100 protein-coding genes and 1 tRNA gene (1 of these 101 running past the window's edge) are annotated in these 115,343 nt (G+C 64.1%); 53 read left to right on the top strand and 48 right to left on the bottom strand.

The features are described 5' to 3' along the window. From nirB to HHA01_RS02645, 3 genes are all read left to right on the top strand, one after another. Positions 1-2,109, top strand: partial view of a nitrite reductase large subunit NirB gene (gene nirB / locus HHA01_RS02655; RefSeq protein WP_141317553.1) — the 3' portion only. Its footprint begins 396 nt before the window's first position; the window shows 2,109 of its 2,505 coding nt (coding positions 397-2,505); its start codon lies beyond the left edge, outside the window; it ends in the stop codon at positions 2,107-2,109. A 219-nt stretch (positions 2,110-2,328) separates the two neighbouring features. Further along, positions 2,329-2,703, top strand: a complete 375-nt coding sequence (gene nirD / locus HHA01_RS02650) for a nitrite reductase small subunit NirD (protein ID WP_141317552.1) — start codon at positions 2,329-2,331, stop codon at positions 2,701-2,703. Between the two features lie 287 nt (positions 2,704-2,990). Further along, entirely contained in the window at positions 2,991-4,403 is a 1,413-nt protein-coding gene (locus tag HHA01_RS02645) for a PhoH family protein (RefSeq protein ID WP_141317551.1), read from the top strand. A gap of 115 nt (positions 4,404-4,518) precedes the next feature. Here HHA01_RS02645 and HHA01_RS02640 read toward each other — a convergent pair whose 3' ends face one another. After that, positions 4,519-5,193 (bottom strand): alpha/beta hydrolase, encoded by a 675-nt coding sequence (locus HHA01_RS02640; protein ID WP_141317550.1) that lies wholly within the window; start codon positions 5,191-5,193, stop codon positions 4,519-4,521. Positions 5,194-5,380: 187 nt separating this feature from the next. Then, entirely contained in the window at positions 5,381-5,587 is a 207-nt protein-coding gene (locus HHA01_RS02635) for a cold-shock protein (protein ID WP_141317549.1), read from the bottom strand. 293 nt (positions 5,588-5,880) lie between these two features. On the opposite strand from HHA01_RS02635, the gene HHA01_RS02630 reads away from it, so the two are divergent. Then, positions 5,881-7,521 (top strand): FMN-binding glutamate synthase family protein, encoded by a 1,641-nt coding sequence (locus HHA01_RS02630; protein WP_141317548.1) that lies wholly within the window; start codon positions 5,881-5,883, stop codon positions 7,519-7,521. A gap of 76 nt (positions 7,522-7,597) precedes the next feature. Here the strand turns inward: HHA01_RS02630 and HHA01_RS02625 are convergent, their stop codons facing one another. Next, on the bottom strand, positions 7,598-8,071 hold the full coding sequence (locus tag HHA01_RS02625) for a PepSY domain-containing protein (RefSeq protein WP_307725336.1): 474 nt from the start codon (positions 8,069-8,071) through the stop codon (positions 7,598-7,600). Between the two features lie 201 nt (positions 8,072-8,272). Between HHA01_RS02625 and HHA01_RS02620 the strand changes: the two genes are divergently transcribed. The 14 genes from HHA01_RS02620 to HHA01_RS02555 all read left to right on the top strand — a co-directional run bounded on the left by HHA01_RS02620 (position 8,273) and on the right by HHA01_RS02555 (position 21,055). Next, positions 8,273-8,572, top strand: a complete 300-nt coding sequence (locus HHA01_RS02620) for a PepSY domain-containing protein (protein ID WP_246053789.1) — start codon at positions 8,273-8,275, stop codon at positions 8,570-8,572. Beyond that, a complete protein-coding gene (locus HHA01_RS02615; protein WP_141317546.1) occupies positions 8,569-9,240 on the top strand; it encodes a winged helix-turn-helix domain-containing protein in 672 nt (223 codons plus the stop codon). The genes HHA01_RS02620 and HHA01_RS02615 overlap by 4 nt, the downstream gene beginning before the upstream one ends. Further along, positions 9,237-10,586, top strand: coding sequence for a sensor histidine kinase (locus HHA01_RS02610; protein WP_141317545.1), 1,350 nt, complete (start codon positions 9,237-9,239; stop codon positions 10,584-10,586). The genes HHA01_RS02615 and HHA01_RS02610 overlap by 4 nt, the downstream gene beginning before the upstream one ends. A gap of 175 nt (positions 10,587-10,761) precedes the next feature. Then, entirely contained in the window at positions 10,762-12,690 is a 1,929-nt protein-coding gene (locus tag HHA01_RS02605) for an alkaline phosphatase D family protein (protein ID WP_141317544.1), read from the top strand. Positions 12,691-12,735: 45 nt separating this feature from the next. Continuing rightward, entirely contained in the window at positions 12,736-13,320 is a 585-nt protein-coding gene (locus tag HHA01_RS02600; protein WP_141317543.1) for a gamma-glutamylcyclotransferase, read from the top strand. 30 nt (positions 13,321-13,350) lie between these two features. Further along, positions 13,351-14,592, top strand: coding sequence for a threonine ammonia-lyase (locus tag HHA01_RS02595; RefSeq protein ID WP_141317542.1), 1,242 nt, complete (start codon positions 13,351-13,353; stop codon positions 14,590-14,592). Between the two features lie 159 nt (positions 14,593-14,751). Beyond that, complete coding sequence (locus HHA01_RS02590; RefSeq protein WP_141317541.1) at positions 14,752-16,491, top strand: NADP-dependent isocitrate dehydrogenase; 1,740 nt, start codon at positions 14,752-14,754, stop codon at positions 16,489-16,491. Between the two features lie 70 nt (positions 16,492-16,561). After that, positions 16,562-16,888, top strand: coding sequence for a YnfA family protein (locus HHA01_RS02585; protein WP_141317540.1), 327 nt, complete (start codon positions 16,562-16,564; stop codon positions 16,886-16,888). Between the two features lie 559 nt (positions 16,889-17,447). Next, a complete protein-coding gene (locus tag HHA01_RS02580) occupies positions 17,448-17,978 on the top strand; it encodes a helix-turn-helix domain-containing protein (RefSeq protein ID WP_141317589.1) in 531 nt (176 codons plus the stop codon). After that, the gene (locus HHA01_RS02575) at positions 17,975-18,706 is read left to right on the top strand and encodes an AzlC family ABC transporter permease (protein ID WP_141317539.1); all 732 of its coding nucleotides are present in this window, start codon (positions 17,975-17,977) and stop codon (positions 18,704-18,706) included. Before HHA01_RS02580 ends, HHA01_RS02575 begins: the two co-directional genes overlap by 4 nt. Further along, positions 18,699-19,049, top strand: a complete 351-nt coding sequence (locus HHA01_RS02570; protein ID WP_141317538.1) for an AzlD domain-containing protein — start codon at positions 18,699-18,701, stop codon at positions 19,047-19,049. Before HHA01_RS02575 ends, HHA01_RS02570 begins: the two co-directional genes overlap by 8 nt. A 112-nt stretch (positions 19,050-19,161) precedes the next feature. Further along, complete coding sequence (locus HHA01_RS02565) at positions 19,162-19,779, top strand: sigma-70 family RNA polymerase sigma factor (protein WP_246053788.1); 618 nt, start codon at positions 19,162-19,164, stop codon at positions 19,777-19,779. After that, complete coding sequence (locus HHA01_RS02560; protein ID WP_141317537.1) at positions 19,776-20,525, top strand: anti-sigma factor; 750 nt, start codon at positions 19,776-19,778, stop codon at positions 20,523-20,525. The genes HHA01_RS02565 and HHA01_RS02560 overlap by 4 nt, the downstream gene beginning before the upstream one ends. A 98-nt stretch (positions 20,526-20,623) precedes the next feature. After that, positions 20,624-21,055, top strand: coding sequence for a DUF7282 domain-containing protein (locus HHA01_RS02555; RefSeq protein ID WP_174787705.1), 432 nt, complete (start codon positions 20,624-20,626; stop codon positions 21,053-21,055). Between the two features lie 68 nt (positions 21,056-21,123). Here the strand turns inward: HHA01_RS02555 and HHA01_RS02550 are convergent, their stop codons facing one another. Then, on the bottom strand, positions 21,124-21,684 hold the full coding sequence (locus tag HHA01_RS02550; protein ID WP_141317536.1) for a glycoside hydrolase family 24 protein: 561 nt from the start codon (positions 21,682-21,684) through the stop codon (positions 21,124-21,126). Positions 21,685-22,080: 396 nt separating this feature from the next. Between HHA01_RS02550 and HHA01_RS02545 the strand changes: the two genes are divergently transcribed. The 3 genes from HHA01_RS02545 to HHA01_RS02535 all read left to right on the top strand — a co-directional run bounded on the left by HHA01_RS02545 (position 22,081) and on the right by HHA01_RS02535 (position 26,646). Then, positions 22,081-23,625, top strand: a complete 1,545-nt coding sequence (locus HHA01_RS02545) for a BCCT family transporter (protein WP_141317535.1) — start codon at positions 22,081-22,083, stop codon at positions 23,623-23,625. After that, entirely contained in the window at positions 23,625-25,649 is a 2,025-nt protein-coding gene (locus HHA01_RS02540; protein WP_141317534.1) for a CocE/NonD family hydrolase, read from the top strand. The genes HHA01_RS02545 and HHA01_RS02540 overlap by 1 nt, the downstream gene beginning before the upstream one ends. 82 nt (positions 25,650-25,731) lie before the next feature. Continuing rightward, entirely contained in the window at positions 25,732-26,646 is a 915-nt protein-coding gene (locus HHA01_RS02535; protein ID WP_141317533.1) for a LysR substrate-binding domain-containing protein, read from the top strand. A gap of 42 nt (positions 26,647-26,688) precedes the next feature. Here HHA01_RS02535 and HHA01_RS02530 read toward each other — a convergent pair whose 3' ends face one another. The 8 genes from HHA01_RS02530 to HHA01_RS02495 all read right to left on the bottom strand — a co-directional run bounded on the left by HHA01_RS02530 (position 26,689) and on the right by HHA01_RS02495 (position 33,530). Continuing rightward, positions 26,689-27,096 (bottom strand): DUF2000 family protein, encoded by a 408-nt coding sequence (locus tag HHA01_RS02530; protein WP_141317532.1) that lies wholly within the window; start codon positions 27,094-27,096, stop codon positions 26,689-26,691. A 51-nt stretch (positions 27,097-27,147) separates the two neighbouring features. Then, entirely contained in the window at positions 27,148-27,750 is a 603-nt protein-coding gene (locus tag HHA01_RS02525; protein ID WP_141317531.1) for a LysE family translocator, read from the bottom strand. Between the two features lie 104 nt (positions 27,751-27,854). After that, positions 27,855-28,685, bottom strand: a complete 831-nt coding sequence (locus HHA01_RS02520; RefSeq protein WP_141317530.1) for an AraC family transcriptional regulator — start codon at positions 28,683-28,685, stop codon at positions 27,855-27,857. Positions 28,686-28,910: 225 nt separating this feature from the next. After that, positions 28,911-30,437, bottom strand: a complete 1,527-nt coding sequence (locus HHA01_RS02515; protein ID WP_141317529.1) for a tripartite tricarboxylate transporter permease — start codon at positions 30,435-30,437, stop codon at positions 28,911-28,913. A 5-nt stretch (positions 30,438-30,442) separates the two neighbouring features. Beyond that, positions 30,443-31,000 (bottom strand): tripartite tricarboxylate transporter TctB family protein, encoded by a 558-nt coding sequence (locus HHA01_RS02510; protein ID WP_141317528.1) that lies wholly within the window; start codon positions 30,998-31,000, stop codon positions 30,443-30,445. A gap of 33 nt (positions 31,001-31,033) precedes the next feature. Further along, positions 31,034-32,014, bottom strand: coding sequence for a Bug family tripartite tricarboxylate transporter substrate binding protein (locus HHA01_RS02505; RefSeq protein ID WP_141317527.1), 981 nt, complete (start codon positions 32,012-32,014; stop codon positions 31,034-31,036). 436 nt (positions 32,015-32,450) lie between these two features. After that, the gene (locus HHA01_RS14890; RefSeq protein WP_141317526.1) at positions 32,451-32,684 is read right to left on the bottom strand and encodes a YMGG-like glycine zipper-containing protein; all 234 of its coding nucleotides are present in this window, start codon (positions 32,682-32,684) and stop codon (positions 32,451-32,453) included. A 429-nt stretch (positions 32,685-33,113) separates the two neighbouring features. After that, positions 33,114-33,530 carry a VOC family protein gene (locus HHA01_RS02495; protein ID WP_141317525.1) on the bottom strand — a complete coding sequence of 139 codons (417 nt, stop codon included), beginning with the start codon at positions 33,528-33,530 and terminating at the stop codon, positions 33,114-33,116. A gap of 142 nt (positions 33,531-33,672) precedes the next feature. On the opposite strand from HHA01_RS02495, the gene HHA01_RS02490 reads away from it, so the two are divergent. Next, the gene (locus HHA01_RS02490) at positions 33,673-34,578 is read left to right on the top strand and encodes an AraC family transcriptional regulator (RefSeq protein ID WP_174787704.1); all 906 of its coding nucleotides are present in this window, start codon (positions 33,673-33,675) and stop codon (positions 34,576-34,578) included. A 167-nt stretch (positions 34,579-34,745) separates the two neighbouring features. On the opposite strand, the gene HHA01_RS02485 is transcribed toward HHA01_RS02490, so the two are convergent. Both HHA01_RS02485 and HHA01_RS02480 read right to left on the bottom strand, forming a co-directional pair. Then, positions 34,746-34,822 (bottom strand) — tRNA-Ile (locus HHA01_RS02485). Positions 34,823-34,893: 71 nt separating this feature from the next. Next, positions 34,894-35,931 carry a hypothetical protein gene (locus HHA01_RS02480; RefSeq protein ID WP_141317524.1) on the bottom strand — a complete coding sequence of 346 codons (1,038 nt, stop codon included), beginning with the start codon at positions 35,929-35,931 and terminating at the stop codon, positions 34,894-34,896. 229 nt (positions 35,932-36,160) lie between these two features. Between HHA01_RS02480 and HHA01_RS02475 the strand changes: the two genes are divergently transcribed. The 9 genes from HHA01_RS02475 to HHA01_RS02435 all read left to right on the top strand — a co-directional run bounded on the left by HHA01_RS02475 (position 36,161) and on the right by HHA01_RS02435 (position 46,855). Continuing rightward, positions 36,161-38,317: a TonB-dependent receptor gene (locus tag HHA01_RS02475; protein ID WP_141317523.1), complete on the top strand. Its 2,157-nt coding sequence runs from the start codon at positions 36,161-36,163 to the stop codon at positions 38,315-38,317. Between the two features lie 124 nt (positions 38,318-38,441). Further along, positions 38,442-39,206, top strand: a complete 765-nt coding sequence (gene fhuF / locus HHA01_RS02470; protein ID WP_141317522.1) for a siderophore-iron reductase FhuF — start codon at positions 38,442-38,444, stop codon at positions 39,204-39,206. Beyond that, the gene (locus tag HHA01_RS02465; RefSeq protein WP_141317521.1) at positions 39,203-40,228 is read left to right on the top strand and encodes a helix-turn-helix transcriptional regulator; all 1,026 of its coding nucleotides are present in this window, start codon (positions 39,203-39,205) and stop codon (positions 40,226-40,228) included. The genes fhuF and HHA01_RS02465 overlap by 4 nt, the downstream gene beginning before the upstream one ends. Before the next feature lie 132 nt (positions 40,229-40,360). Beyond that, positions 40,361-42,448 (top strand): TonB-dependent siderophore receptor, encoded by a 2,088-nt coding sequence (locus HHA01_RS02460; RefSeq protein WP_141317520.1) that lies wholly within the window; start codon positions 40,361-40,363, stop codon positions 42,446-42,448. 363 nt (positions 42,449-42,811) lie between these two features. After that, a complete protein-coding gene (locus HHA01_RS02455) occupies positions 42,812-43,222 on the top strand; it encodes a hypothetical protein (protein WP_141317519.1) in 411 nt (136 codons plus the stop codon). Positions 43,223-43,421: 199 nt separating this feature from the next. Continuing rightward, the gene (locus HHA01_RS02450; protein ID WP_141317518.1) at positions 43,422-44,303 is read left to right on the top strand and encodes a heme/hemin ABC transporter substrate-binding protein; all 882 of its coding nucleotides are present in this window, start codon (positions 43,422-43,424) and stop codon (positions 44,301-44,303) included. Next, complete coding sequence (locus HHA01_RS02445) at positions 44,300-45,364, top strand: FecCD family ABC transporter permease (protein WP_141317517.1); 1,065 nt, start codon at positions 44,300-44,302, stop codon at positions 45,362-45,364. The genes HHA01_RS02450 and HHA01_RS02445 overlap by 4 nt, the downstream gene beginning before the upstream one ends. A 1-nt stretch (position 45,365) precedes the next feature. Beyond that, a complete protein-coding gene (locus HHA01_RS02440) occupies positions 45,366-46,175 on the top strand; it encodes a heme ABC transporter ATP-binding protein (RefSeq protein ID WP_141317516.1) in 810 nt (269 codons plus the stop codon). Continuing rightward, positions 46,172-46,855: an O-methyltransferase gene (locus tag HHA01_RS02435; RefSeq protein ID WP_141317515.1), complete on the top strand. Its 684-nt coding sequence runs from the start codon at positions 46,172-46,174 to the stop codon at positions 46,853-46,855. The genes HHA01_RS02440 and HHA01_RS02435 overlap by 4 nt, the downstream gene beginning before the upstream one ends. A gap of 189 nt (positions 46,856-47,044) precedes the next feature. On the opposite strand, the gene HHA01_RS14885 is transcribed toward HHA01_RS02435, so the two are convergent. Further along, positions 47,045-47,212: a hypothetical protein gene (locus HHA01_RS14885; RefSeq protein WP_246053787.1), complete on the bottom strand. Its 168-nt coding sequence runs from the start codon at positions 47,210-47,212 to the stop codon at positions 47,045-47,047. Here HHA01_RS14885 and HHA01_RS02430 point away from each other — a divergent pair. Together HHA01_RS02430 and HHA01_RS02425 are read left to right on the top strand one after the other, a co-directional pair. Next, positions 47,211-49,091, top strand: coding sequence for a TonB-dependent receptor domain-containing protein (locus tag HHA01_RS02430; protein ID WP_246053786.1), 1,881 nt, complete (start codon positions 47,211-47,213; stop codon positions 49,089-49,091). The genes HHA01_RS14885 and HHA01_RS02430 overlap by 2 nt on opposite strands. Before the next feature lie 125 nt (positions 49,092-49,216). Continuing rightward, positions 49,217-49,804 (top strand): PadR family transcriptional regulator, encoded by a 588-nt coding sequence (locus HHA01_RS02425; RefSeq protein ID WP_141317513.1) that lies wholly within the window; start codon positions 49,217-49,219, stop codon positions 49,802-49,804. A gap of 4 nt (positions 49,805-49,808) precedes the next feature. On the opposite strand, the gene HHA01_RS02420 is transcribed toward HHA01_RS02425, so the two are convergent. Beyond that, positions 49,809-51,611 (bottom strand): ABC transporter ATP-binding protein, encoded by a 1,803-nt coding sequence (locus HHA01_RS02420; protein ID WP_141317512.1) that lies wholly within the window; start codon positions 51,609-51,611, stop codon positions 49,809-49,811. Between the two features lie 240 nt (positions 51,612-51,851). Beyond that, positions 51,852-52,463 (bottom strand): superoxide dismutase, encoded by a 612-nt coding sequence (locus tag HHA01_RS02415; RefSeq protein WP_141317511.1) that lies wholly within the window; start codon positions 52,461-52,463, stop codon positions 51,852-51,854. Between the two features lie 265 nt (positions 52,464-52,728). Between HHA01_RS02415 and HHA01_RS02410 the strand changes: the two genes are divergently transcribed. Genes HHA01_RS02410 through fhuB form a run of 3 tightly spaced genes read left to right on the top strand, consistent with a single transcriptional unit; the run spans position 52,729 to position 56,413 of the window. Continuing rightward, positions 52,729-53,496 carry an ATP-binding cassette domain-containing protein gene (locus tag HHA01_RS02410; protein WP_141317510.1) on the top strand — a complete coding sequence of 256 codons (768 nt, stop codon included), beginning with the start codon at positions 52,729-52,731 and terminating at the stop codon, positions 53,494-53,496. 15 nt (positions 53,497-53,511) lie between these two features. Next, entirely contained in the window at positions 53,512-54,423 is a 912-nt protein-coding gene (locus tag HHA01_RS02405) for an ABC transporter substrate-binding protein (protein ID WP_141317509.1), read from the top strand. Then, positions 54,413-56,413 (top strand): Fe(3+)-hydroxamate ABC transporter permease FhuB, encoded by a 2,001-nt coding sequence (gene fhuB, locus HHA01_RS02400; RefSeq protein WP_141317508.1) that lies wholly within the window; start codon positions 54,413-54,415, stop codon positions 56,411-56,413. Before HHA01_RS02405 ends, fhuB begins: the two co-directional genes overlap by 11 nt. A gap of 244 nt (positions 56,414-56,657) precedes the next feature. On the opposite strand, the gene HHA01_RS02395 is transcribed toward fhuB, so the two are convergent. Beyond that, positions 56,658-58,730: a TonB-dependent siderophore receptor gene (locus tag HHA01_RS02395; protein WP_141317507.1), complete on the bottom strand. Its 2,073-nt coding sequence runs from the start codon at positions 58,728-58,730 to the stop codon at positions 56,658-56,660. A 263-nt stretch (positions 58,731-58,993) separates the two neighbouring features. Between HHA01_RS02395 and HHA01_RS14730 the strand changes: the two genes are divergently transcribed. Beyond that, entirely contained in the window at positions 58,994-59,149 is a 156-nt protein-coding gene (locus HHA01_RS14730) for a hypothetical protein (RefSeq protein ID WP_170214819.1), read from the top strand. Between the two features lie 20 nt (positions 59,150-59,169). Here HHA01_RS14730 and HHA01_RS02390 read toward each other — a convergent pair whose 3' ends face one another. The 5 genes from HHA01_RS02390 to HHA01_RS02370 form a co-directional block, all read right to left on the bottom strand. Continuing rightward, positions 59,170-60,879 (bottom strand): multidrug ABC transporter permease/ATP-binding protein, encoded by a 1,710-nt coding sequence (locus HHA01_RS02390; RefSeq protein ID WP_281285656.1) that lies wholly within the window; start codon positions 60,877-60,879, stop codon positions 59,170-59,172. Positions 60,880-60,964: 85 nt separating this feature from the next. Next, positions 60,965-62,122 carry a metal ABC transporter permease gene (locus HHA01_RS02385; RefSeq protein WP_141317505.1) on the bottom strand — a complete coding sequence of 386 codons (1,158 nt, stop codon included), beginning with the start codon at positions 62,120-62,122 and terminating at the stop codon, positions 60,965-60,967. Beyond that, a complete protein-coding gene (locus HHA01_RS02380) occupies positions 62,122-63,267 on the bottom strand; it encodes a metal ABC transporter permease (protein WP_141317504.1) in 1,146 nt (381 codons plus the stop codon). The genes HHA01_RS02385 and HHA01_RS02380 overlap by 1 nt, the downstream gene beginning before the upstream one ends. Continuing rightward, positions 63,267-64,064 carry a metal ABC transporter ATP-binding protein gene (locus HHA01_RS02375; RefSeq protein ID WP_141317503.1) on the bottom strand — a complete coding sequence of 266 codons (798 nt, stop codon included), beginning with the start codon at positions 64,062-64,064 and terminating at the stop codon, positions 63,267-63,269. Before HHA01_RS02375 ends, HHA01_RS02380 begins: the two co-directional genes overlap by 1 nt. A gap of 64 nt (positions 64,065-64,128) precedes the next feature. Further along, positions 64,129-65,115 (bottom strand): metal ABC transporter solute-binding protein, Zn/Mn family, encoded by a 987-nt coding sequence (locus HHA01_RS02370; protein ID WP_246053785.1) that lies wholly within the window; start codon positions 65,113-65,115, stop codon positions 64,129-64,131. A 203-nt stretch (positions 65,116-65,318) separates the two neighbouring features. Between HHA01_RS02370 and HHA01_RS02365 the strand changes: the two genes are divergently transcribed. Next, positions 65,319-65,957: a PRC-barrel domain-containing protein gene (locus HHA01_RS02365; RefSeq protein ID WP_141317502.1), complete on the top strand. Its 639-nt coding sequence runs from the start codon at positions 65,319-65,321 to the stop codon at positions 65,955-65,957. A gap of 86 nt (positions 65,958-66,043) precedes the next feature. Here the strand turns inward: HHA01_RS02365 and HHA01_RS02360 are convergent, their stop codons facing one another. From HHA01_RS02360 to HHA01_RS02340, 5 genes are all read right to left on the bottom strand, one after another. Continuing rightward, positions 66,044-66,841: an ABC transporter ATP-binding protein gene (locus HHA01_RS02360; RefSeq protein ID WP_141317501.1), complete on the bottom strand. Its 798-nt coding sequence runs from the start codon at positions 66,839-66,841 to the stop codon at positions 66,044-66,046. A gap of 1 nt (position 66,842) precedes the next feature. Then, the gene (locus HHA01_RS02355; RefSeq protein ID WP_141317500.1) at positions 66,843-67,943 is read right to left on the bottom strand and encodes a FecCD family ABC transporter permease; all 1,101 of its coding nucleotides are present in this window, start codon (positions 67,941-67,943) and stop codon (positions 66,843-66,845) included. A 7-nt stretch (positions 67,944-67,950) separates the two neighbouring features. Beyond that, positions 67,951-68,943, bottom strand: a complete 993-nt coding sequence (locus tag HHA01_RS02350) for a FecCD family ABC transporter permease (protein ID WP_246053784.1) — start codon at positions 68,941-68,943, stop codon at positions 67,951-67,953. Between the two features lie 11 nt (positions 68,944-68,954). Further along, positions 68,955-69,911, bottom strand: coding sequence for an ABC transporter substrate-binding protein (locus HHA01_RS02345; RefSeq protein WP_170214818.1), 957 nt, complete (start codon positions 69,909-69,911; stop codon positions 68,955-68,957). A gap of 90 nt (positions 69,912-70,001) precedes the next feature. Next, positions 70,002-71,984: a ligand-gated channel protein gene (locus HHA01_RS02340; RefSeq protein ID WP_141317498.1), complete on the bottom strand. Its 1,983-nt coding sequence runs from the start codon at positions 71,982-71,984 to the stop codon at positions 70,002-70,004. Between the two features lie 196 nt (positions 71,985-72,180). Here HHA01_RS02340 and HHA01_RS02335 point away from each other — a divergent pair, with 196 nt between their 5' ends. From HHA01_RS02335 to HHA01_RS02290, 10 genes are all read left to right on the top strand, one after another. Then, the gene (locus tag HHA01_RS02335; protein WP_141317497.1) at positions 72,181-73,101 is read left to right on the top strand and encodes a LysR family transcriptional regulator; all 921 of its coding nucleotides are present in this window, start codon (positions 72,181-72,183) and stop codon (positions 73,099-73,101) included. Positions 73,102-73,266: 165 nt separating this feature from the next. Beyond that, positions 73,267-73,479: a DUF1656 domain-containing protein gene (locus HHA01_RS02330; protein WP_141317496.1), complete on the top strand. Its 213-nt coding sequence runs from the start codon at positions 73,267-73,269 to the stop codon at positions 73,477-73,479. Between the two features lie 5 nt (positions 73,480-73,484). After that, the gene (locus HHA01_RS02325; protein ID WP_141317583.1) at positions 73,485-74,348 is read left to right on the top strand and encodes an efflux RND transporter periplasmic adaptor subunit; all 864 of its coding nucleotides are present in this window, start codon (positions 73,485-73,487) and stop codon (positions 74,346-74,348) included. 5 nt (positions 74,349-74,353) lie between these two features. Then, a complete protein-coding gene (locus HHA01_RS02320; protein ID WP_141317495.1) occupies positions 74,354-76,405 on the top strand; it encodes an FUSC family protein in 2,052 nt (683 codons plus the stop codon). 49 nt (positions 76,406-76,454) lie between these two features. Beyond that, positions 76,455-77,330 carry an AEC family transporter gene (locus tag HHA01_RS02315; RefSeq protein ID WP_141317494.1) on the top strand — a complete coding sequence of 292 codons (876 nt, stop codon included), beginning with the start codon at positions 76,455-76,457 and terminating at the stop codon, positions 77,328-77,330. A 69-nt stretch (positions 77,331-77,399) separates the two neighbouring features. Then, positions 77,400-78,596 (top strand): PQQ-dependent sugar dehydrogenase, encoded by a 1,197-nt coding sequence (locus HHA01_RS02310; protein ID WP_141317493.1) that lies wholly within the window; start codon positions 77,400-77,402, stop codon positions 78,594-78,596. A gap of 142 nt (positions 78,597-78,738) precedes the next feature. Further along, entirely contained in the window at positions 78,739-79,941 is a 1,203-nt protein-coding gene (locus HHA01_RS02305) for a quaternary amine ABC transporter ATP-binding protein (RefSeq protein WP_141317492.1), read from the top strand. A gap of 5 nt (positions 79,942-79,946) precedes the next feature. After that, positions 79,947-80,777 carry an ABC transporter permease gene (locus HHA01_RS02300; RefSeq protein WP_141317582.1) on the top strand — a complete coding sequence of 277 codons (831 nt, stop codon included), beginning with the start codon at positions 79,947-79,949 and terminating at the stop codon, positions 80,775-80,777. A 67-nt stretch (positions 80,778-80,844) separates the two neighbouring features. Next, on the top strand, positions 80,845-81,030 hold the full coding sequence (locus HHA01_RS02295; protein WP_141317491.1) for a hypothetical protein: 186 nt from the start codon (positions 80,845-80,847) through the stop codon (positions 81,028-81,030). Between the two features lie 341 nt (positions 81,031-81,371). Continuing rightward, on the top strand, positions 81,372-83,033 hold the full coding sequence (locus HHA01_RS02290) for a BCCT family transporter (RefSeq protein ID WP_141317490.1): 1,662 nt from the start codon (positions 81,372-81,374) through the stop codon (positions 83,031-83,033). Positions 83,034-83,221: 188 nt separating this feature from the next. On the opposite strand, the gene HHA01_RS02285 is transcribed toward HHA01_RS02290, so the two are convergent. The 11 genes from HHA01_RS02285 to HHA01_RS02235 form a co-directional block, all read right to left on the bottom strand. Further along, positions 83,222-84,517, bottom strand: a complete 1,296-nt coding sequence (locus HHA01_RS02285) for an adenylosuccinate synthase (RefSeq protein ID WP_141317489.1) — start codon at positions 84,515-84,517, stop codon at positions 83,222-83,224. Between the two features lie 66 nt (positions 84,518-84,583). Next, positions 84,584-85,780 (bottom strand): ATP phosphoribosyltransferase regulatory subunit, encoded by a 1,197-nt coding sequence (locus HHA01_RS02280; RefSeq protein WP_141317488.1) that lies wholly within the window; start codon positions 85,778-85,780, stop codon positions 84,584-84,586. 224 nt (positions 85,781-86,004) lie between these two features. After that, entirely contained in the window at positions 86,005-86,892 is an 888-nt protein-coding gene (hflC, locus tag HHA01_RS02275; protein WP_141317487.1) for a protease modulator HflC, read from the bottom strand. A 1-nt stretch (position 86,893) separates the two neighbouring features. Further along, positions 86,894-88,117, bottom strand: coding sequence for an FtsH protease activity modulator HflK (hflK, locus tag HHA01_RS02270; protein ID WP_141317486.1), 1,224 nt, complete (start codon positions 88,115-88,117; stop codon positions 86,894-86,896). A 122-nt stretch (positions 88,118-88,239) separates the two neighbouring features. Beyond that, positions 88,240-89,553, bottom strand: coding sequence for a ribosome rescue GTPase HflX (gene hflX / locus HHA01_RS02265; RefSeq protein ID WP_141317485.1), 1,314 nt, complete (start codon positions 89,551-89,553; stop codon positions 88,240-88,242). 8 nt (positions 89,554-89,561) lie between these two features. After that, complete coding sequence (gene hfq / locus HHA01_RS02260; protein WP_141317484.1) at positions 89,562-89,813, bottom strand: RNA chaperone Hfq; 252 nt, start codon at positions 89,811-89,813, stop codon at positions 89,562-89,564. A 126-nt stretch (positions 89,814-89,939) separates the two neighbouring features. Then, positions 89,940-90,893, bottom strand: a complete 954-nt coding sequence (miaA, locus tag HHA01_RS02255; protein ID WP_141317483.1) for a tRNA (adenosine(37)-N6)-dimethylallyltransferase MiaA — start codon at positions 90,891-90,893, stop codon at positions 89,940-89,942. Positions 90,894-90,941: 48 nt separating this feature from the next. Further along, positions 90,942-92,942 (bottom strand): DNA mismatch repair endonuclease MutL, encoded by a 2,001-nt coding sequence (gene mutL, locus HHA01_RS02250; RefSeq protein ID WP_141317482.1) that lies wholly within the window; start codon positions 92,940-92,942, stop codon positions 90,942-90,944. A 167-nt stretch (positions 92,943-93,109) separates the two neighbouring features. Further along, the gene (locus tag HHA01_RS02245) at positions 93,110-94,534 is read right to left on the bottom strand and encodes an N-acetylmuramoyl-L-alanine amidase (protein WP_246053792.1); all 1,425 of its coding nucleotides are present in this window, start codon (positions 94,532-94,534) and stop codon (positions 93,110-93,112) included. A 23-nt stretch (positions 94,535-94,557) separates the two neighbouring features. Further along, positions 94,558-95,094, bottom strand: coding sequence for a tRNA (adenosine(37)-N6)-threonylcarbamoyltransferase complex ATPase subunit type 1 TsaE (gene tsaE / locus HHA01_RS02240; protein WP_141317581.1), 537 nt, complete (start codon positions 95,092-95,094; stop codon positions 94,558-94,560). A gap of 2 nt (positions 95,095-95,096) precedes the next feature. Then, positions 95,097-96,632: an NAD(P)H-hydrate dehydratase gene (locus HHA01_RS02235; protein WP_141317480.1), complete on the bottom strand. Its 1,536-nt coding sequence runs from the start codon at positions 96,630-96,632 to the stop codon at positions 95,097-95,099. A 103-nt stretch (positions 96,633-96,735) separates the two neighbouring features. Here HHA01_RS02235 and queG point away from each other — a divergent pair, with 103 nt between their 5' ends. Further along, positions 96,736-97,848, top strand: coding sequence for a tRNA epoxyqueuosine(34) reductase QueG (queG, locus tag HHA01_RS02230; RefSeq protein WP_141317580.1), 1,113 nt, complete (start codon positions 96,736-96,738; stop codon positions 97,846-97,848). Between the two features lie 10 nt (positions 97,849-97,858). On the opposite strand, the gene serS is transcribed toward queG, so the two are convergent. Further along, positions 97,859-99,139 (bottom strand): serine--tRNA ligase, encoded by a 1,281-nt coding sequence (gene serS / locus HHA01_RS02225; protein ID WP_141317479.1) that lies wholly within the window; start codon positions 99,137-99,139, stop codon positions 97,859-97,861. A gap of 270 nt (positions 99,140-99,409) precedes the next feature. On the opposite strand from serS, the gene HHA01_RS02220 reads away from it, so the two are divergent. Further along, positions 99,410-102,619 (top strand): FAD-binding and (Fe-S)-binding domain-containing protein, encoded by a 3,210-nt coding sequence (locus HHA01_RS02220; RefSeq protein ID WP_141317478.1) that lies wholly within the window; start codon positions 99,410-99,412, stop codon positions 102,617-102,619. Positions 102,620-102,754: 135 nt separating this feature from the next. Continuing rightward, positions 102,755-104,575, top strand: coding sequence for a cation:proton antiporter (locus HHA01_RS02215; RefSeq protein ID WP_141317477.1), 1,821 nt, complete (start codon positions 102,755-102,757; stop codon positions 104,573-104,575). A gap of 93 nt (positions 104,576-104,668) precedes the next feature. Here the strand turns inward: HHA01_RS02215 and trpC are convergent, their stop codons facing one another. The 5 genes from trpC to HHA01_RS02190 all read right to left on the bottom strand — a co-directional run bounded on the left by trpC (position 104,669) and on the right by HHA01_RS02190 (position 109,802). Continuing rightward, positions 104,669-105,463 carry an indole-3-glycerol phosphate synthase TrpC gene (gene trpC, locus HHA01_RS02210; protein WP_141317476.1) on the bottom strand — a complete coding sequence of 265 codons (795 nt, stop codon included), beginning with the start codon at positions 105,461-105,463 and terminating at the stop codon, positions 104,669-104,671. A 20-nt stretch (positions 105,464-105,483) separates the two neighbouring features. After that, on the bottom strand, positions 105,484-106,503 hold the full coding sequence (gene trpD, locus HHA01_RS02205) for an anthranilate phosphoribosyltransferase (protein WP_141317475.1): 1,020 nt from the start codon (positions 106,501-106,503) through the stop codon (positions 105,484-105,486). A 31-nt stretch (positions 106,504-106,534) separates the two neighbouring features. Continuing rightward, entirely contained in the window at positions 106,535-107,116 is a 582-nt protein-coding gene (locus tag HHA01_RS02200) for an anthranilate synthase component II (protein WP_141317579.1), read from the bottom strand. A 268-nt stretch (positions 107,117-107,384) separates the two neighbouring features. Then, on the bottom strand, positions 107,385-108,869 hold the full coding sequence (gene trpE / locus HHA01_RS02195) for an anthranilate synthase component I (RefSeq protein WP_141317578.1): 1,485 nt from the start codon (positions 108,867-108,869) through the stop codon (positions 107,385-107,387). A 267-nt stretch (positions 108,870-109,136) separates the two neighbouring features. Continuing rightward, positions 109,137-109,802, bottom strand: coding sequence for a phosphoglycolate phosphatase (locus HHA01_RS02190; RefSeq protein WP_141317474.1), 666 nt, complete (start codon positions 109,800-109,802; stop codon positions 109,137-109,139). A 94-nt stretch (positions 109,803-109,896) separates the two neighbouring features. On the opposite strand from HHA01_RS02190, the gene HHA01_RS02185 reads away from it, so the two are divergent. Continuing rightward, a complete protein-coding gene (locus HHA01_RS02185; protein WP_141317473.1) occupies positions 109,897-111,195 on the top strand; it encodes an NAD(P)/FAD-dependent oxidoreductase in 1,299 nt (432 codons plus the stop codon). A 233-nt stretch (positions 111,196-111,428) separates the two neighbouring features. Here the strand turns inward: HHA01_RS02185 and HHA01_RS02180 are convergent, their stop codons facing one another. The 3 genes from HHA01_RS02180 to rpe form a co-directional block, all read right to left on the bottom strand. Further along, positions 111,429-112,277: a mechanosensitive ion channel family protein gene (locus tag HHA01_RS02180; RefSeq protein WP_141317472.1), complete on the bottom strand. Its 849-nt coding sequence runs from the start codon at positions 112,275-112,277 to the stop codon at positions 111,429-111,431. 77 nt (positions 112,278-112,354) lie between these two features. Next, positions 112,355-112,636, bottom strand: coding sequence for a GIY-YIG nuclease family protein (locus HHA01_RS02175; RefSeq protein ID WP_141317471.1), 282 nt, complete (start codon positions 112,634-112,636; stop codon positions 112,355-112,357). Then, on the bottom strand, positions 112,633-113,331 hold the full coding sequence (gene rpe / locus HHA01_RS02170) for a ribulose-phosphate 3-epimerase (protein ID WP_141317470.1): 699 nt from the start codon (positions 113,329-113,331) through the stop codon (positions 112,633-112,635). Before rpe ends, HHA01_RS02175 begins: the two co-directional genes overlap by 4 nt. Positions 113,332-113,464: 133 nt before the next feature. Here rpe and ggt point away from each other — a divergent pair, with 133 nt between their 5' ends. Continuing rightward, the gene (gene ggt, locus HHA01_RS02165; RefSeq protein WP_141317469.1) at positions 113,465-115,192 is read left to right on the top strand and encodes a gamma-glutamyltransferase; all 1,728 of its coding nucleotides are present in this window, start codon (positions 113,465-113,467) and stop codon (positions 115,190-115,192) included. Positions 115,193-115,343 lie beyond the last annotated feature (151 nt).

Here is a 115,343-nt window from a genome sequence, read left to right as displayed (position 1 = left end):
TACCGCACCCTGGATGACCTCGACGCCATCCGCGAGGCCGCCGGCCGCGCCAATACGGGCGTGGTGGTCGGTGGCGGACTGCTCGGCCTGGAGGCCGCCAATGCGCTTCGCGAGCTGGAGCTCGACACCGCCGTGGTCGAGTTCGCCCCGCGCCTGATGCCCATGCAGGTCGATAGCGAAGGCGGCGAGCTGTTGCGTGAAAAGATCGAGGCACTGGGCGTTCAGGTGCTCACCGACCGGGCCACACAGCATATCGAAGCCGGCGAGACCAGCCGCCACCGCATGGTGTTTCAGGACGACAAGCTGCTGGAGACCGACCTGATCGTCTTCTCGGCGGGCATCCGCCCGCGCGACCAGTTGGCTCGGGATGCCGGCCTTGAGATCGGCGAACGCGGCGGCGTGGTCATCGATGATCACTGCCTGAGCAGCGATCCGGCGATTCTCGCCGTCGGCGAGGTGGCCCTGTGGCGCGGCAGCATCTTCGGCCTGGTGGCGCCCGGCTACCAGATGGCCAAGGCCGCCGCCGACACCCTGTGCGGCGGTGAACTGAGCTTCCAGGGTGCCGACCTGAGCACCAAGCTCAAGCTGCTCGGCGTGGATGTCGGCGCCATCGGCGATGCCCACGGCGATCGCTCGCCGGGCGCACGGCAGTTCCGCTACTGTGACCAGCTCAAGCAGGAATATCGCAAGCTGGTCGTCTCCAGCGACGGCAGGAAGCTGCTCGGCGCCATGCTGGTGGGCGACAACGCCAGCTACGACAGCCTGATGCAGTACTACGCCAATGGTCTCGAACTGCCCGAGGACCCGGCCTCGCTGATTCTGCCCAGCGTCGAGGGCGCGCCGACGCTGGGGCCGGATGCCCTGCCCGAGACCGCCTCGATCTGTTCCTGCCACAACGTCACCAAGGGCACCATCTGCGAGGCCATCGACGCGGGCTGCGACGACCTGGGCGCGGTCAAGGATGCCACCCAGGCCAGTACCGGCTGCGGTGGCTGCGCGGCGCTGCTCAAGAGCGTAGTCGACAGCGAACTGGAAGCACGCGGTGTCGAGGTCGACCAGTCGATCTGCGAACACTTCGCGCATACCCGCCAGGAGCTCTATTCGATCGTCAGGGTCGAGGGCATCAAGACTTTCAGCGAGCTGATCGACAGGCACGGTCAGGGCCTCGGCTGCGACATCTGCAAGCCGGCGGTGGCCTCGATTCTGGCCTCCTGCTTCAACGAGCCGATCACCGACGCCGCCCATGTGCCGCTGCAGGACACCAATGACACCTTCATGGCCAACATGCAGAAAAACGGCACCTACTCGGTCGTGCCGCGCGTGCCCGGCGGTGAGATCACGCCCGACAAGCTGATCGTGCTGGGTCGGGTCGGCGAGAAATACGGCCTCTACACCAAGATCACCGGTGGTCAGCGCATCGATCTGTTCGGCGCCCGCCTGGAGGATCTGCCCAACATCTGGGGCGAACTACTCGAAGCCGGCTTCGAGACCGGCCACGCCTACGCCAAGTCGCTGCGTACGGTGAAGTCCTGCGTCGGCAGCACCTGGTGTCGCTACGGCGTGCAGGACAGCGTCGGCATGGCGATCCATCTCGAGAATCGCTACAAGGGGCTGCGCTCGCCGCACAAGCTGAAGTTCGCCGTTTCCGGCTGCACCCGGGAGTGCGCCGAGGCACAGAGCAAGGACGTCGGCGTGATCGCCACCGAGCACGGCTGGAACCTGTATGTCTGCGGCAACGGCGGCATGCGTCCGCGCCACGCCGAGCTGTTCGCCACCGACCTGGATGACGACACCCTGATCCGCTATATCGACCGCTTCCTGATGTTCTACGTGCGCACCGCCGACCGGCTGCAGCGCACCTCGGTGTGGCGCGAGAACCTCGAAGGCGGCCTCGACTATCTCAAGGCAGTGGTGATCGACGACAGCCTGGGGCTCGGCGACGAGCTCGAACATCAGATGCAGACGGTAATCGACAACTACGAATGCGAGTGGGCCGACGCCCTCTCGGAACCCGACAAGCTCAAGCGCTTCCGCAGCTTCGTCAACGACGAACGGCCGGATCCGGACATCATCGTGACAGAGGAGCGCGGCCAGCTCAGACCTGCTTGAACGACGCTTTAGCAATGGTTGGCCCTGCACCAACGAGGGGCGCCGGGGACAGGTCGGAGAGGAGGTCCTACGCCAGGTATGGCGTAGGTAGCGGGTTCAAAGCGCCTCCTCGAAGACCTGTCGACGGATCAGCCCCGAGTGAGTCGACCGGGAGCCTATATCGCTGCCCCGCAAGACCTGGCCACCGCCCTGTCTCCTGAACAACCAAGGAATCTCCCCATGACCACCGCCACCGCAGAAAACCCGAACCAGACCGAAAACTGGCAGCCCCTGTGCACCCGGGACGATCTGGTCGCCCAGTCCGGCATCGCCGCCTGTCTCGAAACGCCCGCGGGGCTGGTCCAGCTGGCGATCTTCTACCTGCCGGGTCAGACACCCGAGCTCTACGCCCTCGACCACCATGACCCCTTCTCCGGGGCCAATGTCATCGCCCGCGGCATCGTCGGCGACGTGGCGGGCGAGCCGGTCGTGGCATCACCGATCTACAAGCAGCACTTTCGCCTGCGCGACGGCCAGTGCCTGGAAGATGAGGACATGCAGCTTCGCACCTGGCGCGTCGTCCTGGATGGCGCGCGGGTCATGCTCAGACACTGAATGCCCGGGCCCGGGGGCCTGCGGGGCCGCTATCTCGTCCAGTGAATCACTTGCAGACAAGGCGATATGGTCCATGCTAAGAATGCATTGAGCATGATGCCGTGGCTGATACCGCCTATCGCACTCACGGCGTCATCCAGAGTCCAATTCACAAGGAGGATGCATCCCACGCTGAAAGGAGACACGTCGCGACTTGTCACAGACCTGACATTTTTCGCTGACAGTGTCGACATCGAGACGTCATCTTTTGTGGCGTCGATCCGGTGACAATCAGGAGAGCAGCGCCGATGGTACGCATCGACAAGAAGGCCACCCGGCTTTACGTGTTGGACACCAACGTCCTGATCCACGACCCCGCCGCCCTCTATCAGTTCGATGAGCACGAGGTGGTGATCCCCATGACCGTGCTCGAGGAACTCGACAAGCACAAGAATGGCATCCGCGAGATCGCTCGCACCGCCCGGCAAGTCAGCCGCACCCTCTCCGACCTGACCGCCAACGTCGATATCAGCCAGATTCGTGAAGGCATTCCCATTCAGCGCATCAACGGCACGGAAGGCCGCCTGCGCCTGCTGTGCTACAACGACCTCAAGCCGCTGGAACACCTCGAGGACAGCCCCGACAACCGCCTCCTGACCGAGATATTCCGGCTGCGCGAAGAGCGTGAAGACGCCTCGGTCATCCTGGTGACCAAGGACATCAACCTGCGCGTCAAGGCGGCGGCACTGGGCGTGCCGGTGGAAGACTACCTGACCGATCGCGCCTTCGATGACAGCGACGCCATGCTGGGCGGCGCGCGCGTCTATCCGGAAGCCGGCCACGACGGCCGCGGGTTGTGGGAAGACCTGCGTGTCGAGGTCAAGGTCGAGCGCGAGGACGACCGCGTCATCTACCATCTCAATGGCGAGATTCCGGAAGACTGGCACCTGGGCATGCTGGTCTCGGACAGTGACAACGGCGCCAGCTTCGAGGCCGTGATCCGCGAGGTCAGCCCGCAGCATGCCAGGCTCGAACTGCTCACCGACTATCGCCACGGCGCCAGCGTCTGGGGGGTGCATGCCCACGACAGCCGGCAGAACTTCACCCTCAACCTGCTGATGGACGACGACATCGACCTGGTCACCATCGCCGGCAGTGCCGGTACCGGCAAGACCTTCATGACGCTGGCCGCGGCCTTTCAGCAGACGCTGGACACCAAGCGCTTCGAGCGTGTGGTCTTCACCCGCGCCCCGATCTCGATGAGCGAGGACATCGGCTACCTGCCCGGCACCGAGGAAGAAAAGATGTCGCCCTGGATGGGCGCCTTCCACGACAACATGGACAACCTGCTACGCGACGAGCACGACGGCAGCACCACCTGGAACCAGGAAGCCACACGTCAATTGCTGGGCTCCCGGGTGCAGATCCGCGCTCCGGGGTTCATGCGTGGCCGCACCCTGAACGACACCTTCCTGATCATCGACGAAGCCCAGAACTTCACGCCCAAACAGCTCAAGTCACTGATCACCCGCGCCGGGCGCAACACCAAGATCGTCTGCCTGGGCAACGTGGGACAGATCGACACGCCTTATCTGACCGCCAACACCTGCGGCATGGCCGCCGTGGTACAGAACTTCCGCGACTGGCCACACGCCGGCCACGTCACCCTGATGAGCGTCGAACGCTCGCGCCTGGCACTCGCCGGCGAAGAACTGCTCTGACACAGCACGAGGCCGGCCCAGCCGGCCTCGTCGCAGACCGCCCTCCCAGCACCCGCCGCTCGCAACTCGTTTCTCGAAGCTCGTAGCCCGTTTCTCGCAGCTCGTGGCTCGCCGGTCAGCCAGCAGCAGCCAGCCGCGTCGATAACCAGCGACTGATATCACCGATCTGCTGCGGGCAGACCGCATGCGCCATGGGATACTGGCGAAACTCCACCGCATACCCCTGGGACTGCAGACGCTCCACGGCGGAGCGGCCCAGGGACTCGGGCACTACCGGGTCCATGTTGCCATGGTGCACCTCGATGGGTAGTTGCCGATTCGCTTCGGCATAGTCGAGGCTGTCGGCGGTGGCGAGGTAGGTGGACAGCGCCAGCAGTCCGCCCAGTCGCTCGGGAAAGCTCAAGGCCGCCTCATAGGCCACGGCGCCGCCCTGCGAAAACCCGACGACGATGATCCGCTCGGGCGCGATGCCATGGCCGATCTGCTCGGTGATCAGTGCCTGTATGCGCTGCGCGGACTCTTTCAGCTGGGCCTCATCGACCTGGCGGTCGAGGCTCATCTCGATGATGTCGTACCAGGCCGGCATGACCATGCCGCCATTGACGGTAACCGCAAGACGCGGCGCATGGGGCAGGATGAAACGCACATTGGCATCGGGGGGGAGCTGCAGGGCCGGTACCAGGGGTTCGAAATCCCGGCCATCGGCCCCCAGGCCATGCAGGATGAACACACAGGCGTCGGCTACCTGGCCGTTGCGTGGCTCGATGATCAGCTCTTCCGGGGCGCTCATGGCGACATCCTCTACACAAGACAAAGGACACACCCTAGCGCACTGGCCGGAGCGAATAAATCACTGACAGCCTCGGGCTGACGCGACGCGCGGAATTTCGGGGGCCATAACGCAAGTGGGGCCCGCTTTCGCGAGCCCCACCCGGGTGTCATGCTGCAAGGAGCACGACAAACATCAAATCAGGAGATTAATCCTGAGCCTTGATGTTGGAAGCCTGCAGGCCTTTCTTGCCCTGAGTGACGTCGAAGGAAACCTTCTGGCCGTCCTGCAGAGACTTGAAGCCTTCAGCCTGAATCTCGGAGAAGTGAGCGAACAGGTCGTCACCGTTGTCGTCCGGAGAGATGAAGCCGAAGCCTTTAGTGTCGTTGAACCACTTAACTGTACCAGTAGCCATTTTGCGAATTCCTCAATAGAGAAGATTTACCGGGAAATACCCGAGTTGCAGTGGGTAAAACAAGAATCGTTTCACCGGGAAATCGACACTAGAGCGTTTCGATGACCACTTGCGATATGCGACTTGCTAACCTACTGCGAACTAGCATGCGCTTGTGCGGCGCACAGGTCAAACACTATTTGCGCGGTGTGACGAAATCATGACGTCTCACCAGGCTTTCGGCCCCTGGATTGACAGCCGGGCCATGGCGACATGCAATGGTCGTCTCTGATCGCTTGAAGGACCCCTCCCGCATGTACCGCCTCCCCAGCCGCTACGGCGTCTATGCCACCTGCCTCGTCGGTTCGATCATATGCCTGCTGGCAATGGCCCTGAGTCCCGGCTGGCTCGCCGGCATCGGCTTGCTGGCATTCGGCCTGCCGGCCGCCCTGGGCACCCACGATATCGTCCAGCGCCAGCATACTGTCAGCCGCAACTATCCGATTCTGGCCCATCTGCGCTACTGGCTGGAATCCATCGGCCCGGAAATCCGCCAGTACTTCATCCAGCCGGATACCGAGGAACGCCCGTATTCCCGCGAGCAGCGTAGCCTGGTCTATCGCCGCGCCAAGAACACCATCGACAAGCAGCCGTTCGGTTCCCAGCGCGATATGCAGGCCCCCGGCTACGAATGGATGAACCATTCGCTGGCGCCAGCCAGCATCCAGGGTCACGACTTCCGGGTGGAGATCGGCGCCCATCGGCCTCGTCCCTACTCCGCCAGTGTCTTCAATATCTCGGCGATGAGCTTCGGTGCCCTGTCTGCCAATGCTATCCGCGCCTTGAACGAAGGGGCTCGGGACGGCGGCTTCTACCATGATACCGGTGAAGGCGGCCTGTCACCCTACCATCATCAGGGAGGCGACCTGGTCTGGGAAATCGGCTCCGGCTACTTTGGTTGTCGCGACAGCGAGGGACGTTTCGATCCCGAACAGTTCACCAAAACCGCCCAGCTCGAAGCGGTCAAGATGATCGAGATCAAGCTCTCACAGGGCGCAAAACCCGGTCATGGCGGGGTTCTTCCCGGGCCCAAGGTCACGCCGGAGATCGCCTCGACACGCGGTGTTCCGGAAGGCCAGGACGTACTTTCACCGGCCGCTCACAGTGCTTTCACCACGCCTCGCGAGATGATCGCCTTCATTCAGCAACTGCGCGAGCTCTCCGGCGGCAAACCGGTGGGCATCAAACTGGCGATTGGTCATCCATGGGAGTGGTTCGCGATGGTCAAGGCCATGCGTGAAGCGGACGACTACCCGGATTTCGTGGTCGTGGACGGTGGCCAGGGCGGAACCGGCGCGGCACCGTTGGAGTTTGCCAACCGCCTCGGCATGCCGTTGACCGAAGCCCTGATACTGGTGCACAACACCCTGGTCGGTGCCGGGTTGCGTGATGACATCCGTGTGGGCGCGGCCGGCAAGATCATCAGCGCCTTCGACATCGCCCGCACCATGGCGCTGGGTGCCGACTGGTGCAATGCCGCGCGGGGTTACATGTTCGCCCTGGGCTGCATTCAGGCGCAGAGCTGTCATACCGACCGCTGTCCAAGCGGCGTGGCGACTCAGGACCCACGGCGTGGCAAGCGGCTGGATGTTCCCCTCAAGGCCGAGCGTGTCCGACACTTTCACGGCAATACGCTGAAGGCATTGGCCGAGATGCTGGCAGCCTCCGGCCTGTCCCATCCCAGTGAGCTGGGGCCCGAGCACGTCGTGAGGCGTATTTCGCGTCACGAAGTGCGCAGTCTTGCCACCTTGTTCGACTTTGTGCCGCCGGGCGCCCTGCTCGAGAATGGCGCCACCCATCACCCCATATTCAGTGATTACTGGGATCAGGCGGATCCGGCGAGTTTTGCGCCACCATTCAGCGAATGGCAGTTGCGTCAGAGCAAGCTGGTCTAGGCTTTACCGAGAGCCCGTCCTCGACGGGCTCTCGCAGTTGCCACTCCCGTGTGGGCCATGTTCGCCCCAAGGGGCGTTAGTCACGCTCCACCGCGACCACGCCATCCTGACCCTGGCGGGTGGTGATCTCGAGTTCGCGGCCATTCTGGCCACGACCTTCGATCTCGATATGACCCGCTTCATCGATCTGCAGGCTCTCGAACTCGGTCATGTCCTCGGCACTCGCCGCAGCAAAAGCCTGACGCACGTCATCGTCGGTCATGCCCCAGGCACCCGTCACCAGACGCTTGCGCTCCTCGCGCAGCGTTTCATCGCTGTTCAGGGAAAGCCGGACATCGGCGTACCACTCGTCATCCAGCCACCCTTCGACTTCCACCACATCACGACCATTGGCTTCGATCTCTTCGTAGTGGGTGAAGCCGAAGGTCTGTGCGCGTTCGAGCACTGCATCGACTCGGTCCAGGCCAAGCCGGCCATCCGCCTGGGCACTGCCAGCGACCAGCGCCAGAGCGGAAGCAGAAGTGATCATCAGCGTCTTCAAGTTCATCATGGTAACGTCCTCTTCAGGGTACATTCGTTGTGACACAGACGTTGTACCACCGCCCACCTTGCCGGGAACTGACAAGGCCATTCATGTTTCATTCATGTCGTCACTGGCAATCTCGGAATCATGAGACTCATGCGCGCACTTTCCATTACCCTCGGATTCCTTGCCAGACAGTCGCACACTGCCTGCGCTGGCGCCTGCGGTATGCTGTTATCTGTCCTGATGACCACTTCGGTGCTGGCCGACGAGGACTGGCGGGAGCTGCATGACGCAGTACAACGCGGCGAGCTGGTCGAACTGCCGACCATCCTCGACTGGCTGCAGTCCCGTTACCGGGGCGAGGTACTGGAGGTCGAGCTGGAGCGTGATGATGGCGCAACCCTCTATGAAATCGAAATGCTCGGCCCCCAGGGGCAGGTCGTGGAGTTCGAATTCGATGCCAGCGACGGACAACTGATCGGCATGGAAGGCGCGAATATCAACGCCATGAGGAAGTCACCATGAAGGTTCTGCTGGTGGAAGACGACCGCCCGCTCGCCGATGCCTTGAGCACCGCCCTGGCCGATGCCGGCGTGCTCATCGAACAGACCGCCGAGGGCGGCGAGGCCGACTTCCTGGTGCAGACCGAGCAATACGATGCGGTGATTCTCGACCTGGGCCTGCCGGATGGCGACGGCACCCGCTGGCTGGCCCAGTGGCGCGATGCCGGCATCGATCTGCCGGTGCTCGTGCTGACCGCCCGCGAACGCTGGGCCGACAAGGCGGCCGGCTTTTCCGCCGGTGCCGACGACTACGTGACCAAGCCCTTCGAGACCGCCGAAGTGCTGTTCCGCCTGCGAGCCCTGATGCGCCGCAGCCATGGCCACTCGCACCCGGTGCTGCGCGTCGGTGACCTGACCTTCGACACCCATACCGCCAGCGTGACCCTGGCCGGTCGCCCGGTGGGCCTGACCGCCCAGGAATCGCGCCTGCTGGCCTATCTGATCCATGCCGCGCCGCGGGTGGTCAGCCGCGCCGAACTCGCCGAGCACGTCTACGACCGCGACCACGAGCCGGATTCCAATGTCATCGATGTGCAGATAAGTCGGCTGCGGCGCAAGCTGGGCAGCCAGCGCATCGTAACCCAGCGCGGCCAGGGCTACCGGCTCGTCGACCATGAAGCCGCCTCATGAGCACGACCTGGCAAGACCGCTTGACCCGAGCCTCCGTGGCCACCCGTCTGCTACTGGCCGCCCTGCTGCTGGTCGGGGTGCTACTGCCACTCGCCGGCCTGGGGCTCGCCCACCACTTTCGCGACTCGGTCACCACGGTGTTCGACGAGCGCCTGGACGGCCTGCTCAACCAGGTCATCGCCGGGGTGCGCTACGACGCGGTCGAGCAGCGCCTGGTGCATGACCGCGAGCTGGGCGAGCCGCGCTTTCGCCAGGCCCTTTCCGGCTGGTACTGGCAGGTCAGCGACGGCAACGATCGGCTGCTGAGTTCACGCTCGCTGTGGGACCAACGCTTGCCGGTCCTCGAGACCGGGGCCCCTCGGGAACTTGTCGGTCCCCGTGACACCGAGCTACGCGTCCTCTCCCGACAGATCCAGCTGGCCCCGCTGGACACCCCGCTGCAGGTCAGCGTGGCGGCGCCCACTCGCGCCATCGACCTCGAAGCGTCGCGCTTCAACCGACTATTGAGTCTCTCGCTGGCTGCCTTGGGCCTGCTGATCCTGCTCGGCCTGGCGCTGCAGATTCGCTGGGGGCTGGCCCCCTTGCGCCGCCTGCGCAGCGACCTTGAAGCCGTGGAAAGCGGCGATCGCGAGCGCCTGGGCACTCGACTGCCCGCCGAGCTGGCCCGGCTGGCCGGTGCCATGAATGCCGTTCTCGAGCGCGACCGTCGCCGCCTGGAGCGTGCTCGCCACGCCGCCGGCAACCTGGCCCACGCCCTCAAGACACCAGTCAGCGTGCTGACCACCCTCGCCGACAGCTTCCCGGAAGATGCACGCCGTCGGCTCAAGGGCGAGCTGGCACGCATCGACGATGCCACTCGTCACCATCTGGCGCGGGCCTCCGCGGCCGGCGATGGCACGCTCAACCGCCCGATCGATTGTCACGAGACCCTGCGCCCGGTGCTCGACGGGCTCTCGCGCCTGGCCCAGCGGCGTGGCCTGGTACTGGAGAACGACCTGGACGACCGGCTGAGCGTCCGCCTCGACCCCCAGGACCTGCAGGAAATCATCGGCAACCTGCTCGACAACGCCCTGCGCTGGGCCGGCCATCGGGTCACCCTGAGTGGCGGACGAGAAGACGAGGGCACCTGGCTGAAGGTCGAGGACGACGGCCCCGGGATGAGCGAGGCCGACTGCCAGGCCGCCCTGGCGCGGGGCGCACGGCTCGACGAACAGCGCTCCGGCAGCGGTCTGGGCCTGGCCATCGTGCATGATCTTGTCACGCTGCATGAAGGCACACTGACCCTCGAGCGCGCCGACGGCGGCGGCCTTTGCGCCCGCCTCTGGCTGCCCGAGACCAGCTGGTAACTCCGGCCCCCTGACTGACGGCCCTCACAGTCCCGCGACTGAGTGGTATGCTGGACACAGCGAGCGCTGCAAGGCTCCCCGAGCCTGTCAGCGTGCCCCGACAATGTCCGAGTCACTGCCGACCGGCCTGCATGGCAGGAACGCGGCGAGACAAGATGGCGAGAAAGGAATCGACATGACGACAACGGAAGATGCATCCCAGCCCCTCCCTTCCGTCCTGGCCGGCCCTCTGCTGAGACGCCTGTCGCCTGACCGGTTATTGCTCTGGGTGGTCGGCAGCCGCCCGCTGGACATGCAGCTGGTCCTGCAGCCCGAAGGCCAGCCACCGCGTCGCCTGGCGCTCAACGACAAGCGGGTGCGCTGCCTGCCGCTGGGCCGGCATGCCTACCTGCACCTGATCGATGTCGCCCTGGGCACGCCGCTGCCCCAGGACCAGCGCATCGACTATGACCTGCGCCTCGGCGAGGAAGGCGGCATCGCCGACTGGGCCCCGCATCTGCTGCATGACGGCGCTCGACGCCCGAGCTTCGTGCTGGCTTCCACCCAGCGCCGGCTCATGCATGGCTCCTGCCGCCGTCCGCATCACGACGGCCCGGACGGCCTGGCACGCGCCGATGCCTGGCTCGCCGAACGCCACGACGACACCACCCAATGGCCCGCCTGGCTATTGATGTCCGGCGACCAGATCTACGCCGATGACGTGGCCGGCCCGATGCTGGTGGCCATTCACCAGTTGATTCGGCAGCTCGACCTGTTCGACGAGCCCCTGGAAGGCGCTACCATCCGCGACAGTCGCGCCCTGGCCACCACGGACACGGCCTATTACAGGCGCGATTCCCTGCTGCCGGATGTCGACGAAAGCCAGGATGTCCGCAAGGGCTTCTTCGGCGGCGCCCGCAAGCCCATCTTTACCTCGGCCAATGCCACCAACCATCTGATCAGCTTCGGCGAGATCATCGCCATGTACCTGCTGGTCTGGTCCCCGACGCCCTGGCAACTGGTGAAGATCGAGCGCCCGACGCTGGAGGACAGCCAGCGCGAGACCTTCGACGAGGAGCTCGGGGTCATCGAACGCTTCGCCGAGGAACTGCCGGCCGTGGCGCGCCTGCTGGCCCATCTGCCGAGCCTGATGATCTTCGACGACCATGACGTCACCGATGACTGGAACCTGACCGCCGCCTGGGAGGAAACCGCCTACGGCAACCCCTTCTCGCGGCGCATCATCGGCAATGCACTGATGGGCTATCTGCTCTGCCAGGGCTGGGGCAACGACCCGGACCGGCTGGCCGGCCCCATGGACGAGGTCGCGGCCCTGCTCGAGACCGCCACCAAGGAAGACGGCTGGTTGCCCGCCGAGCCCCACGACCAGTTCCTCGACAACCTGCAACGTTTCCAGGGCTGGGAATACGCCGTGCCAGGTTCGCCCAAGCTGGTGGTGCTGGATACCCGCACCCGCCGCTGGCGCAGCGAGCGCAAGCGTGGCCGCCCTTCCGGGCTGATGGACTGGGAAGCGCTCTCCGAGCTACAGCAGCAGATGCTCGACGCCCCTTCGGTGGTGATCGTCTCGCCCACACCGATGTTCGGCGTCAAGCTCATCGAGACGGTACAGAAGCTCTTCACCCTGGCCGGCAAGCCGCTGCTGGTGGATGCCGAGAACTGGATGGCGCATCGCGGCGCGGCCAGCGTGATGCTCAACATCTTCCGCCACTCGCGCACCCCGGGACACTACGTGGTGCTGTCCGGCGATGTGCATTACTCCTTCGCCTATGACATCAAGATTCGCCACAGCAAGCGTGGCTCGCGCATCTGGCAGATCACCTCGAGCGGCGTGAAAAACGCCTTCCCGGATAAATTGCTGGACACCTTCGACCGCGCCAACCGCTGGCTATATGCGCCGCGCTCACCGCTCAACTGGTTCACCAAGCGTCGGCCCATGCGCATCCGGCCGCGCGACCCGGACCGTGCCGAGGCCGGCGAGCGCCTCTGGAACGGCGCCGGGATCGGTCTGGTGGTGCTCGACGACCAGGGCCGCCCGGAGGACATCCGCCAGCTCGATGCCCGCGGCTTCGACGTGGTATTCCCACCGCCGCGCAAGGACAGCTGACGCTTCGCCACTTCACGGCCACGACTCAACGACACGACGGACGCCATGACCCTCGACACTACCCAGCAGAATCAACAGCGGGATCACTTCGCCGACCAGGACGCCATCTGGCTGTTCGGCTATGGCTCACTGATCTGGAAGGCCGGCTTCGACTACCTGGAACGCCGCCCGGCGAGCATTCGCGGCTGGACGCGCCGCTTCTGGCAGGGTTCCCACGACCATCGCGGCACCCCCGACTCGCCGGGACGCGTCGCCACCCTGCTGCCCGAAGCCGGCGCCACCTGCCACGGCATGGCCTATCGCATCACCCCGGACGTGCTCGGCCCGCTGGACGTGCGCGAGAAGAACGGCTATCTGCGCGAGGTCGTCACCCTGCGCTTCAACGACGGCGACACCGCCCAGGGCCTGGTGTACATCGCCACCGAACACAACGCCGCCTTTCTCGGCGAAGCCCCGCTGGAGGCCATGGCCCGTCAAATCGCCACCGCCCAGGGGCCCAGCGGCCCCAATCGCGACTACCTGCTGAACCTGGATGACGCCCTCAACCAGCTCGGCGTCGAGGATACCCACATCAGGGAATTGGCTCACCAGTTACGCCAGGTGGACGACACGACCCCCGAGACATCCTGATCACGCCCGGCCCGATGGAGAGACTCGCCCATGACCGTCACCCTGGATGACGTAAAACACGCCGCCGAGCGCACCCGCGACCAGCTGGTGCGCACGCCCTGTCTGCACTCGGCCACGCTCTCGGCGCTGACCGGCTGCGAGCTGTACATCAAGTTCGAGAACCACCAGTTCACCGCCGCCTTCAAGGAACGCGGCGCCCTCAATCATCTGCTGATGCTGTCCGAAGACGAGCGCCGCCGGGGCGTCATCGCGATGTCGGCGGGCAACCATGCCCAGGCGGTGGCCTACCACGCCGCCCGCCTGGGCATTCACGCCACCATCGTCATGCCGCGCCACACTCCCAACCTCAAGGTGCGCAATACTCGCCAGCTGGGCGCCGAAGTGCACCTCGAGGGCAATGGCGTCGACGAGGCCGGCACCTATGCCCAGCGCCTGGCCGAGGAGCGCGACCTGGTTTTCGTCCATCCCTACGACGACCCGGCCATCATCGCCGGCCAGGGCACCATGGCGCTGGAAATGCTCGAGGACCATCCGGACCTGGAGAGCCTGGTCATCCCCATCGGCGGGGGCGGTCTGATCAGCGGCAATGCCGTGGCCGCCCGGGCGCTGCGCCCGGAGATCGAGATCGTCGGCGTGCAGAGCCAACGCTACCCGGCCATGCAGCAGGTGCTGGCCGGCGAGCCGGTCCACTGCGGGCAGGCCAGTCTCGCCGAGGGCATTGCCGTCAAGCAGCCCGGTGAGCTGACCCGGGAGATCATCCGCGAGCACGTCAACGACATCTGCCTGGTCGACGAACCGGAAATCGAACGCGCCATCCTGCTGTTGCTGGAAATCGAGAAGACCGTCGCCGAAGGTGCCGGCGCCGCCGGCCTGGCCGCCATCCTCGACGACCCGGAGCGCTTCCGCGGCCGCCGGGTCGGCCTGGTGCTGTGCGGCGGCAACATCGACATGCTGGCCCTGTCCTCGGTGATCCAGCGCGGCCTGGTCCGCAGCGGGCGTATCGTGCGCGTGCGCGTGGGCATCTCGGATGTGCCCGGCGCCCTCTCCGAACTCACCAACCTGCTCGCCGAACAGCGCGCCAATGTCATCACCATTGCCCATCAGCGCACATTCACCGACCTCTCGCTGCGTGCCACCGAAGTCGAGGCTACGCTGGAGACACTGGGTCGCGACCATACCCGGGATGTCATCGAAGCGTTACGTGCCGAGGGCTATGATCCGGTGCTGCCGGCCAACGAGGTGCATCCCGATGAGCGCTGGGCAGATAGCTGAACAACGCCGCCGGGCTGCAGGCGCGGAGCGACGACAGGACCCGAGCATGATGCCGGGACACTTGGCGCGTATAATGCGCGATGACATGATGCCGCTTGATCGGCAGGCGACTGGCGCGGCAAGCCCGTCCTTCATTTTACGACCGACATGGAAAGCGCAATGAGCAGACAGATCAACGTGGCCTCCCCGCTTGTCATCCTGCATGGCGACGAAATGGCGCAGGTGGCCTTCGAACGTATTCTCGAGACCTTCGTGACCCGGCCGCTAGACATCAATCTGGTCGAGATCGACCTGACGGCGGAGAACCGACTGGCGACCAACGGCCAGGCCGTCACCGACGCCATCGAGGCCCTCAACCGCCATGGAGTGGGCGTCAAGAACGCCGGCATGACGGTCAACCGTGAACAGCTCGATGCCATGCTCGCCGAACGCCCCACGCTCGATCGCGCCAGCCTCAACCCGCTGGCCACCAAGTCGCCCAACGGCGCCATCCGCAAGGGCATCGGCGGCAACATCACCCGCGAGGACATCGAGTTCCGCAACCTGCGGCTCGAGCGTCCACAGTGGGTCGGCCGCGATATCGTCGTCGACACCATGGACGACGGCGGTATCAAGGACAGCCACAATGCCCTCGCCGATGGCTCCGGCATGGTCAAGCTGCTGTTCGTCGGCGCCAGCGGCGACCCGGTCGAACTCCACCGCCGCGAAGTCAGCAAGGGCGACCCTTGGCTGCTGGCCACCAATGATCTGGACGCCGTCAAGGCCTGGGCGCATCGCTTCTTCCAGCGCGCCATCGACGAGCAGCGCGACATCTACCTGGGCCTCAAGGACACGGTCATCGCCGGCTATGACGGCGTGATGCGCGCCGCCATCGAGGACATCTACAGGGCCGACTACCAGGCCAAAGTCGAGGAGTTGGGGCTCGAGTACCATTATGAGCTGATCGACGCCCAGGCCGCACGCCTGGTCGCCAACCCGCCGGAACGTGCCATCTGGGGCGTGCCGGACAACACCTCCGGGCGCAAGCTGTACAAGCTGGTCGAGCAGCTCAAGCGCCACGGCATCCCGGATCGCAAGGCCCAGGTGTCGATCTCGCGCATGAGTGCCGGCGGCGGCGACCAGTACGGCAGCTACAATGCCCCGGCAGAGGAAGATGGCATCCTCAAGGTGGTGGTCGACGGCGAGGAGAAGCATGCCCGCCACGTCCGCAAGGGCGACCCCATCCTGCTGATGTCCAACGACCGCGCGGCGATCAAGGACTGGGTGCTGCAGGTCTTCCGCGACGCCTCGCGCAAGGACAAGGAGGTCTACTTCGGCCTCAAGCGCGAGTACATGGATTACGATGAGGTGTTCAGCAACGTCATCACCGAAGCGCGTCGTGAGCTGGCCAAGGCCGATACGCCGCCGCCGTCGTTCATGATCATGCGGCCCTCGCGTCAGCTGGTCAAAATGATCACCGACCCGCCCCGCAACGCCCTCTACCCGGCGCAGAACCTGGACGGCGACATCTTCTCGGACATCTCCGCCGCGCTTGGCGGCAGCCTGGCCACCGCCAGCTCGATCATCGAGAGCAAGAACGGCACCATGCTGTTCGAGGCGCCCCACGGCACCGCCCACGACCTCTACCTGCAGTACCAAGAGAGCGACGGCAAGGTCGCGCACTTCAACTCCTCGGCGCTGATCTATGCCGTGGGCAATGCCCTGGAAACCGTCGCCGAACGCGAGGGCAATGACGAGCTGGGCGACTACGCCAGCCGCCTCAAGGCCGCACTGATCGACACCATCGGCGACGGCATCGTCACCGGCGATCTCAAGGGCAAGACCAACGAGCCCGAGAAGGAAAGCGTGGTCGACATGCAGGGCTTCATCGACGCCGTCGCCGAACGCCTCACGGCGTGATGCGCCGCCGTGCCCCGGCACCTGTGGCGTGCAGGTGCCGGCCGCCCCTGGTGTCGCCTGTGTCACGACCATGAGCACGCTCGTCCTCTACGTCGCCGCCGCCCTGGCCGAGATCGCCGGCTGCTTCAGCGTCTGGGCCTGGTGGCGGCTGGACAAGTCCGCCCTCTGGCTACTGCCCGGCGTGGCCAGCCTGGTGCTCTTCGCCTGGCTGCTCAGCCTCAGCGACGCCGACTACGCCGGCCGCGCCTATGCGGCCTACGGCGGTGTCTACATCGTCACCTCGCTGGGCTGGCTGTGGCTGGTCGAGCAACGCCTGCCCGACCGCTGGGACCTGATCGGCGCGGCGATCTGCCTGGCCGGCGCCGGGATCATCCTGCTCGCCCCACGGGGTGGCTGAGGGCAAGTCGTGCACACCTCAACGAGCTTGGCCGGCACCACCTGCGTGGGCCGGCCATTTTTGTGACGCCATCCTTTCCTCGACCGGCGATCAGCTACCGGCAACGGCCGTGCCTCTGCCGCCACGACGCCTGATCAGGCTATCCACCAACGCCATGACGAGCATCGACGCTCCCATCAGCGGGAAGATCACCCCGCCGATGGCGAGCAGCGCCAGACCGCACGATAAAGATCCTGAGCATTGCCACTCATGACGCATCCTCTTGCACAACGATGGATACCTGCACCCTCCAGGCCCGATCCGAAAGCCATTCCCCACCCCTCGGCAGATATAGATACGCCGCCTGTCACTTAAGGTTTCCCGGGCTGGAAGATTAATTCATGGCCTGTCGGACGGGTCCGGCCATGATATCCCGGCACAGGCCGTGAACCGGAGCCGATACATGCGGTGCGGTGTCGCAGACCGGTGAGGCAGTCGTTTGACAAGCCGCCGTTCATTATATAGAACGTTCTATATAACGAACACCGTGCCATCGAGCGAGTTCACGATCATGAGCAACATGGACAGGCTTTCTCTCAGCACCCTGGGCCAGCACCTGCAGACACTACGCCAGGCTCGCGGCTGGTCGCTCTCGCAATTGGCCACCGCCGCCGGTATTGCCAAATCGAACCTGTCGCGACTCGAGCAAGGCGATGGCAACCCGACGCTGGACACCATCTGGCGCCTGGCCGTCCAGCTCCATGTACCCTTTGGTACCCTGGTCGCACCGATCCAGGTACCACTCGGCGAAGATGGTGTGGAAGTGCGTTTGCTCGACCAGGGCCAGGATTCGCCACGCGTCGACGCTTATTGGATGCGCTGTGCACCCAACATCACGCGACATGCCGAAGCGCACTCACCAGGCACACGAGAATGGCTGACGATCGTCAGCGGCCAGCTCGAGGCCGGTCCGGAAGACAGGATTCAACCGCTCTCGGCGGGTGATACCCTGAATTTCGACGCCGACCAGCCTCACCTCTACCGCACGCATGGCGCCTGGGCGACCCTGCTCATGACCATCGTCTACACCGATAGCGAGGCCGTTCCATGACCACTCGCACACTGCCATTGCACGCCCGCTCCTGGCTGATCGGCATGCGAGAGGCCATTCCCCTGTTGGGCGGCTATATACCGGTGGCCATTTCCTTCGGGCTGGTCTCCATCCAGGCCGGTTTTACCACCTGGGAAGCCACCCTGATCTCGCTGCTGATCTATGCCGGTGCCTCCCAGTTCCTGTTCATCGGCATGGCCGCGGCCGGCGCGCCCTTGTGGTTGTTGATCGCCATGACCCTGCTGATCAATGTGCGCCACATGGTCTATGGTCCCAACCTGGCGCCCTGGCTGACCACCAGCCGCTGGTGGCCCCTGCTGATGCACGGCCTGACCGATCAGGTCTTTGCCCTGGCCCATACCCGTATGCCGCAACTCGAGGCATCCCAGCGTCTGGGCTGGTATACCGGCGCTGCGTTGTTGGCCTGGGCGGCCTGGGTGGCGGGTACCGCGCTGGGAGCCGTGGCGGGCGACTGGCTGATGGCACAATGGCCGCTGCTAGGCGAGATCATGCCCTTCGCCCTGCCGGCGCTGTTTCTGGTGCTGGTGATGCCGCGTTTCACCTCACCGCGCTGGACGCTGGCGCTACTGCTGACCATCGCCATTGCCATGGCCTGCACCCTGAACGGACTGACCAATCTCGGCATCCCCCTGGCCGCCGCCTGTGGGGCTCTGTGCTTTTATCTGGTGAAGTTGAATCAACAACCAGGCGGAGGCTCACATGAGTGATACCCTGTGGCTGGCCGTACTGGCCTGCGCCATCGGCACCTACCTGATCCGCCTGCTGCCGCTGCTGTGGATGCGGCGCCGCCTCAAGCGCCTGGACGGCAACGACAGCGTGGAGGCCATGCCGCAATGGTTGAGCATCCTCGGCCCGATGATGATCGCCGCCCTCTTCGGTGTCTCGCTGGTGCCCCGCCAGCCCGATACCACGGCCTGGCTCGCCACCCTGCTGGGCGTCATCGCTACCCTGATCGTCTGGTACCGCCTGCGCTCGCTGGGCTGGCCGATCATCGCCGGAGTCGGCACCTATGGCAGCGTCATCCTGCTGATGGACATGCTTCAGGGCTGAAGATCCCGGCCCGGTCGACTTGACCGCCACGCACGAGTCGCGTCAATCTGCCGATCAGACTGGCACGCTTCGCCGCGTGCCTCGACGCCTCCACCACAAGCGAGAATGCGGCATGCACCATGCTTCGGACCCGGCCTCGGACCCCGCCGCCGGCACCTCGACCGGCCCCGACGCCATGCCAGGTGCCATCACCCGGGAACAACTCGAGGAGCTGCTGCAGGGCGTCGCCGACCAGGATCGCCAGGCCTTCGCCCGACTCTACGAGGCCACCGCGGCGAAACTCTATGGGGCCGTGCTGCGTATCCTGAAGCACGAGCAGCGGACCGACGATGTCGTTCAGGAGGTCTACGTCACTATCTGGCAAAAGGCCGAGCAGTACGATGCGCTCAAGGCTTCGCCCATCACCTGGATGGTGACCATCGCCCGCAACCGCGCCATCGACGAGTTGCGCCGACGCCCTACGGCCCGCCACGAGCCGGCCGACATCCTGGATCAAACCGCCTCGGATACGCCCAGCGCCCGCGAGCGCCTGGAGGGTGAAGAGGATGCGCAACGCCTCTACGCCTGCCTGGAGGAACTCGAGGGTCGCCGCCAGGACATGGTCCGGCTGGCCTATCTGGAAGGCTGGTCACGCGCCGACCTGGCGGAACGTTTCGAGCAGCCGGTCAATACCGTCAAGACCTGGCTGCACCGTGCCCTCAAGCAACTCAAGGGGTGTCTGGCATCATGACCGACCGCGACGATCTCGACATGCTGGCCGCGGAGTATGTGCTCGGCACCCTGGACGCCGAAGAGCGCACTCGGGTCGCGCAGCGCCGCCAGGACGACGCCACGCTCAATGATCTGATCGAGGCCTGGGAAGCCCGTCTTGCCCCCTTGGGCGACGAAATCCAGGAGGTCGCCCCCGGGCCCGACCTGCTCAAGCGCATCGAGCAGCGTATCGATGACCTGGAGGCCGAGCGAGCCGCGGCCGCCGGGTCTGACGAACACGTACCGCCGCGCGACAACGTCTATCAACTGCAGCGCCGCCTACGCTTCTGGCAATGGGGCACCTGCCTGGCCACCGCTGCCGCCCTGGTGCTCGCCGTACTGTTGCTGGCACCACTACAGACGCAGCAGCCCCCCAAGCCCTTCGTCGCGGTCTTCCAGCAGAACGACCAGCAACCGGCCTTCATGGTCTCGGTGGAGCTGCCCAGTCGCGATCTGCACGTGCAGGCCGTCGCGGCCGAGCCACTGCCCGACAAGAGCTATCAGATGTGGATCAAGGAAGATTCCCTGGGTCCCAAGCCACGCTCCGTGGGGGTACTCAACGACGACCTGAGCCTGGCCGCCAACGCCCTCAGCGAATACAGCCCCGAGCTGCTCAAGCGCGCCACCTTCGGCATCAGCGTCGAGCCACCGGGCGGCTCACCGACCGGCCAGCCTACCGGCCCGGCCATCCATGGCTACCTCTACCCGGCCACGCGTAACCTCTGATTCCTGATATCCGCTGAAACCCGCGGCACCTTCTTCTCGTAACTCCTTGTGACCCCATCGGATTCGATGGGGAACGCTCGGATACCAAGGAGAAGAGAATGATGAACAAGCTGATGGCAAGTGCATTCGTTTCCGCTTCACTGATGCTGGGTGCTTCCATGGCTCACGCCGAGATGAACGGCGACCATCACCCGCAGGTCTGGGCCGATGACCAGTCCGTTTCCGGCGGCGCCGTGACGGCCGAGAAGGTCATGACCAACACCAACGGTTGGCTGGTGGTGCACCGCACCGACGAAAGCATGAAGCCTGGCCCGGTGGTCGGCCATGCCCCGCTCCAGAAAGGCAAGAACATGCACGTCACGGCCCTGCTCACCGAAGAGGTCAGCGCCGGCGACCACCTGATGCTGATGGTGCACGGCGAAGACGGCGGCATGAAGACCGGCACCTTCGAATACACCCTGGGCGCCTCCGAGGACGGCCCGATCAAGATGGACGGCGAACTGGTCACCCAGACCATCACCGCCGAGTAATCCCGCTCGCACTCTACATCCTTGACTGGCTTCTACGTCGCACAGCGAAGGGACCCCACGGGGTCCCTTTATTCATGCGGCGCACCGCCCGCCCGCATCACCGCCTCGAACCAGTGATGATCACGCGACGCCAGCCGGCCACCGGCCTGCTGATAGACCGCCATCAACTCCTCGAACGCCACCTCGTGCTGACCATAGCCGGCGCCGGGAAGACTCGCCCAGATGTTCGCACAGGCCGCAATGGCGCGACGCAGCCGACCGGACTGAATCAACGGCAGGGCACGCTGCTCGCGCAGCTGCTGCAGCGCATAACGGTCCTGGCTCTCGGGGCGAAAATCCGGCAGCGCCAGCAGCGGCTGATAGTGCTGCCAGTAGCGCGCCAGAATCTGATAGCGCCCCGCCGCCGTCGACCATAGACCGGGGGCGTACTCGATGGCCTCAGCCTCGGCCAGGGGATGCTCGGCATAGCTCGAGAACGTCTCCATCGCCCCGGGTAGCGACCCCACCAGGACGTCATAGCCATCATCGGACAGCGCCAGCATCGCCTCACCGATCTCGGCATACGCCAGCATGTCCAGAAAGGCACAGACATTCCGCCCTCCGGCGGCTCTAGCCTCGATACGCGGCATGATGATTCCCTTCCATTGCCGACCCGCCGACCGCGCTGCCCTCCCCGAAAGACACTCGGGACGCACCCTGCAGCCTGCCCCGCGATCGTAACTCGCAGCATACACCATCATGTGTCGAGATCCGCTTCACGAGGCTTATGACTCTTGGGCAGCACGGCTCGCTCATAGCACCAGCATCCACGATTCGTTTCCGAATTCTCTTCCAGGCCACCTTCACGAGATTGGTCAAATCGCTGGTACGAATGACGCGGACTGACTCCCCTCATGGATGGGCCATGCCTCAGGTGCATACCCTCATGTTCAAATTATGTTTGCCACCCACCATGCATAAGCCAGTAGGTTAGTAAGCCATGTACAAAAAGCATAACTCACCGACCACAACAACGGAGACATATAATGCAGACCTCGCTGAGGCCGCTGGTATTCTGGCCGACCTTCATCGTGCTGATGGTGGCAGTTGTCGCCAGTTACGTTGACCTGGATGCCTTCTTGGCAAGCACCAGTGCGCTGAATGATGCCGTACTGGCCAACTTTTCCTGGCTGTTCTCCCTGGGCAGCTGTTACCTGCTGGTCATGGCGGTGATCGTTTACTTTTCGCCTCTGGGGCGAATCCGTATCGGTGGCGCCCATGCCAAACCCTTGCTGTCGCGCCTGCGCTGGTTCTCGATCACCCTGTGCACGACGCTCGCGGTGGGTGTGCTGTTCTGGACGACCGCCGAGCCGCTCTACCACTTCATGGGACCACCATCCTCGAGCGGGCTGGAAGCCGGCTCCAGTGACGCGATGACCTTCGCCATGTCGACCATGTTCCTGCACTGGTCATTCACGCCCTACGCCATCTATGCCGTACCCGCACTGATATTCGCGCTCGCTTTCTACAATCTACGCTTGCGCTTCTCGATCTCGAGCATGCTCGAACCTCTCTTCGGCCCAGGTGTAAAACGCTTCGCCGGACTGATCGATGCCGTCTCGCTCTATGCACTGGTTGCTGGCATGGCCTCATCACTGGGTACCGGCGCATTGACGCTTGCCGGAGGTGCAGGCCAGTACTTGGGAGGTGAAACCACCCCCTTGCGCCTGGGTGTGATTATCGCGGTGATCGTCGTCACCTTCGTGCTCTCGGCTGCCAGTGGACTTCAAAAAGGCATCGCCCGCCTGTCATCCCTCAACGCCATACTGCTGATGGTGCTTGGCATCTTCATGTTCATTATAGGTCCCACCATTTTCAGCCTTGCGCTGGGGGTGGAGTCGTTCGGGATCTACCTGGATAACTTCTTCAGCAAGAGCCTGTTCACTGGAGCTGCAGCTGATGACAAGTGGCCGCAGTGGTGGTCGATCTTCTACTGGGCGGTATGGTTTGCCTGGGCACCCGTGGCCGCACTCTTCCTGGGCAAGATTTCTCAGGGGTATACCGTGAAGGAGTTTCTGCGCGTCAACCTGCTTTACCCTGCCTTGTTCGCCAGCGTGTGGATCATCATCTTCTCGGGCGCCGCACTCTATTACCAGGCCAACACCGGCGTCGACCTGCATGCGATTCTGAATGACCGTGGCGTCGAGCACGTGCTTTACGAACTGTTCCGCGAGCTCCCGCTGTCCGGCATCTGGATTCCGGTTCTGCTGTTCATCGCCTACATCTCCTACGTTACCGCCGCTGACTCCCAGACCGATGCCATCGGCAACCTCTGTACACGCGGACTGACGGCAGACTCCGACCTCAATGCCGGCATCACCATGAAAATCATCTGGGGTGTCATTGTCGGTGCGGTCTCCTGGGTAATGGTCAGCTTCGTCGGCATCGACGGTATCAAGATGCTTTCCAATCTCGGGGGGCTGCCTTCACTGCTGATCGTCCTGCTGGCCACCGGTTCACTCTGGATCTGGTTACAACATCCGGAACGTCTTGAAGCCGTTCCCACACCCACACGTGCCGAGAAAGACTGATGCATATCAAAGAAGATTTTCCCCGCCGCGTGCGTGAAATCGAAAACGCCTGGATCCCTTTGGCAGACGGCACCTATCTGGCCGCCAGGATCTGGCTACCGGAAGACGCCGAGACACACCCGGTACCGGCCATCCTGGAATACCTGCCCTACCGCAAGCGCGACGGCACGGCCATTCGCGACGAGCTGACGCACCCTTATTTTGCGGGTCACGGTTATGCCAGCATTCGCGTCGACATGCGCGGCAACGGCGAGTCCGAGGGGCTGATGGAAGATGAGTATGCCCCTCAGGAACAGGCCGATGCCTTGGAAGTGATCGACTGGATCGTCAAGCAGCCATGGTGCTCCGGCAACCTCGGCATGATGGGTATCTCCTGGGGAGGCTTCAACGGCCTGCAGGTCGCCGCCCTGAAACCGGAACCGCTCAAGGCGATCATCACGCTGTGCTCCACCGACGACCGTTTTGCCGACGACGTGCATTACAAGGGCGGCAACATGCTCCTGGAGAATCTCGCCTGGTCAGCCACCATGATGAGTTTCTCTGCCGCCGTTCCGGACCCTGCGCTGGTCGGCGACCGCTGGCGTGACATGTGGCAGCATCGCCTCGATAACATGCCATTGCTGGCCGATAACTGGATCAGCCACCAGTATCGTGATGACTACTGGAAGCATGGCTCCATCAACGAGAATTACGCGGATATCGAAGCAGCGGTCTACATGATCAGCGGCTGGGGGGATTCCTACACCAACACCATCCCACGAATGATGGAGCACCTCTCCTGCCCCAGGAAGGCGCTGCTGGGCCCCTGGATGCACAAGTATCCCCACTTCGCCATTCCCGACCCGGCCATCGGTTTTCTACAGGAGGCCCTGCGCTGGTGGGACTACTGGCTCAAGGACATCGAGACCGGCATCATGGATGAACCGGCCTGTACCTTTTACCTCCAGGATGGCCTGCCACCGGCGACCAAGTATCTCGAACGTCCGGGTCAATGGGTTCACACCAGTGACTGGCCGGCGCCTTCCGATCAGGTCGAGACGACCCGGTTGCTGCTGGGAGATCATGGCCTGACAGGCACTATTGCGCTCAGCGAAGACCGACTCATCGCGTCACCTCTGACCATGGGTTCACTCCAGGGTGAGTACATCCCGCTGTGGTTCGGGGCCGACTTTCCGCCCGACCAGCGTCGCGACGATGGCCTCTCCGTGACGTTCGACTCCGAAGTCTATGACAAAGGCCTCGACATTCTCGGTCAACCGACCGTTGCACTGACGCTCTCCAGCGCCGAAGCCTGCGGTCAGTTGCACGTACGTCTATGCGATGTCTCCCCCAGTGGTGAAAGCACCCTGATCACCTACGGCACACTCAATCTAAACCTGCGCAATGACCAGGGCCATGTGGCTGCGCCCATACCCGGCGAGCCGATGGACATACGTGTCGCCATGGACTTGATCGGCTATCGGCTGCCCGAGGGGCATCGGCTTCGCGTAGCGCTGTCCAGTGCCAGCTTCCCGCTTGTCTGGTCTCCCCGCAAACGCGCCGATCTGACGCTGAAAGCTGGGTCACCGGTCCTCGAGTTGCCACTTTGCCAAGCGCCTTTCGTGCCCATGCCTTTTGAACCACCGGAAAGTGCCACACCCTGCCGCCTGGAGACATTACGCAAGGGAGAGCCAAAACGTACCATCAGCGAGGACGTGGGCAGTGGCGAAGTAACCCTTACCATAGAAGATGACATGGGGGATGTTCGCTTCGAAGACCACGGCTTACGTGTTGAGCAGCAGGGCAAGGAAATCTACACAAGCCACCCAACGGATGCTACTCGCACCCGGGCGGATATCGTATGGACTTACAAGGCCTGTCGTCAGCAAGGCGATGGTCAATTCAACGTCGAGGTCACCAGTCGTCATCACCTGCGTTGTGATGAAAGCACTTTCTACCTGACGGCCAGTCAGATCGCCCATGAAGATGGCATCCAGGTCAGCGAGAAAACCTGGGAGCGCGAGATCCCCAGAACCGCAACCTGATAGCCACGCCAGACGAAAGCCCGGAGACACGGGCTTTCATGCTATGATCCGTGGTCGTAAGTTCACGGTCACGGATTCCTGTATGCCCAAGGGCAATGACCTTCCCCCCATGTCCTGCCTGCATGCCTTCGAAGCCACGGCCCGTCATGGCAGCTTCACCCAGGCCGGCAGCGAACTGAACCTGACCCAGAGTGCAGTCAGCCGACAGATCAGGCGTCTCGAGGAAGACCTCGGGCGGCCGCTTTTCGAACGCCATCACGACGGACTTAGCCTGACACCGGCCGGCAGGCACTATGCCATGGTCATTCAGCGCATACTCCGCGAACTGAGTGACGAGACGGCAAGCCTGCGGCGACGTGGCAACGATCGTCAGTTGACCCTGGCCGCCAGCCCGACCGTGGCTTCGACCTGGCTGGCCCGTCAGCTGCCTCACTTTCAGCATGCACACCCGGATATCGAGATCCGCATTCTGACCGTCGAGGACCCCAACCGGCTCGATCTGGCCGAATTCGACCTTGGCATCTACTACCACGTGCCAGACGAAGTCGACCCACCCGGCCTGACCGCCGAAGCGATTTTCGATCAGGAAAGCGTCAGCGCCGTTTGCAGCCCCATCTACCTGGAACGACATGGCGGCATTCGTGATGCCAGCGACCTGCTGCAACGACATACCCTGATGGTCGTCGAGGATCACTTCCATGACTGGCTGACCTGGGAGACCTGGTACCGCTCGCTCGAGCTGGCATGGCAGCCCCCCGCCAGTACCTTCCGCGCCAACAGCTACCAACTGTTGATGAACGCAACCATGGCCGGCCAGGGAGTGACACTGGGCTGGACGCGACTCCTGGCCGAGGAGCTCCAGCAGGGAATACTCGTGCATGCCCTGCCGCATGCCTTGCCCAGCCGTGGACAACTTTCCCTGCTGCTACCTCAGCATCGTCACTTGAGTGTTGCCATGCAGACATTTCGCCAGTGGCTATTGACGTCGAAGGCGTAATCCGGCATCCCTGCGATTCTCACCACTGTTCTGCCCCTGGCCTCACGCATGCCGCCTGGCACCCTTGCTGATCTTGTCGGCGATTTTCTTCTCGGTGCGAAAGGCAATGCCGGCCACATTCTCTTCATCCGGGCCGTGTTCGGCGAACACGCTGCGGTTGGCCGCGTCGTTGCCGGTGGCAAACATCTCGTCGATATAGACGGCACTCTCCACGCCACGCGAATTGGCGCGACGCCTGGCGTTTCTCAGCACGGCGGCCGAGCCGGAAAGCACCATCACCGGCTCGCCCGCCAAGCGGTGGTGCCGGTTGCCTTCGGCATCTGCATAGGGCTCGCCGATGATCTCCTGGTGCTCGGCCGCCAACCCGCTCATCAGAAAAGCCGTGACATTGAGCTTCTGCCATACGGCCAGGTCCTCACGGACCATGACGACGATTCGCGTATCCTGCATAAGATCAACTCCTGATCGAGGCCTGATGCATCGCCACATCAAGCACGGAGGTCAGTGGAAGAGTCCCCACCAGGTCATCCCCAACAGCATCGTCGCCATCACCCGGTTGAAGATCACTCGACGGCGCGGCGTTGCCAGCCAGCGAGCGGCGCCACGCCCCATGAGGCCCCAGAGCGTCATCGAGATGACGGCCAGCACGAAGAAGATCAACGCCATCAGCATCACGGTCATCAGTGAGGCATCCGGGCCGGCAAACATCGCGAAGACCGACAGCCCCATCATCCACACCTTGGGGTTGATCACCTGCAGGCCGACCACTCGGGCCACGCCAACCTGAAATGTGGGCGCGACCTGGCCCTCGCTGTCATCAGCAGGCGGCGACGCCGAAGCGAGTCGCCAGGCCAACCACGTCAACCAGGCGCCACCCAGCCAGGACAACAGCTCGCGCAGCCAGGGCGTTGCCTGTAGAAAACTCGCGGCACCGGCGCCGGCCATAAGCACAATCAGCGCCGCACTGGCACAGGCCGCAACCACCACGGGCAGCACCCGGCGCATACTCACCTGCCCCGCCATGGCCATAACCAGCAGATTGGTCGGCCCGGGGCTGGCCGTCGCGGCAAACGCGAACAGGGTGTAAGGCAACCATTGCGACATGGTGTCGAGCTCCTGAATGAGGACACTCGTATTGTCGCCGTGGGTTACCACCGAGTCTGGAAGGTTTGTGCAGTGCGTAGGGGAGGCTGATATCAGCCCGGGAGTCAGCCGCCCCGGCAGCGCTGACGATAGTCGGCCGGCGTGACCCCATAGGCGCGCCGGAACCAGCGCCCCAGATGACTCTGATCGGCGAACCCAAGCTGGCTGGCCACCGTTACCGGCGTCTCGCCGGCCGCCAGACGGCGGCGTGCATGGTTGAGGCGCAACTGCACCAGATAGGCATGCGGAGCAATGCCAAATGCCTGCTTGAAGGCACGGCTGAGCCGATAACGATTCACGCCACTGGCCACCGCCAGCGCTTCCAGGCTGATGTCCTGTTCGACATGGGCATGCAGATAATCGCGGGCGCGCAGCGCCGCTGCCGGCAAGCGAGGGTGATCGGTGCTCTGCGGAACCGCACCCAGATGCGGTACCAGCCCCTCAATAAGCTGGTCGAGCGCCGTATCGCGCATGATCCGCCAGGGCTGCTGACGCAGCGCACTGAAGGCCGTCAGGATAGTGCGACTCAAGCGCGGATCATCGGCCAGCGTCGCGGAAAAGCCGGGATAGCGCTCGGTCGGCGCCACGCCATGCTGCTCGCGCAGGCTGCGATCCAGCCAGTCAGGATCCAGATACAGCATGGAATACGTGAACCCATCCTCTTCCGGCGCATGCCCGTCATGGACCTCCCCCGGCTCGATGAGTATCAGGCGCCCCGGTGTGCTGCGGTGGCGCGAGTGCCGACAGGTGAACTGCTGCAGACCCTGTTCGGTCACTCCGACCAGATAGCTATCGTGCCAGTGCGGATCATAGGCATGACCCTGAAAATGCGCACGCACCGTCTCGATGCCCGTGGCACTATCCTGCTCAAGATCGACCCAACTGGACTCGGGCATGATGGCCTCTCCGCACCCGCTCATGGACTCAACAGACCATGATGCAGCACGGGACGCAAGAACGTCTGGAAGGTTTGTGCACTATACAAGCCACTGATGCGCTGCTTCTGGTCAGTCACATGCTGCCGACCGCGCGAGAGGGCCTTTGTAACGATCAACAGGGTCATCAGGACAAAAAGAACGCGCCACAACCGTGATTGTGGCGCTTCAACATCCTACCCGGATTTAATCCGACATTGCCTTGAGAGGGTTTTCCCGAGGCTTGCGGATCACCATGAAGTAGAAGAAGACGGCGGTCAGGGCAATGAAGAACAGGCTATCCGGACTGGTCAGGAAAACCGTTGGACTGCCGTCATTGATCGAGAGTGCACGGCGGCAGTATTCCTCAAGACTTGGCCCCAGCACAAAACCCAGCAGCAGGCAGACCGTGGGATATTTCTGCTTGCGCAGAAAATAGGCCAGTACACCGAACACCAGCGCCAGAGCCATCTGGAAGGTCGAGTACGTGGCGACATAACTGCCCACCAGGGCCACCACCGCGATGCTCGAATAGAGAACGTCGCGACGAATCGACACGATCTTCAGGAAGTACGGCCCCAACAAGTAAAGCGTCAGTGGTACCAGAATCAAGGCACTGACAAAGAGCGAAGCGAACATCGGGGCAATCAGGTCAAGCTGCTGGGTCATGAACTGCGGTCCAGGCTGCAGACCGTTGATTACCAGTACACCGAGAACGATGGCCGTCGTAGGGTCCCCGGGGATACCAAAGGTCAGCATCGGGACGAAGGCGCCACCACACATGGAGTTGTTGGCACACTCGGCTGATGCGATGCCTTCGGGATTCCCCTTGCCATAACGCTCAGGGTGCTTGGAGGAGCGCATCGATTCAGCATAGGAGACAAAAGCTGCCATCGAGCCACCGGCACCCGGTAGAATACCCACTGCATAACCAATGACCGCGCTTTTCAGATAGCGCAAAAAACCGATTTCCCGCACTTCGGACAACGGCGGAATGAAATCACGGCGTTTGACCTTCGCGGCTTGAAGCTTGCTGGGGTCTACCGTACGAGCACTCCGGCTATCGGCCTGGATCAGTAGCTCGCTGATCGCAAACGTCCCGATAATCAAGGGCATCATGTCGATTCCCTGCACCAGCACGCTGCTGCCGAAGGTAAAGCGGGCCAACGGCTGCACTACATCGATCCCTACCGTCGCGACCATCACGCCGAGCAGAGTGGCGACCATCCCCTTCGTGACCGAACCGCGTTGAGAAATGATGATCACGATGAGCGCGAAGGCGATCAAGGAGAACTTGCCCGGGGTGCGAATCAGCAATGCCACATCGGCTGCCAGGGGCGACAGTACCATCAACAGCAAAGCACCTACTGAACCACCAATCATCGACCCCAGTGCAGCGTGTCCCAGGGCCTTGGCACCTTCACCACGTTGCTGCATCGGATACCCCTCCAACGCCGTCATCATCGACGCGGGCGCACCGGGGATGTTGATCGTCGTGGCGGTGATACTGCCGCTGCACATACCCGCCATGAAAATGCTGGCACATGCCACCAGTGCCGTGGTGACATCAAGGCTGTAAGTCAGAGGAAGCAGCAGCGCGATGGCCAGAACTGACGTCAGGCCCGGCACGGCACCGAACAATGTTCCGATCAGGAAGCCGCCAACCATGTAGAGAAGCGTTTCGGGATTGGCGAGGGCAGCGAATCCGCCTAGAAGACCGTATAGAGATTCCATGATCATTAACTCCAGAGGGTCGGAAGACGAACCTGGAAAAAGACCTCAAACAGCAGGTATCCGGCCCCGGTAATCGCACAGGTGGCGACCAGTCGCATCAGCCAGTTCTTCGCCGAACCACTGCCGAACTGGAACATCAGCAGCAACACGTAAAAGAAGGTCGATACGAAATAACCGATCAGATCGAAGGCCAGCAGATATCCGGCCGTAAGCAGGACGACACTGATGGCCCCCACCGAAATACCGCCATAGGTCTTGCTCAATTCGGCATCGTCGTCGGGCTCGGCATCAGGCACCTTCTTTTCCTCGCTGCGGGTACGATGAACATCCTGTGCCATCGCAGAAACCAGAGCGACCAACATAAGCACTGCGGTCAATATGGGAAAGAAAGAGGCTGTCATGTTGCCCTCTTTCATGGGCGGACCAAGCTGCAGCGCCGAGATCAGATAAATCACCGTGATCACAGCCAATACAGCCGGGACATAGAATCCACCGCCTAGAGAAAGCCGTTTGGAAGACATATCAAAACCTGTTAGCACATCATTGCGCCATGCGAGATGCATGGCGCGGTAACGGCAAGAATCGGTATTGGAGATTTACTTCTCCAACACGCCCTTTTCGACCAGATTATCCATGGTGTCGAAGAGCTGCTGTTGAGTATCACGCGACCATTGCGTGACCTCATCAGAGCCCAACCAGGCCGCGGTCACGCCAATATCGGTCAGCCATTGCTGGAATTCCTCACTTTCGTAGGCCTCGTGATACGTGTCTTCCAGCGTCTCGATCACGTCATCCGGTGTTTGGGCAGGCGCCACCAGAGTGATGAAGCTGCCCATTTGCAAGTCCAGCCCGGTATCGGTCTCGGTGACCGGCGGAACATTCGGGAAGCCTTTATTCTGCGTGTCGGAGAACTCGACAAGCCCACGGGCCTGCCCCGACTCGATCAGCGGCGCAAGATCCCCCAGGCTCGTGACGACAGCATCGACCTCCCCGTTGAGCAATGCCTCTTTCTGGGTGGCAGCGCTGTTGTCATAGGAGATCACCTTGAACTCGGCACCGGTCTGATTCTGTAGCTGCAGCAGTGTCAGATGGGTTCTCGCCCCCATGTTCTGGATGCCGACGCGAATGCTGCCAGGGTCATCCTTGGCAGCCGCAATCAAGTCGCCCAGTGTTTCATAAGGCGCATCATCAGCGACGGTGATCGCATCGGCTTCCTTGGTGATGCGGGCGATCATTTTCATCCGGTCCATGCTGAAGCCAGGCAGCATCTCTTTCCAGGGAATGGTGATGATGCTGTCATAGGTAATGGCAGCGATTGTCTGCCCATCCGGCCGCGCGTCCATCAATTGCAGCAGACCAGTAGCTGTCATGCCTCCGGCGACATTCTCTACATACATCGAAACGGGAAAGGATTCTTCCGCAATATTGGAGATCTTGCGCACGATAGCATCGGTACCGCCACCGGCAGCCGCGGGCACGATGACACGAACATCCCGATTGGGATAATCCGCCTGAGCGGTGCCAGCAGCCATCGTTGATATGCAAGCGACTGCTAAAAGTGTTTTTTGTAATTTCATGGCTTACTCCTTATTGAGTTAATCGACTATCCGACAGCCCTGAGCGAGGTATTCGCACCACCCTCGCAAGCCTCGATTGGCTCTCTCGGCAGCCGGAAAACCAGCATTTTCAGTATGAGAAGGCTTTAATGTCATACATCATACAAATAAGCTAGAACCCAAGGCCATGAACGGCAATACAACAAAGGTCTCGTATAGACTAAAACAGTAGTGTCAACAGTGTAGATAAAGAAGCTCTCAAGGGGTTGCCGGACAACCCGGCAGGACAAGTGGCTCGACAGTGGGGCACAGATGGTGGGCCCAGATGGAAGCGAACCTGCAACTATCGGCACAGTTCGGCATCATCGAGGACTCATCACGAGTCGCGCCCACGATGTGAAGCATTTCTTGATAGCGTCGGGCAGCACCCGACGCCGGCCAATGCGCAGCGGGAGCCTCAATCGTCCAGGTCGATGTCACCCTCGTCTGTTGCCGCCCCAGTGGCAGCGCCTGCACCGGCACCAATGACAGCCCCCTGGGAGACATCGCCGCCCGTTACGGCAGCGGCTGCACCGCCCACGGCCGCTCCCACACCTGCTCCACTGAGCGCACGCTCACCTGTCGATGTGCCGCAAGCAGAAAGTCCGAGGGCCAGCAGCCCAGCCAGTAGTCCTGATTTCAGTACACGCATGATGGCTCTCCCGTGAGTAATGAGCCCTCATGATAGCAAGCCTGTTAACTAATGCCCTGTGGCATGGCAGCGACACCCGGTGCAATTTCCAAGAATGTCGCCCTCTTCCCGGGACAGCGCAACTTCTCTTGCCATGGTGCGAGAGAACACCTCTAATACGGTGGAGACGATGGCGAACATGGTGGCGGTCACCATCGCTCAAGCTCGTCAGTCCCCCAGGGCCACATGCCGCCGCCCGGAGAATGTCGGATCTGGTATTCGGACCGGCCTGCTGGCCAGCAACCACCACCCGGCCCATGCCACGAGCTTCGCTACCAGGTTCCGACCGATGCACGACTGATTGCTGGGTAGCCAAGAGTCCATCCCTGGCCACGCGTTCCTCCCTGGATGCAGCATTTACCATCCGTGGCGCCGTAGATCAGGAGTTTTTCATTGGGCGTGCTGCCAGTTCTTGTAGACAAATTCGAGACTGTAGCCATCTGGATCCATAACATTGGCGGCGTAATAATTGGGATCATAATGCAGCCGCGCCCCGGGTGCGCCGTTATCAATGGAACCATTCTCGATAGCACCGTTCTCGATGGCCGCGGCGTAGGCCGCCTCCACTTCCGCCTTGCTGTTCGCCACGAAACCGACGTGAACGGCTTCCCCTTCTACCACTCCCTCACGTAGCCAGAAGAACATCCGGCCATTGGCGCCGAAACCCTTGAGATCCGGGTGGCCCGGTGGGCCGTCTTTGCCGTCGTAATCGAGCCGAGCCGTGATCCCCAGAGGGGCAAGTGTAGCCTCATAGAAGCGAATCGAGCGTTCGATATCGCTGACGGAAAGAAAGAGATGATCAAGCATGTAGTAGCCTCACTGTGCAGACGATGTCGCCAGCAACTACTATAGATCTTTCGCCTATAAGGGACTCAGCCGTTCCTGCTCGAAACCTGCCTGTTTCTGCTAGGTACTTGCGTGGACACTCCCCGCCCACATGGGAAGCCTCATGAACGATCAACTGCTCGAGCTTCGCTCTTTGGCTGCCAAGGCCGAGAACCGTCGCACCGAAACGGGCATCCCGCGCGTGGCCATGATCCAGAGCAAGATCCCGGAACATATGCTGGCCGCCGTCTACGACCCGATGATCAACCTGATCCTGCAAGGCAGCAAGACGATGACTATCGGCGACCGCACGCTACGCTATGACCCGGCCACGTACTTCGTCATGTCCATCGAGTTGCCTGCAGTGGGCACGCTCCATCCTGCGGTTTCGGGAGAGCCCTACCTCGCGCTAAGCCTGGCGCTCGACCCCACGGTACTTGCGACATTGCTGACCGACTTGCGCTCGCCCGCCCGGCATAGCGAGAACGAAAGCGACGACGACAACAATGCCGGATTTTCGGTAGCTGCGGTCACACCAGCATTGATGGACGCGTGGCTACGCATGCTGCGGTTGATAGACAACCCCGACGAAATCGTGGCCCTGGCGCCCGTGTACGAGCGAGAGATTCTCTACCGCGTGCTGCAAGGACCCCACGGCTGGATGCTACGCAACATCGCGGCGCCGGATACGGCCATGACGCGGGTCAGTCTGGCCATTCAGCGGATTCGCCGGGATTTCGCCGAGCCGATCCGAGTGGAGACGCTAGCCGAGAAAGCGGCGATGAGCGTGTCTTCCTTCCATCGACACTTCAAGGCAGTCACCACGCTGAGTCCGTTGCAGTACCAGAAGCGGGTTCGCTTGCTCCACGCAAGGATGCTCATGGTGGCCGGTGCCAACAGCGTGACCAACGCAGCCTTCGAGGTCGGCTATGAAAGCGCCACACAGTTCAGCCGCGATTACGCCCGAGTCTTCAAACTCTCTCCCGCCCGGGATGCTTCGAGAATTCAGAAGGAGATGAAAAGCCAGTAAGCTCGATAGCGTCGGTAAACGCTCATCGTCTGCCGAACGCCGCCTGCTCGCTGGATAACGGATTGAAGCAGTAACATTCGCCCCAGGATCGAGCGTGGGCAAAATGTGGACACTGCATCGAAAGGAACAAAATCAGGAAGGAAAAACGAAGCTAAGCACTTGTTCTATGGTGGGCCCAGGCGGACTCGAACCGCCGACCAAGGGATTATGAGTCCCCTGCTCTAACCAACTGAGCTATAGGCCCTGACAGCGCGGACGCATGATACCGAAAGCCGCTGGCGTAGGCCAGCGGCAATTGGCCTGAACAGCTCGCGTTCAGGTGAGTTGGAGGATGGTGTACGGCGCTTCGCAGGCGTGGCGTTCGTCGCGTTCGTCGATGCCGCCGAGCTCCAGGTTGCGGTCGTTGTCGTAGGCGACGAACAGGCGTTCGCGGTCGAGCACGGCGAGACCTTCGGCCTTGTGTTCGAACTCCAGCGGCGAGCCGTCGGGATGGGTGACCATCTCGGGAGCACCGCCCTCGCGCAGGTCGTCGAGGCTGATCACCCAGAGGTAGCCGCCGATGTGCTCTTCACCTTCCACTTCGGTCTCGAAGCTGGTCAGCAGGTAGAGCCGGGCGTGGTAGGGGTCGTATTCCAGGCTGGAAAGCCCGCATTCGAAGCGCACGCCGTCGTGCTGATCGGGGTCGAAGGCATAGTGCTCGCGCACGGCGTCGATGAACTCGATGTTGCCGTGATCGTTGATCTGGTAGTGGGCGCCCACCAGGCGGCTGACGTATTCGAAGTCGTCGAAGCTGTTGCCCTGCTCGCGCACGCCGAACAGAAGCAGGCCGTCGCCGCGCTCGCCGGGCACGGCGGCGAGTCCCTCGATCTTGTAGTAAGGGTGGCCGATGGCTCCGGTCAGCTTGCGGCGCAGCTCCAGGGAGCCTTCCACGCCGTCGCGCGGGTCCGGGTCGACTACCTGCACCTCCTCGGGGCGGCCCAGCGGCCAGATCAGCAGGTGATTGTAGTCGTTGAGGTCATTGGTGGTCTCGTCGATGCGGTCGAAGCCGGTGGTCGCCAGTACATGACGGAAGTCGGTGGTCAGGGCCATGTCCTCGTACTTCACCGCCTGCTTGAGCATGTCGGTAGTGAGGAATTCCAATGCGCTGTCGTCCGGGCCGTCGGCGTTCATCGGCATGGCAAAGACGGCGGAGCGCCCTTCCCCGGGCACCGGTTTGTCGCTGGCCAGCACGAGGCGCTCACCGTCGTACAGGGCGGCGGAGACTTCGGCGTTGACCAGCTCACCTTTCTCGTCACGCAGTCCGGCCGGAAAGCAGTGAATCACGCCTTGCTGTTGAATGCGGGCTTGCGTCATGCGGCCTCCTGATAGGTCGGTTTCGTCCTTGGGTGTGGTCACAGGCTACTACGCGCGCCCTGCTGAGGACCACTGGTGGAAGCGCTACTATTTTATGAATAACAATACTTATCAATACGTTTACAATTCATTATAGTGGCGCCGGGCGGGAACGCTGCGTTTCCGTTTCGACAACACCAGAACGACATCATATACGCCAATGGCCACTGCAATATCACAAGGGCGCATCATGCATTTCCCGACGTCTGACTCACCGATACGCTTTTCCCGGGCGCACCGCCCCCTCACGCTGGCGAGCATTGCTGCCCTGTTCGGCGCCCTGCCCGCCCTGGCGCTGGCCCAGGACACAACCGAACAAGACACCATGGTGGTGGTCGGCTCGCGCACGCCGTCCGAGATCAGCCAGATTCCCGGCGCGGTCTGGGTGATCGGTCAGCAGGATCTGCGCGAGCAGTTGCGCGCCGGCGCGGACCTGAAGACGGCGCTGGGCAAGCTGGTGCCGGGGCTCGACCTGGCGCCCCAGGGTCGCACCAACTATGGCCAGAACATGCGCGGCCGCAGTACTCAGGTACTGATCGATGGCGTCTCGCTGAACAGCTCGCGGGGCATCTCGCGCCAGTTCGATTCCATCGACCCGTTCAACATCGAGCGCGTCGAGGTGCTGTCCGGCGCCAGCAGTCTCTACGGCGGCGGCGCGACCGGTGGTCTGATCAACATCATCACCAAGAAGGGTGAACGCGAGGGCTTTCACCTGGCGACCGAGACCAGCGTGACCTCCGGTTTCAACGAGGACGACGACCTGAGCTATCGCCTGGCGCAGTCGATCAGCGGCGGCACCGAGAAGATCAAGGGGCGTATCTCGGCGGCCTATGAGGAACAGGGCCGCCACTATGATGCCAGTGGCCAGGAGATCTTCCCGGATATCGCTCAGACCGACCTGCAGGGTAACCGCAGAATCGATGTCATGGGCAGCCTGGATATCCAGCTGACCGAACAGCAGAGCCTGCAGATGGCCGCGCAGTTGTTTGATTCCGGTTTCGAGGGCGATCGCGGTGTCTACTTCCCCAACCTGGATGCTGCCTCACCGAACCTGGGCGACGCCGAGACCCGCGATGGCTACTCTTCGGATCGCAATCCGGCCACCGAGCGCAGGATGGTCAATCTGCAGTACCACCATGGCGACCTGCTCGGCCAGGACTTCTATCTTCAGGCCTTCCATCGCGAGGAAGAAGCCAGCTTCCAGGCCTTCCCCTACCCGGCAGCCGATGGCGGCTATGAGTTCCGGGCCTCGAAGCAGAACACCGATCTCTCGGGCCTCAAGGCGCTGTTCGATGCCGACCTGAGCGACAGCCTATCGCTGACCTATGGGGTGGATGTGGATCGCGAGACCTTCGATGCCAGCCAGATGTTCTTCGACAAGGCGATCTCGGATGCCAGCGGAGGCCTGGTGCAGCAGAACGCCGGGGTCGAGCCGCGCTACCCGAGCTATCAGGTCGACGGCCTCTCCGGCTTTGCCCAGAGCGAATGGCAGGTCAGCGACGGGCTGCAACTCTCGGCGGGCGTACGCCAGCAGCACATGGATGTGGAGGTCGAAGACTTCCAGGGTATTCCTGGCGGCAAGAATGACTACAACGCCACCCTGCTCAACGCCAGCGCCCTCTACGACTTCGGCAACGGCCATCAGAACTGGCTGCAGTTCAGCCAGGGCTTCGAGCTGCCCGACCCGGCCAAGTACTACGGCAAGAGCGCCGAAGTGAGCGTCGCCGAGAACCCGCTCTCCGCCATCAAGACCGACCAGGTCGAGATCGGCTGGCGTTATCGCGGTGCCGACTGGATGACCCAGGCGGCCCTCTACTACGCCTGGTCCGACAAGGCCGTGGAGAATGGCGAGGATCTCAGCGTCAATGTGGTCGATCAGAAGAAGCGCGACTTCGGCTTCGAGGGCTCGGTGAAGCGCTACTTCGACAATGGCCTGGAGCTGGGCACCACCCTGCACATGGTGCGCTCGGAGCAGAAAAACGCCAACGGCGACTGGCAGAAGCGCGACGCCCGCTACGCCTCGCTCTCCTCCGCCACGGCCTTCATCGGCTGGAAGGCCCCCAATGGCCAGCGTTCGGCGCGCCTGCAGGCCAGCCATGCCTTCGACCTGGAGGATGCCGCGGATCGTGAGATCAAAGGCTATACCACCCTGGACCTGTCGCTGAGCCAGGCCCTGCCGGTGGGCGAAGTCAGCCTCGGCGTCTCCAACCTGCTCGACGAGCAGTATTCCACCGTCTGGGGCCAGCGCGCGGCGATGTTCTACTCGCCCTACTACGGCCCGGAGTACCTCTACGACTACCAGGCACGCGGTCGCACCTTCACGCTCGGCTGGTCGATGAGCTACTGAAGGCTTCCTGATGGATGACGGCACTCGAGCCGGCCCGGTGGTAGCATCGGTCCGGCTCGATTTTATTTGATAACAATTCCCATTTTTATTAATATCCGGGTACGCATTCTTCGGATGATCCGCCATGTCTCTCGCGCTGTCATCGCTGTACATCGGTCCCATGGAGCAGTTGACGCCGCCCCGGGTGTCGAACGACCCGATGCCGGATACCATCGCTGCCTCTGAGCTACTGGAACCGGCCAGGCTCGAGGCACTGATGGCAGATTTCAGCGCCCGTTATCCGGGCGGCGACCGAAGGGCCCTGGTGTCGTTGTGGACCAAATGGCACTTTGCCGCCGTGACGTCCACCAGCCTGGCGGCCAACCTGCTGCTCGAACGGGACCTGCCCCTGGGGTTGAATGAGCTGCGCCTGATCCTGGCGCCGGAAGGCCATGTCGCCGGCCTGTGCCTCAAGGATGAAGGCCGCCCGCTGGCCGAACTGGACGGTCCCGGGCGTTTCGCCACCCTGATCGATGATCACCTGACACCGCTCATCGAGGGCCTGGCGGCCTATTCCGGGGCCTCGCCCAAGGTGTTCTGGAGCAACGCCGGCAACTATTTCGAGCACTTCACCCAGGCGGTGCCCATGCACCCCATGGCCTCGGCGAGCACCGCCGAGCCGGCGCAGCAGCTGCTGGCATCGCGCAAGCTGGCCGACGGCCGCCGCAACCCGCTCTATCAGCCGGTTCGTTACGTCAATGCCGCCAATGATGACGGCGATGGCGGCGCCCCCAAGCGGGTCCGCCGGCTGTGCTGCATCCGTTATCTGATCGACGAGATGGGCTATTGCGGCAACTGCCCGCTGGAATGCCGGGAACAGCGCGCCGCCAAGGGGGCGTCAGCACGATGAATGCCAGGGTCAGCCCGGCGCCGACCGGGGAGTCACCGATACGCGCCCATACGCCGCGGGACCTGCAGGTCTATGGGCAACGCTACGGCATCGACTACTCCTTTCCGGAGCTCCAGGCGCTCTCGCGCCCGGTGATGCGGGGGCGCGTGGAAGAGCTGCAACCCGGGCCCGGCATGCAACTGGTGGCCTCGGATATCGAGGTACTGGAGCGCTACGACTCGCGTTCACGCAGCCATGCGCCCCTGACCATCATCGTCATGCTCAAGGGCCAGGCCGAGGTCAGCCTGGGTGGTCAACACCTGACGTTGCGCGCCGGCATGGCGCTCAGTGTGCAGTTGGAGGCGCGTCAGGGGCTATGTGCCATCCAGCCGGCCGGACAGCGCATTCGTGCCGTGACGCTGGGGCTGGATGAGTCGCGCCTGCGCGAGTTGAACCATGGCGCGGCCCTCGAACAGGGCTCGCGCATGCGTGCCTGGCATTTACCGGCCAGCCTGCAGACCACACTGGAAGATGCCATCACCCACCCCATGTCGGGCCCGGCGCAGCGCCTGCAGCTGGAGGGCCTGAGCCTGCAGTTACTGGCCCATGGCCTGCCGGGGGCGACGGGCTCAAAGACCGGCTCGATGGCGGCGCCCGGCGAACGCCAGCGCCTGGAGCGCGTGCGCGAGACCCTGCGTCAGGCCCCGGCCGAGGACCATCGCCTGGCGACCCTCGCCGCCCAGGCCTCGATGAGTCCGGCCAGCCTGCGCCGCAAGTACCGCGCCGCCTTCGGCCAGAGCGTCTTCGACGAGCTGCGCGAGTTCCGCCTGGGCCTGGCACGGCACTACCTGGAACAGGGCTTCAGCGTGCAGCAGGCCGCGCATTTCTGCGGCTACCGTCACGCCAGCAATCTGGCCACGGCGTTCCGGCGCTATTTCGGTTTTTCCCCGCGCAACGTCGCCCCGGGCGGCGGTTGCCCTCGCCCCGAGGCGGCCCGGGGCAACGCGGCAGGGCCGTCGAGTTCCCCCGAATCGGCACGCTGAGCATCCCGCATAGCCACTTGAGCAGCCGGCATACACCGAGCAGCACAGAAAAAGCAATAATTCTCATTACTTGAATAGACGAAACTCATTCGTAATGACATTGCCCATGTCCCGCTCGACAGGATGCCTCGCATGACACGACCCACGCCCCTGGCGCTGGCCATCGCCCTGGCCGCCGCCGCCACCAGCCTGAATGCCCTTGCCCAGCAGGCCGAACGGCTCGACGCCGTGACGGTCACCGGCACGGCTGCCACCAAGACGGAAACGCCCTTCAACGAGACGCCCCAGGCCACCTCGCAGCTCGACCGTGAGGACTGGGAGCAGAAAGGCGCCGAGACGGTACAGCGCGCCCTGGGCTATACCGCCGGCGTCTACGCCAACCAGGTCGGTGGCTCCAACCGCTATGACTATATCGTGCTGCGTGGCTTCTCCGACGGCAGCCTGAGCAACACCTTCCTCGATGGCCTCAAGCTGATGGGCGACGCCAACTCCTACAGCTCGCTGGTCGTCGATCCCTACTTCCTGGACAGCATCGAGGTGGTCAAGGGCCCGGCCTCGGTGCTCTATGGCCGTGCCTCGCCCGGCGGCGTGGTGTCGATGACCAGCAAGCGCCCGGAGTTCGAGCATGGTGGCGAGATCCGTTACACCGCCGGCAACAATAATCAGCGCAGCGCCGCCTTCGATATTACCGGGCCGGTGGACGATGAGCGCCGCCTCGCCTTCCGCCTCACCGGCAAGGCCAGCGCCGCGGATACCCAGTTCGGCCCGGTCGAAGAGAAGCGTTATGCCTTCGCGCCGCAGTTGACCTGGGACATCACCGATGCCACCAGCCTGCGGCTGCACGCTTACCTGCACCAGGACCCGGAAGGCGGCTATCACTCCGGCGTGCCCTATGAGGGCGCCGTGGAGAGCCGCAACGGCCGCAGGATCGACAACAACTTCTTCGATGGCGAGGACGCCTACGACAAGTTCGAACGTACCCAGCGCCTGGTCGGCTATGACTTCGAGCATCGCTTCAACGAGGACTGGACGGCACGCCAGAAGCTGCTCTACCTCAATACCGACGTGACCATGGATCAGGTCTATGGCTTCGGCTGGGCCAGCGATACCGAGCTCAACCGCTACTATTCGGGTGGCGAAGAGTCCATGCAAGCCTGGACGCTGGACAACCAGTTGCAGGCCGAGCTGGCCACGGGCGCGGTCGACCATACCCTGCTGTTGGGTGCCGACTATCAGTACCGCGAAAATGACGTGGTCTGGACCTACGGCAGCTTTCCGCCCCTGGATGCCTTCGATCCCGAATACGGTGCCGGCCCCAGCGACGATATCGTCACCACCAATGACGAAACCCATGAGCTGAGTCAGACCGGGGTCTATGTGCAGGACCAGATGTCACTCGGCAACTGGCACCTGTCGCTGGGTGGTCGCTATGACGTGGTCAACATCGAGAACACCCTGCACCACAACGACACCACCAGCGAGCTCGACGACACCCAGTTCAGCGGCCGCGCCGGGCTGCTCTACGCCTTCAACAATGGCGTATCGCCCTATGTCAGCTACTCCACTTCCTTCACGCCGACCAGCTTCGTCGATGAGCAGGGCAACCTGCTCCCGCCCATGGAAGGCGAACAATGGGAGACCGGCCTCAAGTACCAGCCGCCGGGCACCACGAATCGCTACAGCGTGTCGATGTTCCACATCACCCAGGAAAACGTCGCCACCAAGGAGCAGCCCAACGATCCTTATCGCGCCATCGGCGAGATCGAGTCCCAGGGAATCGAGCTCGAGGCCCACACTCAGCTCACCGACGAGCTCAGCCTGCAGGCCAGCTACAGCTTCACCGACATTACCTACGCCAAGAGCGATGTAGCCGGCGAACAGGGCAACCAGGCCATCTACGCGCCACGCCATCAGGCATCGTTGTGGGGCCACTACCGGGTCGCCGACGGCACCCTGGCCGGCCTCGGCGCCGGGCTCGGCGTACGCTACCGCGCCGACATCCAGGCCGACCGCGCCAACACCGAGCAGGTCCCGGACTACACCCTGCTCGACGCCGGCCTCAGCTACGACTTCACCAACGCCGGCATGGAAGGCGTCATGGCCCGCCTCAATGTCAACAACCTGACCGACAAGGAATACGTCGCCTCCTGCAACTCGCTGCAATACTGCTACTTCGGCGCCGAACGCAGCGTCAAGGCCACCCTCAGTTACGAGTTCTAGAAAAACAAGAAGGAAGAGAGAAGAGTTAAGAAGGAAGAAGAGCGAAACGGAGGAAAGCTCGAAGCTCGAAGCTCGAAGCTCGAAGCTCGAAGCTCGAAGCAAACAGTCTCCTGGCAGAATCAGCGATGATGCCAACAAGGCCCGAGACGCATTTTGCGCTCCGGGCCTTATCTTCCCTCTTCCTTCTTCCCTCTGTCTTCTCCCCCCTCTTCCAGCGGCGCAGCCGCGCTCTTCCAGCTTCAAGCTTCCAGCTTCCGCCCCTCCCACATTGACCCCACCCTCTATCCGGGCTAGGATTCACAAAATCAACTGATAACCATTTTCATTAGCATATCGATCTGTACAGACAGGCTGAGGTTCGCCATGAAAGCCGAGCGTTCACAACTCTTCTATCAATGCACCTTCCTGTACGTGTCCTTTCAGGCCATTTACCAATCGATTGGCGGCGCGGATGACGACACCCAGCCGTGCTGGATGGACACCAGCCTACTCGACATGCTCTCCGGCGAGCTGCACCACGCCCGCCGGCATGCCGCCCATGTGCCGACCGTCATCCAGCCGTTGGATATCGCCATCTACCACTGCAACATGCTGCTGGCCAACTGCCCCGGCGCCATGAACAGCCAGTTCTGCCGCGATCATCTCGACGCCATCATGCAGGCCCTTAAAGCCACCACTGAAGCGCTTTCGGCACCTCACGCCATGGCCTCGCACTCGACACACGGCTGGTCACAGACCGTCACGCGCTGGCTGACGCCCTGGCGGCACCGCTGAGTCGTCTCGCCTGCTTTCTTCATTGCTGCTTTCTTCCCTGTCTTCCCCCTCTCTTCCTCCTGTCTTCCTTTTACCTCTTTTCCCTGCCAGGGATGCAATAATATTAGCAATAGTATTGATATAGATTCGTATTCAATATATCGTACGATAATTCATCTTCGCCTCAATCACCTCTCACTGGACCTCGGGAGCCCTGCGCATGACACCCGCTTCGTTTCACGTTTCCTCGCGCCGCTGGCTTCGCATGTTGTGTCGGATCGGGATGGCGCTGGGAGTCATGGCGTCGCTGAGCCTCCAGGCACAGGCGGCAGAACGCATTGCGGTGCTCAACCCCGGACACGCCAAGATCATCCAGGCGCTCGGCGCGGGTGATCAGCTGGTATTGATGCCCAACGATCCCAGCCTGGAAGGACAACTGCCCAACGTGACGCGCTACCATCGCCTGCCCTCCGCCGAGAGCCTGCTGGCCGAGAAGCCGCAGGCCTTGATCGCGGCGACGCCAGCGCGTCACCAAGAACTGCTGGATCAGGCCAGGCGCCTGGGCATCGAGCCGGTGATGATCGAGCGCACTCTGCCGCCCACCGAGCGTGTGCGACGACTGGCCGAATACGTCGATCGCGTGCCCCAGGGACGTGAGTTGATCAAGCGTATCAAGCAAGGGCATGCCGCGGCCGCCGAGATTTCTCGGGGAGAGCCCAGGGTCAAGGTGCTGCATTTATCCAGCAGCGGTGCCGGCAGCACCGGAACCGTCACGGGTGCCGGGGCGGCGACCTCGGCCGATGCCCTGATCGAGCGCGCCGGTGGCATCAACGTCGGCGCCGAAGCCGGACTGGAGCGGTATCAGAGCCTGAGTGCCGAAGGCGTCATCGCGATGGCACCCGAAGCCATATTGGTATCCGCCAAGGAACTGCCCGCCATCGGCGGTGCAGACGGCATCTGGGAGCAGGTACCCGGACTCGCCCACACTCCCGCCGCCCAGGATAAACGACTGATCGTGCTCGACCATGCGGCCGTCAAGTACGACGGCGCCACCAGCGGCAGCGCCACACGTTCACTCGCCGAGGCCTTGCATACGCCATGAATACCCTGACCTCGTCGTTGAGATCATCGCAGCGCTCACCGCGCCACCGCCTCTATACCAGCATGATGCTGGCCATGCTGGCCGGCCTGGTGGTCAGCGTGCTGAGTGGCGTGGTTCAGGTGCCCCCGCAGGATCTGTTGGCAGCTCTGGTGGCGCCCTTTTTCGCAAGCGCTGCGCCGGCGGCAGACAGCGGTATTGCCCATGCGGTGCTCTGGGAACTGCGCCTGCCGCGCGCCCTGATGGCGCTGTTGATCGGCGCTTCGCTGGCCATGGCTGGCGCCGCCATGCAGGGCCTGTTCGGCAACCCGCTGGCCGATCCCGGTATCGTCGGCGTGAGCAGCGGTGCCTCGCTTGGCGCGGTAATGATCATCGTGCTGCGCATCGATGTACTGGGCGCCTGGACGCTTCCAGTGGGCGCCTTCTGCAGTGGTTTCGTGACCACCTGGCTGATCTATCTACTGGCCCGCCCCTCCCGGTTCGAGGGCGACAACGCTCGCCTGTTGCTGATCGGCATTGCCATCAATTCAGTGGCCGGTGCCATGACCGGCTACTTGACCTACCTGGCCAGCGTCGAACAACTGGAAAGCCTGATGTTCTGGTCCATGGGCTCGCTGGCCAGCATCAGCTGGACCCCGGTACTGACCATTGCGCCCCTGGTGCTCTTCGGCCTGGTGGTACTGCGTCGTCAGGCGGTCCCCCTGGATCTCCTCGCCCTGGGCGAGCGGCAGGCCCGTCACTCCGGTGTCGACGTGACTCGTCTGCGTCGCCGATTGATCGCCCTGACCGCCCTGCTGACCGCGGCGGCAGTGGCCTTCACCGGCACCATCGGCTTCATCGGCCTGGTCGTGCCGCACCTGGTACGCACCCTGGTCGGGCCCGGCCATCGCCACCTGCTGCCCTTGAGCGCCATCGGTGGCGGATTACTGCTGATGATCGCCGATCTCGGCGCACGCAGCCTGGATCCACCCAACGAGATTCCCATCGGCATTCTCACGGCCAGTATCGGCGGTCCCTTCTTCCTGTGGCTGATCGCGCGACGCCAGCCCGGAGGAGGATATTGACATGCTGAGCATCCAGGATGCCTCACTGACGATTGACGGCCGTCGACTGATTGACGCTGTCTCGTTGAATTGTCCTGCCGGCAGCTTGACCGCCCTGATCGGTCCCAATGGCGCCGGCAAGTCGACACTGCTCAGCCTGATGGCCGGTGATCGTCCGCCCAGCGACGGCCAGTTGACCATCAACGAGCGCCCTCTCGAGTCATATAGCGTCCGTGAGCTTGCCGCCTGGCGGGCCGTGATGCCCCAGGACAGCGTGCTGCGCTTCGCCTATCGGGTCGAGGAAGTGGTGCGCATGGGGCGTGCCCTGCGTGACCTGCCCGTCGAGGATGATGAGCGTGCCATCGGTGCGGCCATGCAGGACGTGGAGATCGAATCACTCGCCCAGCGCAACGCCATGACGCTCTCCGGCGGCGAACAGGCACGCACCACCTTCGCGCGCGTGCGTGTTCAGCAGACGCCCATCCTGCTGCTGGATGAGCCCACGGCCGCGCTCGACTTGCGATACCAGGAACGCCTGCTGCAACGCGCCGCCGAGTGGGCGGCCGATGGCCATTGCGTGGTCGCCGTGATGCATGACCTCAACCTGGCCGCCGCCCATGCCGACCGGCTCGCGCTGCTGGATCGAGGCCGACTGGTTGCCCACGGCAGTCCCTGGGAGGTGTTGAGCCGCCACCAACTGGAAGCCGTCTATCGCCAGCCCGTGTGCATCATGCGCCACCCGGATCGCGACTGTCCGGTGGTTGTCACCACCGCCGCGCCGTCCCCGACACCGACTGCCACCCAATCCGACGCAAGGGAGACCGTTACATGACCGACACACTGGATCGCGACGACGTCGTCCGCACGCTCGAGCGTGAGCATGGCGAAGCCCGCGTTCAGGCCGAGGCGCGACGCCAGGCCCGTGAGGCAGACAACACGGCCAACAGCGAGCCGCCCGCAGCACGGCGCACCCAGCGCGATTTTCGCCAGGCCGAGCATTATCAGCATGCCTACCTGGCCATCGGCCCGCCCCAGGGAGCGCTGCTGTACATGCTGGCGCGCGCCGCCGGGGCCCGCCATATCGTCGAATTCGGCTCATCCTTCGGCATCTCGACGCTGTATCTGGCGGCCGCCGCCGAAGACAACGACGGCCGGGTCATCGGCAGCGAGTATTACGCCAACAAGCGCGACCACGCACTGGGTAACCTCGCGGATGCCGGCCTGTCACAGCGTGCCGAGATTCGTCTGGGCGATGCTCGCGAGACACTGGGCGATATCACCGGTCCGGTCGATCTCGTCTTTCTGGATGGCCACAAGCCTCTGTACCTGCCGGTGCTGGAGGGTCTGGTCGATCAGTTGACGCCGGGCGCCTGGGTGGTCGCCGACAATCTCGACCACTTCGACGAGACACCCGGCGACTTCCGCCACGAGATCCTGCGCGACGCACGCTTCACGACGCGCTTGATGCCGATTGGCCGCGGCATGTTCAGCGTGTCCCGCTACTGTGACTGACGCATCCGCATGCCCGTCATACCACGAGCCGGCACCTTGCATAACGCCGGCCGACCAACCAGCCGATCCATCGCCCATCGAGACGATGACGGCACGGCACCGTGACCAGCGATTGACACACACCACGAAGCGCCGGGTGATCTGCCAGCAAGATTGAGCAGACGGCGACTTCCCGCACTTACGGATCGATTAGCGCACCATGAAAAACGTCACTCGCACGATGCCATTATCAGCTCGCCCTGCAGGCCGTATCGCCTGCTTGTCACTGTGCTGCCTGGCCAGCGCGCCGGTACTGGCACAGTCAACGTCCTCCACGTCGAATGCCACGCCGTCATCGGCCACGCAGCTATCGGACATGACCGTTACCTCGGCGTCTGCCTCCGGTTATGCCGTCGACCCGATGAACGCCCCCGCCAGCATCTCGGTGGTCACCGAGGAAGATCTGTCCGGCAAGTCCTATCGCGACATCAGCCAGGCGCTGCAGGATATTCCGGGTGTCTACGTGAACGAGGGCCCCTCCAGCAAAGGCGGCACCGGTGAAATCTCGATTCGCGGCATGGATTCCAAATACACCCTGATCCTGGTGGACGGCATCCCCCAGGGATCACAACAGGCCTATTACAACGGCTATGGCTCGGGCGCCGAGTTTGGCTGGCTGCCGCCGATGTCCGATATCAAGCGCATCGAGGTGATTCGCGGGCCGATGTCGACGCTCTACGGCTCGGATGCCCTGGGTGGCGTCATCAACGTGATCACCAAGCCGGTCAGCGACGAGTGGAGCGGTAACGTCAAGCTGGACACCATGGTTCAACAGGATTCAGCCTCCGGCGACCGCCACAAGTCACAGTTCCGAATCGCCGGTCCGCTGATCGAAGACACCCTCTCGGCTACCGTGACCGGCTCGATTCTCAAGCGCGACGAGGACCAGCGCGAAGGTGGCTACAGCGGGTTCGACCGCCGCGATGTCACGGCCGAGCTGGACTGGGCGCCCAACGAGAACAACCGGGTCAGCGTCGAGGCCGGCCATGCTACCCAGGATACCGACGCCAGCGCCGACATGACCGGCAGCGACCGGAACCTGCAGACCCGGCGCCGCCACCAGACGCTGCGTCATCAGCTCGAGTGGAGCGACAGCGTCACCACGCGCAGCTATGTTCAGCGCGAGGAGCTCAAGCAGAACGACTCGTCCTATCAGTCGACCTACGAGCGCGTGACCGCCAACACTTCCACCGTGATGACGCTGGGCGATCACCTGCTGACCATGGGCGCGCAGTACCGCGAGCAGCAAACCGAGAACCCGGACCGCGGCCTGGGCAGGTCCAACCTGGAGCGCTGGGACATGGCGCTGTTCGCCGAGGATGAGTGGTTCCTGACCGAGCGCTTTGCGTTGACCACCGGCGCCCGCTGGGTCAAGGACGAAAACTACGGCAATGAATTCGTGCCGCGTCTCTACGGTGTTTATACCGCGACACCAAATCTGACCTTCAAGGGCGGAGTCAGTGCGGGCTATCGCACACCGGACCTCAAGGAAGGCGATGACAACTGGATCGAAGGCGGCGGTGGTCCCGGATGTGCCGACTGCCGGGATGTCGGCAACTCCGACCTGCAGCCCGAGAAGAGCACGACCTATGAGCTGGCCGCCCTGTGGCAGGGTGACAGCGGGTTACGGGCCAGTGCCACGCTCTATCAGACCGACTACAAGGACAAGATCGACAAGCCGGTCATCTGCGACACCCGGGAAGGTGTGGATGCCAGCTGCCTGCACCTCGGCGAGGAGTATGCGGCGATCTATCAATACCGCAATGTCAACGAAGCCAGGATCAATGGCGCCGAGTTGACCCTGGACGCCCCGATCACCGACCGACTGGAGGTCTCGGCCAGCTATACCTTCACCGACAGCGAGCAGCTGAGTGGTGAAAATGCCGGCCTGCCACTCAACGACCAGCCACGTCATCGCGCCAGCCTCGGCCTCGACTGGCAGACCACCGAGGCCACGTCGCTGTGGTCCCAGGCACGTTACAAGGGCGATACCGAGCGCGTCGCCGGCCGTGGCGGGCTGAGCGACTCCTACCCCAGCTATACGCTGGTGGACGCCGGGATTCGCCATCAACTCAACGAGCGTGTCTCGTTGTATGGCGGTATCTATAACCTCTTCGACAAGCGGATCGACGACGAGACCTACAACCGGGTACTCGATGGACGTCGCTTCAATGCCGGACTGAATGTCAGCTTCTGAGCGCCCACTACACCGGGAGCGGTAACCTGCCGCTCCCGGCTCATACGCGGGATGGCAAACACCGCGCCCTGCCCTCTACAATATCGCTTCTCGCCCAACGACATTGCGCTGGACAAGACGTTTCGATGCCCGATTCTTTCCCGGACCACGCCGACCCGACGACAGCCCGCCGTCACGCCCCCTCGCTGCCGCTCGGCATGCCAGCGACCCGCAAGCTGTCGGCGGAGGATCTGGGTATCCTGGTGCTGAGCCTGATCGAGGAGGCCGACAGTTACGGCAGCCAGTTGAGCGAGCGCATCGAGCAGCTCTCCAACGGCTTCTATCGCCCCAGCCCCGGCACCCTCTATCCTGCCCTGAAGTCACTCAGCGAGCATGGCCTGCTATGCCAGCAACGCCAGGGGCGTCGCAAGTACTACCGCATCACCCCACCGGGCCGCGACTGGCTGGCGCTTCATCGCCAGGCCGCCGAGCGCGTCAGCTCACGCTTGCAGAATGCCGGACGCAAGCTGACCGCCCTGTACGCCTCGATGAGCGAAGCCCTCGATGATGATGCCCTGGCCCTGCCACTCGCCCAGGAAATGCTGAGCGCCCGCATGGACCTCAAGGCCGCGCTGCACGAGAGTCGCCATGCATCGCCGGACGCCCAACGTCGTGTCCTCCGCCTGCTGCAGGACACGGCCGAGCGGATTCGCGCCGAGGCAGATAGCGGATAGAGCCTCAGGCTAGCGTCGCGTCTGCCTCGCCACTCAGCTCGCCGGTCTGTACCCGCCATTGGGTGGCATAGCGCCCGTCCTTCGCCAGCAGCTCATCGTGGCGACCGCGTTCGACGACGCGGCCGGCCTCGACGACCGCGATTTCGTCGGCATGCACGATGGTCGAAAGCCGATGGGCGATCATGATCACCGTGCGGCCATGACCGATACGCGACAACGAACGCTGGATGGCCGCCTCGGTCTCGTTGTCCACGGCGCTGGTGGCCTCGTCCAGCACCAGGATCGGCGGATCCTTGAGCAAGGCCCGGGCCAGCGACAGCCGCTGGCGTTGACCACCGGAGAGCCTCACACCGCGCTCGCCGACCGGCGTGTCGAGCCCTTGCGGCAACGTCTGGATGAAGCCCCAGGCCTCGGCGGTACGCGCCGCCTCGATCACCTCGTCCTCGTCGGCCTCGGGGCGGCCATAGGCGATGTTGTCGCGCACCGTGCCCTCGAAGAGATAGACATCCTGGCTGACCAGACCGATGGCCTCGCGCAACGAGGCAAGGGTCAGCGTTTCGGTCGGTTGACCGTCGATCAGTACCCGCCCCTCTGCCGGATCCTGGAAACGCAGCAGCAGCTTGATCAGTGTCGACTTGCCCGACCCGGTGGCGCCCACCAGGGCCAGGGTATGGCCGGACGGCACCTCGAGATCGATAGCCTCGACACCGGCTGCAGACTCGGCGTAACGAAACTCCACGCCTTCGAAGCGCACCGCGCCACGCACCGGACGCGCCAGCGCTATGCCACCAGCGTCATGCACCTGGATTGGCGTGGCCAGTAAATCAAGGATACGCCGAGTACTGGCCATGGCCCGCTCGAACAGGTCGATCACCTGGGCCAGACCGGTCAGCGGCCACAGCAATCGCTGGGTCAAAAACACCAGCACACCGTAGGCGCCGACATTGAGATCGCCGCGCAGAGCCATCATGCCGCCCACCGTGAAGGTCGCCAGAAAGCCGGTGAGGATCGCCATGCGGATCACCGGGATAAAGGCCGAGCTGATGCGAATCGCCTGGCGATTGGCCTCCACATAGGCCTCGCTGGTCCGGCGCAGACGCTCGGCCTCGCGCGCCTCGGCGGTGAAGCTCTTGATCGTCGCGATACCCGCCAGGTTATTGGACAGCCGGCTGGCCAGTTCGCCGACGCGCTCGCGCACCTCGGCATACATCGGCCCGGCCTTGCGCTGGAAGAAGAAGGCCCCCCAGATGATCAGCGGAATCGGCATGAAGGCCAGCAGCGCGATCAGCGGCGAGAGCACGAAGAACACCGCCCCTACCGCCACCACGGTGACCCCGACCTGGATCATGGAATTGGCCCCACCATCGAGGAAACGCTCGAGCTGGTTGACGTCGTCGTTCATGATCGCCACCAGGCGCCCCGAGCTCTGCGACTCGAAGAAGCTCATGTCGAGACGCTGCACGTGTTCATAGGCATCCTGGCGCAGTTCGGCCTGCAACCGCTGGGCCAGGTTGCGCCACAGGATCTGGTAGAGATACTCGAACAGCGACTCGCCGGCCCAGATCAGAAAGGTCAGCACGCCGAGCACCAGTATCTGATCGCGGGCCGTGGTGACCCCCAGCCCGGCGACGAAGCTATCCTCCTGATTGACCACCACATCGATGGCCACCCCGATGAGAATCTCCGGGGCAATATCGAACAGCTTGTTGATCACCGAGCAGATCGTGGCGGCAATGATGTGCCTTCGGTGCCCTCGGGCGTAACGCAACAGGCGTCCCAGCGCCTGAAAACTGCTCCTGCTCGACATGCGCGGTTCTCCTTGATGGCATGAGAAGCCTGACGGCATGGTGGCATGTCGTCGCGGCGCCTCGGGGGCGCCCATAAACGTAAAACGCCAGGGCCGGCGAAGAACCGACCCTGGCGAATCCAGTCGCACCGCGCCCGCTACAGGCGCGATTCAAGGGAAACACTGCTTAAATGCCTGCGCATGTAAGTCGCGTCGTTACGCGGTGCTCGGCGATTTATTCAGTATTTCCCAAGCGATGCCTCAGGCAGTGGCGGCCTGGTAGCGGCGCTCAACCTCGTCCCAGTCGACGACGTTGAAGAAGGCCGCGATGTAATCCGGACGCTTGTTCTGGTACTTCAGGTAGTAAGCGTGCTCCCAGACGTCCAGACCCAGCACCGGCGTGTTGCCGTGCATCAGCGGGCTGTCTTGGTTCAGGGTGTTTTCGACCACCAGATTGCCTTTCGGGTCGACACTGAGCCAGGCCCAGCCGCTGCCGAAGCGACCCAGGGCGGCCTTGGTGAAGGCGTCCTTGAAGTCGTCGAAGCCGCCGAGTTCGCTGTTGATGGCTTCCGCGACCTTGCCCTTCGGCTCGCCGCCGCCCTGCGGCGACATCACGGTCCAGAAGAAGGAGTGGTTGGAGTGGCCACCGCCATTGTTGATCACGGGCTGACGCTTGGCATCCGGCACGCGGTCAAGGTTGGCGACCAGTTCGTCCACCGGCACTTCTTCCAGGCCTGTGCCTTCAAGAGCGGCATTCAGGTTGTTGACGTACGTCTGGTGGTGCCGTGAATGGTGGATTTCCATGGTCATGGCATCGATATAGGGTTCCAGAGCATCGTACTGATACGCGAGTTCCGGCAGTGAATGCGGCATGGTAAGCATCCTCCTCATTGATGAATGGTCGCGGGACCGCGACGCTTGGCATACGCGAGTATGTCAAATCAGGTCCCTAGACACTAACGCAAAATGATTATCAATATTTCATAGATTTCTTTCATCGGCTCGATGCGAGCCGGCAAGGCGTATATTGATAACCATTCTTATCTGCTTTACGCTACGCCAGCGCTTGAAAATCGAGTCCGGGCGATCCGGACCCATGGGACTCATCGAGCGCCTTTATAGTGATGTGGAGACGAGCATGTTCGAAGTCAAGGGGGCCACCTTCGAAGTCAGTGGTAAACGGCTTCTCCACCCGACGCATCTGGCGTTTCAGCAGGGCCGGGTGCATGGTTTGATCGGCCACAACGGCTCCGGGAAGTCGACCCTGCTGAAGCTGCTGGCCCAGCAGCAGCCCGCCACTGATGGCGAGGTCCACTTCGATGAGCGCGCCCTGGCAGGCTGGGGCAATCGCGAGTTTGCCCGTCAGGTGGCCTACCTGCCCCAGCATCTGCCCAGTGCCGAAAACCTGACCGGGCGTGAGCTGATCGGCTTCGGGCGTTATCCCTGGCATGGCCTGCTGGGCCGCCACACCCGCGAGGATCAGGAGCAGATCGAGCGCGCCATCGGCCTGACACATACCGAAGCCTTCGCCGACCGCCTGGTCGATACCCTCTCGGGCGGCGAGCGTCAGCGCGTCTGGCTGGCCATGCTGCTGGCCCAGGGCAGCCGCTTCCTGCTGCTGGATGAGCCGCTGGCGGCGCTGGATATCGCCCATCAGGTGGAAGTCCTGGCACTGGTACGCAAGCTGTGTCAGGAACTGGGCCTGGGCGTGATCATCGTGCTGCATGACGTCAATATGGCGGCGCGCTACTGCGATCACCTGGTGGCCCTGCACTCGGGCCAGGTGCTGGCACAGGGCCACCCTAGCGACATGATGAAAGATACCACTCTGGAAGCTATCTATGGCATTCCCATGCGCGTCATGTCACATCCCGGCGGCGATCATCGCGTCGCCGTCGTTCAGTAAGCCACGCCCGGCGCCATGACCCTGCTGACCCGATCCTCGCCCGTTCGTCGCCCTCGCCCGCTTCTGGCCAGGCATGCCTTGCTGTTCGCCCTGGCGATGGCGATGCTGCTGAGCGCGCCGCTGGCCATGGCGGCGTCACCGCGTATCGCCACCCTGGACTGGACTCTGGCCGAGACCCTGCAGGCACTGGGCACGCCGCCCGCCGCCGTGGCCCAGATCGAGGCCTATCACGACTGGGTGGGCAAGCCGCGCCTGCCCGACTCGGTTATCGACCTGGGCCTGCGTACCCAGCCCAACCTCGAACTGCTGGCCGATCTTGACCCGGATCGCATCCTGATCTCGCCGATGTTCGCCAACCTGACACCACGCCTGTCGCGCATCGCCCCGGTGGAAAACTTCTCGCTGTATTCACCGGGCAAGAACACCTGGAAGGAGATGCGCCAGCTGACGCGAGGCGTCGCCGCTGTGGTCAATCGGCCCGGGGCCGCCGAGCAGTTGATCGACACCACCGAAGCACGTATCCGCGAACTACGCCAACAGCTACCCGACAACATTCCCCCACTGCTGGTGGTGCAGTTCATGGATGCCCGCCATGTGCGGGTGTTCGGCGATAACGGCCTCTATCAGGCGGTGATGAAGCGCCTGGGACTGGAGAACGCCTGGCCCGGCGACACCAATGCCTGGGGCTTTTCGCTGGTCGGCCTCGAGGCATTGGCCAACCTCGATGCCCGGCTGGTGGTGGTCAAGCCCTACCCGGCCGGGGTGCGCGCCGCTCTGGAACAAAGCGGCCTGTGGCAGGGCCTGAAACAGCAGAGCCAGGGCGAGCCACTGGTGCTGCCACCGGTATGGAGCTTCGGCGCCCTGCCCTCGGCACAACGCTTTGCCGAGCAACTCACCACTGCCCTGGAGACCGCTGATGCTCGCTAGGCTCGTCAGGCTTGCGCCGCTATTGCGTCTGAGCCCGGGCATTACCTGTGGCCTGCTGTGCCTTGTCTGCCTGGCGCTGGCATCGAGCAACCTGGTCGATGCCGCCGGCCTGCTCGCTGGCCTGCAAGCGCTGTTCGGCGCCCCCGATGCCGGCATGGATGCTCTGGTGCTGCATTTCAGCTGGTGGCCGCGGCTGATGATGTCGCTGCTGGCTGGCGGCGGCCTGGCGCTGGCCGGGGTGCTGATGCAGCAGGTATTGCGCAACCCGCTGGCCGCGCCGACCACCCTGGGCGTGGCCAGCGGTGCCAATCTGGCGCTGATGGCCACCACCCTGATGGCGCCGGGATTGTTGGTCGTCGGGCGGGAGTGGGTGGCCCTGCTGGGCGGCGGCCTGGCAATGGCGCTGGTCTTTGCCCTGGCCTGGCGGCGTGGCTTGGCCCCGGTCGTGGTGGTTCTCGGCGGCCTGGTGGTCAACCTGTATCTCGGCGCGTTGAGTATCGTACTGTTGCTTTTTCACCAGCAGGAGCTCAAGGGCCTGCTGATCTGGGGCGCCGGCTCGCTGGCCCAGAACGACTGGGGCGGCGTGGCCTTCCTGGCGCCGCGTCTCGCCCTGGGGGCGCTGACCGCCTGGCTGCTGTTGCGCCCCATGGCAGTACTCGAACTCGACGATGCCAGTGCCCGCAGCCTCGGGGTGTCCTTGCGCAACCTGCGACTGGCGGGCCTGGGGCTGGCGGTCTTTTTGACCGGCTGCGTGGTCAGCGTGGTCGGCGTCATCGGCTTCATCGGCCTGGCCGCGCCGAATATCGTGCGCCTCGCTGGCGCCCGCCGCCTGGGGCCGCGCCTGCTGTGGTCGACTCTGCTGGGTGCCCTCTTGCTGGCCACCACCGACCAGTTGCTGCAACGCTACAGCGGCCAGGTGTCCGGCCTGGTGCCCACCGGCGCGGTCACCGCGACCCTGGGGGCGCCGCTGCTGATCTGGCTGATCCCGCGCCTCAAGCTGCGTGGCGACCAACCACCCGCCGGTGCCACGGCGCCTGCCGGCCGTCATCACGCGCCCCTGCGTCTGGCCGGCGGGCTGGCGATCGCTCTGGCCAGCGTGACGGTACTCGCCTTGTTGGTCGGCCAGACCGCCGGTGGCTGGTCCTGGCAGTCACCCGCCGACTGGGACGTGCTGCAGTGGCGACTGCCACGCGTGCTGGCCTCGGCCGGCTGTGGCGTGATGCTGGCCCTGGCCGGCACGCTGATCCAGCGCGTCACCGCCAACCCCATGGCCAGTCCCGAGGTGCTGGGCATCAGCGGCGGCAGCGCCATCGCCCTGATCCTGGCGATCTTCCTGCTGCCCTCACCGGATAACCTGACGCTGGTCGGCGTCGGCACCCTGGGTGCCATGGCAAGCCTGGCCGTATTGATCATCTTCAATGGCCGCAGCGGCCTGCTGCCAGAGCGCTTGTTGTTGACCGGCGTGGCCATTACCGCCGCCTTCGATGGTGTACGGGCGACCGTCCTGGCCGGTGGCGATCCGCGTGCCCAACAGGTCATCGCCTGGCTGTCGGGCTCCACCTATTATGTCGATCTGACCAGCGGCCTGGTGGTACTGGGTCTGGCGCTGCTGCTGGCCCTGGCCAGCAGTCCGCTGGCCCGCTGGCTGGATATCCTGCCGCTGGGGGCCGCCACCTCGCGCGCCCTGGGGATCGACCTCAACCGCTCGCGTCTCCTGCTGCTGTTGCTGGTCGCCCTGCTCACCGCCACCGCCACCCTGGTGGTCGGGCCACTGTCCTTCGTCGGCCTGCTCGCGCCTCATCTGGCGCGCCTGCTCGGCTTCTTGCGGGCCGGCATGCACCTGCTCGGCTCGGCCCTCACCGGCGCCCTGCTGATGGTGCTGGCCGACTGGGTCGGCCGCCAGCTGTTATTCCCGCAGGAAATCCCCGCCGGCATCGTCGCCTCGCTGCTCGGCGGCGCCTATTTCATGTGGGGGCTCCGACGGCTCTGAGCCGGCGGACCGTCCGCAGAGAAGGAAGAGGAAAGAGTGAAGAGGGAAGAGGGAAGAAAAAGCGGAAGCTGGTAGCGAGCAGCGAGCAGCATCGGCTCACGATCGACGCTGTTACCAGCAAAAAGGCCCGGGGTGCGTCTCGCACCACCGGGCCTTCTCTTACCTCTTACCTCTTACCTATTCCTTCTTCCCTCTTCGTTCTTACTTCTTCCCTCTCGATTCCTTACCACTTACCCCTCACGCGTTACCACTGGTAGCTCAAGCTACCGATCACACTCCGCGATTCACCGTAGTAGCACCAGAAGTCACAGCTGGCGATGTATTCCTTGTCGGTCAGGTTGTTGACGTTGACCTGGGCGCGCCAGTTGTTGGCGAAGTCGTAGCTGGCCATGGCGTCGACCAGGGTGTGGCTGGAGACGGTGGTGTCGCCGTCGACACTCTCGCCCACATAGCGCACGCCGCCGCCCAGCTTGAGGCCGGCCAGGGCGCCCTGCTGGAAGTCGTAATCGAGCCAGGTGGAGGCCTGGTGGCGTGGGATGAGGGCGGCCCGCGTGTCGTCATCGTTACGCGCATCGGTGTAGGTATACGCCGCCGTGAGCTGCAACTGGTCGGTCAGGTAGCCGACACTCTCGAGCTCGAAGCCAGTGGACGTCTTTTCACCTGCCTGAGCCTGATAGCCGGCAGGCGTGGTGGCGAAGGAGTTGGATTCCTCGATATCGAAGGCCGCGGCGCTGACGTAGCCGTCCCAGGACGCCGGCGCATACTTGACGCCGACTTCCCACTGTTCGCCCTCGATTTCCTCGAAGATGGCTCCGTCCACATTGGTCTGGGCCTGCGGGCTGAAAGATTCGGTATAACTGAGATAGGGGCTGATGCCATTGTCGCCCAGGTACATCACGCCCCCGGAGTAGGAGGTCTGTGACTGGGTCTCATCGACGGTGACATCGAGCTGTTGGTTGGTGTTCTTCACATCGGCGCTGTCGTGGCGCACGCTGCCCAGCAGCACCCAGCGATCATCGATGCGCAGCTGGTCCTGCACATAGAGGCCCAACTGCTGCTTGTCGATCCGGCGACCGAAGAGCTGGCTCTGATCAACCGGTGTAATGGAGGTATCGGGATCGAAGATATCGACGGTATCGTAGGTAAAGTTGTCGAACTCCTGACCGTCCAGGCTCAGGTCCTGATAGTCGACACCGAACAACAGGGTATTTTCCGTGCGCTCGGTGTACCACTTGCCGATCATGCGATTATCGACCGTCAGGTTGTCGATCTCGCCGTCACGCTGCAGATGCCCCCGGTAGGCCGTGCGGCCGTCGCCGGTGGCAAAGTCCATATAGGTACTGCGCAGTTCCATGTCGAGATGGCTGTAGCGCAGGTTCTGCTCAAAGGTCCAGGTATCGCTGAACTGATGGCTGAGCTCATAGCCGACACTGACCTGGGTGCGCTCGTCCTTGTCGTAGTTCGGCGCGCCATAATTGGTCTCGGGATCGACCTTGCCGAAGGGCGTGTCCTGCACCGTGCCGTAGGCCAGCTTGAAGGGATTTTCCGGCACGCCGTCATCCTTCTGCACACTGGCCAGAAAGGTCAGCTGGGTGTCGTCCGAGACATCCCACTCCAGGCTGGGCGCAAAGTAGTAGCGTTCGTTGGAGGTGCCGTTCAGGTCGCCGTCGCGCTCCTTGTAGAGACCGACCAGGCGATAGCGCACATCGCCGCTCTGCGTCACCGGCCCCGAGGTATCAAAGGCCAGTTGGCGGTGATGGCGGTTACCGACCTGAACCTGGACTTCGCCCTGCGCTTCCTCGGTGGGACGCTTGCTGATGGCATTGACCAGCCCCCCGGAGGGCGCCTCGCCATACAGGATCGAGGCCGGGCCCTTGAAGACATCGACGCTTTGCAGGCCATAGGGCTCGGGTGTCCATTCGTAGTAGCCCGGATCGAACAGCCGCAGGCCATTCATGTAGGTCGCCTGGTTAAAGCCGCGCACCTTGAACCAGTTGGTATTGTTATCCGCGCCATAGTGCCCCGATAACACACCGGCGCGATAACGGAAGCTTTCATCCAGGCTCTGGACGTTGCGCTCGTCCAGCTCTTCACGCTGCACCTTGGACACCGAACGCGGCGTTTGGGCCAGCGGCACTGCCACTTTCAGTGCGGTGGCGGTGACCACCACGGTATCGGACTCGACGGCCGCATCCTGCGCCTGGGCCAGGGCCGGCACCCCGACAAGAGCGGCACCGGACAGCGACAGCCCAAGGGCGCGCCGAATGGCCAGCGCCAGCGGCGAACGGGGGCGAAGGGAGGAGCAGGAAGTTGGCATGAAAGGACCTCGAGAATGACAGCGATGAATACGACGGTGCCGGAAAGACATCATCGACACACTAGCGCGGATGATAATCGTTGCCACTCAGATTCACAATCCTGCCAGTCAACGCGCGACCCTCGACCAACAACGGTGCCCGGCATGGGGTTCTGGCCCGAACCGGGTGCCCAACACAGGCTTTCTTGCCAGGCTTGCGCTTCTCACTAGGCGGGATGACGCGCCATACCATGACCCGTGCTGGCACATGACCGGGCATCGCCATGGCTCTAATCGGCCTGCTGGGCGCCGGAGTGCTGGCCCTGGCCGGCATGGTCCTGCTGGTCAGCGACCCGGCCCGGCGAAACGCCCTGCCCTTGCTGGACAGCCCCGGCGTCGAGACGAATGCCGCCGACAGCACCTCGCCGCTGGGGGTCTAGCCTGGCCGCTTGTCAGCCACTCATGGCGTGTCGTCGTCCAGTCGCCCCACGGCGTCCCGGCTGGCCTGCTCGCGCTGCTGGCCGGTCAATTCGGTGAGCCTGCCCTCACGCATCTCCAGCAGGCGGTCAGCATGACCGAAGTAGGCGTCGTCATGGCTGACCGCCAGCACCGTCTTGCCCAGCTCGCGCAATCGAGGCAGCAGAGCCTGGTAGAAGGTTCGGCGGAATTGCGGGTCCTGATCGGCGGCCCACTCGTCGAGCAGCAGGAAGTCGCGTTGCTCGGCGACCGCCAGCAATAGCGCCAGACGCTTGCGCTGCCCCTGGGAGAGCTGGGGATTGGTGACCCGGTCGCCGTCGAACTGCAGTTTGTCCTGCATGCCAAGCCGCTCCAGCCAGTCCTGTACCAGGGCCGGATCGGGCGCGGCACCCTCCTGGCCGACCAGCCGGTCGAAGAGGTGGAAGTCGGTGAACACCGCCGAGAAGCTGCGCCGATAGGCCTCCCACTGCTCCGCCGTCAGCGCCTCGGCATCGAGCAGGATCTCGCCGTCATGGGGTTGATAGAGCCCGGTCAGCAGGCGCGCCAGGGTCGACTTGCCGCTGCCGTTGCCGCCGATCAGAAAGACCTGTTCGCCACGCGTCAGCGTCAGGTCGATGGGGCCGACCTCGAAACCCTCACTCTGCTCGGCGGCAGGATAACGAAAGCGCACGCCGCGCAGCTCCAGCGTCTGCCAGTGATTCAGCGCCTCGCCACTGGTGAAGGCCTGGCGATACTCGGCCAGCTCCAGGCTCTCGAGCTTGTCGAAGGCGACCTGGGCGCCGAGCAGCGTGGGCAGTGCGCCCACGGCCTGGATCAGCGGCGTGCGCAGAAACAGCAGCGTCAGCGAATAGGTCGCCGCCACATTGGTGTTGGCCCAGCCCAGGCCATTGGCCAGGAAGAACACCAGGCCGATGGCGCCGAGCATCATGATGTTCGACCAGTTGACCGCACTCAGGTGGAAGGTATCGGAGCGGATGATGTGATGGCGATACTCCCGCGCATTGCGGGTATAGGTCTCGTCGAACAGGCGGCGTGCCCGGTCGCGATTGAGCGCCAGTTCCTTGCGCCCCTCGATGACCGAGGCATAGTCCTGATAGAGCCGATCCTCGGTGGCCCGCACCCGGCTCAGGTGCTGATAGACCCGCGATACCAGCAACCAGCCGACCACCACCGTCACCGCCACCCAGACCGCCGTGACCGCCAGCATGCCGGGCGACAACCAGGCCAGATAGAGCGCCGAGCCGAGCGTCAGGATGACCCCCTGCACCAGCTCGGGCAGGCGCACGAAGGCCACCGTGATGTGATGAATGTCACTCGACAGGCTGGCCATCAGATTGGCGCTGCCCAGCGCCTCGATACGCTCGATATCGGTGTCGAGAATGCGCTTGATCAGATGCCCGCGCAGCCGATAGACGAAGTGGTGACCCAGGGTGGTCAGCGCCAGCTGCGCCCCCAGGGTGATGGCCAGCAGCAGCACGATCAGCCCGAGGAACTGCGGCAGCACGCTCAGGGGATCACCATGAGCCTCGATCAGGCGGCGGTTGATGAAGGCGATGACACCGATGCCCAGGCCGGCACTCGCCAGGCTGAGCGCCATGACGGCAATGAACGGCCAGCGATAATGGCGAAAGACGACGCGCAAGAGTTCCACGGGCGCTCCTCGACGGGCAAATGGCGGGGCATTGTGGCGCATCAGGCGTGCAAGTCAACGCGCCGGCCGACACAGCTGGCGCGCCACCGAGGTCCGCGAAAGCGCAACGCCCCGGCTTGAGCGGGGCTCAGGTCGCCGTCTTCAGCGACCCCGTGCCATTGCGCGTCGGTTCGAGAATTTCCCGGGCCATGTCGCGACCGGCCTCGGTGAGCACCAGGCTCTGGCCGCGGCATTCCACCAGGCCCTGCTCGCGGCTGCGCGCGACGACCCGGTTGGCCTTGGCGTTGTCCCACAGCAGGTGTTCGCGCAGTGCCTGGGTGACGTTTTCCGCCCACTGCTCCGGGCCGTCCTCGTGGTTGTAGAGGTGCACCGCCAGGGTACGGATTTCGTTGACCCGCCGCTGTCCGCGACGTCGCAGTACCTGGGCGACCATGCCGTAGCGCGGCCCGAGCAGAAAAGCCAGCAGCAGGAAGACCCCGGTCATCACCGCCATCATGCCGCCGATCGAGACATTCCAGAACACCGCCAGCCAGTAGCCCGAGATGCTGGAGGCGATGGACACCAGGGAGCCATGGATGAACATCATCCACAGGCGGTCGGTGAGCAGGTAGCCCGTGGCCGGCGGCACGATGACGAAGGCGACGAACAGCACCGCCCCCACGGCGTCGAAGGCCGCCACCGCGGTGCCGCTGGTCAGCAGCAGAAGCACATAGAACAGCAGGCTCGGGGCCATCCCCAGAGCCTTGGCCAATGCTTCGTCGAAGGTGGCGATCTTGAGCTCCTTGTAGAAGAGCGTCACGAAGGCGCCATTGATCAGCGTCATGGTACCCATCCACACCAGCGCCTGGGGAACGCGATAGTCGCCGAGGGTCAGGGTGTCCAGCCACACGAAGCCGATCTCGCCGAGCAGCACCGTATGGCTGTCGATATGCACATCCCGGGCATAGAGGTTGATCAACAGCACCCCGGCGGAGAACAGCACCGGAAACACCAGGCCGATGGCGGCATCCTTCTTGACCCGCCGGGTGCTGACCAGCAGCTCGGTGAGAAAGACCGTCAGCAAACCCGTGAGGGCCGCGCCGATAATCTGCACGGGGCCACTCTGCTGGTGGGTGATCAGCCAGACGATGACGATGCCGAAGACGATGGAGTGGCCGATGGCGTCGGACAGCATGCTGACGCCGCGCAGCACCAGGAAGGTGCCCACCAGGGTCGAGGCGATGCCAACCAGGGCACCGACCAGCATGATCATCAGGGCGGCATTGTCGAACAGCGCAGCCTGCATCAGCTTTCCCCCCTGCCCAGCGAGTCGAGGATGCGCTCGGCTTCGTCCCGCCCGCGCGGGGTCAGCACCCAGTGCTTGGCACCCCGCGGCTCCTCCGGCGGAGCCGAACGCCATTCGACCAGGCCGCGCTTCAGCAACTGACGCAAGGCCGCTCGCGTGCGATGGCCGTGATAGGTATCGAGCATGCCCTGTTCGGAACGAAAGGTCGGGTCATCATGGTGCAGGGCGAGCCGATAGAGGGTGGTCAGCACCTGTTGATAGCGCAGCCGACGACGTCCCTGCCAGAGGCGAATGCCCTCCCAGACGAAGCCACGCCCGGGCGCCAGCAGTAGCGACACCATCACCACGCTGGAGACACTCAGGATGATCAGCGGGCCCGTGGCCAGACCACGCGAGAGCGCACTCAGCAAGGCGCCGAACACGCCCCCGGCGACGCCGACGACGGCAGCCAGCATCACCATGCTTTCCAGCCGGTGACTCCACTGGCGTGCCGCCACTGCCGGGGCGATGATCATCGCCGCCATCAGCACCACGCCGACCATCTGCAGTCCGACCACCACCGCCAGGGCAATCATAACCGTGAGCAGGACTTCCAGCCACATCACCGGCATGCCAAGCGAAGCGGCAAACTGCGGATCGAATGAGACCAGCTTGAACTCCTTCCAGAACGCGATCACCAGCGCCAGCGCCACCAGGGTGACGCCGCCCATGATCCACAGATCGCTGCGCAGGGTCGCCGCCGCCTGCCCGAAGAGAAAGGCATCCAGCCCGCCCTGGGCGGCATTATTCTGGTTCTGGATGTGCGTCAACAGCACTACGCCCAAGGCGAAGGAGGTGCTCAGGGCGATGCCCAGGGCCGCATCGGTCTTGAGGCGACTGTTGCGTGTCAGCATCAGCATGACCAGCGCCGCCAGGGCGCCAGTGGTCAGGGCACCCAGCAACAGAATGCCCATCTCACGCGATCCGGCGATCATAAAGCCGATGCACACCCCGGGCAGCGCGGCGTGGGACATGGTGTCGCCGAGCAGGCTCTGCTTGCGCAATACCGCAAAGCTGCCCAGCACGCCGCTGATCAGGCCCAGCAAGGCGGCGCCGATGACAACATTCTGGATGGTGTGGTCGGTTATCAGTTCGAGCGGCGACATCAGGCCCCCGCCGTCTTGTCATCGGTGGTGTCAGGCTGCATCAGGGCCGTCTCGTCGAGCAGGGCAATCTGGCCGCCGTAGGCACTGCGCAGGTTGTCGGCGGTATAGACATCCTCGACGCGGCCCTGGGCGATGACGCGCACATTGAGGATCATCAGCCAGTCGAAATAGCTGCGCACCGTCTGCAGGTCATGGTGGACGACGATCACGGTCTTGCCGTCATCCCGCAGGCGCCGCAGGATGTCCACGATGGCGCGCTCGGTGGTGGCATCGACACCGGCCATGGGCTCGTCGAGGAAGTAGACATCGGCCTTCTGCACCAGGGCACGGGCCAGGAAGACGCGCTGCTGCTGGCCCCCGGAGAGCTGGCTGATCTGGCGATCGGCGAAGGCCTGCATGCCGACCATTTCCAGGGCCTGCAGGGCCTCGCGCCGCTCACCGCGCCCCGGGCGCCTGATCCAGCCGAGTCGGCCATAGAGGCCCATGGTCACGACATCGAGGGCAGTGGTCGGAAAGTCCCAGTCAACGCTGGAACGCTGGGGCACATAGCCGACCCGCCGCCGATGTCGCCGATAGGTCCGGCCAAACAGAGTCACATGACCGGCGACCGTCGGCACCAGACCGAGCACACTCTTGATCAGGGTACTCTTGCCGGCACCATTGGGGCCGACGATCGCTGCCATCACGCCGGGCGGCACGTCGAAGTCGATATCCCATAGCACCGGCTTGCTGTGGTAGCTGACGGTCAGATCCTCGACGTGCAGGGCAAGATCCGGTTCATGGAGCGGCGTGGTCATGATCGAAGCGGCCTCTCGGTTGAGTCGTGGGAATAACGCATGGCGGTGAAGTGCCTGGCAGGCGTCAGGAGGAGGAAATCCCCCAGCGCGCCGCCCAGTCATCCAGGGCCCGGGGCAGTGCCGGTGTCTTGCCGCCCAATGACTCGACGATATGCTGTGTATTGCGGTACAGCATGCCGATATAGGTGCCATCCAAGGTGCCCGTCTCACCCATGGCGTCCGAGTATAGCTGGCTGCCGATCGACACCTCGTGCCCCTGTTGCCGAGCCGCTTCGATCACCGCCTGGACGGTGCGTGGGCTGATGGTGCTCTCGACGAAGACAGCCGGCACCTCGCGCTCGACCACGACATCGGCCATCCGGCGGATGTCGGCCACGCCGGTTTCGGTGGCGGTGCTGAGACCCTGGATGCCGGCTACCTCGATACCATAGGCGCGACCATAATAATTGAAGGCATCGTGGGCGGTCACCAGGATACGCTGCTGCTCGGGAATGCTGGCGATACTCTCCTTCACCCACTGATGCAGGGCCTCGAGCTGGGCAACATAGGCCTCGGCATGATCCTGAAAGCGCGTCTCGCAGGCCGGGCGCTGCTGGCTCAGCGCATCCGCCACGGTCGGCACGATGCGCGACCAGAGTGAGACGTCCATCCACAGGTGTGGGTCAAGGCCGTATTCATCCTGGGTGGTGATGAGCTCGTCGACGTCGGTCGACGCAGGCGCCACGCCAATGGTCGGCCGGGTCTCGCCCAGGCGCTCCAGCACATCACCGAGCTGCCCTTCCAGGGAGTAACCGGAGTAGAAGATCATCTCGGCCGCCTGAAAGATCGAGACGTCACGCGCGCTGGCCCGATACAGGTGCGGGTCGACACCGGGGCCCATGAGAGTGGTGACCGTGACACATTCGCCACCCACCTGCTGCACGATATCGCCCACCATGCCGGTGGTGGCCACGGCATTGATCGGTTCGGGCGACGCCTCCTGTGCCTGGGCGGGAGCCGCCAGGCATGTCGCCGCCATCAGGGTCGCCCCTGCCATCCATCGAGCTGTCATCCTGCCCTCCGAGCGTCTCGCGCCAGTTGAAGCGTGCATGTATAGCATTCGCCCTCTTCCCGAGTAAAAGCGCCATCTTCCATCAAGGTGATAAACCCGGTCGATAACAGCGTTCCATGCTTCGTCGGGAACTCATGACCTTTTTCGGGGCCCAAGGCATTGCCGATATCAACCATGATATCAAGGATCAAGGAGAGACCCGCATGACACTACCCAATACGCTATCCCCTGCCCTGCGCCCGGCTCTGCTGGGTGCCGGCCTGCTGTTCACGGCGACGCTCTCGGCCACGGCCATGGCGGCGCCGCAAGGGCTGTACTCCACCGACGAGCTGCTGGATGCCAACGTCTACGCCAAGTCGGACGACAGCCAGTCCATCGGCGAGGTCGAGGACGTGCTGCTGAATGACGAGATGCGCATCCATGCCCTGGTGGTCGATACCGGCAACCTGCTCGACATGGGCGATAAACAGTACGTCGTGGGCGTTGATGACTTCACCGTCGAGACACGCAACGGCGACAAGCTGGATGCCATCCAGTACCGCGTCCACCTCGACCTGGACGCCGAGGCCGTCAGCCAACAGCCGGAATACACCGACACCTGGTGGAGCAACGCCCGCCAGAGCCTTCAGCAGGCGTGGAAGAATACCAAACAAGGCGCCAGCAGCGCCTGGGAAACCACGCAATCCACGGCCAGCAGCCTGCTCGACAAGGCCGGTGGAGCCCTGGAATCGTTCGGCGAACAGACCCAGGAGGCCGCCGGTGAAGCTGCGGGTGCCACCGAAGAAGCAGCCGACTCGGCCGGCGACGTGACCCAGGACAGCGCGCAAGACACCGCTCAGTAACCCCGTCACCCTTGCCACTGCGACCTGACGGCATTCCGGGCCCGGCCATGACTGGCCGGGCCCGTTCATTGCCGCCGGCCGCCCGGTCAGCGGCGGATGCGACGCATCCCGGTGAGTATCGGCGCTCCGCTATCGGGGTCATGCAGCAGGCTACAGTCCACGCCATACAGCTCGCGCACCAGGTCGCGTGTCACCACCTCGCCGGGCGGCCCCGCGGCGATGATGCGACCATCACGCATGGCCACCAGATGGTCGGCGTAGCGGCAGGCAATCGGCAGGTCGTGAAGCACCATGGCCAGAGTCCGACCCTGATCGGCCAGCTCGCGGACCAGCTCGAAGACCTCCAGCTGGTGTCCCAGATCGAGTGCCGAGGTGGGTTCATCGAGCAGCAGCAGCGAGGTCTGCTGGGCGATGATCATGGCGATCCAGGCGCGCTGCCGCTGACCGCCGGAAAGCGATTCCAGCGGTCGCTCGGCCAGCGCGTGCAGATCCGCGGCTGTCAGGGCCTCATCGACGATGCGCCGGTCTTCCGACGACCATTGCTGCAACCAGCTCTGGTGAGGCTGACGGCCGAAGCCGATCAGTTCGGCGACGGTCAGCCCCTCAGGTGCCCTCGCCTCCTGAGGCAGGAGCGCCAGTCGCCGGGCCAGCTCGCGCGCCGGCAGCCGCACGATCGCGCTGCCGTCGAGCAGCACCTGCCCGCCCTGCGGGGCATGCAGCCGCGCCAACCCCGCCAGCAGGGTCGACTTGCCACAACCGTTGGGGCCAACGATGGCCGTGACCCGCCCGGCCGGCAGTTGCAGGTTGAGGTCGACCACCACCGGGTTGCGGTCGTGGGCCAGGGTCAGGTCCCGGGCTTCGAGGCAAGAAACAATGCCATTCATCTCAGGCAACTCCATGACGGCGTGGGCGAATCAGGATCCACAACAACCAGGGACCGCCCACGACGGCGGTGACAATACCCACCGGAATCTCCAGTGGTGCGAGCATCAGGCGGCCGGCCAGGTCGGCGAGCACCATGATCAGGGCACCGGCCAACGCCGAGGCAAGCACCGGCACCCGGCGTGGCGAGGCCAGATGACGCGCCAGCTCCGGGCCGATGAGCCCGACCATGCCCACCGGCCCGGCCACGGCCACGGCGAGCGCCGTCAGCACCACCGAGGTGCTCAGCACCTGCACCCGCCTGAGCCCGAGCCGCGTGCCCAGGCTGCGCGCCACGGACTCGGAAAAACCCATCAGGCGCAGCGAACGGCTCAAGGCCAGCGCGGCCGGCAAGCCCAGTGCCAGACCTAGAGCCAGCAGCCGGACGGCGCCTTCAGGCCGCGCGCTCAACGACCCCACTGTCCAGGGATAGGCGGCATTGGCGACATCGATGGCCACGCGCGCCAGCAGCAGATTGGTGATGGCACCGAAGACCGCCCCCACACCGATCCCGGCGACGATGAAGCGATACCCCTGGGTGCCGCCTCCCAATGCCAGGCCGAAGGTCAGCACGGTGGCGGTGGCCGCCCCGGCCAGCGCCATGGCCGGCGGCGCCATGCCGACACCGAGCCCTACCACCGAGGCCACGGCGAAGGCCGTGGCACCATTGTCGATGCCGATGATCCCCGGCGTGGCCAAGCGATTGGCCGCCAGGGTCTGCATCAGGCAGCCGGCCAGGGCAAAGGCGGCGCCGGTCGCCAGGGCGGCGCCCAGCCGGGGCAGGCGCAGCGCGGCCACCAGAAAGTTGGCTAGACCTTCACCTTGGCCCTGCAGGACGGCCAGCACTTCCAGGGGCGACAGATGGCGTTCCCCCAGACACAGATACGTCAGGCTGGCCGCCAACAGGGCGGCCAGCAGCAACAGCTTGGCCGCCAGGGTGCGCCGGTCGAGCAGCACGCTGACATGGCCCCAAGCCAGGCGATGGGTGCCAGCCGGGGCCACCACCCGAGAAGCGGAGACCGACCGATGGCGCCGAGAAGACGAGGATAATACCGTCAGACTCATGGGGTTCCTATAACGTCGGCAGGCGACGACGCCTGACCACGGCCACCAGCACCGGCGCGCCACACAGTGCCGTCAATACGCCCAGTGGCAATTCCGACGGCGCCACCACCAGCCGCGAGATGATATCGGCGCTCAATATCATCAACGGGCCGATCAGCAAGCACAGCCACAGGCTACGGCGTATGTCCGGGCCGGCCAGCGCCCGCGCCGCGAACGGCACCACCAGCCCGACGAAGGCAATGGGACCGGCAATGGCCGTAGCGCCGCCGACCAGCAGGGCGACGACCAGGATCGCCAGCAGCCGCACGCGCCCGGGGTGATGGCCGAGTCCGGCGGCCATGCGCTCGCCGAGCGCCAGCGCCGCCATGGGGCGCGCAATCAGCAGGGTGATGGCGGTGGCCAGCATGAAGCTCGGCAGCACGGCCAGCAGGTCGTCGATATCGCGCCCCGACAGACTGCCGACCACCCAGAAGCGAATCTCGTCGGCGGCGCGCTGGTCGAACATCAACAGCAGGGTCGTGAGTGCCGAGAGCAGCCCGGAAAAAGCGGCCCCGGCCAGCACCAGGCGCACCGGATCCTGGCCAAGGCCGCGCACGCGCGCCACGCCCAGCACGCAAAGACACCCCAACAAGGCACCCAACTGGGCCACCCCGATGCGCAGCGTCGCCGCCGAGGTGCCCAGCAACAGGGCGATGGCCACGGCGAAGGCGCTACCAGCGCTGACACCCAGCAGTCCCGGCTCGGCCAGCGGGTTGCGCGAGAGAGTCTGCAGCAGGGCCCCGGCGACCCCGAGGGCCATGCCCACGGCCAGCCCGACCAGGGTCCGCGAGCCACGCAGGGTGGTGACCACGAAGCGCGCCTCCGCGTCGCCCTGCCCCAGCATGACTGCCAGGGCACGCCCGGGACCGACATCGCCGGCACCCCACAGCAGGCTGGCGAAACAAACCAACAGCAGCAAGCCGGCCAGGGCAAGGGCCTGGCCGGTCAGAGGTCGTTGCATGGCGCCGCTGATCATTCGCTGTCAGGCAACAGGGCGGCCTCGATATCGTCCAGCACTGCTTGTGCGGCCAGCGGGCCGGAGGCGCTGGTCCACAGCTGGCCGTTCACGGCAAACACACGGTCACGCTGGACCACATCTAGGCGGGCAAAAGCCGGCGATTGCCGCGCAGCTTCCAGAGCTTGCCGCCCGTCGTCGTTGAGGGTGGCCAGGAACAGCAGGTCCTGGTCGACCTGCTCGAGATTCTCGAGACTCAGCGGGTCACTGTGCGGACGGCCGTCCTTGACCAGCCCGGCGTCGGTGACGTTTAACCCCACCGCCTCGAGCATCCCGGTGGCAAACAGCTCGCTCGACATGACCAGCGGCCCCTGGGGCATCCAACGCACCAGGCTAGTGGTGGTATCGCCAGGATCCAGTTGCGCCTGGAGGTCCGCGGCACGCGCCTCGACATCCGCGATGGCGGCATTCACGTCGTCGGCACGCCCCAGTGCCCTGCCGTACAGACGCGTCTCGGCCTTCCAGCCATCCGGCGAGAAGCCGTGGTTTTCCGGGACCACCGTGGGCGCCAGTTGCGAGATCAGCTGGTACTGTTCGTCACTCAGATACGGCGAGGCCAGGATCAGATCAGGGTTCTGGGTGGCAATGGCCTCGAGATTGAATTCACGGCTGGTGCCGACCATGGCGATATCCGGCACCTGATCACTCAGGTACTCGGCCACGCCGTCGCCGCCGCGCGTGGCGACAGCCGCCAGCGGTGTCACCCCGGCCGCCAGGGAAGCATCCAGGGCGCCCTCGTAGAGGGTCACCACGCGCTCCGGCTGGCCTTCGATCTCGATCTCGCCATGGGCCGTCTCCAGGCTGCGCGCCTGGGCCGACGCAGGCGCCATGGCCAGCGTGGAGGCGGCCAGGCCCAGCGTCAGGCCGGCCAGCAGGCGTCCCTGACGGGGAGCAGTGATTGGCAGTAATGACATGGGTTACTCCTTGGAGGGTGGAAACATAATGAGTCTTAAAAGCGCTGGCATGCCGGGTTCCTGCCACGCGCCGTTGCGCCCCGTCCTGCGTCAGAAATCGACGCTCAGGCCGAGCCAGGCGCGGCGACCGTCTGCCACATAGCCATACTCTTCGGCGGTGACGGACTCATCGAAGAGGTTGTAGATGCCGACGTTGAGGGTGGCGTTTTCCGTCATGTCGTAGCCGATGCCGGTGTCGACGAAGGTGTAGGACGGTGCCACCAGGGCGCTCTGCGAGGGGCCGGTCGTCGGCTGGGTTTCTTCACCGCGATAGGTCAGGCGCGTCCACTGACTCAACCGGTCGCTGGCCTGCCAGTCCAGGGTGGCCGAGACCTCGTGCTCGGGTAGCTGCGTCAAGGGCTCGCCCGCGTATTCGCCAGTCTTCTGCTCGGAGTCGGTGTAGGTATAGCTGGCCGTCAGTTCCAGGCTGTCGGCGAGTGGCGCCGACAGCGACAACTCGGCGCCACGCGTTACCGCCTCGTCGATGTTCTCGCGGGTATTGGTGTTGAGGTCGCCGTTCTCGTCGCGATCGTATTGCGTCACGGGCGGGCAGCGCACCTCGGAACGGCACGGCAGTCGGGTGATCTTGTCCTGGAAGTCGTTGTGGAACAGGGTGATACCGCCGCTCAGGCCACTTTCCCCGCTGTACAGCAACGCCAGCTCCTTGTTGAGCGAGGTTTCCGGTTCAAGGTCCGGATTGCCGTAGGTCGTGCCGCCACGGCTGATGGCTCCCCAGTCGGCGGTAATATCACGCAGGCTGGGCGAGCGGAAACCGGTCGAGACGCCACCCTTCAGGGTCCAGCTCGGCGTCATGTTCCAGACGCTGTACAGCCTTGGACTCAGGTGGCTGCCGTAGTTCTCGTCGTCATCCAGGCGCAACCCGCCGGTCAGCGACCAGTCGCGGGTCACCATCCACTCGTCCTCGGCGAACAGGGCCCACTGGGAGCTTTCGATCTGTGAGCGATCCGAGATCTGGTTGGATGTCGCATCTTCCAGCTCTTCCTTCTCGTAACTGGTACCGAGAGTCAGGATATGAGCGCCCAGCGGCATCACCAGCGAAGTCTTGGCAGTGGTATTGGTGATTTCCATTTCACGGCTCTTGTTCTCCGTGACTTCACGCTGCACCTGGGTATCGGTGGTGCCGATATCCCAGCGCCCTTCGTGCGACACCGCTACATGTTGCCGGGTGTGCTCACTGTAGGTGTCCTCACAGCCGCCGCGACACCCGGCGCTGGCCACACTGCGACCGACATGGCCTTCGCGGGTCTGTTCGGTGGTACCGGCTTCCACGGCCAGGTCGTGATCGGCATTGGGCGTAAATGTCAGACGGCCGGTCAGGCTGCGCAGCGTCTTGTCCTCGTAGCCGTTGACGATGTCGTCCTCTTCCCGCGTCTTGGCACGGCCATAGACCTGAAGCCCGACCAGGTCCTTGACCAATGGGCCGTTGAGGTAAAAGTTGCCCTGGTAGCTGTCACCGGACTGGCTGTCCTGCTGCACGATGCTGTCGAGCTGGACACTGCCGCTCCAGTCCTGCGCCACCTTGCGGGTGATCACGTTGATCACCCCGCCGATGGCATCCGAGCCATACAGGGTCGACATCGGGCCGCGTACCACTTCGATACGCTCGATGGCCTGCAGCGGCGGCAGCCAGTCCTGCTCGAACCCGGCGCTGCCGTTGGGACGCGACTCGCGCGAGCTCACCGGCTGACCGTCGACCAGGATCAGGGTGTATTCGGCCGGCATGCCGCGCATGCTGATGTCATGACCGTTGTCACCACTGCCGCCGCCGGTGATGATGACCCCCGGCACATCACGCAAGGCATCCGTGACATTGCGGTAATGGCGCTTTTCCAGCTCTTCACGCGGCAGCACACTGATGGAGGCCGGCGCATTCTTGACCTGCTGCTCATAGCCAGCGGCCGTGACCACGACATCATCGAGTTGCTGCTCCTGTGTCTCCTGAGCCATGGCGCCGGAGGCGCTGAAGGCCGACACGGCGGTGACGAGCAGGGTGCGGGCGAAAGGATGGGGCATGCTCTTTGTCTCCTGATGATCCTGACCGGGAAGCTAATCTGTAATGCGAATTTTTATCGTTTAGATTGTTTCAAATTCGTTCTCCCCTGTCGTCATACATCCCGTTGCATGATTCGCAACAGCGAAGGATAATGATTTTCATCAGCGGCCGGTAGCGTATGACACGGCCTCATCTCCCGGATTCGAGAACTCCCCCATGTCTGACCTCGACGAGTTGCGTGCCTTTGCCGACGTCATGGCTTCCGGCAGCCTCACCACCAGTGCTCGCCGGCTCGGCTCCTCCAAGTCCACGCTCAGTCGGCGGCTGCATCAGCTGGAAGAGCAGCTGGGCCAGCCCCTGATGCGCCGCCAGTCCAACCGCCTGCTGCCCACCGAGGCCGGCCGCGTCTTTCACGACTACTGTCTGCGGATTCTCGCACTGGCGGATCAGGGGCATCAGGCGCTGGAGGAGCTACGCGAGGACATCAGCGGCGAACTGACCCTGGAGGTGCACGACGCCCTGGGACGCGGCTGGGTGGCCAAAACCATCGAAACCTTCATGCAGCGTTACCCCGGGGTAAGAGTCAATCTGATGATTCGCGAGCGCCTGCCCGAGATCATCTCCCCGCAGACGGTGGTGATCTGGTTCGGTGAAACGGGGGATGTGGGGCTGCGTCAGGAGACGCTGGCACTGCTGTCATGCGGTCTGTACGCGCACCCCGACTATCTGGCCCAACACGGCCGTCCTGGGCATCCTCGCGAGCTGGAGCGTTACGACTGGGTCGACCTGCTCGGCGAGGCCGAGCAGGGCCTGATGCTGCGCCACCCATACCATGGCCAGGTCGACATTCGTTCCCCGGGGTCGCGGCTGCGCGTCAACCGCCTCGTCCTGCAGTCCGATGCCATTGCCCGCGGTCAGGGGCTGGGGGTGCTGCCCAACTGGATGGCTGAGCGCCGCAATGCCGCCCACCCGGGCCAGCTGGAGCGCAGCCTGGCAAGCTGGCAGGTCTCGCCAACGCCGGTCAGTCTGCTCTATCCGCATGGCCATCAACCACGCAAGATCTCGGCCTTGCTCGACTTCCTGCGCAGCGCCCGCCCGGCCGAGTGGCAGGAGGATGTGTCACGACAGGCCAGCTAGGGACATCCTGCTTATACTTAGCCCATGTTCAAGGCATGCGGCGCCCCTGCCGCCCGGATGCCGAGGGCCGCATGAATTGCTATCATGAGTCGCCTAAGGAAACGCCCCCTGAATGCCTGCGCACGCACATCGCGGCGTTTCCCCAACCAATGAGGCAAAGAGACCATGGCCCTTCGTGAAATCGCCCTGGGCGGGATTCTGCTCTCGCCCATGCTGCTTTACGTGCTGATCGGGCTGGCCGGTGCGCTGGTGATACGCGCCGTGCTGCATCGCCTGGTGGGGGCTCGCCAGTGGTGGTTCGAGGCCTGGTTCGACACTGCCCTGTTCGTCATCTGCACGGCCGCTGCCGCATGGCCGTCCGCCACGGGACTCCTCTGATCATGATGCGCACGCTGATTCGAATCCTCGTTACCCTGGCTGTCGTGGCCGTGGCGGTCGCCGCCGGTCTCTGGCTATGGCATTACTACTTGTTCACGCCCTGGACGCGAGATGGCCGGGTGCGTGCCAATGTCATCACCATCGCGCCTGACGTATCGGGCCGCGTGGTCGCGCTGCCGGTTGCCGATAACCAGCACGTCAGTCAGGGCGAGACGCTGTTTCGGATCGACGATACGCGCTATCAGACCGCCCTGGAGAAAGCTCAGGCAGTCGTCGAGCAGCGCGCAGCCGAGCTGGAACTGAGTCAACATGAAGCCTCACGCCGCAATCGACTGAGCCGTCAGGCGATCAGCGCGGAAAGCCAGGAAACCGCCCGCATCAATAGCCAGGTCGCCGCCGCTCAGCTCAAGCAGGCCCGGAGCAATCTGGAGAGCGCTCGCACCGACCTGAAACGCACCACGGTCGAGGCACCGGCCGACGGCCAGGTACTCAACCTTCAGCTCGCCGTGGGCAACTATGTCAATGCTGGTACTCCTGTCATGGCGCTGGTCAAGGCCGGCTCTTTCTATGTCACCGGTTATTTCGAGGAAACCAAGATGCCTTCCATTCAGGTCGGTGACCCGGCCCGGATCATCCTGATGAGCGGCGATACCGAACTGCGCGGGCATGTAAAAAGCATCGGCGGTGGCATCGCCGACCCCAACGCCTCGACCAACGCGCAGTTGTTGCCCCAGGTGGAGCCGACCTTCAGCTGGGTGCGCCTCGCCCAACGCATTCCGGTGCGCATCGCTCTCGATGAGATTCCCGAGGACACCACCCTGAGCGCCGGCATGACGGCCACGGTGCGCATCACCGACAACGCGGAGTAAGTTGGATGTCGCCCTGGCTGCAAGCCTATCTGACCCCCGGCAGTCAGGCCGTGAAGTTTGCCGTCAAGGCGACCCTGGCCATGCTGCTGGCGCTTTATGTGGCCTTGTGGTGCGACCTGGAACGACCCTACTGGGCGCTGATCTCGGCGGCATTCCTGCAGATACGTCCGATGAGCGGCATGGTCGTCGAAAAGGGCTTGAGCCAGGTCGCCGGCACCGTGGTCGGCTGTGCCGCCGGCATGCTCATCATGGGGCTATTCGTTCAGGCACCGATCCCGGCGCTGGTGATGCTGACGCTGTGGATCATGCTGTGCACCTATGGCAGCTCCCTGCTGCGCAACAACGCCTCCTACGGCTGCATCATGGGCGCCGTCACCGCCATGCTGATCGTGGTGATCGGCGCCAAGCAGCCGGATGGCATCTTCGGCATCGCCGTGGCTCGCCTTTCCGAGCTGGCGCTGGGTGCCATCTGCGCCACTCTGGTCAGCTCCCTGTTGTGGCCGATCAAGGTGCGTGACCACCTGGGGCAACAGGCCGATGAGGTGGTCAACCAGGCCTTTCATCACGCCAGCTTGCGCCTCGCCGACACCAGCGATGTCGAGATGCTCCAGTCCACCCTGACGGCTAGCCTGGAGCCTCTCACTCAGCTCGAGACCGATAGCCAGGCGGCGCGCTATGAAGGCCCCGAGGGGCCGGGTCGCATTCGTGCCAGCCATGTGCTGACACGCCACAGCCTGCGCCTGATGGCCAGCCTGCATGCCCTTCAGCAGCTGCTCCACCACCACGGCGAGCGCCTCGACCCCGCCATTCACCGGCTGGCCGACGAGATCGCCGACGGCTTTCGCCTCGCCGCTGAATCCAGTGGTGTCGGCCAGGCCCAGCGACGCCTGCAGGAACTTCGCCGGCGGGTGCTCGACTGCCCCGACCAGGAGGCATCGCCGCTGCAGCTGCGTGTGCTCATCGGCCTGCGCGAAACCCTGGGCCACGCGCTGATCATGCTCGATGCCCGGGATAGCCTGTCACGGCCCGCCGGCAAACGCTTGCGCGGCGCGGCCCTCGCCTGGCATCGCGATCATCTGACGGCTGGCTTGAATGCCCTGCGGGCCGGCCTTATCTTCGTCGCTCTGGCCAGCCTGTGGATCGCTACGGCCTGGAACAATGGCCAGGTGGCCATGCTGCTCGGCACTCTGTTCTCGGCCTTCTTCGCCAGCCGTGACAATCCGGTGATGATCTGCATGATGTTCGCCAAGGGCATGCTGGCAGCCATCCCCAGTGCCTTTGTGTTCGGGCATGTGTTGCTGGCCCAGGCCAATGGCTTTGTGATGCTGGCAATGATCTTTTTGCCGCCTCTGTTTCTGGGCCTGCTGGGCGCCGCCAACCCGCGCCTGATGGGCTACTGCCTGGCCTTCACCATCGGCAACATCCTGCTGACCATGCCCGGCAATGGCATGGATTTCTCCTTCGAAAGCTTCATCAACCGTGCCATCGCCGTCATGGTGGGCCTGGCCACCGTGGTCAGCGGGTTTCGACTGCTGCCCGGCTTCGGCTCAAGCCTGCGCAAGCAGCGCCTGGTCAAGGCCATCGCCCATGACCTGCGACGACTGCCGAAGCGCCCGATTCATGAAGCGGAAACGTACTTCATCGGCAGCATGGCCGACCGCCTGCTGCAACTGGCTCGGCACGACGACGTACTCCCGGAAGACCAGCGACACCTGTTCACCCTGGGGCTCACCGGCCTGGATATCGGCTATGCCTGTCTCCAGCTCCGCCGACGCCTGGACGACCTGACGGACCCGGCAGTGCATCGCGCCCAACGCCGTTTTTTCGCGGCACTGGCCCAAGCCTACCAGGATAGCGCCAACGGACGTGCTTGCAGTGAAGTACGCCCCGCCGGCGAGGCCCTGGTCGTGGCACTGAATCATCAGCCTTCACTGGACGAACGCCACCGTGCCCTATTGGCGGGACTGGTGGAACGCCTCGATCTATCACTGCAACGCCAGTCGGAGCGGGCCGGGGCATCCCGACTGGCGGCTGCCACTCGAGCCGGGCCAGCCTGAGGCCCCCGGGTCGCGACCATACTCGCGCTCATACTTGTCTGGAGACACCATGTACGCTCAACTCTTTGCCGTCATGGCACCGGTGCTCGCCGGTGCCGGCCTCGGGTTCACCTGGGTCCGGCTCGGCCATGACTATCCGGTGGCCTTCGTTACTCGGCTGGTCTTCAATATCGGCACCCCCTCGCTGGTGCTGGCCTCCCTGGCCGGGGCCGAGATCGATGCCAGCAGTTTCGGTCGCACCATGCTGGCTGCCGCCCTGGTCATCACCTGCATGGCGGGCGCCGCCTTCCTGCTGGCTCGCCTGCTGGGCAAGGACTGGCGGGTCATGCTGTCCCCGGCCATGTACCCCAACACCGGCAACATGGGCCTGCCGGTGGTGCTCTATGCCTTCGGCGAGGCCGGCTTTGCCTTTGGCATCACTGTCATGGTGACGGTGTCGCTGTTCCAGTTCACCCTGGGCACCATGCTGGCCAGCCGTGGCAACCCCCTGAAGTCCCTGGCCAAGACGCCGACGGTCTATGCCATCCTCCTCGCCCTGGCGCTGTTGCTGACCGATACCGAGCTGCCGCTCTGGCTGGCCAACAGTGTCGATCTAATATCCGGGCTGACCGTGCCCTTGATGCTGATCACCCTGGGCGTCTCGCTGGCCAGCATCAGGGTCAACAACCTGCGTTCGGGCATCGGTTTCAGCCTGCTGCGCATTCCCCTGGCGGCGTCGATCGCCTGGGGGATCGGCAGCCTGCTGGCCCTGCCGCCCATGGCGCTGAGCATTCTGGTGCTGCAGATGAGCATGCCGGTCGCGGTCTTCAACTATCTGTTTGCCCAGCGCGCCAAGCGCGAGCCCGAATACGTGGCCAGCCTGGTGTTCTGCTCGACGCTGCTGTCGCTGATCTATCTGCCCATCATGCTGGCCATCCTCATGTAATCCGGCTGCCACACAGTCAACGCTTTGCCCCTCTATACTGGGCCAGTATGGGCGCTTTTTGGAGGACGCATGCGTGCACTGACGAGCCGGTCGCTGGCCGGCCTGCTACTCTCGGCCGGCCTGAACGCCCAGGCCGACACCACCATCGAGACCCGGGCGTTGACGCTCTGCCTGACGCCTGTCGCCTCGGGTCTGGAGCAGCCCTGGAGCCTGGCTCCCCTGCCCGACGGCCGCTTTCTGGTCAGCGAGCGTGCGGGCCAGCTCAAACTGGTGAGCGCCGATGGCGACGTCACCCGCGTTTCCGGGGTACCGGAGGTATCGGCCCGCGGCCAGGGGGGCTTGCTGGATATCGCCCTGCACCCCCAGTTCGGCAGCGACGAGACTGACGATGGCGCACATGACTGGGTCTACTTCACCTGGAGTCGGCCCGGCGACACTGGCAGCGCCACCAGCCTCTCCCGTGCCCGGCTCGAGGAGACCCGCCTGGTCGACCTGGAGCATCTCTTCACCCAGAACCGCTTCTCCGCGGCAGGCCGCCACTATGGCTCACGCCTGGCCTGGCTCGATGACGGCACCCTGCTGATGAGCATCGGCGACCGCGGCATGGAGCCCGAACGCGCCCAGGACGGCAGCGATCATGCCGGCAGCTTCCTGCGCCTCACCGCCGAGGGCGAGCCCGCCGTGGACAACCCTTTCGCCGATGACGACAGCATCGCCGACGCGATCTACACCCTGGGCCATCGTAATCCCCAGGGCCTGGTGGTCTCCGAGGACGGTACGGCCTGGTCTACGGAACACGGTCCGCGCACCGGCGATGAATTAAACCGTCTGACCGCTGGCGAGAACTACGGCTGGCCCACCGTCAGCCTGGGCCGGGACTACGCCACCAACCAACCGATTGGCCTGGACAGCGCCCCCGGGATGCAGGATCCGCTGCATGTCTTCGAGGGGCGCTTCGCGCCTTCCGGCCTGGCCCAGGTGACCTCCTCTCCCTTCGGGGCCTGGCAGGGCGACTTCCTGGCCGGTGGACTGAGCAGCGAGCGGCTGGTGCGGCTTACGCTGAAGGCCCGCGACGAGGTGGCGCGAGAAATCGTCCTGGACGGGGAAATCGGTCGCATTCGGGACGTCCGGCAGGCAGACGATGGGGCCATCTACTTGCTGAATGACAGTCCCACCGGTAGCCTCTTCCGTTTGTTGCCGCTGAATCCCGGGCAGCAAGCGACCGCATCATGCGCCGCAACCGGACCCAAAACAAAAACTAACTAGCTGATAAAAAGGGAATTATAAAAATTAAAACAATATAACACTCAGGCACGAGAACCATGCAGCGCCAACATCAGCCTCCTTACATTCATCAGGCTTTCTCGTCTCTCGGGATCGAGGGAGAAAAGCCACCAAGGACACATCCATGAGTGACAACCGAAACGTCAAGATTCGGGTCCGTAGCCTGAGCAAGGTCTTCGGCAGTCAGCCAAAGAAAGGGCTCGAGCTACGCGACCAGGGCCTCAAGCGCCCGGAAATCCTCGACAAGAGCGGCCAGACACTGGGGCTGTCCAACATCGATTTTGATGTTCACGAGGGTGAACTTCTGGTCATCATGGGCCTCTCCGGTTCGGGCAAGTCGACCCTCATTCGCTGCCTGAACCGCCTGATCGAGCCAACCGAGGGGGAAATCGTCATTGACGGCGAGAATATCCCCAGCCTCAAGGAGAAGGAACTGCTGGAATGCCGGCGCCGCCACTTCTCCATGGTGTTCCAGAACTTCGCCCTCTTCCCCAACCGCACCGTGCGTCAGAACGCCGAATTCGGCCTCGAGGTGCGCGGTGTCGCGCCTGACGAGCGCCGTGATGCGGCACAGAAGTCCCTCACCCAGGTCGGCCTGGAGGGCTGGGAAGATGCCTATCCCAATCAGCTGTCCGGGGGCATGCAGCAGCGTGTCGGCCTGGCACGTGCACTGGCCAACGATGCCACGGTGCTGCTGATGGACGAGGCCTTCTCGGCCCTCGACCCGCTCATCCGTGGCGACATGCAGCAAGAGCTGCTGGCGCTGCAGCATCGCATGCAGAAGACCACCGTCTTCATCACCCACGATCTCGACGAGGCACTGACCATCGGTGATCGTATCGTGCTGCTCAAGGATGGCGAGGTGGTGCAGATCGGCACACCCGAGGAGATCCTGACCAAGCCGGCGGACGACTATGTGCGGCGCTTCATCGAGGGGGTCGACAAGTCACGGATCCTGACCGCCGAGAGTGCCATGCGCAAGGTGCGTTCCACGGCCCGCCACACGGATGGGCCACGCACCGCCCTGCGCAAGATGCGCGAATACAGTATCGACTCGATCTATATTCTCGACCAGGAGCGCCGCCTGATCGGTCTCGTCGATGCCGACAGTGCCAGCCAGGCCTATGAGCAGGGCAAGGACAAGGTGACGGATGTCATGACACAGGAATTCCGCACCGTGAAGCGGGATGAACCCCTTCACAACCTCTTTGCCATGTTCCACGACAACCATTTCCCCATCGCCGTGGTGGACGATGACCATGTGCTGCAGGGCGTTGTGGTCAAGGGCGCCGTCCTGGATGAACTCGCTCAGGCAGGAGAACAATAATGGCTATCGATATTCCGCGTATTCCGCTAGGCGACTGGATCGAAGGCGGCCTGAACTGGTTGACCAGTGAGTATTCCGTCGTGACGCGTGGTATTTCCCGGGTAACAGAGACGGGTATCAACTTCCTGAATGATGGCCTGATGTGGTTGCCGCCCTGGTCCCTGCTGGCCATCATCACGGCACTCTGCTGGTGGGTGGCCAATACCCGACTGGCCGTCGGGGCCGCCATCGGCATGGCGCTGATCTGGAACCTGGGCCTCTGGGACCCGATGATCCAAACCCTGACGCTGGTCGTCATCGCGACAGTGGTCGCGGTGGTCATCGCCCTGCCGGTAGGTATCGCCGCGGCGCTGTCCGAGCGGCTCTACAAGGCCATCATGCCGGTGCTGGACTTCATGCAGACCATGCCGGCCTTCGTCTATCTGATTCCGGCCATTCCCTTCTTCGGTATCGGCTCGGTCTCGGCGATCTTCGCTACGGTAATCTTCTCCATGCCGCCGGCCATTCGCTTCACGACCCTGGGCATTCGCCAGGTGCCGGTGGAGCTGATCGAAGCCGCCGACGCCTATGGCGCGACCCGTGGCCAGAAGCTGGTCAAGGTGCAGTTGCCGATGTCGTTGTCAACGGTCATGGCCGGCATCAACCAGACCATCATGCTGGCCCTCTCCATGGTGGTCATCGCCGCGATGATCGGCGCCGATGGCCTGGGCAGCGAAGTTTGGCGCGCCATCCAGCGCCTGCGTCCGGGAGACGGTTTCGAGGCCGGCATCGCGGTAGTGATCCTGGCGATGATTCTGGATCGCGTCACCCAGTCACTGCGCAAGTCCGGCAAATAACCGGCAAGGCTTCCGCTAGGCGTCACCAAGCGTCGGGCCGATGCCTGAACCAAGGGAGGCACTCTGCGTGCCTCCCCGTTTTTTGCGTCAGACGCTGCAGCAGCCGGGTACGACGCATAAAGAAGTTCAATACATAAAACGCTTCATCAAGAATTATTTATTGAATGGCCTTGAAAAGCGACCAAATCGCGACATGAATGTGCTGGCAGCGCCGGATGGTGTCGCCAAGCGCAGACGCGCGAGGTTCGAATGATGTAAGCTCCCTGTTCGCTGGATAGCGATGGATGAAGAAAAGCCGTTGAAAAGACGCAGATTCTCAACCATCGTCAAACAGGCGGATGTGTCGTGTAATCGTGGACGACGACGCAAGAAGGACTGACATCACCGAGCAGAGTCGGGTGTCACTGAATGGATCGGTAGGGAGTCTTCATCGAGTGTGATCGGATGACGCTGCTCTTCTTCGATAACGGTGTGTGCGGAGTCTCTCGGATGTTGAGAGGTGAACGCCACCTTTGGCGAAGCGTCAGCCGTGCGTGGAAAGCACGATTGACGCTTCTCCTCTAACGCGAATCGACGTCAACAAGGAGAAGTCCCGTGACGAACGACGATAAAGCCAAAGAGGCCAATGCGGGGTCCGAAGGCATTCCTGCTCCGGATGGGCCCGCAAACCTGATTGATACCGATTACGTCATTGGTCAGGACAACATCACCGGCCGCAAATTCGGGGTGGACATGGACCTTCACGGCAAGGTCTTTACTATCTCCTCGCTGGTGATCCTGTTCTTCGTGATCGCTACGCTAGCCATGCAGAACCAGGTTGAACCGTTGTTCAATGCTATTTTCAGCTTCCTCACCGGTAATCTAAGCTGGTTCTTCCTGCTGGCGGCCAATATCTTCGTGATCCTCGCCATCGCGTTGATCTTCACGCCCATGGGTAAGGTGCGAATCGGCGGCGCCAATGCCACACCGGACTTCAGCTACGCGGGTTGGTTCGCCATGCTGTTTGCCGCCGGCATGGGCATCGGCCTGATGTTCTATGGCGTCTCCGAGCCGATGACTCACTTCGGCACCGCCATGAGCGGCACCTCAATGGAAAACGGTGTACGCACGGACTGGGCTCCCCTGGGCGCCGCCGCCGGTGACCAGCAAGGTGCCATTACGCTGGCCATGTCGGCGACGATTTTCCATTGGGGCCTGCACCCCTGGGGAATCTATGCCGTGGTTGCACTGGCCCTTGCCTTGTTTTCCTACAACAAGGGTCTGCCGCTGACCATGCGCTCGATCTTCTACCCGGTTCTGGGTGAGCGCGTCTGGGGTTGGGCCGGCCACATCATCGATATCCTGGCGGTATTCGCCACGCTGTTCGGGCTGGCCACGTCGCTGGGGCTGGGTGCTTCCCAGGCCTCGGCGGGGCTTGGCTATCTGTTCGGCGTACCCGATACCGATTCCACCATGGTATTGCTGATCCTGGGCATCACGGTTGTGGCCCTGGGCTCGGTGGTGCTGGGTGTCGACAAGGGCGTACAGCGCCTGTCGCAGCTCAACATGGCACTGGCATTCCTGCTGCTGCTGTTCGTCATTGTGGTTGGGCCAACCCTGATGATCGCCACGGGCTTCTTCGAGAACCTGATGGCCTATGTGGTCAACCTGCCAGCCCTGTCCATGCCCTTCGGACGCGAGGACGCCAACTTCAGCCAGGGTTGGACCGCCTTCTACTGGGCCTGGTGGATCTCCTGGTCGCCGTTCGTCGGTATGTTCATTGCGCGGGTCAGCCGTGGCCGCAGCGTGCGTGAGTTCCTGATTGCCGTACTGCTGGTGCCATCCGTCGTTTCGGTGCTGTGGATGACCGCCTTTGGTGGTACAGCCATCGACCAATACATCACTGATGGCTTCGAGGGTGTAAAGAATGCGGCATTGGAGCTGCAGTTGTTCACCATGCTCGGCCAGCTGCCGTTAACTAGCATCACCTCTTTCGTCGGTATCGTGCTGGTGATGGTGTTCTTCATCACCTCCTCGGACTCCGGTTCGCTGGTGATCGACTCCATCACCGCCGGCGGCAAGGTCGACGCGCCAACATCTCAGCGAGTGTTCTGGTGCCTCATCGAGGGGGCCATCGCCATTGCCCTGTTGCTGGGTGGCGGCCTCACGGCACTGCAGACCGCAGTCATCACGACCGGTCTGCCCTTCACGCTGGTACTGCTGGTAGCCTGCTACTCCATCGTCAAGGGCTTGATGAGCGAGCCCAAGAGTGTCTGAAGCGCGCCCCTGACTCACGAGCCAGACGCGTGAAAGACGACGACGCCCCGCCCTGTGCGGGGCGTCGTCGTTGGTACAGGCCAAAATGACACGGCCTGACCAGCAGGCCCTCACGAAAACGCCGCCCCCGGAGATTCCGGTGGGCGGCGTTGCGGGTTCAGCGCTGCCGGTCTGGGTCGAGGGCGCGCTTACTCGGCGAAGGGATTGCGCAACACGATGGTCTCGTTGCGGTCCGGGCCCGTAGAGATGATATCGATGGGGGTGCCCACCTGCTCCTCGAGGAACCGGATATAGGCGCGTGCATTGGCCGGCAGCTCATCGAGGCCCTTGACACCGATGGTCGACTCATTCCAGCCCGGCAAGTCCTCGTAGACCGGCTCGATGGCTTCATAGCCTTCCGAGTCCACCGGCGCATCCAGCACTTCGCCATCCTTGCTGCGGTAGCCGACACAGACCCGGATGTTCTCGAGGCCATCCAGCACGTCCAGCTTGGTCAGACACAGGCCGGAAACCGAGTTGATCTGCACGGCATGGCGCAGGGCCACGGCATCGAACCAGCCACAGCGACGCGCCCGACCGGTCGTGGCACCGAATTCGTGGCCCTTCTCGGCCAGGTGGCGACCGTACTCGTCGAACAGCTCGGTGGGGAAAGGCCCGGAACCGACTCGCGTCGTGTAGGCCTTGGTAATCCCCAGCACGTAATCGAGATACAGGGGCCCGACCCCCGAACCGGTTGCCGTGCCGCCGGCGGTGGTGTTGGAGCTGGTGACGAATGGATAGGTGCCGTGGTCGATGTCCAGCAACGAGCCCTGAGCCCCCTCGAAGAGGATGTTCTCACCGGCCTTGCGTACCTCATGGACCAGGCTCACGGTATCGCAGACCATGTCGCGCAGCTCGTCGGCCATGCGCATGGCCTCGTCGAGCACTTCCTGGAAGTCGACCGCTGGCTCGCCGTGATACTTGGTGAGCACGAAGTTGTGATAGTCCAGGACCTCGCCCAGCTTGGAAGCAAAGCGCTCACGATGCAGAATATCGCCCAGACGCAGGCCGCGACGCGCCACCTTGTCTTCGTAGGCGGGTCCGATACCGCGCCCAGTTGTTCCGATCTTGGCCACGCCACGGGCCTTCTCGCGCGCCTGGTCGAGACGCACGTGATACGGCAGGATCAGCGGACAGGCAGGCGACAGGCGTAGCCGCTCGCGTACCGGCACACCCTTGTCTTCCAGCTCGCGAATCTCTTCGATCAGGGCTTCCGGGGACAACACCACCCCGTTCCCGATCACGCATGTCTTGTCGTCGCGCAGAATGCCCGAGGGAATGAGGTGGAGTACCGTCTTCTCGCCATCGATGACCAGGGTATGACCGGCGTTGTGCCCGCCCTGGAAGCGAACCACGGCATCGGCGGACTCGGTCAGCAGGTCCACCACCTTGCCCTTGCCTTCATCACCCCACTGGGTGCCCAGTACGACTACGTTCTTGCCCATAGTGTCTCGTCTCTCGTTGCTGCCGCCGGCGATCGGCCGGAATCGAATATAAGGCGTCACCCGGACTCAGGTCGGGTCCTCGGAGGACGGCAGGTCGGTCACCCGCCAACCCTCGGCCTGCCGCACCAGCTGACGTTGACATTGATGCTGCTCGGGGCCGGTACACTGTCCCGGCAGGGCCTGAACCACGCGCTCACCCTGCTCGCGCAGTTGCCTGACGGCCTCGGCCAGGCCTTCGCCCTCGGCAGGCGCCCAGATGCCGCCTTCCCGGCGTGAACTCGGTGCCAGACCAGCCAGCAGCTTGAGTTCCAGCGAAAAGCCGGTCGCGGGACGCGCACGACCAAAGGCACGTCCGGTGTCATCATAGCGGCCACCCTTGGCCAGTGCGTGGCCGAAGCCCGGCACGAAGGCCGAGAACATCATGCCGGTGTGGTATTGGTAGCCTCTCAGCTCGGCCAGATCGAAGTAGAACTCGACCTCCGGATGCTGAGCCGCCACGCCCTGATAAAGCAAGCGCAATTGGTCCAGCGCGTCGCCTACCGCCTGGGGCGCCTCGGCGAACACCTCGCGGGCTTCATCGAGCACTTCCGGTCCGCCGTGCAGAGTCACCAGTGAGCGCAGCATCTCGGCCAGCAACGGGTCGCCGACGCTATACTCGACACAGCTGGCCAGTTCACCCGGGGATTTCAGCTCCAGGGCTTTGAAGACGGCTCGCTCCTGGTCGGCGGACAATTCGGCGGCTTCCACCAGGCTACGATAGATGCCGATATGCCCCAATGCCAGATGCACTTCCCGGGCTCCGGCCACGGAGAGGCTGGTCAAGGCCAGGCGCAGGACCTCAAGGTCGGCTTCCAGACCGGCATGGCCGAAGAGTTCCAGGCCGACCTGGACCGGGCTGCGACCGGCCTGATACTGGTCCGGCTTGGCGCGCAGCACATTGGCGCAGTAGCAGAGCCTGACCGGGCCCTGGCGCTTGAGCGAGTGAGCATCCATGCGCGCCACCTGCGGCGTGACATCCGCACTGGCGCCCATCATGCGCCCCGTCATCTGATCGGTGAGCTTGAAGGTCTGGAGTTCCAGCTCGGTACCCGTACCGGTCAGCAGGGAGTCGAGAAATTCGACGGGCGGGGGCATTACCTGGTCATAGCCCCAGCCGTAGTAGAGATCGAGCAGCGCCCGGCGCACCTCTTCCATTCGACTGGCTTGAGGCGGCAGCACTTCGTCCATGCCGTCGGGCAAGAGCCAGCGGTCAGCGATGGTCATGTCGTTCTTTCCTGCAAGACAATGGTTGGCCTGCGCGAGCCTCACATGCCGGGCATGGCAGGATGCCCGCAAAGCTCGCCGGGAGTGGAGAGCCCACAAAAAAACCGGGCCACGCCCGGTTATCCAATACTATCACGTTTGCGGTCGTGATGAACCCTGGGCGCCCATGCCGAACCGGCATCAGCGCCCTTCCTGCCGAATGGCCAACAGCCTTGCTGAACAGGTCACTCTGCGCTGCTGTGCGGCGTCGGGCTCTTGAGGTACTGGAAGAAGTCGCTGGAGGGATCCAGCACCATCATGTCACTGCCACCCTTGAAGCTCTCCCGGTAGGCCCCGAGACTGCGCCAGAAGGAAAAGAATTCCTCATTCTTGCTGTACGCCTGGGCGTAGATCTCAGCCGCTTCGGCATCGCCTTCACCGCGCAGTGTTTCCGCGCGAGCCCTGGCCTGGGCAAGCAGCACTTCTCGACGACGGTCCGCATTGGCGCGGATGCGCTCGGCCTCTTCCTGCCCTTGGGCACGCCATTCACGTGCTTGACGCTCGCGCTCGGAGCGCATCCGTTCATAGACCGCCGACGACACATCTTCCGGCAGATCGATACGTTTGACGCGGATATCCAGAATGGCGACACCCAGCTCATCACGCATCAACTTGTCGAGTTCCTGGGTCGGCCCTGTCATCAGGTCATCCCGTTTTTCGGAGATGATCTGAGACAGATTGAGTCGGCCGAATTCGTTACGCAGGCTCTCGTCGACGCGCGGTTGAATCAGGCGCACTGCCTGCATCTCGTCACCGCCTGTTGCCTCGTAGTACTGGGTCGGATTGACCACTTGCCACTGCACGTAGGAATCGACGATAACGGCTTTCTGTTCGAGCGTGAGATAACGGCTGGGCTCGGTATCCAACGTCCGGACGCGTGTATCGAAGGTGCGCACCGTATGAGTGATCGGCACCTTGAAATGCAGCCCGGGTTCGATGCCCTTTTCGACGATGTTGCCAAAACGCAACTTGATCGCACGTTCGGTTTCATCGACCACATACAGGCTATTGCTCGCCAGCCAGGCAGCGGCGGCCAGTCCACCGACGATTAGCAGAGAACGATTATTGAACATTTCAGCGACCCTCCCTGAGCGCGCCGTCGTTGTTGCCGGAACGGCTCGAGCTGGATGAGGACTCGGTATTCTGCAGACGCTGCAGTAACTGAGGATCGACCTTCACCTGGGACGACTGCCCACTGGTGCTGCTTGCGTTGCTCTTGAGCTTGTCCATTGGCAATACCATCAGCGGGCTCTGCTCGGAAACGTCTACCATGACCTTCGGGGTTCCGCTGTAGACCTCGGACAAGGTGTCAAGATAAAGCCGTTCACGCATGATATCCGGGGATTTTTCATATTGCGTGAGTAGCGCATTGAAGCGGTTGGCCTGGCCTTGCGCTTCGGCAACGACGGATTCACGATAGCCCTGCCCCTGCTCGATGATTCGCTGTGCCTGACCCTGGGCGGCGGGGATCACCGCATTGGCATACGCCATGGCCTGGTTAATGGCCCGCTGGCGATCTTCTCGAGCGCGGATGACGTCATCGAAGGCATCCTGCACGGCATCGGGCGGTGAAGTCGACTCGACGTTGAGAGTCTGCAGCATGATGCCGGTACCGTAGCTGTCCAGGTAGGTCTGCAAGCGGCTGCTGACCGAGTTGCCGAGGATTTCGCGGCCCGAGGTCAGGATATCGATCATGTCGGTACCGCCCACCACGTGGCGCAGCGCCGAATCCAGCGCATTCTCGAGACTGAGCTCGGGATTGCGCACATTGAGCACGTAATCACGCGGTTTAGCGACCTGGTACTGGGCCGAAATTTCCACCGAAACGATGTTTTCATCCTGGGTCAGCATGGATTGGGTCTGGCTGATGGAGCGCACCCGCGTCACATTGACCATGCGCACATCGTCGATCAACGGCGGATTCCACTGCAGGCCCGGCGTCACGGTTTCCTGATACTTGCCGAACCGCAGCACCACACCCCGTTCGGCCTGGTCGACCAGGTAGAACCCCGAAGCCGCCCAGATGGCCAGTGCCACGATCAGCAGCAGTCCCGGCAGGGTAAAGGCATTACGTGGCTTGCCACTGCCGCCGCTGCCATTACCGTTGCCGCCACGTTTGCCGCGCCCGCCCAACATGTTGTTGAGCTTGTTCTGAAATTTCTTCAGTGCCTCGTCGAGGTCCGGAGGGCCTTGATTGCCGCCCCCCTTGCCACCGTCGCCACTGCCGTTGCCACCACGGCGGCCACCACCACTCCAGGGGTCATGCTGGTTGCCGCCACCAGGCTCATTCCAGGCCATACGTCGTCTCCAATATACGTTGCATGCCGCCGCGTTCGGACTTTGCAGCGGGCATCGTTGCGCTCCTTATGGCATCAACCGGGAGGGCTTGGCAACACCGGTCCATGCGCGAAGGCGACTCACTACTCCCAAACCGGGCCTTCTTGCAGCTCGCGCGGCAGGTAATCATCGGCTCGCTCGCCGAGACGCGCCATCAGTTGCATGAAGTCGCGCCTCGGCAGACGAACCTCGAGCAGCGTGTGTCCTTGCTCGTCGAAGCGTTCCTCGCGGACGGCGTTCAGCTCATGCAGGCCGGCGCGAAGTTTGCCCTGGGCAGGCGCCAGGGTCATGTCGAAATCGATGATGTCATCGGCCAGGCACTCCGTGAGTGCCTGCTCGAAGAGCTCGAGGCCGCGACCATCCTGAGCCGACAGCCAGACCGTGTCGGGCTTTCCATCGACATTGCGCTCGATGCGCGGCGCACTGTCGAAGAGGTCGACCTTGTTCATCACCTTGAGGGTCGGCACCTCCAGGGCACCGATGTCATCGAGCACCTCGTTGACCTGACTCACGTTGAGTTCGTGATCCGGGTCGGCGGCATCGATGACGTGCACCAGCAGGCTGGCTTCGGCGGCTTCCTGAAGCGTCGCCTGGAAGGCCTCCACCAGCTTGTGCGGCAGGTGACGAATGAAGCCCACCGTGTCGGCCAGCACCACCGGCCCCACGTCTTCCACTTCGAGACGCCTCAAGGTCGGGTCGAGGGTAGCGAACAGCTGGTCTGCCGCATAGACCCGGGATTGCGTCACGGCGTTGAACAACGTTGACTTGCCGGCGTTGGTGTAACCGACCAGGGAAATGCTCGGAATCTCGGCCCGCGAACGCGCCCGTCGATTCTGACCGCGCTGACTACGCACCTTGTCCAGGCGCTTGTGTATCGCCTTGATGCGACCACGCAGCAGACGACGGTCGGTCTCGAGCTGGGTTTCCCCGGGGCCGCGCAGGCCGATGCCGCCCTTCTGACGCTCCAGGTGCGTCCAGCCACGTACCAGTCGCGTGGACATGTACTCCAGCTGGGCGAGCTCCACCTGCAGCTTGCCTTCGTGAGTCCGCGCACGCTGCGCGAAGATGTCGAGAATCAGCCCCGTACGATCCAGCACACGGCACTTCAGCGACTGCTCGACATTACGTTCCTGAGAGGGGCTGAGCGCGTGATTGAAGATCACCAGTTGCGCCTTGTGCACTTCCAGTGCCTCACGCACTTCTTCCAGCTTGCCCGACCCGATGAAGGAGCGGGGATCGGGCCGACCTCGGCTTCCCGTCAGCAGCGTGGCCGGCTCCGCGCCGGCCGAGCGCACGAGCTCGAGGAATTCACCGGAATCCTCGCGCTCGCTTTCGTCCTGGAAATCCACATGGACGAGAACCGCCGTTTCACCGGCGTCGGGACGTTCAAAAAACAATCAGTACCTCACGCATCGCTTTCCGGCTGCCCGGCGACATCACTGGCCGGCAGACGAACGTTGCGCGACGGTACGACCGTGGAGATGGCGTGCTTGTAGACCATCTGACTGACCGTATTGCGCAGCAGGATGACGAACTGGTCGAAGGATTCGATCTGGCCCTGCAGCTTGATGCCATTGACCAGAAAGATCGACACCGGAATGCGCTCCTTGCGCAGGACGTTCAGGTATGGATCTTGAAGGGACTGTCCTTTGGACATGTGGCTCTCCCTAGGTTATCTCTTATGGGGTTAATAGTATTATTGGGTGCTCACCGCCGTTTTCAAGGTGGCACTCTTCGCCCGGTATCGCCCGTCCAACCGGCCTCGTGAAACGCTCATCTTACGCTAACTGCTGAATTCACGCACCAATTTCAAGACACGATCGCGCGGCTCACCGGTCAGAATGTCGACCCAATTGAGTTCCGGCCAGCTTCGCATCCAGGTCAACTGGCGCTTGGCCAGCTGTCGCGTGGCCACGATGCCGCGACGCCGTAGCGCCTCGACATCGCCTTGACCGTCGAGATATTCCCACGCCTGGCGGTATCCCACACTCTTCATCGCCGGCAGCCGCGAATGCAGATCCGACCTGGCCTTCAGGGCCGCCACCTCCTCGATGAAGCCCGCCTCGAGCATGGCATCGAAACGGGTCGCGATACGCGCATGCAGGACACCTCGATCAGCAGGCGCGAGTCCTATCGACAACACACGCCACGGGAAGGTTTCAGGCTGCTGGGCATCCCAGTGTTCCGTCAACGAGTGGCCACTGATGCGGTAGACCTCCAACGCCCGTGTCAGCCGCTGCGGGTCATTGGGGTGAATGCGCTGCGCCGCCCGCGGGTCGATGTCGGCGAGTTCCGCGTGCAGGGCGGCGAGCCCCCGCTGCTCGACCTCGCGATCCAGCTGGGAACGCACCTCGGCATCCCCGGAAGGCAGGTTCGGCTCACCGACCCAGAGCCGCTGGTAATACATCATGGTGCCGCCGACCAGCAGCGGCACCCGGCCGGCCTCGGTGATGCGCTGCATCTCGCGGCGCGCATCCTCGCGAAAGCCGGCCGCCGAGTAGGGATCGGCCGGGTCACGGATATCGATCAGACGATGAGGCGCCCTGGCCAGTTCCTCGGCCGACGGCTTGGCGCTGCCGATATCCATGCCGCGATAGACCATCGCCGAGTCGACACTGATCAGCTCGCAGCCCAGTTGCTCGTGCAGCGCAATGGCCATCTCGGTCTTGCCGACGGCGGTCGGGCCCATGAGGAAGATGGCGGGGGGGCGGGAATCGGGCGTGGTCGGGGTCGTCATCGGTTCAGGATTCGTCGTCGGGGAAAGCGGACAGGGCCTGGCATGCCGTCACTGGCCACGCATGAAGAGGCGATCCAGCTGCTTCATGCTCATTTCGGTCCAGGTCGGGCGCCCATGATTGCACTGACCGCTGCGCTCGGTGCGCTCCATGTCGCGCAACAGGGCGTTCATCTCGGCGGTGGTCAACTGGCGATTGGCCCGCACACTGCCATGGCAGGCCATGGTCGACAGCAGCTCATTGATGTGCGCCTCGAGTCGGTCGGAGCGTCCGTAGCGCTCGAGGTCCCCCAGCATGTCGCGGACCAGCGGCTCGACATCGGCATCCACCAGCAGGGTCGGCACCTGGCGTACCAGCAGGGTTTCCGGACCGGCCACATCGAGCTCCACCCCCAGGCGCGAAAAAGCCTCGCGCTCGGCTTCGGCGGTGGCCACTTCAGCGGCGCTGGCGGCCATCGACACCGGCACCAGCAGGGGTTGCGCCTGCAGGCTGCCGGGATCGTCGCCGCTGCCATGCACCTGGGACTTCATGCCCTCGTAGACGATGCGTTCATGGGCGGCGTGCATGTCGACGATCACCATGCCGTTCTCGGTCTGCGCGAGGATATAGATGCCATGCAGCTGCGCCACGGCGTAACCCAGGGGCGGTGCCCGGGTGGCATCTTCTTCCGGCATCGCCGGGCTGCTGGCGGCGGAGGAAGTCGCGGTATCCGGCGACGCCTCGCGTTCGGCCAGGGCCACATCGGCGGCGGCACCACCGGCTCCCGGAGCGGCGGGCTGGGGGGTCAGCAGGCTCTCTTCATGCTCCGGGTGCAAGGCGCGATAGCCCTCCATGAAGGCGCGCACGCGATCCGGCGTGACCTTCTGCTGCTGGCCGTCGTCACGACCATGCAGGGCCATCGGCTGCTGTTGCCAGCGCCCGGCGGATTCCGCGACCCGTTCCTGGTCCGTGGCCTCTGAGTCTCCGTCGGCCTGCGGCGCTGCGGCCGGGTCCGCCGCATCGCCCACCGCCGCTGCCTGCTCCGAGGACTGACCGGCCCGCGCCTCCCCAAGGGCCCGATGCAGGCTCGAGAACAGGAAGTCATGCACCATGCGCCCGTCACGGAAGCGCACCTCATGTTTGGTCGGGTGCACATTGACATCAACGACGCTCGGGTCGACCTCCAGATAGAGCACGAACACCGGGTGGCGACCGTGGAACAGCACATCACGGTAGGCCTGACGAATGGCATGCGCCACCAGGCGGTCGCGCACCACCCGGCCGTTGACGAAGAAGTATTGCTGATCGGCCTGGGCACGCGAATGGGTGGGCAACCCGACCCAGCCCCAGAGTCGCAGGCCGCCGGTTTCCAGGTCCAGATGCAGGGCGTTTTCCAGAAAGCCCTTGCCCAGCAGCGACTGCAGGCGGCGCTCGTGGCCGACCAGATCACTGCCGGCATTCAGCTGATGGATGGTCTTCTGGTTATGGCGCAATACCCAGCCAAGATCGAGGCGCGACAGGGCCTGACGGCGGAACGCCTCTTCGACATGGCCGAACTCGGTCTTTTCCGTGCGCAGGAACTTGCGCCGGGCCGGCGTGTTGAAGAAGAGGTCGCGCACCGTCACCGAGGTACCCCGCGGGTGCGGCGAGGGCGTGACGCGCGGCTCCATGCGCCGCCCCTCGACCACCACACGCCAGCCGCTGGTCGGATCGTCATCGACGTTGGACATCAGCTCCAGGCGCGACACCGAGCTGATCGACGCCAGGGCCTCGCCGCGAAAGCCGAGGCTCGCCACGCCCTCGAGATCATCCAGCGAGGCAATCTTGCTGGTGGCATGACGCGACAACGCCAGCGGCAGGTCGTCCTCGCTGATGCCGACACCATCGTCACGCACCCGGATCAACCGCGCCCCGCCGGACTCCAGCTCGACCTCGATACGCCGACTCCCGGCGTCGATGGCATTCTCGACCAGCTCCTTGACCACCGACGCCGGCCGCTCGACGACCTCACCCGCGGCGATCTGGTTAGCCAGACGCGGATCGAGAACCTGGATATGCTGTCTGTCTGTCATGACCACCCCAAACTCGAAGACGCGGCTTCGCCGCGGTTAAGAGGGAAGTACGGCGCTCCGCGCCTTCAAGAAGGAAGAATACAGCCTGGCCGATATGGCAAACCGCCCCTCTCATTCCCACTTCTAGCTGCCTTCTGGGCTTCTTCTTCCCTCTTCCTTCTTTTCTCTCAAGAACTCGGTATCCTCAGCACTTGCCCGACGCGGATCACGTCGCCGTTAAGCTCGTTGGCCTGGCGCAGCCGGCCGACCGGGACATCATGGCGGGCGGCGATTTCCGAGAGCGTGTCGCCGGGCTGGATGCGGTATTCGTTGCCGCTGCCGCCGCGTCCCTGGTCACGTTGCCAGGCGAGCAGGCTGGCCGGCGGCGGGTTGCTCTGGAAATGGGCGCGTACGCCGCCGAAGATGGCTTCGACCATGCGCTGCTGATAGCTGGGCTTTTGCAGCATGCGCTCTTCCTCGGGGTTCGAGATGAAACCGGTCTCGACCAGCAGCGACGGAATATCCGGCGACTTCAGCACCACGAAACCAGCCTGCTCGACACGCGGCTTGTGCAGCTCATTGATGCGCCCCAGGCGATCCAAAACCCGGCCGCCGATGGTCAGCGAGTCATTGAGCGTCGCGGTCATGGTCAGGTCGAGTAGCACACCGCGCAGCACCTTATTCTTGTCATCCAGCGACAGACTGCCGTCCACGCCGCCGATCAGATCCGAGCGGTTCTCGGTGGCCGCCAGCCACTTGGCGGTTTCCGAGGTCGCGCCACTCTGCGACAACGCAAAAACGGAACTGCCGTGGGGGCGAGGGCTGTTGAAGGCATCGGCGTGCAGGGAGACGAAGAAGTCAGCCTTCTGTTCGCGGGCGATGCGCGTGCGTTCGCGCAGACCGACATAATAATCGCCGTCGCGAATCAGCACCGCCTTGAAGCCCTGGGTGTCATTGATCAGGCGCGCCAAGCGCTTGGCCATTTCCAGCACGACATCCTTCTCGCGCGTGCCGCTGGGACCGATCGCCCCCGGATCCTCGCCGCCATGCCCGGCATCCACGGCAATGATGATGTCACGCTTAGGATGCGGCTGAGCCTTTTCGCGGGTCGGCGTTACCTTGCTCGGATCACGCCCCTCGGCAACAGCCTTGGTCTGGGCCCGATCGGCGGCAATCTCCTGCTCGCGGAGCTTGGCCGCGATGGGGTCGATGGGGTCCTCGACGGCGCTTTCACCGGGATACTCCAGGTCCACCACCAGTCGGTGGCCATACTGTTCATTGGGCTCGAGGCTGAAATGACGCGGCTCGATGGGGCGCGACAACTCGAGCACCACACGCAGGTCCGTACCATGGCGAATACCGGTGCGTATCTCGCTTATGGCACTGCCGGACAGGTCCAGGCGGCTGACGTCGGCGTTGAGCTTGCTGTCGGCGATATCGATCACCAGCCGGCGTGGGTCCTGGAGGGTGAAGACATCGGCCGTTGCCGGCGCCGACAGGTCGAACACCAGCCGTGAATGATCCGGCGCCGCCCAAAGGCGCATGTTGTCGACGCTGGCTGCCTGGGCCCAGAGCGGCACCAGAAGCAGTAAGGGAAGTAGCCAGCGGGCCATGTGTCGGCGCAATACCCTTGTCCTCATGAATCCTGTTCGTCCTTACCGGCCATATCCTTGCCTCGCCCGTCATGGCGAGAGGCTGGGTGATCGTCCTGCGCTGGCATTCCGGCGGCGAGGCACTCGAGCACGCGGCGGCCATGGTCCGTCCCGGCATGCAGGACGGCCACGCGCCCGGGTTCGTCCAGGTACAGCTGCACCCGGACATCCGGCTCCGGCAACCAGCCCCGGCCGCGTTCCGGCCACTCGATCACGCACAACGCCGCCTCTCCCAGCAGATCGCGTCCACCGATGAACTCCAGCTCCTCGGGGTCACCCAGGCGGTAGAGATCAAAATGGTGCACACGTACCTCACCCAGTTCATACGGCTCGACCAGGGTGTAGGTGGGGCTCTTCACGGCGCCCTGATGACCATGGGCACGCAGAATGCCACGCGTCAGAGTCGTCTTGCCGGCGCCGAGTTCCCCTTCCAGATAGACGCTTCCCTGCCCGGCCAGGGCGCGGCCGAGCGCTTCACCGAGTGCGACCTGTCGGTCCTCGTCAGCAAGTCGCCACTGCATCGTCATTCGTCCATCGTCGGGTTGACCAGAAAACGTGCACAGGATGCCAGATCGCCGGCCAGCAAGCCACGCTCGCCGGCCTCTTGCACCGCCATGTCGGCGGCCAGCGCATGGATCATCACCCCCAGGCGTGCGGCCACCTCCAGCGACAGGCCCTGGGGCACCAGGGCGCCGAGCATGCCGGACAGTGCGTCCCCCATGCCGCCGCTGGCCATGCCCGGATTGCCGTAGGGGCAGACCGTCAGGCCCTGCGGGCCGACGACCAGGCTACCGGCGCCCTTGAGCACCACCACGCCGCCGTAGCGGGCCTGCAGGGCGCCAGCCGTGGCCGGGCGATCGGCTTCCACCTCACTGGTGGCAATGCCCAGCAGGCGGGCCGCCTCGCCGGGATGCGGGGTGAGAATCCAGTCGTCGCGACGCCGGCCATCGAAACGCTCGGCGAGCTGATTGAGTCCATCGGCGTCGATCACCAGCGGTCGCCCGGCCGCCACCGCGCCCTGCCACAGCGCCTGCCCCCAGCTGTCGCGCCCCAGGCCGGGCCCGAGCACCAGCACATCGGCGTGCTGCGGCAGATCTCCCAGATCGGCCAGGCCGCGGACCCCGTGGGCCATTACCTCCGGGCGGCGAATCAGGCTGGCGGCGACATGGGCCGGGTCGGTGGCCAGGCTGACCTTGCCGGCCCCGAGCCGCGCACAGGCCTCGGCGGCCAGCAGGCCGGCGCCGCCCATGCCGGGAGCACCCCCCAGAATCAGCGCATGCCCCGCCCTGCCCTTGTGAGCATCGCGCGGCCGCGGCGGCAACAGCTTCGGGATGAGACAACGGTCCAGGCAGAGGGCGGCCGGTGACAGGCCGGAGCGCAGCGGCTCAGCGTCCACCAACGGTTCCAGCGTCAACACCCCCACCCGCGCCGGCCCACGACCGGTATGCAGCCCCAGCTTGTCGCCGATGAAGGTGACGGTTCGCGTGGCCCGCACGGCCTCGCCCAGTTCGGCGCCGGTATCGGCGTGCAGTCCCGAGGGAATGTCCAGCGCCAGCACCGGGCCAGCGCTGGCGTTGATGGCAGCAATCGCCTCGCGCGATGCGCCGCGCACCTCACCCGCGAGCCCGGTCCCCAGCAACGCATCGACGATCAGCTCGCCCCCCGGCGTCATGTCGGCCTGCCAGGCAACACGCGCCACACCGGCGGCATCGGCCATCTCGGCCGCGCGCCGCGCGTCTCCCGTCAGCTGCTCGACGGGTTTCAGCAGGATGCGCTCGACTTCCAGGCCCTCGGCGGCGGCCAGGGCGGCCAGCACATGGCCGTCACCGCCATTGTTGCCGCCTCCGCACAGCACACTGAGATGACGCACGCCGGGCCAGTGGCGGCGCACCTGCTGCCAGGCCGCCGCCGCGGCGCGCTGCATCAGGGCGAAGCCCTCGATCCCCGAGTCGATGATACGCCGATCTAGCTCGCGCACCTGGTCGGCGCGATACAAGGCCCGCATGCCGTCCCGGAGCTGCCTGCCTTCCAGCGTGTCGATCTGTGGCGCCTCGGCCATTGGCTATTCCCCCGCCAGCTGATGCTTTATCATGCTGAGTGTGTCGTTTTCCGTGCCCGACGCCAAGCGTCGCGGCGCCATCCTGCGTGGTGTTTTCACAATCATGTCTCAGCCGTCTGCCAAGGACGCCGCCACTCCCGATCTCGAGGCCCTGGCCAGCTCGATCAAGACCTGGGGGCGTGAACTGGGCTTCCAGCAGGTCGGGATCACCGACGTGGACCTCGCCGAGGATGAGGTGCGCCTGCAACGCTGGCTGGACCTCGGCTACCAGGGCGAAATGCACTTCATGGCCAAACACGGCACCAAACGCACCCGCCCCGAGGAGCTGGTGCCTGGCACGCTGCGCGTGATCAGCGTGCGCCTCGACTACCTGCCACCGGAGGTCGAGACCACCCGCACCCTGGCCCAGCCCGAGAAAGCCTACATCTCGCGTTATGCGCTGGGTCGCGACTACCACAAGCTGATGCGCAAGCGGCTCGGCACCCTGGCCAAGCAGATCGAGGCCGAGATCGGCCCCTTCGGCTACCGCGCCTTCGTCGACTCGGCACCGGTCATGGAACGCGCCCTGGCCCGCAAGGCCGGCATCGGCTGGGTGGGCAAGAACGCCATGATTCTCAACCCCCAGGCCGGTTCGCTGTTCTTCCTCGGCGAACTCTATACCGATCTGCCGTTACCCGTGGACCCGCCCTACGCCGGCGCGCATTGCGGCAGCTGCAGCGCCTGCCGCACGGCCTGCCCCACCGATGCCATCGTCGAGGATCGCGTGGTCGACTCGCGGCGCTGCATTTCCTACCTGACCATCGAGCTGCATGGCGCGATCCCCGAGGAATTCCGGGCCGCCATGGGCAATCGAGTATTCGGCTGCGACGACTGCCAGCTGGTCTGCCCCTTCACGCGCTTCACCCGGGTCAGTGACGAGCCCGACTTCGCGCCCCGTCATGACCTTGACCGGGCCGAGCTGACCCGGCTGTTCAGCTGGAGCGAGGAAGAGTTCCTCGACAAGACCGCCGGTAGCCCCATTCGCCGCATCGGCTACGAACGCTGGCTGCGCAACCTGGCGGTCGGACTGGGCAACGCGCCCTGGAGCGAGCGCGTCGAATCCGCCCTGCGGGCCCGCCTGGCCTACCCGTCCGACCTGGTACGCGAGCATGTGCGCTGGGCGCTGGCACAACAGCAACAGCGCCGCGCCGGCATGATCGCGGTCGAGGCCTCCTGAGACGCCCGCTTCAGGAGACGTTGATCGTCTCCACGCCCCCCATATAAGGGCGCAATGCCTCGGGCACAGTGATCGAGCCGTCGGCGTTCTGGTGGTTCTCCATGACGGCGATCAGGCAGCGCCCCACCGCCAGGCCGGAGCCATTCAGGGTGTGCAGCAGTTGCGGCTTCTTCTCGTCGGGATGACGGAAGCGCGCCTGCATGCGCCGGGCCTGGTAGTCCTCGCAGTTGGAGATGGAGGAAATCTCGCGATACGCCGCCTGACTGGGCAGCCAGACCTCCAGGTCATAGGTCTTGGCGGCCCCGGCCCCCATGTCGCCGGTGCATAGCGTCACCACACGGTAAGGCAACGCCAGCGCCTGCAGCAGGGTCTCGGCATGACCCCGCATTTCTTCCAGGCTGTCGTAACTGGTGGAAGGGTCGACCAGTTGCACCATCTCGACCTTGTCGAACTGATGCTGGCGAATCATGCCGCGGGTATCGCGACCATGCGAGCCCGCCTCACTGCGGAAGCAGGGGGTATGCGCGGTGAGCCGCACGGGCAGCTGCTTGTGCTCGAAGATCTCGTCGCGGGCAAAGTTGGTCAGCGGCACCTCGGCGGTGGGAATCAGCCGATAGCCCCGTTCGTCTTCGAGGCGGAACAGATCCTCGCCGAACTTCGGCAACTGGCCGGTCCCGAAGAGGGAATCATCATTGACCATGTAAGGCACATAGCACTCTTCGTAGCCATGCTCGAGGGTCTGGGTGTCGAGCATGAACTGCGTCAGGGCCCGGTGCAGCCGCGCCACACTGCCGCGCATCACGGCGAAGCGGGCCCCGGTGAGCTTGGTGGCCAGATCGAAATCCAGCTGGCCGGTCCGTGCCCCCAGGTCGACATGATCCTGCACGTCGAAATCGAAGTGGCGCGGCGTGCCCCAGCGATGCACTTCGACGTTGTCGTCCTCGTCGTCGCCCTCGGGCACGCTCTCGTGAGGCAGATTGGGCAGCCCGCTGACCAGCTCATCCCACTCCGCCTGAACCTCGGCGAGGCGCGCCTTGGCGGCATCCAGTCGCTCGCCCAGATCGCTGACCTCGTCAAGCAACGGCTGAATATCCTCGCCCTGGGCCTTGGCCTGGCCGATCGCCTTGGAGCGGGTGTTGCGCTCGTTCTGCAGGCGTTCGGTCTCCGACTGAAGCTCCCGGCGCCGGGATTCCAGAGCGGCCAGTTGGTCGGTATCGAGAGCGAAGCCCCGCTTGGCCAGTCGTTGGGCGACGCCGTCGGGGTCGCTGCGCAGCAGTTTGGGATCGAGCATGGAAACCTGTCCGTCGATGAGAAATAGCGGCAAACGAAAGCGCCCATTGTAGGCAAAACCCTGCCCGGGTGCCACGCCGCCGGGGCGGCCCCAGAGACCCGCCCGAGAGCGTCACTCCGCTCCCGTGATGGATGATATCCCGGGGTCGGGGTGGGCGCCGGCGTCCTGGCACGGTAAAGTAATGTGCATCGAGTGCACCCTCATTTCCCGCCCGTCTGCTGCATGCCACCCGTGAGCAGCGCAGGACGGCGCCATGACCGATATCCCATAATGATCGCACGACTGGACCCCCGTGACGCCTCGTCGGATGCGCACGCCGAACATTATCAGGCCTTCCTCGAGGCCCTGCGCGCGGCCGGCTTCGCCGGCGAGATCGCCGCGGACGACGCCAACCGCACCGTGCTGGCCACCGACAACTCCATCTATCAGCGCCTGCCCCGGGCCGTGCTGTACCCGCGCGATGTCAGCGATCTCGAGTGTCTGGCGAGCCTGGCCGGGCAGGACGCCTACCGCGACATCGTCATGGCGCCGCGCGGTGGTGGCACTGGCACCAATGGCCAGTCGCTCACCAATGGCCTGATGATCGATGTCTCGCGGCACATGAATGCCATCCTCGACATCGACGTCGAGAATCAGCGGGTGCGCGTCCAGGCCGGCGTGGTCAAGGACCAGCTCAACGCCGCCCTCAAGCCCCATGGCCTGTTCTTCGCCCCGGAGCTCTCGACCTCCAATCGCGCCACCATCGGTGGCATGATCGCCACCGACGCCAGCGGCCAGGGGAGCCGCGAATACGGCAAGACCCGCAACCACGTGCTCGAACTCGACAGCGTGCTGCTCGGCGGCGAACGCCTGGCGAGCCGCCCGGTCAGCGAGGCCGAGCTCGATGCGCTGTGCGCACGCGAGGACGCCGTCGGCCGCGTGCACCGCCAGGCCCGGGCGATCATCGACAACGAACGCCAGCGCATCGACGAGACCTTCCCGCCGCTCAACCGCTGCCTGACCGGCTATGACCTGGCGCACCTACGCACCGCGGACGGCCGCTTCGACCTCAACAGCGTGCTGTGTGGTGCCGAAGGTTCGCTGGCCTTTACCAGCGAGGCGGTACTCAAGGTGCTGCCGATCCCCCGACACTCTACTCTGGTCAACGTGCGCTACGCCGGCTTCATGGACGCCCTGCGCGACGCCGAGGCGCTGATGGCCAGTGACGCTGCGCCGACCTCCATCGAGACGGTGGACAGCAAGGTGCTCGGCCTGGCCAAGGGGGACATGGTCTGGGACAGCGTCGCCGAATTCTTTCCGGAAGATGGCGCCACGCCCGTGGACGGCATCAACCTGGTCGAGTTCAACGACGACGACCCCGAGCGGCTGGCCGGCCGCGTCGAGGCCTTCTGCCGCCACCTGAGCGATGACACCAGGGTGCCGCGCCTGGGCCAGACCCTGGCCGAGGGACGCGCGGCCATCCAGCGCGTCTACGCCATGCGCAAGCGCGCCGTGGGCCTGCTCGGCAATGTCCAGGGCGAGAAACGCCCGATTCCCTTCGTCGAGGACACGGCGGTTCCCCCGGAGGTTCTCGCCGACTACATCGCCGAATTTCGCGCCCTGCTGGACAGCCATGACCTTGAATACGGCATGTTCGGCCATGTCGACGCCGGAGTGCTGCACGTGCGTCCGGCCATCGACATGAAGGACCCGGCCCAGGAAGCCCTGATCCGCCCTCTCTCGGATGCCGTCGCCGAGCTCACCCGGCGCTACGGCGGCCTGCTGTGGGGCGAGCACGGCAAGGGCGTGCGCTCGGAATACGCCCCTGCCTTCTTCGGCCCGCTGTATCCCAGCCTGCAGCGTCTCAAGGCCGCCTTCGACCCGCACAACCAGCTCAACCCGGGCAAGATTGCCACCCCGCTCTTTATCCCGCCCGGCGACGCGGGTAGAGCTCCCTCGGCCGAGCATGATGCCCTGGCCAACACATCTGCTCCGGAAGGAGGCAATGATGAGCAACCCGTCAAATGGGTCGACCCAGGGCTTCTGACCATCGATGGCGTACCGACCCGCGGCCAGCTCGACCGCCGCATCGCGCCGCATGTCTGGCAGGCTCACGCCGATGCGGTCCACTGCAACGGCAATGGCGCCTGCTACAACCATGACCCGGACGATGCCATGTGCCCGTCCTGGAAAGCCACACGCCAGCGCATTCACTCGCCCAAGGGACGCGCCAGTTTGATGCGCGAATGGCTGCGTCGCCAGGGCGAGGCCGGTGTCGACGTGGTGGAAGAAGCGCACCGGCACAAGCGCGCAGGCATGTGGCGCTTCGTGCGCGACTTCCCGCGCCGGGCGCGCAACACCCTGGCCCGACGGCGCGGCGAGAAGGACTTCTCCCACGAGGTGCACGAGGCCATGGCCGGCTGCCTGGCCTGCAAGTCCTGCGCCAGCCAATGCCCGGTCAAGGTCAATGTGCCGGCCTTCCGCTCGCAGTTTCTCGAGGTCTACCACGGTCGCTACCTGCGCCCGCCGCGGGATTACCTGATCGGCGGCCTGGAGTTCATGGCCCCGAGCCTGTCGCGCCTGGCACCACTGTACAACGCCGCGCTCGGCAACCGGACAGTCAACAAATTGCTGGCCGGCCCCCTGGGCATGGTCGACAGCCCAATGCTTTCCCGGGCACGCCTGGACAAGCAACTGACGGCCTGGGGCGTACCAGCCGCCACACCGACCAGCCTGAGCCGACTGACCGCCGCTCAGAAAGCGCGCAGCGTGATTCTCGTCCAGGATGCCTTCACGCGCTACTTCGAGGCCGGCGTGGCCCGCGACATCATCGAACTGCTGCAGCGCCTTGGCGTGACCGTCTTCGTTGCCCCCTATGCCGCCAACGGCAAGCCCATGCACGTCCAGGGCTTTCTGGGCGCCTTCGCGCGCACCGCCGAGAAACAGGCCGAGCGCCTCACGGCACTGGCCGACTTCGGCGTGCCCCTGGTGGGCATCGACCCGGCCATGACCCTGACCTATCGCCAGGAATACGTGAAGACACTGAGCGCCGAGAAGGTGCCCGAGGTACAGCTGCTCAGCGAGTGGCTCGCCGAGCATGCCGCCCGGTTCGCCGACGACATGCCGGCACTCGCCGACCCCGGCTTCCGCCTGCTGGCCCACTGCACGGAAAAGACCAGCCTGCCGGAGGCCCCCACGCAATGGCAGCGCATCTTTAGTGCCTTCGGCCTCGACCTGGAGGTGCTGTCCTCGGGGTGCTGCGGCATGTCCGGCACCTATGGTCACGAGGCCCGCAACCTCGAGACCTCGAAGACCATCTATGCCCAGTCCTGGCAACCCAGGGTCGAGGCGACGGAACTCCAGGGGCGCCTGCTGGCCACCGGCTATTCCTGCCGCAGCCAGGCCCGGCGCCTCTCGCAGACCAGCCTGCCGCATCCACTGCAGGGCCTGCTGACGGCACTGCAACAAGCGCCCGAAGCGACGACCGTTTCCCGGTCATAGGCCGCCATCCGGGGCTTCCAGGCAGTGCCGCTCGACGGCCAGCGGTAGCAGACCGGGGGATGGATTGCATGTTGTGGCCGACGACGATAGGCTGCGCGGCCCCCCATACGCCCCGAACCGATGGAGTGCGACCCCATGGAGCATGCCGGCTTCGACCTGGCGGTGATCGGCCTGCTGGCGCTGATCTGCCAATGGCTTGCGTGGCAGTTGAGGCTGCCGGCCATTCTGATGTTGCTGGTCGCCGGCATCGCGGCGGGTCCGGTCAGCGGGCTGTTGAATCCCGACGCGCTGTTCGGCGATCTGCTGTTTCCGTTGGTCTCGCTGGCCGTGGCCGTCATTCTGTTCGAGGGCAGCCTGACACTGGACTTCCGCGAACTGGGCGGGCACGGCCGCACAGTTCGACGCCTGGTCACCTGGGGCGCCCTGATCACCGCCGTCATCGGCACCATCGCCGCCCACTTTCTGCTTTCACTATCCTGGGAAATGGCCAGCGTGCTGGGCGCCCTGCTGGTGGTCACGGGCCCGACGGTGATCCTGCCCATGCTGCAGACGCTGGGGGCCCGTCAGCACCTGACCCAGATACTGCGCTGGGAAGGCATCCTGATCGACCCGGTGGGCGCCATCGGCGCCGTGCTGGTCTATGAGTACGTCGCCCTGGGGTCCGGGGCCACCGGCGCCGCCACCCACACCCTGGTACTGTTCGGCAAGACCGCCCTGATCGGCTTCGGCCTGGGCATCGGCGGCGGCTATCTGTGGGGCCTGATCCTGCGCCGCCACTGGTTGCCCCGCCAACTGCACAGCTTCGGCACCCTGATGATGATGCTGACGCTGTTCTCGATCTCCAACCTGCTGTTTCATGAATCCGGCCTGCTGACCGTCACCGTCATGGGCGCCTGGCTGGCCAACATGCGCGGCGTGCCGACCCGGCCGATCATCGAGTTCAAGGAAACGTTGTCGGTCCTGTTGATCTCGGGGCTGTTCATCCTGCTGGCGGCGCGCCTGACCGTGGATCAGTTGGCCCTGCTGGACTGGCAGGCCTGGGCCTTCCTGTTCGTGCTGCTCGGCGTGGCCAGGCCGCTGATGGTCTGGGTCTGTACTCTGGGCAGCCGGCTGGAGAACCGTGAGAAGGTCCTGCTGGCCTTTATCTCGCCGCGCGGCATCGTCGCCGCCGCTACGGCCTCGTTGTTCGCCCTGCGCCTGGAAGAACTCGACATGCCCGGCGCCGAGATGCTGGTGCCGGTCACCTTCCTGGTGATCATCAGCACCGTGGTCGGTCAGAGTCTGCTGTCCCGGCCACTGGCCCGCTGGCTGGGCGTGCAGCGGCCGTCACCGGATGGCGTGCTGATCATTGGTGCCAATCCGGTGGCTCGCCAGATCGGCCAGCAGCTGCGTTCGGCCGGGGTCAGCGTGGTGCTCACCGACAGCAACTGGGATGCCATCCAGGAGGCCAAGGCGCTGGGGCTGACCACCTACTTCGGCGACCCGCTCTCGGAACACGCGGCCCAGCACCTGGAACTGAGCAATATCGGCTATCTGCTGCCGCTTTCGCCCTACCGCGAGCTCAACGACATGGCCAGCCTGCACTTCGAGCACCTGCTGGGGCGCGAACGCGTCTTCCGCCTGGCCGTCGACGAAGGGCGCAGCGGCAACCGCCCGCATGGCCAGGCACTGAGCCATCTGCCCCTGCTCTTCGGCCGCGATGTGACCTATGCCCGGCTGTCGCGCCTGGTCGCCGAAGGCGGCGAAATGCAGCGCACTCACTGCACCGAGAAGACACGGCTGGAAAATCTCAAGCGCCGCCATGCCGGGCGCTGCCTGCCACTGCTGTGCATCGGCCAGTCCGGCCGGCTGCGCCTGGCCACGGCCGAGAACGGGCTGACGCCCAAGCGCGGCGACACCCTGGTCAGCCTGGTCTATGCCGACTCGCCGGAGATGGAAGCACCGCTGATTTCCTGAGGCCGCACCGCTGCCGACCCTCGGGTCGGCGTTGTGTCGGCACGCAGCCTGGTGGGCCGGCGGCCGGGTCGAGGCACGGCAGGAGCTGGAGGCTTAGAAAAAAAGACGCCGCAGCGACTCCCCCGGAGACTCCTCACGCATGAAGGCTTCGCCGACCAGGAAGCCGTGCACATCGTGTTCCCGCATGCGCAGGATGTCGTCGCGGCTGTGAATGCCGGATTCGGTGATCACCGTCACGCCGGCGGGTACGCGCCCCAGCAGCTCGAGCGTGGTGTCGAGCCGTGTCTCGAAGGTGTGCAGGTCGCGATTGTTGATCCCCACCAGCCCCAGGTCCAGCGCCAGCGCACGCTCCAGTTCGCGGGCATCATGCACCTCGACCAGCACATCCATGCCGAGCTCGGTGGCCTGGCGGTGCAGGTCCGCCAGCCGAGCGTCGTCGAGCGCGGCGACGATCAGGAGGATACAGTCGGCGCCGATGGCGCGGGCTTCGCTGACTTGATAGGCGTGGGTGATGAAGTCCTTGCGGATCACCGGCAGTGAGCAGGCATCGCGGGCGGCGATCAGGTCATCCTCATGACCCTGGAAGAAGTCGGCATCGGTCAGCACCGACAGGCAAGCGGCCCCACCGGCGGCGTAACTGGCGGCGATGTCCGCCGGCACATAGGTTTCGCGGATCACCCCGCGGGAGGGCGAGGCCTTCTTGATCTCGGCGATCACCGCCGGGTCGCCGTCGCGCATGCGTACATCCAGGGCGTCGATGAAGCCGCGCGTCGCCGTCATGCGTTCGGCCAGGGTCAGCAGTTCACGCTCGGAGACTGCCCGGCGGCGCTCGGCGACTTCGGCGTCCTTGCGCTCCAGGATACGGGTCAGAATGGTGGGGGTCGTCATGTCATGCTCCTGAACGGCGCCTATTGGGCAAAGACCCGGGTGAAGTTGGCCAGTTCCCGGAGCTTCTCACGGGCCAGCTTGGAGCCCTGGGCATCCTGCGCCAGGGCCACGCCTTCCTTGAGGGTATCGGCGATCCCCGAGGCATAGAGGGCGCCACCGGCATTCAGGGCGACGATATCGGCCGCCGGCCCCTCGCCCACCAGCGACTGCTCGACCAGGCGCAGGCTGTCCTCGGCGGTCTGGACCTTCAGCGCCTCCAGCGACTGACGTTCGATGCCGAAATCCTCCGGCGTGATGCGATACTCGTGAATCTCGCCATCCTTGAGCTCGGCCACCCGAGTCGGCGCGGCCAGAGAAATCTCGTCCAGGCCGTCCTCGGCGCATACCACCAGCACGTGCCGACTGCCGAGACGCCGCATGACCTCGGCCATCAGCGGCACCAGCGATGCCGAGTAGACGCCGAGCAACTGGTTCGGTGCCCCCGCCGGGTTGGTCAGGGGGCCGAGGATGTTGAACAGGGTCCGCACGCCCATCTCGCGACGCGGTCCCACGGCGTGGCGCATGGCGGGATGGTGGTTGGGGGCGAACATGAAGCCGACCCCGACCTCCTCGATGCAGCGGCCGACCTGCTCCGGCGACAGGTCGAGCCCGATGCCCGCCACCGAGAACAGGTCCGCACTGCCTGACGAGGACGACACCCCGCGATTGCCATGCTTGGCGACATGCGCCCCGCCGGCGGCGGCCACGAAGCTGGAGGCCGTGGAGACATTGAAGAGGTTGGCGCCATCGCCTCCCGTGCCGACGATGTCGACCACATTGTCCACGCCCAGAGTCACCGGCTTCATCAGCTCGCGCATGACCTGTGCCGCGGCGCTGATTTCCTCGGCCGACTCGCCCTTCATCGCCATGCCCATCAGGAAGGCGGCGACCTGGGCCTCGGAGGCCTCGCCGGTCATGATGGCCGTCATGGCCCCATGGGTCGCCTCATAGCTCAAGTTTTCCCGGCGCATCAACGCGCCAAGGACGTCTCGCATCTGCATGGCAGCTCTCTCCTAACCGTGATCCAACGCCTTATCGACGCTCGAGAAAATTGGTCAACAGCTCGTGTCCCTGACGCGTGAGGATCGACTCGGGATGAAACTGTACGCCCTCGATGTCCAGCTCGCGGTGACGCAGGCCCATGATCAACCCCGGGGTGATGTCGTCGTCCGGCGTCCAGGCGGTGACCTCGAGACACTCCGGCAAGCCTTCGCGGGCAACGACCAGCGAATGATAGCGCGTCACCTCAAGCGGATTGTCGAGCCCGCTGAACACGCCGCGCCCATCATGCCGGATCGCCGAGGTCTTGCCATGCATGACGTCAGGCGCACGCTGCACATCCCCGCCGAACACCTGGCCGATGGCCTGGTGACCCAAGCAGATGCCCAGGATCGGCAAACGACCGGCGAAGTGGCGCACGGCCTGCATGGAGATGCCGGCCTCGTTCGGGGTGCAGGGCCCGGGGGAAATCACCAGGTGGCTCGGCGACAGGGCTTCGATGTCGGCGACGCTGATGGCATCGTTGCGATAGGTGCGCACGTCCTGCCCCAGCTCGCCGAGGTACTGGACGATGTTGAAGGTGAAGCTGTCGTAGTTATCGATCATCACGATCATGTCGGGCATACACTCCTGATATCAATCGGGCTTATAAAGGCCCAAGACCTTCGGTTGCTCATGATGACTCGACATGCCCGAGGGTTGCCGCGAGCCAGCAGATACAAAAATGCCGCCTCGCGGGCGGCACTATTGCTCAGACACACGCACGCCGCCCCTTCAATACTGGAGGCGCCACTGCGTCACTGAGGTCATCGCGAAATACATCATGCTCGCTATAGTGTGCGGCGCGCTCATGCCTGTCAAGGCGCTCTCGGGCGCCTTCGGCCTAGAGGTTGTCGAGTCCCCGCTCGGCCATGGCCACCGCCCGGAACAGGGCGCGCCGCTTGTTGATGGTTTCCTGCCATTCGTCATCGGGATCGGAGTCGGCGACGATGCCGCCACCGGCCTGGACATGCAGCTCGCCATCCTTGATCACGGCGGTGCGAATGGCGATGGCGGTATCCATGTTGCCGTGCCACGAAATATAGCCGACGGCCCCGGAGTAGATACCACGCTTGACCGGCTCGAGCTCGTCGATGACTTCCATGGCACGTACCTTGGAAGCCCCGGACAGGGTACCCGCCGGGAAGGTGGCACGCAGCGCGTCCATCGCCGTCATGCCCGAGCGCAGACGCCCGGTGACCTGAGAGACGATGTGCATGACATGCGAATAACGCTCGACGGCCATGTTGTCGGTGACCGTCACCGAGCCCGGCTCGCTGATGCGCCCCACATCGTTGCGGCCGAGATCGATGAGCATGACGTGCTCGGCGATTTCCTTGGGATCGTTGAGCAGCTCGGCTTCCAGGGCGCGATCCTCTTCCTCGGTGGCACCGCGGTGACGCGTGCCGGCGATGGGCCGCACGGTCACCTCGCCTTCCTCGAGGCGGGTGAGGATTTCCGGCGAGGAGCCGACCACATGATGGTCGTCCAGGTTGAGGAAGAACATGTAGGGCGACGGGTTGAGGCTGCGCAGGGCGCGATACAGGTCCAGCGGCGGCGCCTGGTAGGGAATCGACATGCGCTGGGACGGCACGCACTGCATGACGTCGCCGGCCTTGACGTATTCCTTGATGCGTTCCACGGCCGCCTTGTAGCCGGCCTCGCTGAAGCTGGCATGGAAGTCGTCCTCGGAGATGTTCGACCGCCCGGTACCGGGACTGCGACTCTGCAGCACGGCGCTGCGCAGCTGCTCCTCGAGCTGGTCGAGGCGCTGGATCGAACGGGCGTAGGCCTCGGCCTCACCGGGATCGGCATGGGTCCAGAGCGTCAGGCGGCCCGAGAGGTTGTCGAAGACCACCAGGTCGTCGCAGACCATCAGCAGGATGTCCGGCACGCCGAGCGGATCGGGCTTTTCCACGCCCCGCAGGCGGGGCTCGATGTAGCGAATGGTGTCATAGCCGAAATAGCCCACCAGGCCGCCGTCGAAACGCGGCGTGTCATCCAGACGCGGGACCTTGAAGCGCGCCTGGAAGGCCTCGATCCAGGCCAGTGGGTCCTCCACCTCGGTGGCTCCGCGGCCCTCGCCGTCGACGACGTGTTCGACATGAAACCCGCGCACTTCGATGCGCTCGCGACACGGCAGGCCGATGATCGAATAACGCCCCCACTTCTCGCCGCCCTGCACGGACTCCAGCAGGAAGGTCCAGGGCGCGTCGGCCAGTTTGAGGTAGGTGGAAAGCGGCGTATCGAGATCCGCCAGGACCTCGCGGGTCACGGGGATACGGTTGTAGCCGGCGTCGGCCAGCTCCTGAAAACGTTCGGGGGTCATCATCTGCCCTGGGCCTCGGGTAAAGAAAGAACTCACGATGGAGCGAAAAGCGCATGGTCAAGCGACGCTCGGGCCGCCCTGGCGCGTCAGCGTCACCATCGCCAACTGCCGGTGAATACCCGACGATCGAGCGGGGTCACGGCGTCACGGAGAACAAGGGCATCCAGCGTCATACGAGGGTCCATAAGGGCAGGAAGTCCGGGAATGTCCGGCGATTATACGGGTTCAGGGTGCATGGCCCAATGCGCGGCACGGGCCAGGTTCAAACTAAAGGAGTTCCACCAGCGATTCAACCACGGCATCCGGACCGCTGAGCGCAACCGGCTCACCATGGTTGTAGCCGTAGGGCACGGCCAGGGTGCGGAACGCGGCCGCCCTGCCCGCCGCGATATCATGGCGGGAGTCCCCGACCATCAGGCAGTGCGCCGAGGAAACCGCGAAGGCCTCGGCAACATGCGTCAACGGCAGAGGATCGGGCTTGCGTCGTGGCAGGCTGTCGCCGCCCAGGCAGAGCGAAAAGTACCCCGACAGGCCAAAGTGCCCGAGAATCGGCGCGATGAAGGCCGCCGGCTTGTTGGTCACCAGCACCAACGTCAGCCCGGCGGCATGCAGCTGCTGCAGCGCTTCCGAAACGCCGGGATAGAGCCGGCTTGCCGCGCAGGGGCGCCGCTCATAATGGTTCACAAAGGCATCGTGGGCCTGCTCAAGGCGCGACGCCCCGGGTTCCTCGGCCAGGGCGTGACGCAGCGCGCGTTCCATCAACACCCGCGAACCATTGCCGACCCAGTCCCTGACATGCCGTTCGCCCGCCGCCGACAGCCCGAGATCGCACAGGGCCGCATCGACCGCTGCCGCCAGGTCCGGCACCGAGTCCACCAGGGTGCCGTCCAGGTCGAAGCAGATCAGTCGAATGTCATCCAGCAGGTGGTGCATGTGGCGGTTTCCTGTCATGAAATGCCTCGGGGCCATGGGCATGTCATGGCGATGGCCTTATGCTGGTGGCCTATTTCCGAGGAGCTTGTGGATAATGAGCGTACCAAGAATCGTGGTCATCGGCGGCGGCGCCGGTGGACTGGAGCTGGTGACCCGCCTGGGACGACGCCTGGGCCGACGCGGGCGTGCCGAGATCATGCTGGTCGACCGGCATACCACCCATATCTGGAAGCCGCTGCTCCATGAGGTCGCCACCGGTGCCCTGGATTCGGGGCTCGACGAGATTTCCTATCAGGGCCATGCGCGGGCCAACGGCTATCACTTCCAGCTCGGCACCGTCACCGGGCTGGACCGCGAATCGCGGCAACTGACTCTGGCGCCGATCATCGATGACGACGGCCATGAGGTCCTGCCATCACGCAGCCTGTCCTACGATGAACTGGTCATCGCGGTGGGCAGCGTGAGCAATGACTTCGGCACCCCGGGCGTCGGCGAATACTGCCATTTTCTCGACAGCCCGCGCCAGGCCGAAGCGTTTCGCAAGGACATGCTCAACACCTTTCTGCGCTACAACACGCCCCGGCATGACCAGCGCACCCGGATGGCGGTGGGTATCGTCGGCGCCGGCGCCACCGGCGTCGAGCTCGCCGCGGAGCTGTATGATGCCTCCCAGATGTTGCATGCCTATGGCGTCACCCAGCTGGAAAGCGATCACCTGGAAGTGCACTTGATCGAGGCTGCCCCCGGCATTCTCCCCGCCCTGCCCGATCGCATCAGTCAGGCGGTGCATCGCGAGCTGGAGCGCCTGGGCGTGCAGGTGCATGTCGCGACCCGCGTGACCCGGATCGAGCCCTCGGCCATCATCACCGCCGACGGCCAGCGCATCGAGACCGACCTCGGCGTCTGGGCGGCCGGTATCAAGGCGCCGGCCTTTCTGTCGGAGCTGGGCCTGACCACCGAGCACAACCACCGCATCAGGGTCGAGTCCAGCCTGCAGAGCATCGATGACCCGCACATCTTCGCCCTGGGCGATTGCGCCAGCTGCCCCCAGGAAGACGGTTCCCAGGTACCGCCGCGCGCCCAGGCGGCTCACCAGCAGGCCGACCGGCTCTACAAGAACCTGCGCGCACGGCTCGAGGGCAAACCGCTCAAGCCCTTCGTGTTCCGTGATCGCGGCTCGCTGATTTCGCTGGCCCATTTTGATGCGGTGGGTAGCCTGATGCGTGGCGCCTCGGCACGCAGCCTCTTCATCGAGGGCCACCTGGCGAAATTCTTCTACGCCTCCCTGTACCGCATGCACCAGCGCGCCATTCACGGCACTCTGAAGACCGGGCTGATGGTCATCGTCGATGGGCTGAATCGTTTCCTGAAGCCGCGCATGAAGCTCCACTGAGGAAACACTGCTTAAATGCCTGCGCATGCAAATCGCTGCGTTACGCGGTGCGCGAAAGCTCGCCTAACTAAATGTTATGTCTCGCTTTCTGTGCTCCGTGCGCCTTGCGCTTCACGATGCTCGCCAATTTTTTCAGCGTTTCCCTAAGCGCCATACAGCCCATAAGCGATAGGCCCGGGCCCCGAACGATCGGGACTCGGGCCTCGCGCAGTGGCCGTCGGTGCGACCCGACCTCAGCCGATGACGTCAGTCTCGCTCTTGTCGCCGTGATGGTAGACGTGCACATCGCGCTGTGGGAAGGGAATGTTGATGCCTTCGCGATCGAAGCGACGCTTGATTTCCTCGGTCATCTCCCAGTAGACATCCCAGTAATCCGCCGCATTGACCCAGGGGCGCACGATCCAGTTGACACTGGAGTCCCCCAACGAGCCGATGCGAATGTTCGGCGCCGGATCAGCCAGCACGCGGCTGTCGTCGGCCACCACGCTCTCCAGCACGCGTCGCACGGTGTCGATGTCATCGTTGTAGCCGACGCCCACGACCAGGTCGACCCGCCGCGTGGAACGCGAGGAGTAGTTGGTGATGGCATCCGACATCATCTGACCGTTGGGCACGATGATGCGCCGATTGTCCGGCGTGCTGAGCTCGGTGTTGAAGATCTGCACTTCCTCGACGGTGCCGGAAACGCCGCCACCCTCGATGTAGTCGCCCACCCGGTAGGGGCGGAACAGCACCACCATCACGCCGGCGGCGAAATTGGCCAGCGACCCCTGCAACGCCAGTCCCACGGCCAGCCCCGCGGCACCGATGACGGCGATCAGCGAGGTGGTCTGAATGCCGATCTGGCTGATGGTGGCCAGGACCACGGCAAACATCATCATCACATACAGGATATTGCCCACGAAGGTGACCACCAGTGGGTCGGCCTTGGCCTTCTTCATGGACTTGACGGCCAGGCGATGCAGCAGCTTGGCCACCCAGCGCCCGATCACGAAGATGGCGATCGCCGCCACCAGGTTGATCACAAAGCTCGTGCCCTGCACCTGCAGAAATTCCACGATGCGTTCCAGATCCGCGTCCATCTCGACTCCTTGAATACTTGCCTGTCGCGTCCCGAGCGGGACCGACACCTTGTTGACCGACTGCCGACACCTTGCCCTCAGGGCTCATCCTGGCGCGTCAGCAGCCAGCGCCGTTTCTCCCTTGCCGACAGGCGCTTGATGCCTGCCTCCAGGCGCAGCGCTTCGCCATGCTCGCCCACCGCCTGGTGATATACCAGATGCAGCGGACCTTTGCCACGCAGGGCCTTGGCACCGCGCCCCGCCCGATGCTCGCTCAGGCGCCGCTGCACATCCGTGGTGATGCCCGTATAGAGGGCGCCGTCGGCTGTCTCGAGAATGTACAGGTGCCATGGCCCGGCCGCAGTATCGAGCTCGCTCATGCGTCTTCGAGCGCACGGCGAAATTCGCGCATGACGCTTTCGTAACGATGCGGATCCTGCGTACTGCGCCCCTTGAAGACCGCCGAGCCGGCGACGAAGGTATCCGCTCCGGCACGCGCCACCTCGGCAATGTTGTCGGGCTTGATGCCGCCGTCGACTTCCAGACGAATTGCACGGCCGGAGGCATCGATGCGTCGACGCACCTCGCGCAGCTTGTCGAGGGTGCCGGGGATGAAGGACTGACCCCCGAAACCCGGATTGACGCTCATCAGCAGGATCATGTCGACCTTGTCCATGACATGATCGAGGAAATGCAGGGGAGTGGCGGGATTGAACACCAGCCCCGACCGGCAGCCCCCATCGCGGATCAACTGCAGCGATCGATCGATATGCTCCGTGGCCTCCGGATGGAAGGTGACATAACTGGCGCCGGCATCGATGAAATCGCCGATCAGCCGGTCCACCGGCTTGACCATCAGGTGGGCGTCGATGGGGGCGGTCACGCCGTGCTTGCGCAGCGCCTCGCAGACCATGGGACCGATGGTCAGGTTGGGCACATAGTGGTTGTCCATCACGTCGAAGTGCACGATGTCTGCCCCCGAGGCAAGGACATCATCGACTTCATCACCGAGCCGGGCGAAGTCGGCAGACAGGATCGAAGGGGCGATCAGGTAGTCGGAGGTGGTGGCGCTCATGGGGCTCCCTGGCGAAATTCGAAGAACACAATGGCGGATATTCTAACAGCATCCATCACCCGGATTACGACTTGCGCAATCATCGATATCCGCCAATAGTGAATACTTCCCCTGGAGAGACAAGGAGATGTCGATGTTCCGCTACAACAAGACCCCACTGGTCGCCGGCCTGATCGCCGGCACCCTGCTGATGACCCCGCTGGCCATGGCACAGCCGGCCATTCTGGAAGGCGAACGCTTCCATCCCCAGGAAGGCACCCAGGGCATAGTGGCGACCAGCCACTTCCTGGCCTCGGATGTCGCACGGGATGTGCTGGCCAACGGCGGCAACGCCGTGGATGCCGCCGTCACCGCCGGCTTCGCCCTGGCGGTCACCCAGCCCCGCTCCGGCAACATCGGCGGTGGCGGTTTCATGCTGATCTCCGACGAGAACAGCGACGAGGTCATCGCCATCGATTACCGCGAGACCGCCCCGGCCGCCGCCACCGAGACGATGTTCCAGGACGAGGACGGCAACGCTGTCTCCGAATGGTCGCGCTTCACCCATCGCGCCGCCGGTGTGCCGGGCACTGTGGCCGGCCTGGCGCTGGCCCTCGAGAAATACGGCACCCTGAGCCTGGCCGATGCCCTGGCTCCAGCGATTCGCCTGGCCGAAGAAGGCTTCGAGGTACCGCCACGCTTCGTCGCCGGCGTCAACGATACCCGCGAGCGGCTGGAAAAATGGGAATCGACGCGCAAGATGTTCTTCAAGGAGGATGGCAGCGCCTATGAAGTCGGCGACACCTTCCGCCAGCCCGACCTGGCCGCCACCCTCAAGCGCATCGCCGAGCAGGGCGCCCGGGAATTCTACGAGGGCGAGACCGCTGAACTGATCGCCGCCGAAATGCAGCGCCACGACGGCCTGATCACCCTGGAAGACCTGGCCGGTTATCAACCGGCCATTCGCGAGCCTAGCCACGGCAACTACCGCGGCCATGACATCTACGCCATGAGCCCACCCTCCTCGGGCGGTGTGCACATCGTCCAGATGCTCAACATCCTAGAGGAGTACCCGATCGGCGAATGGGGCTTCAACTCTGCCGACACCATCCATGTGATGGCCGAGGCCATGAAGCGCGCCTATGCCGACCGTTCGAAATACCTGGGCGATACCGACTTCGTCGAGGTGCCCCTGGAAGGCCTGACCTCGGAAGGCTATGCCGACGAGCTACGCGGGCAGATCGACATGGACACCGCCACCCCGAGCAGCGAGATCTCGCCGGGCAAGCCGCTGCCTTATGAGTCCAACGAGACCACTCACTTCTCGATCGCCGATGGCAATGGCCTGGCCGTCTCCAACACCTACACCATCAACTTCAGCTATGGCTCGGGTATCGCCGTGGAAGGCGCCGGCTTCCTGCTCAACAACGAGATGGATGACTTCTCGGCCAAGCCCGGCGTGCCCAATGCCTATGGACTGATCGGCGGCGAAGCCAACAAGGTGGAACCCGGCAAGCGCATGCTCTCGTCGATGACACCGACCATCGTCAAGCGCGACGGCAAGAACTTCCTGATCACCGGCAGCCCCGGCGGCTCGCGCATCATCACCACCACCCTGCAGGTGTTGATGAATGTCATCGACCACGACATGAACATCCAGTCGGCGGTCAGCGCGCCGCGCATCCACCACCAGTGGTTGCCCGACGAGATCCGCATCGAGGCCGGCATCAGTCCGGACACCATCGAACTCCTTAAGGGCAAGGGTCACACCATCAGCCAGCAATCCGCCATGGGCGCCGCTCAATCCATCGTCATCGAGGACGGCAAGTTCTTCGGCGGCGCCGACCCACGCCGCTCCACCTCCTCCGCCATCGGGCTCTGACAGCCCGCCATGCCCCCGCACCGCCGGGGGCATGGCCCCCCGCACAACCAGTCTTTCGCGCGCCCCCTCTTCCCTCTTCCCTCTTCCCTCTTCCCTCTTCCCTCTTCCCTCTTCCCTCTTCCCTCTTCCCTCTTCCCTCTTCCCTCTTCCC

The sequence above is a fragment of the Halomonas halmophila genome, from assembly GCF_006540005.1.
GTDB lineage: Bacteria > Pseudomonadota > Gammaproteobacteria > Pseudomonadales > Halomonadaceae > Halomonas > Halomonas halmophila.
The sequence above is the reverse complement of the archived record's forward strand: the minus strand, read 5'-3'. Positions and strand labels throughout refer to the sequence as shown.

Coding starts and splice junctions, on each gene's coding strand:
- nirD (WP_141317552.1), top strand. CDS start 2,329: ATGACCACCGCCACCGCAGAAAACCCGAACCAGACCGAAAACTGGCAG.
- HHA01_RS02645 (WP_141317551.1), top strand. CDS start 2,991: ATGGTACGCATCGACAAGAAGGCCACCCGGCTTTACGTGTTGGACACC.
- HHA01_RS02640 (WP_141317550.1), bottom strand. CDS start 5,193: ATGAGCGCCCCGGAAGAGCTGATCATCGAGCCACGCAACGGCCAGGTA.
- HHA01_RS02635 (WP_141317549.1), bottom strand. CDS start 5,587: ATGGCTACTGGTACAGTTAAGTGGTTCAACGACACTAAAGGCTTCGGC.
- HHA01_RS02630 (WP_141317548.1), top strand. CDS start 5,881: ATGTACCGCCTCCCCAGCCGCTACGGCGTCTATGCCACCTGCCTCGTC.
- HHA01_RS02625 (WP_307725336.1), bottom strand. CDS start 8,071: ATGATGAACTTGAAGACGCTGATGATCACTTCTGCTTCCGCTCTGGCG.
- HHA01_RS02620 (WP_246053789.1), top strand. CDS start 8,273: ATGCTGTTATCTGTCCTGATGACCACTTCGGTGCTGGCCGACGAGGAC.
- HHA01_RS02615 (WP_141317546.1), top strand. CDS start 8,569: ATGAAGGTTCTGCTGGTGGAAGACGACCGCCCGCTCGCCGATGCCTTG.
- HHA01_RS02610 (WP_141317545.1), top strand. CDS start 9,237: ATGAGCACGACCTGGCAAGACCGCTTGACCCGAGCCTCCGTGGCCACC.
- HHA01_RS02605 (WP_141317544.1), top strand. CDS start 10,762: ATGACGACAACGGAAGATGCATCCCAGCCCCTCCCTTCCGTCCTGGCC.
- HHA01_RS02600 (WP_141317543.1), top strand. CDS start 12,736: ATGACCCTCGACACTACCCAGCAGAATCAACAGCGGGATCACTTCGCC.
- HHA01_RS02595 (WP_141317542.1), top strand. CDS start 13,351: ATGACCGTCACCCTGGATGACGTAAAACACGCCGCCGAGCGCACCCGC.
- HHA01_RS02590 (WP_141317541.1), top strand. CDS start 14,752: ATGAGCAGACAGATCAACGTGGCCTCCCCGCTTGTCATCCTGCATGGC.
- HHA01_RS02585 (WP_141317540.1), top strand. CDS start 16,562: ATGAGCACGCTCGTCCTCTACGTCGCCGCCGCCCTGGCCGAGATCGCC.
- HHA01_RS02580 (WP_141317589.1), top strand. CDS start 17,448: ATGGACAGGCTTTCTCTCAGCACCCTGGGCCAGCACCTGCAGACACTA.
- HHA01_RS02575 (WP_141317539.1), top strand. CDS start 17,975: ATGACCACTCGCACACTGCCATTGCACGCCCGCTCCTGGCTGATCGGC.
- HHA01_RS02570 (WP_141317538.1), top strand. CDS start 18,699: ATGAGTGATACCCTGTGGCTGGCCGTACTGGCCTGCGCCATCGGCACC.
- HHA01_RS02565 (WP_246053788.1), top strand. CDS start 19,162: ATGCACCATGCTTCGGACCCGGCCTCGGACCCCGCCGCCGGCACCTCG.
- HHA01_RS02560 (WP_141317537.1), top strand. CDS start 19,776: ATGACCGACCGCGACGATCTCGACATGCTGGCCGCGGAGTATGTGCTC.
- HHA01_RS02555 (WP_174787705.1), top strand. CDS start 20,624: ATGATGAACAAGCTGATGGCAAGTGCATTCGTTTCCGCTTCACTGATG.
- HHA01_RS02550 (WP_141317536.1), bottom strand. CDS start 21,684: ATGCCGCGTATCGAGGCTAGAGCCGCCGGAGGGCGGAATGTCTGTGCC.
- HHA01_RS02545 (WP_141317535.1), top strand. CDS start 22,081: ATGCAGACCTCGCTGAGGCCGCTGGTATTCTGGCCGACCTTCATCGTG.
- HHA01_RS02540 (WP_141317534.1), top strand. CDS start 23,625: ATGCATATCAAAGAAGATTTTCCCCGCCGCGTGCGTGAAATCGAAAAC.
- HHA01_RS02535 (WP_141317533.1), top strand. CDS start 25,732: ATGCCCAAGGGCAATGACCTTCCCCCCATGTCCTGCCTGCATGCCTTC.
- HHA01_RS02530 (WP_141317532.1), bottom strand. CDS start 27,096: ATGCAGGATACGCGAATCGTCGTCATGGTCCGTGAGGACCTGGCCGTA.
- HHA01_RS02525 (WP_141317531.1), bottom strand. CDS start 27,750: ATGTCGCAATGGTTGCCTTACACCCTGTTCGCGTTTGCCGCGACGGCC.
- HHA01_RS02520 (WP_141317530.1), bottom strand. CDS start 28,685: ATGCCCGAGTCCAGTTGGGTCGATCTTGAGCAGGATAGTGCCACGGGC.
- HHA01_RS02515 (WP_141317529.1), bottom strand. CDS start 30,437: ATGGAATCTCTATACGGTCTTCTAGGCGGATTCGCTGCCCTCGCCAAT.
- HHA01_RS02510 (WP_141317528.1), bottom strand. CDS start 31,000: ATGCATCTCGCATGGCGCAATGATGTGCTAACAGGTTTTGATATGTCT.
- HHA01_RS02505 (WP_141317527.1), bottom strand. CDS start 32,014: ATGAAATTACAAAAAACACTTTTAGCAGTCGCTTGCATATCAACGATG.
- HHA01_RS14890 (WP_141317526.1), bottom strand. CDS start 32,684: ATGCGTGTACTGAAATCAGGACTACTGGCTGGGCTGCTGGCCCTCGGA.
- HHA01_RS02495 (WP_141317525.1), bottom strand. CDS start 33,530: ATGCTTGATCATCTCTTTCTTTCCGTCAGCGATATCGAACGCTCGATT.
- HHA01_RS02490 (WP_174787704.1), top strand. CDS start 33,673: ATGAACGATCAACTGCTCGAGCTTCGCTCTTTGGCTGCCAAGGCCGAG.
- HHA01_RS02480 (WP_141317524.1), bottom strand. CDS start 35,931: ATGACGCAAGCCCGCATTCAACAGCAAGGCGTGATTCACTGCTTTCCG.
- HHA01_RS02475 (WP_141317523.1), top strand. CDS start 36,161: ATGCATTTCCCGACGTCTGACTCACCGATACGCTTTTCCCGGGCGCAC.
- fhuF (WP_141317522.1), top strand. CDS start 38,442: ATGTCTCTCGCGCTGTCATCGCTGTACATCGGTCCCATGGAGCAGTTG.
- HHA01_RS02465 (WP_141317521.1), top strand. CDS start 39,203: ATGAATGCCAGGGTCAGCCCGGCGCCGACCGGGGAGTCACCGATACGC.
- HHA01_RS02460 (WP_141317520.1), top strand. CDS start 40,361: ATGACACGACCCACGCCCCTGGCGCTGGCCATCGCCCTGGCCGCCGCC.
- HHA01_RS02455 (WP_141317519.1), top strand. CDS start 42,812: ATGAAAGCCGAGCGTTCACAACTCTTCTATCAATGCACCTTCCTGTAC.
- HHA01_RS02450 (WP_141317518.1), top strand. CDS start 43,422: ATGACACCCGCTTCGTTTCACGTTTCCTCGCGCCGCTGGCTTCGCATG.
- HHA01_RS02445 (WP_141317517.1), top strand. CDS start 44,300: ATGAATACCCTGACCTCGTCGTTGAGATCATCGCAGCGCTCACCGCGC.
- HHA01_RS02440 (WP_141317516.1), top strand. CDS start 45,366: ATGCTGAGCATCCAGGATGCCTCACTGACGATTGACGGCCGTCGACTG.
- HHA01_RS02435 (WP_141317515.1), top strand. CDS start 46,172: ATGACCGACACACTGGATCGCGACGACGTCGTCCGCACGCTCGAGCGT.
- HHA01_RS02430 (WP_246053786.1), top strand. CDS start 47,211: ATGACCGTTACCTCGGCGTCTGCCTCCGGTTATGCCGTCGACCCGATG.
- HHA01_RS14885 (WP_246053787.1), bottom strand. CDS start 47,212: ATGTCCGATAGCTGCGTGGCCGATGACGGCGTGGCATTCGACGTGGAG.
- HHA01_RS02425 (WP_141317513.1), top strand. CDS start 49,217: ATGCCCGATTCTTTCCCGGACCACGCCGACCCGACGACAGCCCGCCGT.
- HHA01_RS02420 (WP_141317512.1), bottom strand. CDS start 51,611: ATGTCGAGCAGGAGCAGTTTTCAGGCGCTGGGACGCCTGTTGCGTTAC.
- HHA01_RS02415 (WP_141317511.1), bottom strand. CDS start 52,463: ATGCCGCATTCACTGCCGGAACTCGCGTATCAGTACGATGCTCTGGAA.
- HHA01_RS02410 (WP_141317510.1), top strand. CDS start 52,729: ATGTTCGAAGTCAAGGGGGCCACCTTCGAAGTCAGTGGTAAACGGCTT.
- HHA01_RS02405 (WP_141317509.1), top strand. CDS start 53,512: ATGACCCTGCTGACCCGATCCTCGCCCGTTCGTCGCCCTCGCCCGCTT.
- fhuB (WP_141317508.1), top strand. CDS start 54,413: ATGCTCGCTAGGCTCGTCAGGCTTGCGCCGCTATTGCGTCTGAGCCCG.
- HHA01_RS02395 (WP_141317507.1), bottom strand. CDS start 58,730: ATGCCAACTTCCTGCTCCTCCCTTCGCCCCCGTTCGCCGCTGGCGCTG.
- HHA01_RS14730 (WP_170214819.1), top strand. CDS start 58,994: ATGGCTCTAATCGGCCTGCTGGGCGCCGGAGTGCTGGCCCTGGCCGGC.
- HHA01_RS02390 (WP_281285656.1), bottom strand. CDS start 60,879: ATGCGCCACAATGCCCCGCCATTTGCCCGTCGAGGAGCGCCCGTGGAA.
- HHA01_RS02385 (WP_141317505.1), bottom strand. CDS start 62,122: ATGCAGGCTGCGCTGTTCGACAATGCCGCCCTGATGATCATGCTGGTC.
- HHA01_RS02380 (WP_141317504.1), bottom strand. CDS start 63,267: ATGTCGCCGCTCGAACTGATAACCGACCACACCATCCAGAATGTTGTC.
- HHA01_RS02375 (WP_141317503.1), bottom strand. CDS start 64,064: ATGACCACGCCGCTCCATGAACCGGATCTTGCCCTGCACGTCGAGGAT.
- HHA01_RS02370 (WP_246053785.1), bottom strand. CDS start 65,115: ATGACAGCTCGATGGATGGCAGGGGCGACCCTGATGGCGGCGACATGC.
- HHA01_RS02365 (WP_141317502.1), top strand. CDS start 65,319: ATGACACTACCCAATACGCTATCCCCTGCCCTGCGCCCGGCTCTGCTG.
- HHA01_RS02360 (WP_141317501.1), bottom strand. CDS start 66,841: ATGAATGGCATTGTTTCTTGCCTCGAAGCCCGGGACCTGACCCTGGCC.
- HHA01_RS02355 (WP_141317500.1), bottom strand. CDS start 67,943: ATGAGTCTGACGGTATTATCCTCGTCTTCTCGGCGCCATCGGTCGGTC.
- HHA01_RS02350 (WP_246053784.1), bottom strand. CDS start 68,943: ATGCAACGACCTCTGACCGGCCAGGCCCTTGCCCTGGCCGGCTTGCTG.
- HHA01_RS02345 (WP_170214818.1), bottom strand. CDS start 69,911: ATGTCATTACTGCCAATCACTGCTCCCCGTCAGGGACGCCTGCTGGCC.
- HHA01_RS02340 (WP_141317498.1), bottom strand. CDS start 71,984: ATGCCCCATCCTTTCGCCCGCACCCTGCTCGTCACCGCCGTGTCGGCC.
- HHA01_RS02335 (WP_141317497.1), top strand. CDS start 72,181: ATGTCTGACCTCGACGAGTTGCGTGCCTTTGCCGACGTCATGGCTTCC.
- HHA01_RS02330 (WP_141317496.1), top strand. CDS start 73,267: ATGGCCCTTCGTGAAATCGCCCTGGGCGGGATTCTGCTCTCGCCCATG.
- HHA01_RS02325 (WP_141317583.1), top strand. CDS start 73,485: ATGCGCACGCTGATTCGAATCCTCGTTACCCTGGCTGTCGTGGCCGTG.
- HHA01_RS02320 (WP_141317495.1), top strand. CDS start 74,354: ATGTCGCCCTGGCTGCAAGCCTATCTGACCCCCGGCAGTCAGGCCGTG.
- HHA01_RS02315 (WP_141317494.1), top strand. CDS start 76,455: ATGTACGCTCAACTCTTTGCCGTCATGGCACCGGTGCTCGCCGGTGCC.
- HHA01_RS02310 (WP_141317493.1), top strand. CDS start 77,400: ATGCGTGCACTGACGAGCCGGTCGCTGGCCGGCCTGCTACTCTCGGCC.
- HHA01_RS02305 (WP_141317492.1), top strand. CDS start 78,739: ATGAGTGACAACCGAAACGTCAAGATTCGGGTCCGTAGCCTGAGCAAG.
- HHA01_RS02285 (WP_141317489.1), bottom strand. CDS start 84,517: ATGGGCAAGAACGTAGTCGTACTGGGCACCCAGTGGGGTGATGAAGGC.
- HHA01_RS02280 (WP_141317488.1), bottom strand. CDS start 85,780: ATGACCATCGCTGACCGCTGGCTCTTGCCCGACGGCATGGACGAAGTG.
- hflC (WP_141317487.1), bottom strand. CDS start 86,892: ATGTTCAATAATCGTTCTCTGCTAATCGTCGGTGGACTGGCCGCCGCT.
- hflK (WP_141317486.1), bottom strand. CDS start 88,117: ATGGCCTGGAATGAGCCTGGTGGCGGCAACCAGCATGACCCCTGGAGT.
- hfq (WP_141317484.1), bottom strand. CDS start 89,813: ATGTCCAAAGGACAGTCCCTTCAAGATCCATACCTGAACGTCCTGCGC.
- miaA (WP_141317483.1), bottom strand. CDS start 90,893: ATGACGACCCCGACCACGCCCGATTCCCGCCCCCCCGCCATCTTCCTC.
- mutL (WP_141317482.1), bottom strand. CDS start 92,942: ATGACAGACAGACAGCATATCCAGGTTCTCGATCCGCGTCTGGCTAAC.
- HHA01_RS02245 (WP_246053792.1), bottom strand. CDS start 94,534: ATGGCCCGCTGGCTACTTCCCTTACTGCTTCTGGTGCCGCTCTGGGCC.
- tsaE (WP_141317581.1), bottom strand. CDS start 95,094: ATGCAGTGGCGACTTGCTGACGAGGACCGACAGGTCGCACTCGGTGAA.
- HHA01_RS02235 (WP_141317480.1), bottom strand. CDS start 96,632: ATGGCCGAGGCGCCACAGATCGACACGCTGGAAGGCAGGCAGCTCCGG.
- queG (WP_141317580.1), top strand. CDS start 96,736: ATGTCTCAGCCGTCTGCCAAGGACGCCGCCACTCCCGATCTCGAGGCC.
- serS (WP_141317479.1), bottom strand. CDS start 99,139: ATGCTCGATCCCAAACTGCTGCGCAGCGACCCCGACGGCGTCGCCCAA.
- HHA01_RS02220 (WP_141317478.1), top strand. CDS start 99,410: ATGATCGCACGACTGGACCCCCGTGACGCCTCGTCGGATGCGCACGCC.
- HHA01_RS02215 (WP_141317477.1), top strand. CDS start 102,755: ATGGAGCATGCCGGCTTCGACCTGGCGGTGATCGGCCTGCTGGCGCTG.
- trpC (WP_141317476.1), bottom strand. CDS start 105,463: ATGACGACCCCCACCATTCTGACCCGTATCCTGGAGCGCAAGGACGCC.
- trpD (WP_141317475.1), bottom strand. CDS start 106,503: ATGCAGATGCGAGACGTCCTTGGCGCGTTGATGCGCCGGGAAAACTTG.
- HHA01_RS02200 (WP_141317579.1), bottom strand. CDS start 107,116: ATGATCGTGATGATCGATAACTACGACAGCTTCACCTTCAACATCGTC.
- trpE (WP_141317578.1), bottom strand. CDS start 108,869: ATGACCCCCGAACGTTTTCAGGAGCTGGCCGACGCCGGCTACAACCGT.
- HHA01_RS02190 (WP_141317474.1), bottom strand. CDS start 109,802: ATGCACCACCTGCTGGATGACATTCGACTGATCTGCTTCGACCTGGAC.
- HHA01_RS02185 (WP_141317473.1), top strand. CDS start 109,897: ATGAGCGTACCAAGAATCGTGGTCATCGGCGGCGGCGCCGGTGGACTG.
- HHA01_RS02180 (WP_141317472.1), bottom strand. CDS start 112,277: ATGGACGCGGATCTGGAACGCATCGTGGAATTTCTGCAGGTGCAGGGC.
- HHA01_RS02175 (WP_141317471.1), bottom strand. CDS start 112,636: ATGAGCGAGCTCGATACTGCGGCCGGGCCATGGCACCTGTACATTCTC.
- rpe (WP_141317470.1), bottom strand. CDS start 113,331: ATGAGCGCCACCACCTCCGACTACCTGATCGCCCCTTCGATCCTGTCT.
- ggt (WP_141317469.1), top strand. CDS start 113,465: ATGTTCCGCTACAACAAGACCCCACTGGTCGCCGGCCTGATCGCCGGC.